The organism is Chryseobacterium sp. 22458 (genome assembly GCF_052044975.1).
Classification (GTDB): Bacteria; Bacteroidota; Bacteroidia; order Flavobacteriales; family Weeksellaceae; genus Chryseobacterium.
In genome coordinates this window covers 1,311,016-1,426,358 of sequence record NZ_JBQEOA010000001.1, presented here as the reverse complement: position 1 = coordinate 1,426,358, position 115,343 = coordinate 1,311,016, and the positions used below count along the sequence as shown (strand labels likewise).

The 115,343-nt window shown below is 36.5% G+C and carries 100 protein-coding genes and 2 tRNA genes (2 of these 102 only partly in view); 62 read left to right on the top strand and 40 right to left on the bottom strand.

Annotation, left to right across the window (positions count from 1 at the left end):
• The 12 genes from ACTJJF_RS06335 to ACTJJF_RS06280 all read left to right on the top strand — a co-directional run.
• A protein-coding gene (locus tag ACTJJF_RS06335; RefSeq protein ID WP_440699075.1) for an HET-C-related protein crosses the window boundary here: on the top strand, positions 1 to 2,385 show its 3' portion. The gene continues 72 nt to the left of window position 1, outside the view; 2,385 of the gene's 2,457 nt are visible here — the last part of the coding sequence; its start codon lies beyond the left edge, outside the window; the stop codon is at positions 2,383 to 2,385.
• Positions 2,382 to 3,302 carry a hypothetical protein gene (locus ACTJJF_RS06330; protein ID WP_440699074.1) on the top strand — a complete coding sequence of 307 codons (921 nt, stop codon included), beginning with the start codon at positions 2,382 to 2,384 and terminating at the stop codon, positions 3,300 to 3,302. The genes ACTJJF_RS06335 and ACTJJF_RS06330 overlap by 4 nt, the downstream gene beginning before the upstream one ends.
• Positions 3,303 to 3,373: 71 nt before the next feature.
• Positions 3,374 to 4,138, top strand: a complete 765-nt coding sequence (locus tag ACTJJF_RS06325; RefSeq protein ID WP_440699073.1) for a DUF7738 domain-containing protein — start codon at positions 3,374 to 3,376, stop codon at positions 4,136 to 4,138.
• A gap of 391 nt (positions 4,139 to 4,529) precedes the next feature.
• Positions 4,530 to 5,504: a hypothetical protein gene (locus tag ACTJJF_RS06320; RefSeq protein ID WP_440699072.1), complete on the top strand. Its 975-nt coding sequence runs from the start codon at positions 4,530 to 4,532 to the stop codon at positions 5,502 to 5,504.
• Positions 5,505 to 5,531: 27 nt separating this feature from the next.
• A complete protein-coding gene (locus ACTJJF_RS06315) occupies positions 5,532 to 5,996 on the top strand; it encodes a DUF4280 domain-containing protein (RefSeq protein WP_440699071.1) in 465 nt (154 codons plus the stop codon).
• Positions 5,997 to 6,005: 9 nt separating this feature from the next.
• Positions 6,006 to 9,002: a hypothetical protein gene (locus tag ACTJJF_RS06310; RefSeq protein ID WP_440699070.1), complete on the top strand. Its 2,997-nt coding sequence runs from the start codon at positions 6,006 to 6,008 to the stop codon at positions 9,000 to 9,002.
• Complete coding sequence (locus tag ACTJJF_RS06305; protein ID WP_440699069.1) at positions 8,992 to 9,939, top strand: hypothetical protein; 948 nt, start codon at positions 8,992 to 8,994, stop codon at positions 9,937 to 9,939. Before ACTJJF_RS06310 ends, ACTJJF_RS06305 begins: the two co-directional genes overlap by 11 nt.
• A 47-nt stretch (positions 9,940 to 9,986) precedes the next feature.
• A complete protein-coding gene (locus ACTJJF_RS06300; protein WP_440699068.1) occupies positions 9,987 to 10,619 on the top strand; it encodes a hypothetical protein in 633 nt (210 codons plus the stop codon).
• A gap of 42 nt (positions 10,620 to 10,661) precedes the next feature.
• Positions 10,662 to 11,066 (top strand): hypothetical protein, encoded by a 405-nt coding sequence (locus ACTJJF_RS06295; RefSeq protein WP_440699067.1) that lies wholly within the window; start codon positions 10,662 to 10,664, stop codon positions 11,064 to 11,066.
• A 40-nt stretch (positions 11,067 to 11,106) separates the two neighbouring features.
• Positions 11,107 to 11,499: a hypothetical protein gene (locus tag ACTJJF_RS06290; protein ID WP_440699066.1), complete on the top strand. Its 393-nt coding sequence runs from the start codon at positions 11,107 to 11,109 to the stop codon at positions 11,497 to 11,499.
• 5 nt (positions 11,500 to 11,504) lie between these two features.
• Positions 11,505 to 12,305 carry a hypothetical protein gene (locus ACTJJF_RS06285; protein ID WP_440699065.1) on the top strand — a complete coding sequence of 267 codons (801 nt, stop codon included), beginning with the start codon at positions 11,505 to 11,507 and terminating at the stop codon, positions 12,303 to 12,305.
• A 119-nt stretch (positions 12,306 to 12,424) separates the two neighbouring features.
• Complete coding sequence (locus ACTJJF_RS06280) at positions 12,425 to 12,940, top strand: GNAT family N-acetyltransferase (RefSeq protein WP_440699064.1); 516 nt, start codon at positions 12,425 to 12,427, stop codon at positions 12,938 to 12,940.
• A 42-nt stretch (positions 12,941 to 12,982) separates the two neighbouring features.
• Here ACTJJF_RS06280 and ACTJJF_RS06275 read toward each other — a convergent pair whose 3' ends face one another.
• The 4 genes from ACTJJF_RS06275 to ACTJJF_RS06260 all read right to left on the bottom strand — a co-directional run bounded on the left by ACTJJF_RS06275 (position 12,983) and on the right by ACTJJF_RS06260 (position 15,649).
• Positions 12,983 to 13,216, bottom strand: coding sequence for a hypothetical protein (locus ACTJJF_RS06275; RefSeq protein WP_440699063.1), 234 nt, complete (start codon positions 13,214 to 13,216; stop codon positions 12,983 to 12,985).
• Between the two features lie 100 nt (positions 13,217 to 13,316).
• Positions 13,317 to 13,388 (bottom strand) — tRNA-Arg (locus tag ACTJJF_RS06270).
• 368 nt (positions 13,389 to 13,756) lie between these two features.
• Positions 13,757 to 14,527, bottom strand: a complete 771-nt coding sequence (locus ACTJJF_RS06265) for an alpha/beta fold hydrolase (protein WP_440699062.1) — start codon at positions 14,525 to 14,527, stop codon at positions 13,757 to 13,759.
• Positions 14,528 to 14,539: 12 nt separating this feature from the next.
• Complete coding sequence (locus tag ACTJJF_RS06260; RefSeq protein WP_440699061.1) at positions 14,540 to 15,649, bottom strand: epoxide hydrolase family protein; 1,110 nt, start codon at positions 15,647 to 15,649, stop codon at positions 14,540 to 14,542.
• A gap of 341 nt (positions 15,650 to 15,990) precedes the next feature.
• On the opposite strand from ACTJJF_RS06260, the gene ACTJJF_RS06255 reads away from it, so the two are divergent.
• The gene (locus ACTJJF_RS06255; protein ID WP_440699060.1) at positions 15,991 to 16,629 is read left to right on the top strand and encodes an NAD(P)-dependent oxidoreductase; all 639 of its coding nucleotides are present in this window, start codon (positions 15,991 to 15,993) and stop codon (positions 16,627 to 16,629) included.
• A gap of 79 nt (positions 16,630 to 16,708) precedes the next feature.
• Here the strand turns inward: ACTJJF_RS06255 and ACTJJF_RS06250 are convergent, their stop codons facing one another.
• Together ACTJJF_RS06250 and uvrA are read right to left on the bottom strand one after the other, a co-directional pair.
• A complete protein-coding gene (locus ACTJJF_RS06250; RefSeq protein ID WP_440699059.1) occupies positions 16,709 to 17,476 on the bottom strand; it encodes a methyltransferase domain-containing protein in 768 nt (255 codons plus the stop codon).
• Between the two features lie 197 nt (positions 17,477 to 17,673).
• On the bottom strand, positions 17,674 to 20,466 hold the full coding sequence (uvrA, locus tag ACTJJF_RS06245; RefSeq protein ID WP_440699058.1) for an excinuclease ABC subunit UvrA: 2,793 nt from the start codon (positions 20,464 to 20,466) through the stop codon (positions 17,674 to 17,676).
• Between the two features lie 632 nt (positions 20,467 to 21,098).
• Here uvrA and ACTJJF_RS06240 point away from each other — a divergent pair.
• Together ACTJJF_RS06240 and ACTJJF_RS06235 are read left to right on the top strand one after the other, a co-directional pair.
• On the top strand, positions 21,099 to 22,910 hold the full coding sequence (locus tag ACTJJF_RS06240; RefSeq protein WP_440699057.1) for a TonB-dependent receptor plug domain-containing protein: 1,812 nt from the start codon (positions 21,099 to 21,101) through the stop codon (positions 22,908 to 22,910).
• Positions 22,911 to 22,981: 71 nt separating this feature from the next.
• Positions 22,982 to 23,698, top strand: a complete 717-nt coding sequence (locus ACTJJF_RS06235; protein ID WP_312301714.1) for a DUF2490 domain-containing protein — start codon at positions 22,982 to 22,984, stop codon at positions 23,696 to 23,698.
• Here ACTJJF_RS06235 and ACTJJF_RS06230 read toward each other — a convergent pair.
• The 15 genes from ACTJJF_RS06230 to ACTJJF_RS06160 all read right to left on the bottom strand — a co-directional run bounded on the left by ACTJJF_RS06230 (position 23,695) and on the right by ACTJJF_RS06160 (position 38,260).
• Positions 23,695 to 24,141: a phosphohydrolase gene (locus ACTJJF_RS06230; RefSeq protein WP_129036471.1), complete on the bottom strand. Its 447-nt coding sequence runs from the start codon at positions 24,139 to 24,141 to the stop codon at positions 23,695 to 23,697. The two genes, ACTJJF_RS06235 and ACTJJF_RS06230, sit on opposite strands and share 4 nt — an antisense overlap.
• Positions 24,142 to 24,221: 80 nt before the next feature.
• Positions 24,222 to 24,557, bottom strand: coding sequence for a YegP family protein (locus ACTJJF_RS06225; protein WP_440699056.1), 336 nt, complete (start codon positions 24,555 to 24,557; stop codon positions 24,222 to 24,224).
• 29 nt (positions 24,558 to 24,586) lie between these two features.
• On the bottom strand, positions 24,587 to 24,907 hold the full coding sequence (locus ACTJJF_RS06220; protein ID WP_312301719.1) for a hypothetical protein: 321 nt from the start codon (positions 24,905 to 24,907) through the stop codon (positions 24,587 to 24,589).
• A 102-nt stretch (positions 24,908 to 25,009) separates the two neighbouring features.
• On the bottom strand, positions 25,010 to 25,411 hold the full coding sequence (locus tag ACTJJF_RS06215) for a DUF6705 family protein (RefSeq protein WP_440699055.1): 402 nt from the start codon (positions 25,409 to 25,411) through the stop codon (positions 25,010 to 25,012).
• A gap of 7 nt (positions 25,412 to 25,418) precedes the next feature.
• Positions 25,419 to 25,880: a hypothetical protein gene (locus tag ACTJJF_RS06210; protein ID WP_440699054.1), complete on the bottom strand. Its 462-nt coding sequence runs from the start codon at positions 25,878 to 25,880 to the stop codon at positions 25,419 to 25,421.
• 165 nt (positions 25,881 to 26,045) lie between these two features.
• The gene (locus ACTJJF_RS06205; protein ID WP_440699053.1) at positions 26,046 to 27,821 is read right to left on the bottom strand and encodes an acyl-CoA dehydrogenase family protein; all 1,776 of its coding nucleotides are present in this window, start codon (positions 27,819 to 27,821) and stop codon (positions 26,046 to 26,048) included.
• A 16-nt stretch (positions 27,822 to 27,837) separates the two neighbouring features.
• The gene (locus ACTJJF_RS06200) at positions 27,838 to 30,123 is read right to left on the bottom strand and encodes a hypothetical protein (RefSeq protein ID WP_440699052.1); all 2,286 of its coding nucleotides are present in this window, start codon (positions 30,121 to 30,123) and stop codon (positions 27,838 to 27,840) included.
• A gap of 49 nt (positions 30,124 to 30,172) precedes the next feature.
• Positions 30,173 to 31,351 carry a thiolase family protein gene (locus ACTJJF_RS06195; RefSeq protein WP_212651349.1) on the bottom strand — a complete coding sequence of 393 codons (1,179 nt, stop codon included), beginning with the start codon at positions 31,349 to 31,351 and terminating at the stop codon, positions 30,173 to 30,175.
• Positions 31,352 to 31,456: 105 nt separating this feature from the next.
• On the bottom strand, positions 31,457 to 31,921 hold the full coding sequence (gene tnpA, locus ACTJJF_RS06190) for an IS200/IS605 family transposase (protein WP_440699051.1): 465 nt from the start codon (positions 31,919 to 31,921) through the stop codon (positions 31,457 to 31,459).
• 82 nt (positions 31,922 to 32,003) lie between these two features.
• Positions 32,004 to 34,397, bottom strand: a complete 2,394-nt coding sequence (locus ACTJJF_RS06185; protein WP_440699050.1) for a 3-hydroxyacyl-CoA dehydrogenase/enoyl-CoA hydratase family protein — start codon at positions 34,395 to 34,397, stop codon at positions 32,004 to 32,006.
• A gap of 57 nt (positions 34,398 to 34,454) precedes the next feature.
• Positions 34,455 to 34,907: a MarR family winged helix-turn-helix transcriptional regulator gene (locus ACTJJF_RS06180; protein WP_065399617.1), complete on the bottom strand. Its 453-nt coding sequence runs from the start codon at positions 34,905 to 34,907 to the stop codon at positions 34,455 to 34,457.
• A 165-nt stretch (positions 34,908 to 35,072) separates the two neighbouring features.
• Positions 35,073 to 35,996 carry an ABC transporter ATP-binding protein gene (locus ACTJJF_RS06175; protein WP_312301735.1) on the bottom strand — a complete coding sequence of 308 codons (924 nt, stop codon included), beginning with the start codon at positions 35,994 to 35,996 and terminating at the stop codon, positions 35,073 to 35,075.
• Between the two features lie 98 nt (positions 35,997 to 36,094).
• Entirely contained in the window at positions 36,095 to 36,472 is a 378-nt protein-coding gene (locus tag ACTJJF_RS06170; protein ID WP_440699049.1) for a GxxExxY protein, read from the bottom strand.
• 234 nt (positions 36,473 to 36,706) lie between these two features.
• On the bottom strand, positions 36,707 to 37,678 hold the full coding sequence (locus tag ACTJJF_RS06165) for a FecCD family ABC transporter permease (RefSeq protein ID WP_440699048.1): 972 nt from the start codon (positions 37,676 to 37,678) through the stop codon (positions 36,707 to 36,709).
• Positions 37,679 to 37,702: 24 nt separating this feature from the next.
• Positions 37,703 to 38,260: a TlpA family protein disulfide reductase gene (locus ACTJJF_RS06160; protein ID WP_440699047.1), complete on the bottom strand. Its 558-nt coding sequence runs from the start codon at positions 38,258 to 38,260 to the stop codon at positions 37,703 to 37,705.
• Between the two features lie 33 nt (positions 38,261 to 38,293).
• Here ACTJJF_RS06160 and ACTJJF_RS06155 point away from each other — a divergent pair, with 33 nt between their 5' ends.
• Positions 38,294 to 39,418 (top strand): 2Fe-2S iron-sulfur cluster-binding protein, encoded by a 1,125-nt coding sequence (locus ACTJJF_RS06155; RefSeq protein ID WP_440699046.1) that lies wholly within the window; start codon positions 38,294 to 38,296, stop codon positions 39,416 to 39,418.
• A gap of 56 nt (positions 39,419 to 39,474) precedes the next feature.
• The gene (locus ACTJJF_RS06150; protein ID WP_409514651.1) at positions 39,475 to 40,032 is read left to right on the top strand and encodes a SanA/YdcF family protein; all 558 of its coding nucleotides are present in this window, start codon (positions 39,475 to 39,477) and stop codon (positions 40,030 to 40,032) included.
• Here ACTJJF_RS06150 and tamL read toward each other — a convergent pair.
• Positions 40,029 to 42,629, bottom strand: coding sequence for a translocation and assembly module lipoprotein TamL (gene tamL / locus ACTJJF_RS06145; protein WP_440699045.1), 2,601 nt, complete (start codon positions 42,627 to 42,629; stop codon positions 40,029 to 40,031). The two genes, ACTJJF_RS06150 and tamL, sit on opposite strands and share 4 nt — an antisense overlap.
• On the opposite strand from tamL, the gene ACTJJF_RS06140 reads away from it, so the two are divergent.
• Positions 42,615 to 43,340, top strand: a complete 726-nt coding sequence (locus ACTJJF_RS06140) for a TrmH family RNA methyltransferase (RefSeq protein ID WP_440699044.1) — start codon at positions 42,615 to 42,617, stop codon at positions 43,338 to 43,340. The two genes, tamL and ACTJJF_RS06140, sit on opposite strands and share 15 nt — an antisense overlap.
• Positions 43,341 to 43,439: 99 nt before the next feature.
• Here the strand turns inward: ACTJJF_RS06140 and ACTJJF_RS06135 are convergent, their stop codons facing one another.
• From ACTJJF_RS06135 to porQ, 5 genes are all read right to left on the bottom strand, one after another.
• Positions 43,440 to 43,940 carry a phosphoribosyl-ATP pyrophosphatase gene (locus ACTJJF_RS06135; RefSeq protein ID WP_312301750.1) on the bottom strand — a complete coding sequence of 167 codons (501 nt, stop codon included), beginning with the start codon at positions 43,938 to 43,940 and terminating at the stop codon, positions 43,440 to 43,442.
• Between the two features lie 3 nt (positions 43,941 to 43,943).
• Positions 43,944 to 44,252 carry a phage holin family protein gene (locus tag ACTJJF_RS06130; RefSeq protein WP_034694332.1) on the bottom strand — a complete coding sequence of 103 codons (309 nt, stop codon included), beginning with the start codon at positions 44,250 to 44,252 and terminating at the stop codon, positions 43,944 to 43,946.
• Positions 44,253 to 44,334: 82 nt separating this feature from the next.
• On the bottom strand, positions 44,335 to 44,685 hold the full coding sequence (locus ACTJJF_RS06125) for a YtxH domain-containing protein (RefSeq protein ID WP_065397677.1): 351 nt from the start codon (positions 44,683 to 44,685) through the stop codon (positions 44,335 to 44,337).
• A 95-nt stretch (positions 44,686 to 44,780) separates the two neighbouring features.
• Entirely contained in the window at positions 44,781 to 45,455 is a 675-nt protein-coding gene (gene cmk, locus ACTJJF_RS06120; RefSeq protein WP_440699043.1) for a (d)CMP kinase, read from the bottom strand.
• A gap of 83 nt (positions 45,456 to 45,538) precedes the next feature.
• The gene (porQ, locus tag ACTJJF_RS06115) at positions 45,539 to 46,531 is read right to left on the bottom strand and encodes a type IX secretion system protein PorQ (RefSeq protein WP_212651357.1); all 993 of its coding nucleotides are present in this window, start codon (positions 46,529 to 46,531) and stop codon (positions 45,539 to 45,541) included.
• Between the two features lie 166 nt (positions 46,532 to 46,697).
• Here porQ and pyrH point away from each other — a divergent pair, with 166 nt between their 5' ends.
• Entirely contained in the window at positions 46,698 to 47,405 is a 708-nt protein-coding gene (gene pyrH / locus ACTJJF_RS06110) for a UMP kinase (RefSeq protein WP_065397680.1), read from the top strand.
• 226 nt (positions 47,406 to 47,631) lie between these two features.
• Here pyrH and ACTJJF_RS06105 read toward each other — a convergent pair whose 3' ends face one another.
• Complete coding sequence (locus tag ACTJJF_RS06105; RefSeq protein WP_440699042.1) at positions 47,632 to 48,966, bottom strand: lipase family protein; 1,335 nt, start codon at positions 48,964 to 48,966, stop codon at positions 47,632 to 47,634.
• 542 nt (positions 48,967 to 49,508) lie between these two features.
• On the opposite strand from ACTJJF_RS06105, the gene frr reads away from it, so the two are divergent.
• Positions 49,509 to 50,063, top strand: a complete 555-nt coding sequence (frr, locus tag ACTJJF_RS06100; protein WP_065397684.1) for a ribosome recycling factor — start codon at positions 49,509 to 49,511, stop codon at positions 50,061 to 50,063.
• 201 nt (positions 50,064 to 50,264) lie between these two features.
• Complete coding sequence (locus ACTJJF_RS06095; protein WP_440699041.1) at positions 50,265 to 51,326, top strand: 3-oxoacyl-ACP synthase III family protein; 1,062 nt, start codon at positions 50,265 to 50,267, stop codon at positions 51,324 to 51,326.
• A gap of 125 nt (positions 51,327 to 51,451) precedes the next feature.
• On the opposite strand, the gene ACTJJF_RS06090 is transcribed toward ACTJJF_RS06095, so the two are convergent.
• The 4 genes from ACTJJF_RS06090 to ACTJJF_RS06075 form a co-directional block, all read right to left on the bottom strand.
• Entirely contained in the window at positions 51,452 to 52,084 is a 633-nt protein-coding gene (locus tag ACTJJF_RS06090; RefSeq protein ID WP_440699040.1) for a hypothetical protein, read from the bottom strand.
• Between the two features lie 177 nt (positions 52,085 to 52,261).
• Positions 52,262 to 53,719: an LptF/LptG family permease gene (locus tag ACTJJF_RS06085; protein ID WP_312303846.1), complete on the bottom strand. Its 1,458-nt coding sequence runs from the start codon at positions 53,717 to 53,719 to the stop codon at positions 52,262 to 52,264.
• Positions 53,720 to 53,840: 121 nt separating this feature from the next.
• Positions 53,841 to 54,488 carry a LolA family protein gene (locus tag ACTJJF_RS06080; protein ID WP_440699039.1) on the bottom strand — a complete coding sequence of 216 codons (648 nt, stop codon included), beginning with the start codon at positions 54,486 to 54,488 and terminating at the stop codon, positions 53,841 to 53,843.
• Between the two features lie 65 nt (positions 54,489 to 54,553).
• Complete coding sequence (locus ACTJJF_RS06075) at positions 54,554 to 57,142, bottom strand: DNA translocase FtsK 4TM domain-containing protein (protein WP_440699038.1); 2,589 nt, start codon at positions 57,140 to 57,142, stop codon at positions 54,554 to 54,556.
• A gap of 366 nt (positions 57,143 to 57,508) precedes the next feature.
• On the opposite strand from ACTJJF_RS06075, the gene ACTJJF_RS06070 reads away from it, so the two are divergent.
• The 3 genes from ACTJJF_RS06070 to ccsA all read left to right on the top strand — a co-directional run bounded on the left by ACTJJF_RS06070 (position 57,509) and on the right by ccsA (position 62,528).
• Complete coding sequence (locus ACTJJF_RS06070; RefSeq protein WP_440699037.1) at positions 57,509 to 58,153, top strand: cysteine hydrolase family protein; 645 nt, start codon at positions 57,509 to 57,511, stop codon at positions 58,151 to 58,153.
• A gap of 161 nt (positions 58,154 to 58,314) precedes the next feature.
• Positions 58,315 to 58,896 carry a Crp/Fnr family transcriptional regulator gene (locus ACTJJF_RS06065; protein ID WP_312303836.1) on the top strand — a complete coding sequence of 194 codons (582 nt, stop codon included), beginning with the start codon at positions 58,315 to 58,317 and terminating at the stop codon, positions 58,894 to 58,896.
• Between the two features lie 287 nt (positions 58,897 to 59,183).
• Positions 59,184 to 62,528, top strand: coding sequence for a cytochrome c biogenesis protein CcsA (gene ccsA, locus ACTJJF_RS06060; protein WP_440699036.1), 3,345 nt, complete (start codon positions 59,184 to 59,186; stop codon positions 62,526 to 62,528).
• Between the two features lie 211 nt (positions 62,529 to 62,739).
• On the opposite strand, the gene ACTJJF_RS06055 is transcribed toward ccsA, so the two are convergent.
• The gene (locus ACTJJF_RS06055) at positions 62,740 to 64,566 is read right to left on the bottom strand and encodes an acyltransferase family protein (protein WP_440699035.1); all 1,827 of its coding nucleotides are present in this window, start codon (positions 64,564 to 64,566) and stop codon (positions 62,740 to 62,742) included.
• 279 nt (positions 64,567 to 64,845) lie between these two features.
• Here ACTJJF_RS06055 and ACTJJF_RS06050 point away from each other — a divergent pair, with 279 nt between their 5' ends.
• A complete protein-coding gene (locus tag ACTJJF_RS06050) occupies positions 64,846 to 65,712 on the top strand; it encodes an SPFH domain-containing protein (protein ID WP_312303830.1) in 867 nt (288 codons plus the stop codon).
• Between the two features lie 86 nt (positions 65,713 to 65,798).
• Complete coding sequence (locus tag ACTJJF_RS06045) at positions 65,799 to 65,987, top strand: Arc family DNA binding domain-containing protein (RefSeq protein ID WP_312303827.1); 189 nt, start codon at positions 65,799 to 65,801, stop codon at positions 65,985 to 65,987.
• 192 nt (positions 65,988 to 66,179) lie between these two features.
• Here ACTJJF_RS06045 and ACTJJF_RS06040 read toward each other — a convergent pair whose 3' ends face one another.
• The gene (locus ACTJJF_RS06040) at positions 66,180 to 66,329 is read right to left on the bottom strand and encodes a hypothetical protein (protein ID WP_312303825.1); all 150 of its coding nucleotides are present in this window, start codon (positions 66,327 to 66,329) and stop codon (positions 66,180 to 66,182) included.
• A gap of 135 nt (positions 66,330 to 66,464) precedes the next feature.
• Between ACTJJF_RS06040 and amaB the strand changes: the two genes are divergently transcribed.
• From amaB to ACTJJF_RS06000, 8 genes are all read left to right on the top strand, one after another.
• Positions 66,465 to 68,015 carry an L-piperidine-6-carboxylate dehydrogenase gene (gene amaB / locus ACTJJF_RS06035; protein ID WP_440699034.1) on the top strand — a complete coding sequence of 517 codons (1,551 nt, stop codon included), beginning with the start codon at positions 66,465 to 66,467 and terminating at the stop codon, positions 68,013 to 68,015.
• Positions 68,016 to 68,130: 115 nt separating this feature from the next.
• Positions 68,131 to 69,456, top strand: coding sequence for an L-lysine 6-transaminase (gene lat / locus ACTJJF_RS06030; protein WP_312303820.1), 1,326 nt, complete (start codon positions 68,131 to 68,133; stop codon positions 69,454 to 69,456).
• A gap of 62 nt (positions 69,457 to 69,518) precedes the next feature.
• Positions 69,519 to 69,749 (top strand): DUF2007 domain-containing protein, encoded by a 231-nt coding sequence (locus ACTJJF_RS06025; RefSeq protein WP_065397696.1) that lies wholly within the window; start codon positions 69,519 to 69,521, stop codon positions 69,747 to 69,749.
• Between the two features lie 206 nt (positions 69,750 to 69,955).
• Positions 69,956 to 70,468, top strand: a complete 513-nt coding sequence (locus ACTJJF_RS06020) for a GNAT family N-acetyltransferase (protein ID WP_312303815.1) — start codon at positions 69,956 to 69,958, stop codon at positions 70,466 to 70,468.
• A gap of 116 nt (positions 70,469 to 70,584) precedes the next feature.
• Complete coding sequence (locus tag ACTJJF_RS06015) at positions 70,585 to 71,040, top strand: transcriptional regulator (RefSeq protein WP_065394571.1); 456 nt, start codon at positions 70,585 to 70,587, stop codon at positions 71,038 to 71,040.
• A gap of 1 nt (position 71,041) precedes the next feature.
• Positions 71,042 to 72,229, top strand: a complete 1,188-nt coding sequence (locus ACTJJF_RS06010; protein WP_312303809.1) for an efflux RND transporter periplasmic adaptor subunit — start codon at positions 71,042 to 71,044, stop codon at positions 72,227 to 72,229.
• A complete protein-coding gene (locus ACTJJF_RS06005; protein ID WP_440699033.1) occupies positions 72,229 to 75,375 on the top strand; it encodes an efflux RND transporter permease subunit in 3,147 nt (1,048 codons plus the stop codon). Before ACTJJF_RS06010 ends, ACTJJF_RS06005 begins: the two co-directional genes overlap by 1 nt.
• A gap of 91 nt (positions 75,376 to 75,466) precedes the next feature.
• Positions 75,467 to 76,882, top strand: a complete 1,416-nt coding sequence (locus ACTJJF_RS06000) for an efflux transporter outer membrane subunit (protein WP_312303801.1) — start codon at positions 75,467 to 75,469, stop codon at positions 76,880 to 76,882.
• Between the two features lie 80 nt (positions 76,883 to 76,962).
• Here ACTJJF_RS06000 and ACTJJF_RS05995 read toward each other — a convergent pair whose 3' ends face one another.
• Positions 76,963 to 77,943 carry a BtrH N-terminal domain-containing protein gene (locus tag ACTJJF_RS05995; RefSeq protein ID WP_440699032.1) on the bottom strand — a complete coding sequence of 327 codons (981 nt, stop codon included), beginning with the start codon at positions 77,941 to 77,943 and terminating at the stop codon, positions 76,963 to 76,965.
• A gap of 169 nt (positions 77,944 to 78,112) precedes the next feature.
• On the opposite strand from ACTJJF_RS05995, the gene ACTJJF_RS05990 reads away from it, so the two are divergent.
• The 12 genes from ACTJJF_RS05990 (at position 78,113) to ACTJJF_RS05935 (ending at position 92,822) form a co-directional block, all read left to right on the top strand.
• Entirely contained in the window at positions 78,113 to 78,613 is a 501-nt protein-coding gene (locus ACTJJF_RS05990) for a GNAT family N-acetyltransferase (RefSeq protein WP_440699031.1), read from the top strand.
• Positions 78,610 to 79,089 carry a MarR family winged helix-turn-helix transcriptional regulator gene (locus ACTJJF_RS05985; RefSeq protein ID WP_312303790.1) on the top strand — a complete coding sequence of 160 codons (480 nt, stop codon included), beginning with the start codon at positions 78,610 to 78,612 and terminating at the stop codon, positions 79,087 to 79,089. The genes ACTJJF_RS05990 and ACTJJF_RS05985 overlap by 4 nt, the downstream gene beginning before the upstream one ends.
• Before the next feature lie 574 nt (positions 79,090 to 79,663).
• Complete coding sequence (locus ACTJJF_RS05980) at positions 79,664 to 81,004, top strand: tetratricopeptide repeat protein (protein ID WP_440699030.1); 1,341 nt, start codon at positions 79,664 to 79,666, stop codon at positions 81,002 to 81,004.
• Positions 81,005 to 81,056: 52 nt separating this feature from the next.
• On the top strand, positions 81,057 to 82,259 hold the full coding sequence (locus tag ACTJJF_RS05975) for a lamin tail domain-containing protein (RefSeq protein ID WP_440699029.1): 1,203 nt from the start codon (positions 81,057 to 81,059) through the stop codon (positions 82,257 to 82,259).
• Positions 82,260 to 82,267: 8 nt separating this feature from the next.
• On the top strand, positions 82,268 to 89,008 hold the full coding sequence (locus tag ACTJJF_RS05970) for an RHS repeat-associated core domain-containing protein (protein WP_440699028.1): 6,741 nt from the start codon (positions 82,268 to 82,270) through the stop codon (positions 89,006 to 89,008).
• Between the two features lie 96 nt (positions 89,009 to 89,104).
• The gene (locus ACTJJF_RS05965) at positions 89,105 to 89,653 is read left to right on the top strand and encodes a hypothetical protein (RefSeq protein WP_440699027.1); all 549 of its coding nucleotides are present in this window, start codon (positions 89,105 to 89,107) and stop codon (positions 89,651 to 89,653) included.
• A 225-nt stretch (positions 89,654 to 89,878) separates the two neighbouring features.
• On the top strand, positions 89,879 to 90,382 hold the full coding sequence (locus ACTJJF_RS05960) for a hypothetical protein (RefSeq protein ID WP_440699026.1): 504 nt from the start codon (positions 89,879 to 89,881) through the stop codon (positions 90,380 to 90,382).
• A gap of 48 nt (positions 90,383 to 90,430) precedes the next feature.
• Complete coding sequence (locus tag ACTJJF_RS05955; RefSeq protein WP_440699025.1) at positions 90,431 to 90,925, top strand: hypothetical protein; 495 nt, start codon at positions 90,431 to 90,433, stop codon at positions 90,923 to 90,925.
• Positions 90,926 to 90,927: 2 nt separating this feature from the next.
• Positions 90,928 to 91,251 carry a hypothetical protein gene (locus ACTJJF_RS05950; protein ID WP_440699024.1) on the top strand — a complete coding sequence of 108 codons (324 nt, stop codon included), beginning with the start codon at positions 90,928 to 90,930 and terminating at the stop codon, positions 91,249 to 91,251.
• 41 nt (positions 91,252 to 91,292) lie between these two features.
• Positions 91,293 to 91,727, top strand: a complete 435-nt coding sequence (locus tag ACTJJF_RS05945) for a hypothetical protein (protein ID WP_440699023.1) — start codon at positions 91,293 to 91,295, stop codon at positions 91,725 to 91,727.
• An 18-nt stretch (positions 91,728 to 91,745) separates the two neighbouring features.
• On the top strand, positions 91,746 to 92,285 hold the full coding sequence (locus tag ACTJJF_RS05940) for a hypothetical protein (RefSeq protein WP_440699022.1): 540 nt from the start codon (positions 91,746 to 91,748) through the stop codon (positions 92,283 to 92,285).
• 297 nt (positions 92,286 to 92,582) lie between these two features.
• Positions 92,583 to 92,822 carry a hypothetical protein gene (locus tag ACTJJF_RS05935; RefSeq protein WP_440699021.1) on the top strand — a complete coding sequence of 80 codons (240 nt, stop codon included), beginning with the start codon at positions 92,583 to 92,585 and terminating at the stop codon, positions 92,820 to 92,822.
• Positions 92,823 to 93,349: 527 nt separating this feature from the next.
• Here the strand turns inward: ACTJJF_RS05935 and ACTJJF_RS05930 are convergent.
• On the bottom strand, positions 93,350 to 95,959 hold the full coding sequence (locus ACTJJF_RS05930) for a TonB-dependent receptor (protein ID WP_440699020.1): 2,610 nt from the start codon (positions 95,957 to 95,959) through the stop codon (positions 93,350 to 93,352).
• Positions 95,960 to 96,256: 297 nt separating this feature from the next.
• Here ACTJJF_RS05930 and ACTJJF_RS05925 point away from each other — a divergent pair, with 297 nt between their 5' ends.
• The 6 genes from ACTJJF_RS05925 (at position 96,257) to ACTJJF_RS05900 (ending at position 102,610) form a co-directional block, all read left to right on the top strand.
• A complete protein-coding gene (locus tag ACTJJF_RS05925) occupies positions 96,257 to 96,688 on the top strand; it encodes a phosphohydrolase (RefSeq protein WP_440699019.1) in 432 nt (143 codons plus the stop codon).
• Positions 96,689 to 96,799: 111 nt separating this feature from the next.
• Positions 96,800 to 96,873 (top strand) — tRNA-Ala (locus ACTJJF_RS05920).
• A 276-nt stretch (positions 96,874 to 97,149) separates the two neighbouring features.
• A complete protein-coding gene (locus ACTJJF_RS05915) occupies positions 97,150 to 97,854 on the top strand; it encodes a hypothetical protein (protein ID WP_440699018.1) in 705 nt (234 codons plus the stop codon).
• 140 nt (positions 97,855 to 97,994) lie between these two features.
• On the top strand, positions 97,995 to 98,795 hold the full coding sequence (locus tag ACTJJF_RS05910; RefSeq protein ID WP_440699017.1) for a hypothetical protein: 801 nt from the start codon (positions 97,995 to 97,997) through the stop codon (positions 98,793 to 98,795).
• Between the two features lie 58 nt (positions 98,796 to 98,853).
• Positions 98,854 to 101,607 carry a hypothetical protein gene (locus ACTJJF_RS05905; RefSeq protein WP_440699016.1) on the top strand — a complete coding sequence of 918 codons (2,754 nt, stop codon included), beginning with the start codon at positions 98,854 to 98,856 and terminating at the stop codon, positions 101,605 to 101,607.
• Positions 101,600 to 102,610, top strand: coding sequence for an NAD(P)/FAD-dependent oxidoreductase (locus tag ACTJJF_RS05900; RefSeq protein WP_440699015.1), 1,011 nt, complete (start codon positions 101,600 to 101,602; stop codon positions 102,608 to 102,610). Before ACTJJF_RS05905 ends, ACTJJF_RS05900 begins: the two co-directional genes overlap by 8 nt.
• Positions 102,611 to 102,621: 11 nt before the next feature.
• On the opposite strand, the gene ACTJJF_RS05895 is transcribed toward ACTJJF_RS05900, so the two are convergent.
• Together ACTJJF_RS05895 and ACTJJF_RS05890 are read right to left on the bottom strand one after the other, a co-directional pair.
• Entirely contained in the window at positions 102,622 to 103,194 is a 573-nt protein-coding gene (locus tag ACTJJF_RS05895; RefSeq protein WP_440699014.1) for a YdeI/OmpD-associated family protein, read from the bottom strand.
• A gap of 296 nt (positions 103,195 to 103,490) precedes the next feature.
• On the bottom strand, positions 103,491 to 104,174 hold the full coding sequence (locus tag ACTJJF_RS05890; RefSeq protein ID WP_312303767.1) for a hypothetical protein: 684 nt from the start codon (positions 104,172 to 104,174) through the stop codon (positions 103,491 to 103,493).
• A 391-nt stretch (positions 104,175 to 104,565) separates the two neighbouring features.
• On the opposite strand from ACTJJF_RS05890, the gene ACTJJF_RS05885 reads away from it, so the two are divergent.
• On the top strand, positions 104,566 to 104,937 hold the full coding sequence (locus ACTJJF_RS05885) for a hypothetical protein (protein ID WP_312303766.1): 372 nt from the start codon (positions 104,566 to 104,568) through the stop codon (positions 104,935 to 104,937).
• A 36-nt stretch (positions 104,938 to 104,973) separates the two neighbouring features.
• Here ACTJJF_RS05885 and ACTJJF_RS05880 read toward each other — a convergent pair whose 3' ends face one another.
• The gene (locus tag ACTJJF_RS05880) at positions 104,974 to 105,609 is read right to left on the bottom strand and encodes a hypothetical protein (protein WP_440699013.1); all 636 of its coding nucleotides are present in this window, start codon (positions 105,607 to 105,609) and stop codon (positions 104,974 to 104,976) included.
• 153 nt (positions 105,610 to 105,762) lie between these two features.
• On the opposite strand from ACTJJF_RS05880, the gene ACTJJF_RS05875 reads away from it, so the two are divergent.
• Positions 105,763 to 106,335 (top strand): C40 family peptidase, encoded by a 573-nt coding sequence (locus ACTJJF_RS05875; RefSeq protein WP_312303762.1) that lies wholly within the window; start codon positions 105,763 to 105,765, stop codon positions 106,333 to 106,335.
• Between the two features lie 203 nt (positions 106,336 to 106,538).
• Here ACTJJF_RS05875 and ACTJJF_RS05870 read toward each other — a convergent pair whose 3' ends face one another.
• Positions 106,539 to 107,729, bottom strand: a complete 1,191-nt coding sequence (locus ACTJJF_RS05870) for an MFS transporter (protein ID WP_440699012.1) — start codon at positions 107,727 to 107,729, stop codon at positions 106,539 to 106,541.
• A gap of 88 nt (positions 107,730 to 107,817) precedes the next feature.
• On the opposite strand from ACTJJF_RS05870, the gene ACTJJF_RS05865 reads away from it, so the two are divergent.
• The 8 genes from ACTJJF_RS05865 to hisG all read left to right on the top strand — a co-directional run.
• A complete protein-coding gene (locus ACTJJF_RS05865; protein ID WP_440699011.1) occupies positions 107,818 to 108,666 on the top strand; it encodes an AraC family transcriptional regulator in 849 nt (282 codons plus the stop codon).
• Positions 108,667 to 108,870: 204 nt separating this feature from the next.
• On the top strand, positions 108,871 to 109,482 hold the full coding sequence (locus ACTJJF_RS05860; RefSeq protein WP_440699010.1) for a methyltransferase family protein: 612 nt from the start codon (positions 108,871 to 108,873) through the stop codon (positions 109,480 to 109,482).
• A gap of 83 nt (positions 109,483 to 109,565) precedes the next feature.
• The gene (locus tag ACTJJF_RS05855) at positions 109,566 to 110,378 is read left to right on the top strand and encodes a 2,3,4,5-tetrahydropyridine-2,6-dicarboxylate N-succinyltransferase (protein ID WP_002979694.1); all 813 of its coding nucleotides are present in this window, start codon (positions 109,566 to 109,568) and stop codon (positions 110,376 to 110,378) included.
• 30 nt (positions 110,379 to 110,408) lie between these two features.
• Positions 110,409 to 111,578 (top strand): glycosyltransferase family 87 protein, encoded by a 1,170-nt coding sequence (locus ACTJJF_RS05850; protein WP_312303757.1) that lies wholly within the window; start codon positions 110,409 to 110,411, stop codon positions 111,576 to 111,578.
• Between the two features lie 5 nt (positions 111,579 to 111,583).
• Positions 111,584 to 112,513 carry a glycosyltransferase family 2 protein gene (locus ACTJJF_RS05845; RefSeq protein ID WP_440699009.1) on the top strand — a complete coding sequence of 310 codons (930 nt, stop codon included), beginning with the start codon at positions 111,584 to 111,586 and terminating at the stop codon, positions 112,511 to 112,513.
• A 1-nt stretch (position 112,514) separates the two neighbouring features.
• The gene (locus ACTJJF_RS05840) at positions 112,515 to 113,291 is read left to right on the top strand and encodes a polysaccharide deacetylase family protein (RefSeq protein ID WP_312303753.1); all 777 of its coding nucleotides are present in this window, start codon (positions 112,515 to 112,517) and stop codon (positions 113,289 to 113,291) included.
• Positions 113,288 to 114,385 carry a glycosyltransferase family 4 protein gene (locus tag ACTJJF_RS05835; protein ID WP_440699008.1) on the top strand — a complete coding sequence of 366 codons (1,098 nt, stop codon included), beginning with the start codon at positions 113,288 to 113,290 and terminating at the stop codon, positions 114,383 to 114,385. Before ACTJJF_RS05840 ends, ACTJJF_RS05835 begins: the two co-directional genes overlap by 4 nt.
• Before the next feature lie 246 nt (positions 114,386 to 114,631).
• Positions 114,632 to 115,343, top strand: the 5' portion of a protein-coding gene (gene hisG, locus ACTJJF_RS05830) for an ATP phosphoribosyltransferase (protein ID WP_312303748.1). 146 nt of this gene lie beyond the right edge of the window; the window shows 712 of its 858 coding nt (coding positions 1-712); its start codon is at positions 114,632 to 114,634; its stop codon lies off the right edge, out of view.

The window sequence follows — 115,343 nt, the reverse complement described above, 5'->3', positions numbered from 1 at the left end:
GATGAGATTGAAAATATTGGCAGTAAAGTTATCCAGATAGGAAAGGAAGGCGGCGTGGTATACGGAGATCCTGAAAAATTTATACCTCCTCCCATAGATGTTCAGAAGAGTGAATACAAACTGGAGAGCACCTATGCCCACGATCAGATGATGAGTCTTGCCAAAGAATTGGGTGAGATTACATTCATGCTTTTTATGACCGAGATCTTTGGTTATGAGATTGAAGCAGAAGCATTGAGTAAACTTTACAGAGATCTGAGAGATAATAAAATTAAAGCTCCTGAAATTATTGTTTCCAAGAGCTTAGTGGGAAGAAGAGGCGGCCCTGCAGGATATAGCAACAAACGGAAAAAGATCATCGTGAATGAAAGGTTTGTGGAAGAAGCTGTAAAAGATAACGATAAAAGAGCAGAGCTGATGGCGGCTTTGGTAGAAGAGTATGGTCATCATATCGATAATCTTCTGCGTACAGAACTGACCACCAATGGAATTCCGGATACGGATGTAAAGGATGAAGGAGCAAAGTTCGCTTACAGCTTATTCAGGTTTGATATTTTTAATGAATCTCAGCTGAATTATGCAAAAGCAGAGCTTCCTGCTTTCAAAGGGGATCTTATCATCGATTTTACTACCCTGCACACCAAAGTTACAGAATATGTAAACGAAGAAAGGCATTATACGGAGGAACCAGGTGATGATATTTCTAACTATGGAGCCGGAAGAAACCGTAAACACAATAAAAATGCAGCTTTTGCCCATGGAGATATCGAGTTTGAAGCTTTAGCAGATCCTAAATCCAGGCTATATTCAGATCAGGATGTTCGTAAGATTTATTATGGAAACTGGCTAAGGGATTTCTCACAGGTCATTGTTGGGTTTACAGTAAGAGGGACGAATGTAGCCATCAAGGCACAGAAAAATAAAGTGATCAAAGAATTGAGCCCTATGCAGTTATCTCATGAGGGATGGGTGAAGTTGATTAAAATTCTGGCTATTAAAGAATTTGTTTTTGATCCATTAAAGGATGCAGGAAAAAATCCCGCAGATGACTATGCAACTCTGGAGAAAACATTTGATAAAGAGTATGGTGGACTTACGAAAGATATCCTTGGAATTTACCGTCCTGAAGAACATATTGATAATCCTTACAAACTAAAAGATGAATCTGATTACAAAGATGATAAGGGAAAACTTATTTCTTATACCTATGAAGGAACAGGTAAGATTAAAAAATTGTATTCCGGTGACAATCAAAAGTCCTGGAAAATAGATCCAGCCAAAAATATGTCATTTTTCTTTTGGAAAGATTTTGAGGATGGAGATCGTCCGTCTTCAGTTACTTATATGAAACAACAGTTGAAACTTGCTGTGTCCAGAAGAGGAAAACCGGAAGGCTTCAGGAATTTAGGGGCGGCTTTGCACGTTTTGGAAGATTATTTTTCTCATACCAATTTTGTGGAAATTTCTTTGAGAAGATTGGGAATAGATGCCTATCCTTGGGTATCCTATTATAAGGGAAAACAACATACAGAGATCCCTGTAGTAAGTGGACGCTTCTTGACGGATGACACTATGGCAAGCGTTGGCCCGAAGATGGGAGATTTATTATTTGATCCTAAAATTAAAGAATACAAAAGAAGAATTCCCGGTCAGAGATCATTGGCTGAAAAATTTATTCTCAGTGTACTGGAAGATCTGGCAGATGGACAGAAATCTGATAAAGCAGAGAAAAGTAGTAATTATTTAGGGGTTGAATATGCAACATGGCTTTTATGGTTCAATCAGTTCCTTACTTTCCAGGACTTTCTGGCAAAAGAATATCAAAAGACAGATAAACAAGAATGGATGTCCAGAGATTTCTTTGAAAAACTGGGGTCAACCTCTGCTGAAACCCTGCAGAAAGGAATGGGCTATACAGGACAGGTCATGGCATTTTTCCCAAAATTGGTGGTCAATATTGTATTAGGCTCTTTTGATAATATTATTCCCGAAGCTCAGTCTCACCTGGATAAAAATTATGGAGATTGCCCTTCCCATTCACAGTTGGCAAAAGATAGTTATGAACATCCGCTTAATAAGATCAGTGCTGAGCTGGCAAAAATAGCAGTAAAAGATGTAGGAACACAATATAAAAACGGTATGAGTGGACCAGCTTTAGCTGATTTTGTTGCGAATAAATATTTTGTACACCCATCTTCTCCTAATGCAAGATGGAGTGACAAATATCTTATTCCTTGGGTGAATAGTCAATCAAAAGAATTTATAGAAAAGCTAAGCCATGGAACGGTATATGAGCATGCACATCATGAAGTACAGGCAATAAGTGATAAAAGTGTGAAGAAAATAAAGGAGATTATGGCGTTTTTTGCAAAAAAAAGTAAATGATAAAAACTTACATAAAGAATATAATAAGTATTTTTTTTCTGATATCACTTTTAAATTGTAATTACTCAATACCTGAAAAAGATAAGTACCCTGATATGGAATCTTTTCCAAAATTATCCGATGTTAAGTCTAAAATGGACTCCATTAATGATAGTATTGTAGTTTTAAAATATGATTCAGAACATTATTACGCAATAGGAAGTAGCTCACTTTTTGTCTATGATGGTGATTTTAAAAGGATATGGAAAACAAGGTCTGATTTCTACAGCATGGAGATCGATCATAAAAAGAATATCTATATGTATAATAATGAAGAGGTTTATAAATATTCATTTCCATGGGCAAAAAAAGAAAAAATTGAAGTAATCAATGGATATCTTATCAGGGATTCTATACGGAAAAATTTAGACAGTTTACCTGAATATGCTAAAATTCAGGATAGTATAAAAAATAAGAAAGCGGATAGTATCAAATTTAATATCCTGGAAAAGAAAATTAAATCAGACTATATATCATGTTATGGTTTTGAAAATTCGGGATATATTTTGTTTACGTATAATGATAAGGAATATTGTTTATACGATTATGATTTGGTGAAATATTATGCAGGCAAAAAAAAGTTTGATTCACGCTGGGCTAAGAGAATGTCTGAAATCCAAACAAATCTGAAGCTTTATGATCATGCGGTTTTGGGTAACGGCAGTTCCGGGAATCACTTTTTTTTCTCATTTTATCCTTACGGTTATGCGTATTACCGTTTGAAAATTGGTGATCAAACAATAAATTTTAAATATTATAATGATAATTTAGAGCAGACGAAATTAAAGCAATGGAAAAATCCATTTAATGATAAAATAATTATAAGCCGGTATTATAATAATAGCCTTTATACCTTATACCTTGTTAGCAATAAATAAAAATGAAAAATAAAATAAAGATCATCTTTTCAGTACTGTTATTTACAATATTAAATTTTCAATGTCAAAATATGAAAAAAGAACCTGTTGATTTATCTCAAGCTACAATAAAAATAGATTCCTGTGGTCTCTCTTATAAAGGAAAGAAACTAGAATTAGGAACTTCAGTTAATGATTGGATAAAGGTATTAGGGCAGCCTGATAGAAAGCTTATGGCATATATGGAAAAAGACAAAGGAACCTATGTATGGGATCAGTTAGGAATTGCAGTGGATAATTTTGAGAATGGAGATGGAATGGTTACCTGGGTTTATATATTCTTTCTTAATCTGGATAGCCCGGAAGCAGGAGAACAAATGCTAAATCATGCAAGAGATTGGGAAAAGTTTGATGAGAAAAAATATCGTAATGGAAGGATCCCGATGTCTGAAGCGATGATTAAAGAAGTTGAAAACAGGTTTGCTCCTAAAAACTATATCTATCCGTTCAAAGTTTACGATGGAGCAATCAACCTTAATGGTTTTCCGGTACAGGCAGGAATGAAGGTGGATGAAATCAACTCTTACCGTGCAGAGCTTCCTTATTCCGGTAAATTCAAATATGTGGACGATGATATTGATGGGATAAATGATTCGGGAAATACTACCGATACTTTTGGGGGAGATTACCGTGCGCCGGGAGCAGAATGTAAAGACGGAAGACTTCAGTATTATGAACTGACTTATACAGCCACTAAAAAACTAGAGTATCTGAAAATAGGATATGAATCCGAATCAGACTATGAGAACAGAAAAGTAGCTGAGGCTTCTTTTGAAGAAAGAAAAGCAAAAAAATAATAATTACAAAAAATTAAAATAAATAAGGAATGACATCCTGACACAGTGAATTGAATAAATGGAAAATACTTCCAACCTGTATTATTTTAATACAACTGGTCAGTTTATGGCACTTGTATTATACATATAAATATGGAAGTTCTCAGATTCCGGCAGCATTGATCGAGCTTAGTATTCTTGCGATTGGGAATATATTGGTACTGGTGGCATTTTACTTTTTTTATTTTAGAACTGTTAGAAAACAAATTTTATGGTGGATTCCGATATCTGTTGCTGTTCTCGTTCTTAGCTTCACATTGATTTGTTACTTTATGATGGTGGCTAATCGATATGGGCCAATATTGGTCGCTGGAAATTTTAGATATAGAAATGTATTGCATACACAAATAGGATGAAAAACGCTGTAACAAAAGAATACAAGAAGGTAAAAGTAGAAGGAATTCTGAACCTTAAAGAACTTTCCGGGGAATATGAAATGACTCCGGAAGAATTGGTAGGGTTTCATAATCATTATTGCAGTATTCAGGAATTATTAACGCTGTCACTGCCCAAATATGTAGAATATCTGTATATACCTTCTGATAAATTTGAAATCAGAGATCGTAAACTACTGAAAAGTGCAACACTGGATCTTCCCACACAGCTTAGTGAAAAGGTATATGGAGTTATTATTAAGTTTTTGCCCAAAAACCTTCAGATTCATTATAAGATAAAAGTAAAACGAACTCCGACTTATATTGAACTGGTTAAGGAAAAAACATATGTGAACAATCAGGGAATTGATAAGATTATAGAACAATTATTTGAAAAAGCAGAACAGGTTTTATATCCGCTGCAGATTTCAGTTAAAAATAATGGCGGACTAGACAGAATTATTAATCATGAACAGATATCCCATCGATGGAAATTAGACTGCTTTCCCAAACTGAAAGAATATTACCAATCTGAAACCACAGATCAGATATTGAAACAAATGGACCAGGCTTACGCCGATCTTAACCGGAAGAAAGACCTGTTTGACAGAAATCTGTTTTATAAACTATTTTTCCTGCCTGTTTATAAAGGATATCCTCGGTTTATGAAAAAAGATTTTCTGAAAATTTATTTTTCAGGATTATCGCAGCAGACAGGATATGAAACACAATTTGAACTGAGCAGAGAATATACAAGAGGAAATAAGATTGCATTAAAAATAACGGGAACGGAAGAAGATAATCCCTTTAATCGAAACAAAGTTAAAGGGCAGTTGAACTTTTTATATAAATTTCATAGAGAAACAAGAGAATTATTTTCAGTTACCGGTTATTGTTCAGCCTTTGAGAAAGATGTTGAGTATATAATTGATTTTCAGTTGTATGAACAATAAAAATTAAACAAAAAAACACAATATACCATGAGCGAGAAACATTTGGTTTGCCAGGGAGCCACCTGCCAGTGCAAATTTGGAACAACTCCCGATAAGCTTACCGTAAAAACGCAAAGTAAACGCTACATCAATGAGAAGGATGGAAGCAAAAAGTTAATGGCTACCCATGTAGATATCGGACCTACTTTTGAGAAAAATACCTTCGGATCCTGCAAAAAAATGAATAATAACCCTTGCCAGGCAGTCGTTACCCAATGGAGCGGATATTATGAAAAAATCAAGCTGGAAGACAATAATGGAAATGCCCTTTTAGAAGACAGTAAGGCCACTTGCCCTGTAGGAGGCCCGGATTGTATCACGATCATCAATCATGGACAGACCGCTGAAGCTTCCGCACAGAATGTGAAGAATGCGGATGATGAGGTTTTGGCGGAATTGTTACCGTTTGTTAATATTAAAGGTAAGGTAAAAAAATATATTCCAATCAACTAATAAACTGCCATGGAAAACACACCAAAAACTTCAGAGAATAAAGATAAAGCTCCGCTACATATATATATAGAAACGAACGCCGGGCAGATATTTCATAAAGATATTGGATGGCTAGAATTGAAGAAAGCAGAAAGTTTCAATGTTTATATAAAAGAATATAAAGACAGAAAAGATGTTTTAGATCAGAAGAAAGAAAAAGATTTAAATGCTGCCAAGAAAAATCATGCAAAAAAAATTAGTGATATAGAAAAAGAGAAAAAAGAAAGCGATGATTTTATCCTTAAAAATTATAATGACTACTATGCAGGTAAAGTAAAAGCTGAGACTTATGATGCCAATGTAAAAAAACGGGAAGAAGGAATAGCAGCCCGTGAAAAAAGAAGAAAAAAAATTGACAATGATAATAGTGAAGCTGTTAAAAATATCAACAAAAAATATGATGATGATTTAGCAGCTATTAAAGCTGATTACAACTCTGTACGATGGGTACAGCAGCTAATAGGAGATCGGAGACCTGAGCTTACAGCAGAAAGCTTCAATGAATCTGTTACGATGGGGACTACTGCTATGAAATTTACCTTTGATGAATTTTTAGAAGGTGGAGGCGCTGTATATCTGGAGCCATTTTGGAGTGGTACAAAACCTAAGGGTAAATATCCACATGGGGTCATTATCAATGCAAAAGGAGAGAGTCCTGATGTTCTGCTGGCACAATGGGAGGATGCTGATAATAATTTGATTACCAAAACCTTGAAATTCGGATCGTCGGTATATTTGAACGTCTATACCAGTGCATTATATGGAAATAATATAAAAGTACAGTTAAAAGATAAGGATAAGGTGATAAGGCTTATTACTTTGGGACTTACCAACGCAGATGATGATCTTTATGCTGTAGAATATCTTAATAATAATGTTGAAGACAGAACCAATGAAGATATCTCAAAAAAAGGGACTTACTTTGAAAGAGCTGTTTCTGTGCATGAAGCCAAAAATGCTCCATCCATTGCAAAAAAAGGTCTTCTTGTACAGGAGGACGGTAACAAATATGATGGTATTCCTGCCACAAAAATCAATATACAAAAGTCTCAATTCGTAGTCTTTATAGATCCCCTATGGCAAACTATGGGAGGGGAATCTCTGGAAATTTACCCTGTTGTATATCATAACAAAATTCCCGGGGGAGAGAAAGTTCTTCAGCAATGCATACTGAAAATTGATAAAAATGCAACTGACGAAATAAAAGTGGATTCTTCCAATTCAAACCAGGTGGTTGTTCTCAGTCAGGTGGAAACAAATATACAACACTTCAATCCATGCGGTTATGATACAATTACAGCTTTTTTAGATATTACAGAATATCCGGTATTTACAAGAAAAACATCAAAGATTGAGAGTGAATTGCTTTTGGAAATTATAGCAAATGACAAAGAAAAGAATCTATATATCTACCTGCCGGATCTTAATACCAAAGAGTGTACTTATAATAATGTAATGGAATATCATACAGGAAAAGTAATTACTTTAAAAGATCCTGAAAGCCATTATAAAAAACTGAAAAAAACAAATGACGATATTTCATTTGATGTGAGTTATCCAAAGCCATCTGCCCAGTTGGCAATGGACTATGCCTGGCTTCCTAGTGCTAAGCCAATCAATTACGGATTACAGTTTACCAGTTGTCGTTTTCAACATCCTCTTGCGATTAAAGTATATCCGGAGCTGGAGTATACTTTTAATGCGCATTTGGGTGTAGACGAAAGTGAATATTTATACGTTACTCAAACAAAAAATTATAAGAAAAGAGATTATAAAGGAAAGAAGAAGGATGGAACAAGGGCAGCCAAAAAAGATCATAATAAAAGAATAAAGGAAAATTTCAAAGATGATGTAGATAATCAGGTTAAAAAAGATAATTTCCGGGAAAAATATAAAGTTTCTATTGCTTCTGAATATAAGTTTGGAGAAGGAGATCCTACCACAATAGAGCTTACTACTCTGAAGACATTACAGGACATTATTGAAAATGTAATGTATATATATGATACCATAGATTCTTATCTCCAGGGAGATCAGATGAAACAGATTGAAGAGGGAGAAAAATTTGATGAAAATGGAAATAAAATTCCACAAACTCCTGCACAGAAAGCAAGAAACAAAGCTGAATATCTTGCAAAACAGGAGCAGAGGCAAGATAAAAAGAAAAAAAGTATGCCTCAAACGAAAGAACCTCCTCCGGATTTAAAGAAAGATAAAAAAGATAAAAGGCCAAAAGGAGGTGGCTTTCCTGTACGTCTGGAAGTTACAGCTCCTAAATTTACAGGAGGTGTAACCTGGAGTTATAAGCAAAGTCAGAAACAACCTAATTTAGTAGGAGTCAATTATCAATTTAAATTTGGAGCACTTCCTTTAGTTGGAGTTACTGGTAGATTAGATTTACTGTTTGTGGCACAGTTCATCCCCTATATTGGACAGGTTGTAAAAGGATTGGATAAAGCAGTTGCTGCCGTGAATAAAGTAGGAGATGTTCTGAGTTTTCTAAAATTAGGAACACTGGAAGCTGAATATTATTTTGATCTGGTTGCTACTACTCAGTTGGATATTGACGTTATTAAAGGAATGAGTTATCATACAGTAGATGGATTTACTGGTGGACATTTACAGATAGAATCTCCTTTATCTATTGGTCTTGAAGCCGGTGGTAGTATAAAGGCCAAGTTTTTAGATGTAAAAGGGGAAGCTTCAATTTCTGCTTCTGCAACTGCTAAATTTAAAATATACTATGTTTCAGATAAAAAAGATTTCTTAACTTTTGAATTTGAAGGAGTAGAAGGTATAGTAAAAACTAAATTTATACTTAAGGAAGAAAAAGAAGATGAAGAAGAGAATGAACCTGATCAGGCAGAAAAAGATCCGGAACCTGTGCCAATTCTAAGTGGTTTCAAAATAGAAATACCACTGTTTAAAATGCAAATTGTAGAAAATCCTCATAAAGATGAAAAGTAAAATAATATTATTTACTGCGTTATTGCCATTATTAATGGTTCACTGTCAAAAACAAGATAAAAGAGAAACAATGGAACTTAAAGAATATAAATATAAAAATGACAAAAGAATAGTGTATGGATTGGATGTAGCTATTCCCGGACCTTATGAAGCTTATATAAATGATGTTTTGGTAGAACAGAATAATGATCCGGGGATGCATAATACTCTTATTAATGTTAATCAGGCAGTTTTAAAAAGCGGAACTTATGATTTTAGGATAAAAGTTTATCCAACAGTTGGAGAAGAGAAAGGCATAGAGCCAGGTACTTTATCTTTTCTAAAAGTAGGATTGGCAAGATATGAAAAAATACCGGTAGGTGAGGGAGCTATGCCCGATACGTATAAATATTTACAAAGTTTTCCTATTACAAAAATTGATAAACCCATTCCTTTCTATGAAGTAACTGGCAAATTTACAGTTGAGCTTCCTTACGAGCTGGAAGGTTGGAGCAAGGGACAGGATCTAAGTAAGATGGATCAAAAAAAATTACAGGAAAAAGTTGTTGCTTATTATCAGAAGTTATGGAATGTATTGAATGAGGGAGAAGGGAGTAAATGGGAAGAGATAACAGATCAAAGAAGACAAGAAACATTAGTATTCCACTATTACCCAAAAGATGAATTAATGGCATCTGTTCAGGAGGAGAAAAATGAGATTTCAGAAAGAAAAGGAAGAATGGCTCCTTTGGAAGATTATATGATGAAGCTCTATGGTAATGGAAAACTCGTTACTTTAGAAAGAATAAGCCATACTAAAGAAATGAACAAAAAAGAAATTGATGCTAAAGGCAGAAGTCCGCTTATAAGAAATGGTAAAATTAAAGGAGTAAGCTTTTACCCTGTAAAGTTATATTTACCTGAAGGAAGCAATGACTTTGTAGTTATTCGTAAATAAAAATAGTTTAAAAAAAGCTTAAATTTTGATGATAAACGCAAACTTAAGTGGCAAAGATATTTAATAAAAAGCTGCAGCAAGAACTCAAAAATATTCAGGAACAATATCAGAATAATAAAGCGAAGGCGATGCCTTTGACCCGGCCTGTGCTGATGCAGATGGGAATCAATTTCCTATGGGTGGTTTTTAATATGTATATGTTTCTGGAAAATAGAACTGTTGAGAAATCTTCATTCTTCAACTTTTGGGTGATGTTTTTTTTATTGCTCATGAATATTCCTGTGTTTATCTACAAGGAAAATGAAAAGGAGGGTAAAAATAAATTTGTGGCTATTTATTTTTTTTGTGCGTTATTGGTGTTCACTTTATTTCCTTTTTTTATATCATATAATCTTGCCATGGTATTCACTGTAGCTTCATGGCTTCCCAATTATATTTATTCATATTCTATAAAAGATAAGAAGGTTATAGATGGTTTAAAAGGAAATACGGGATGCTTTACCATCTTTTGGTTAGGATTATTTGTTATTGGAGTAATAATAAATATTTCAGGCCATTCTTTTGATAAAGAGTTTTTTCCCAAAGGGTATAATTACGGATATCTGATCAATATATTATACAACTTATTTTTTATAGCGTCAATTTATTATTCAAATCGATATAGAAATATGTCTGCTTAAATAATAATGACACAAGCAAACATTTAATCTTAATTTTACAATATGGCTAATGATACTCAAGGTGGCTGCACATCTGTTGCTGTTTTAATCGTTGCAATTGTATTGTTGATCGGAAATATTCTGTTTCATACACAGGAAAGTTATCTGATCAATTATCTGGGGCAATCCTATAAAGGAAATATTGTATCAGTAGATAGCACTCATACAGGATATGGCAAATATAGATTTGAGTATAAAATAAGACTTCAAAATGCTGAATCAATAAAAATAACGGAAGGTAATTTTAAAAGAAAAACACATGAACCTGGCCAAAAGGTCGAAGTGAAAGTGCATAAAGGAAAATCAGAATTTAAAATTCAGGCTCCTAATATATACATTACAATATTTTTAGCCGGGCTTTTAATATTTTTTGTTAAAGCGTATTTTGTTTTTAGAAAAACAGATTAGCACTATGATAGATGGTGACAAATTTTAAATGTATTCAACAATGATAATAAAAAAAAGTTTTGCTGTTATTATCCTGTTAATAGGAGTTTTTATCTTATTTGCAATGTATAAGTCTTCTTTACCAATCATCTATGGAACAAAGATAAAAGCGGAAATTATTGGCATTGACAGTGCGAAGAGCAGGAGATTTAACTATGTATATTATCCTGTTTTTCAATTGAATCATAAAAATAATATCATTAAGGTTACAGATAAAAGCAGCAGTGTTGATAAGAATATCAAAAAATCTGAGGTAACAGTGTATTATGACAGGAAGTATGGACTAAGCAAAGGATTTACAGTGGTAACAACCACTTTTTTAATTATAGGACTATTAATGGTTGTGCTTGGAAGATTAGCGTTGTTCACCCTTTTTAAAGTTAATCAAAAATAGATACCATGTTTGGAAATCATATTAAAGAATATCAATCGATCTATATAAGTATTGTTACCGTGCTGATAATCCTGTTCCTTTCTTATAAATGGTGGACTAAGGAAAAGCAGATAAAAAAACTATTGAAAGTCATCATCATTGCAGTAATGGGTTTTATTTTTTATCAGGTAGTTGTTTCTGTAGTTTCAGTAAGCGTATATCTGGTACATACAGCTAAAGATCATACCTTGTCTGAAGCTCAGGAAGCGAGTGTTATAGACTATAAAAAAGAGCAGAACAGGCGGAACAAAAAAGCATTATATTATCCTATTGTCACCTATTTGAATAAGGGTGGAGAAAAAATAACAGCTGTTGTTGATACCGGATTTCAGTATTCAGCGGCTCCGAAACTTCAGGAAACCGTGAAAGTAGTGGTAGATGAAAGCAATGATGAGGTCCGGCTTATTACTCAGGTAAGAACAATGCTGATTGTGGGAGAAGTATTATTTATTTTCTTCGGAGTGTTAATATTAGTCGGAATTACAGATTATGCACTTACATTGAATACCGGCAATCTTCAGACATTCGGGCTTGTCAGTACTTTTTATATGATTATTCCCTTAATGATTATTGGAACAGGATATTTCTTTGGGACTTCCGCTTATAATGCCTACTTACAGGAGAATATTACAAGCCGTTTCTGGATACATTTATCAATTGCAGCAGGCAGTCTTCTCTTTATGACCGGTTACATTAATATGATCCGGGAGCAATTGAAGAAGAAAGCAAAAAAACAAAAAAATAAAAGAGTAAAGAATCAGTCATAGCAATAGAGCAGTATTCTATTTTTATTTCAAAACAATTTTACTATCAATAAAATTTAATATCAATTGAATGGTTTCTTTCACTAATTATCATATATTTAAAAAGATAAAATTCCTTATTCATGAAATATACTGAACGATTAGTCTTTAAGACTCCGGAGCAAAAAGATTTTCAGAGATATTTTGAAATCAACGCTGATCCGGAGACCAATCTTTACAATCCGTATGGTCCAATGAATTTTGAAAAAGCAAAAAATACTTTTGATGCTTTAACAGAGCACTGGAAAGAACATCAGTTCGGGTTCTGGGCAATTTCTGAAAAAGAAAATCCTGAGCTGGTTATAGGTTTTGGAGGCTTAAACTATCGGTTGTATGGTGATGTGGTAAAACTTAATCTGGGATACCGCATAGATAAAGACTTCTGGAACAAAGGATATGCTACGGAAATCGGAGTACATACCATTCGGCATGGATTCGAAGAATTGAGACAAAATCAGATCTTTGCAGTGGTAAGACCTGATAACCAGGCTTCAATAAAAGTGCTCGAAAAATGTGGCTTACAGTTATTTGATGAGCTTAATGATATTCCGAATCAAAAAAACAGTCTCATCTTTATCATTCAGAAAAATATTGAATAGCCCCCTGCAGACTCTACAAAGGAGTAAGCAAATCTATATGATTTAAAGAGCTGTAAACACCTCAATGATAGCTTCAATAAGCCCTTTTTCTATCGATGTTTCTGAGGTGTTTTCCGGAAGCATTGCCCGCAAGTTTCCCGAATCATCACGTTCAAACACTACTTCCACACCATTCACATCCACATAGATTTTATATCCATAAGTGAATGTTGCCAGTCTTCCATTGAAAACATACTCTTTACCTTTATAAGTTACCGGGACCTCAAATTCTTCCATTACTATTCATTCAGATTCATCGGCAAATATCGGAATTATCAGATAAAACGTTACATATGACGCTTAAGATTTTATAAAAAGCTTACAAGAATTTATGAAATAACCCCACCAGGAATCGAACCTGGATCTAAAGTTTAGGAAACTTTTGTTCTATCCATTGAACTATGAGGCCATTAAGAAAATAAATTTACAAAATATTCATGAATCATTTTAATGTCGGTATCTGTAATAAAAGAATCTGCCCTTTAGAGGCAGATTCAGTAGATAAGACATCTCATTTTTTTAATTAGACAACAATAAAAAGCACAGCCGACAATGCTGTGCTTAAATTTTTATTTCAAATTTAATTGCAATTTCAATAGTAGTAAGAAAAGCAAATAAAGTTTCCACTTCGATGTTTATTACATAGTAAATGTAGTGATATTTTTAATATGAAATATGAATTTAATGTTAAAATTCACAAGTTATCCACATTTTTTTGTGGATAACTTTGTGTTGCTTCATACATAACTTCAGAAAAACCCCTGAACAAAGAGATTATTATCTTTCACTTAGGTATTTCAGAATAAAATTATTCAATATTTCTTTCTCATTTTCACTTCCTTTATTATCCATATGACTATGATTGATCAAAGTAGGCTGTACAGTCATATGGTATTTCTTCTTCTCCTCGTCATTTGGTAATACACCTTCATCAGCCGGATAGTCATTGGAGCGGAGTGTATAAATTTTAGGAAGGGAAGTTCTGGGCAGGAACATTCTCCGGTTATCCATCGTAATGATTTTATAAACCAGGTTAGGATGCTGATTGCCGAACAGAGCAGCCATATCACCACCATTGGAATGTCCGATCAGGGTAAGGTGTTTATAATCAAGCTCAGGTTTTATTTTTTTCAGTTCATTCAAAACATACAAAATGTTATCAGAGCCCAGCTGCCAGAAAGGTCTTCTCACTGTCTGCAAATGGCCTTCAGTAGGTAAGGGCTGGTCAGTTGTCTGCTCATGCTGAATGCTTACCGTAAAATATCCTTTTGAGGCTAGTTTTTCAGTCAGGTAAGAATAGACAAAATAATCTCCGCCTTTGTTAAAACCATATCCATGATTGAATATAATCACCTGCTGCTCAGATATTGGCTTATCAGTTTTAGGAGTATAAAAGGCCACAGGTATTTTTCTGCTTCTGCTTTGATCAAACATTGTGAGTGTATCAAGTTTTACGTCATAATCTTTGATCTCATTATGGGTGTTTTGAGTTTTACAGCCAATGACCAAAAAAGAAGCAGCAAGAAAAGCAAATAGGGTGTATTTCATGAATATTATTAATTATCTGATCGAATAGAAAAAAGACCTTAATTCATCAGCAAATATATGCGGTAATTCCAACGCAGCAAAATGTCCTCCTTCATCCATTTTTTTGAAACTCACCACATTTACGAAGCGCTCAGCCCATTCTTTCGGAAATTGCGCTTCACGTGGAAACACCAGAACACCGGCAGGTACATTGGATTTTTGAGGATTTTGTGAGTCGCTCCACAAAGCTTCTGCATCTGCTTTATACATTCTTGCAGACGAGCCTATTGTTTGTGTCACCCAATAGATCATAATATTGGTAAGCATTTCATCTTTCCCTCCGCATGCCGTTTCTATCATTTCCGGAGGTGTGCCTGCGTTTACAAAGCTGATGATCCATGCCGCTAGTCCGACAGGGGAGTCATTCAATCCGTAGGCAATAGATTGAGGCTTCGTAGACTGTACCATTGCATAAGCTCCCTGACTATACCACCACTGCTGAACAAACTGTGCGAATTCCTTTTCGTCCTCACTCATCGTTGCAGGATCTTCCTGGCCTGTCGGATAACCTACGTCCGTAAGATGAACGGCTTCCACCACATCAGGATATTGGGAGGCAAGCGCCTTTACGACCCCCATTCCTATATCGCCTCCTGCAGCATAAAATTTTTCATAGCCCAGAACTTCAGTCATCAGCTTTTTCCAGATTGCAGCTACTTCCGTACTGCTGACCGCCGTTTTATCAGAAAAGCCAAAACCGGGAATAGAAGGAATTATAAGATCAAAACTCTGCTCACCTTCCGTCAGTAAAGGGATAATCTTATGGAAACGGTAATAGCTGTCCGGCCAGCCGTGGGTAAGTATCAAAGGTTTGGGATCTGGCCCTTTTCCTTTTATATACTGGAAGTGAATGAGAATTCCGTTGATTTCAACCGTATATTGAGGATAGCGGTTTAATTGTTCTTCATATAAAGACCAGTCATATTCATTGACCCAGTAATCGGCAAGCTCTTTCATGTAGTTTTCACTTGTGCCGTAATTCCATCCGGAATTTTCAGGTTCTCCCGGCCATCTTGTATTCGTGATGCGGGTCTTAAGGTCAGTAATGACTTCTTCAGGAATGTTTACAATAAAAGGTTTCATATTAATTAAATTTATGGGTGTATATTATGGTGATGCTGGATAATGATTTGATACTAAAATAATTATCGAAGTTAAACACTTTAAATCTTAAAATAGGTTTCCGTAATCATAAATTTTTTATTGGTGAAAAAAATGTAACTTTAAAGCATTAAAATCTCGTAGTACATATTGCACTGTTCAGGTTGTATTTAAAACCTGAAATCCTGAGGCTCACTTTTCTGAGCTGTATCTTTCTATTGTTTTAAACTCAAAGATGAACGCCATATTGTTTCATCACATATTCATTGCTGTCCGGGATTGATGGGCTCTGATGAATATGAATATCATTAAAAAGAATCATTATGAAAACAAATAAAATCGCTGTGATCGGCGGAACCGGAAAATCCGGAAAATATCTTGTACAGCATCTTCTTCGAAAAGAATATCCTGTGAAATTATTATTAAGACATCCCGAAAATTTCATGGTTAAAAACCCTCTTATTGAATGGGTAAAAGGAGATGCCAGAGATCAGAAAGCTATTGACCTGTTGCTCGAGGGTTGTGACATTGTTATAAGTACGCTGGGGCAACCAAAAGGAGAGAGGTCAATCTTCAGTGATGCTACAAAAAATATCAACCGTTCCATGCATGACCATGGAATCCGAAGGTATATTGTAACAACGGGCTTAAGTGTAAATACTCCTGCAGACCAAAAGAATCCCGGAGTAAAAATAGCCACTGACTGGATGTATCAGAATTATCCTGAAACTACAGGAGACAAACAGAAAGAGTATGAATTCCTTTCGGAAAGTGATCTGGATTGGACATTGGTAAGGCTGCCACTCATCAATCTTACAGAAGAAAGCTTTACAACAGAAGCAAATCTCACCGATTGTAAAGGGGAAAGCATAAGTGCTGCAGACCTGGCAGAATTTCTGGTTCTACAGATTGAAGACAAAACCTATTACAGGCAAAGTCCGTTTTTATACAGTGTAAAGTAAATATCTGTCTGGGACAACCAAATAATGAAAGAAGCTATTACAAATCAGTAATAGCTTCTTGTTTTATCTTCAATACCTATTATTTTTTACGTCCATATATCAGAATACGTTTAAATGCATAAATAGCAGGATATTTTTGAAACCTTCCGGCTATACGTGCTTTAAATTCCGTAATGAATATTTCCTTTTGCTCTTCATTCAACCGTTCCAGGTAAGGCAGTAATGCAGTCCCTGAGATAAAAGTATACAAAGCTTCATGATCATCTGCTATAATGGGATATACCTTTTGGGAGATCTCTATATCCTGAATTCCATTATCAAACAGGATCTGTGCATAATCATCCATGGAAAGTACAGGAGAACTGCGTTTAAAATGCTGTAAATAGGATGCATAAGGTTCTTCATCTGCCATCTGTATGAGAATCTGATTCAGTACATTTTCATTCTGTACCGGCATTTGGATAGCGAGCTGACCGGAAGGCTTTAAAAGTCCGATAATTTCAGGAAACAGCTTTTCGTGATCATCTGCCCACTGTAAAGCTGCATTACTGAAAACGAGATCCCATTGCTGCTTTGAAGCTGCTGCTTCCTCAATGGTCTGAAGGGTAAAATGCAGATGTTCATTTTCATACTTTTTAGATTTTTCAAGCATTTCAGGAGATGAATCAATCCCTAAAAATACAGATCCTTTCAGCTTTTCAGCTAAAATAGAGGTTTGCTCTCCTGTACCGCAGCCTAAATCAATCGCTTTCATAGAGTGTTCGGGCTGGATCAATGCTGCCAGATCATAAAAAGGTTTGTATCGTACATCTTTGTATTGATCATATAATTCCGGATTCCATGGCATAATAAAACTGATTTTTTGATATTTAAAAATAAGATAAATATTGCTATCTATGGTTATCTGATTATTCAAAAATCCTGCCTAAGATTGGGTTTTAAACCAGAAAATTCAAGACTTAGACCTATTAACAATTATTCCATAAAAAAACGACTGCCTGAAACAGTCGCTTTTTAATATAATGTTGTAAATGATTACTTTAATTATTGCTCAAGCTTTTCCTTGATATATTTTGCCGTATAAGACTTTTTATTTTTCGTCAGATCCTCAGGGGTTCCGGCAAAAACGACTTCACCACCGTGTTTACCGGCTTCCGGACCAATATCGATGATATAGTCGGCACATTTGATGATATCCGGCTGGTGTTCGATAACGATTACTGAATGTCCAAGGTCTATCAGGGCCTGTAATGATTTCAGCAGTTTCTGAATATCATGGAAATGAAGTCCTGTAGAAGGTTCGTCAAAGATAAATAAAGTTTTATCTGTGGTTACACCTTTTACAAGGAATGAAGCCAGCTTTACACGCTGTGCCTCACCACCGGAAAGGGTAGAAGAGCTTTGCCCAAGCTGTAAATAGCCTAATCCTACTTCCTGAAGCGGTTTTAATTTCGTTACGATTTTCTCTTCATTATTATCCTTAAAGAAAGCCAGAGCTTCATCTACAGTCATATGAAGAATATCAGAGATGCTTTTCTCATCAAATTTTACTTCAAGAATCTCACTTTTAAAACGGGTTCCTTTGCAGACTTCACATTCCAGCTCAATATCTGCCATGAACTGCATGGAAACATTGATGACGCCTTCTCCTTTACACTCGTCACACCGGCCGCCGTCTACGTTGAAAGAAAAATGTTTAGGTTTGTAACCCATCATTTTCGCCACTTTCTGCTTGGCAAAAAGATCACGGATGTCATCATATGCCTTCAGATAGGTCACCGGATTTGATCGGGATGATTTTCCGATCGGGTTCTGATCGATTAGTTCGATATTTTTGATCAGCTTCTTCGGGAATTCCACAGAATCATAATCTCCTTTTTTACCACCCATTCCCAGCTGGATCTGAATATCGTTGGTAAGGATTTCCTTCATCAGGGTAGATTTTCCACTTCCGGAAACTCCTGAAATGACTACCAGATTTTCCAAAGGAACATCTACATCAATATTTTTAAGGTTATTCTGACGGGCTCCTTTGATATGGATCCATTCTTTTGCTTTTCTTCGTTTCTTCGGAACTTCTATTTCCAGTCTTCCTGTAAGATATTCAGAAGTAAGGGTATTGGCTTTTTTCAGATCTTTATAATCTCCGGCAAATACAAGCTCACCACCAAGGTAGCCGGCTTCCGGGCCGATATCAATAATATAATCTGCAGCTCTCATCACATCTTCATCATGTTCTACCACAATCACAGTATTGCCCAGGTCACGAAGGTTTTTCAATACTTCGATCAGGTTTTCCGTATCCTTGGAGTGAAGACCAATGGAGGGTTCATCCAGAATATAAATAGATCCCACCAGAGAACTTCCCAGGCTCGTGGCAAGGTTAATTCTTTGGCTTTCTCCTCCGGATAGAGTATTGGAAGTTCTGTTTAAAGTTAAATATCCTAGACCGACTTTCAGCAGAAACTCCAGCCGGGTAGTGATTTCGTATAATAATCTTTTGGCTACTTCCTTATCATGTTCGGAAAGCTTTAATCCGTTGATCATAGGTTCCAGCTCATCAAGCGGAAGCTCAATCATCGACTGGATATTATGTCCGTCAACCTTTACCCAGCTTGTTTCTTCACGAAGTCTCAAGCCTTCACAGGTAGGGCACAGGGTTTTTCCCCTGTAGCGGGAAAGCATCACACGGTACTGGATTTTATAGAGATTTTCTTCAAGCATTTTGAAGAAATTATTGATACAAGGAAAATTGCTTCTGCCGTCGCCTTTCCAAAGGAAGTTTTTCTGCTCTTTGGTCAGTTGATGATAAGGTTTATGAATAGGAAAGTCACCTGCTTTTTTGATGAAATCTTTCTTCCATTCGCTCATGGTTTCCCCTTTCCAGCAAACCACGGCGTCTTCATATACCGAGAGGGTTTTATTGGGAACCACAAGGTCTTCATCAATACCGATTACCTTTCCGTATCCTTCACAGGCAGGGCAGGCACCATAGGGATTATTGAAGCTGAAAAAATGTACATTCGGTTCCAGGAATTCCATTCCGTCCAGCTCAAACTTATTGGAGAATTCTTTTGCTTTCCCTGTATCTGCATTCTTTAATGAGCAGTAACCACGGCCTTCATAAAATGCCATCTGAATAGAATCTGCAAGCCGCTGGAGAAAACTTTCATCATCTTCGTAAGAAAAACGGTCAATGACAAGATTGATCTCCATTCCTTTTTCAGGGGTAAATCCGAAACTTTCCAGATCTTCAATTCCTGCCACGTTTCCATTGATTTCCAGTCTTGTAAAACCTGCCAGTTTTAAAACGTTCAAGGTTTCCTTAAAGTTTTCAGCATCATATTCCAGAGGTGCTGTCAATAGAAAAGAGGTGTCTTTTTCAGAAGCTTTAATAAAGTCTACCACATCAGAAACCGAATCTTTCTTTACTTCTTCACCGGAAACAGGAGAATAGGTTTTCCCGATTCTGGCAAAAAGGAGTTTCATATAATCATAGATCTCGGTAGAAGTTCCCACAGTAGATCTAGGGTTGGAAGAAATTACTTTCTGCTGGATGGCAATAGAAGGGGCAAGCCCTTTAATATCATCCACTTTAGGTTTTTCAAGCTTTCCTAAGAACTGGCGTGCATAGGAACTTAAACTTTCAACGTATCTTCTCTGTCCTTCCGCATAGATCGTATCAAAGGCGAGAGAAGATTTACCGCTTCCCGAAACTCCCGTGATAACGATGAGTTTGTTTTTCGGGATCAGAACGTCTATATGCTTCAGATTGTTAAGATGGGCATTCTTAACGAAAATCTGTTTTTTTATATCAATATCTGTTGTGTTAGCCATATTTTGTTTATTCATAAAAGTAACCGGACGTATTATGGTCTTCCGGTACTGGTGTTTGGGGCATAGAAAATTCCAGGCCTGTGCCATCAACTGAACTTTGTGGTATCCTTCTCAGCTTCATCTGTTTTCAGATTTTATCTCTCCGGAATACAGTTGAAAAAAGAATATTTTCATCGTCAAATTAAGACCCACAAAATTACGAATTTTTGATGAAAATTATATGCTTCTCTCATGACTAAAATTTTATGAATCTAAACGAAAACAGGATTTTCATGAAGAAATAAACCCTGGAAAAATGGAAAATACAACAGTGTTTTGTAGACTTATTTATTTTTTTGCATTTATTTTTATTGTATTTGAAATGGTTAGGAGACTTTCGTTATGATTTTTTATCAGAGTATTGTTTTATATTTTAAAAATTTTTAAAATTGTATTCATAAATATGTAATAGAGAAATGAGAAAATTATTCAGAGATCTGGTTACACATTTAATGAGAAAAAGATAGTCATTACTCCCTCAAAATCAAGATGCAGCATATCACTGCATCTTTTTTTATGACAAGTATCATTTGCCCGTATTGATGAACTCCCTTACTTTTGAATCCTGTTAAAAGAAAACTACGGAAACGATTATGATCAAAAAGATAGGAAGTGCTTTTTTTCTTGGATCTTTACTTTGGGTAAATGCACAGGAGAAGACTACAGATATTGAAAGCATTGAATTTCAAGGGAAATTTATCTCTACCCCTTATAAAAGTGCCAATCAGAACATCAGCGTGATTACTAAGGAAGAAATTGCGAATTCCCCGGCCAAAAGTATTGATGAGATTCTTCAGCAGGTACCGGGAATGGATATCAGAAGGAGAGGAGCCAATGGGGTGCAGAGTGATATTGGTTTCCGTGGAAGTTCTTTTGAGCAGGTTCTCTTATTGCTGAACGGAATCAGGATGAATGATTCCCAGACAGGGCATAATAATATGAATGTTCCGGTAGATCTTGAAGACGTTGAGAAGATTGAGATCATCAAAGGGCCGGCAGCCAGACGTTTCGGGCAGAATGCTTATGCAGGGGTTATCAACATCATTACTAAAACAACACCCGGAAAAAGGGTTAAGATAAGTGCAGAAGGCGGTGATTATGGTTCTTACAGTTTAGGATTCAATGCCCAGATGGGAAATGAAAAGTTTTCCAACACGCTTCAGGCCAATTCCAATGCTTCGGAAGGGTATATGTACAATACGGATTATGAGATCCGCAACGTTTTTTACCAGGGAAAACTGAATATTAAGAATGGAGACCTGAAGCTTCAGGCAGGTTTTTCTGAAAAGAAATTCGGAGCCAATGGGTTTTATGCTTCCAGTGCTGCCACAAAACAGTATGAGGAGACGCAGGCTTCTATTGTCAGTGTGGCTCATCAGCAAACTTTTGGTAAACTAAAACTTAATTCTAATCTATATTGGAGAAGAGGGCAGGATATGTACCTTTATGACAGATGGGACCCCGGCTTTTACAGAAATATGCATATCGGAAACAATGTAGGTGGAGAAGTGAATACCAGCTACCAATGGGGATTGGGAACTACCGGAATTGGGATTGAGCTGAGAAAGGAGCTTTTGGTGAGCAGCAATTTGGGAGACAGAAACCGTTTTGTTTCACAGGTTTTCTTTGAACACCATTTCTCATTACTGGATAAAAAATTAAATATCAGTCCGGGAATTTCATGGGCCAATTACTCTAAAGAAGGCAATTTCTTTTACCCGGGGCTTGATGTGGGCTATAACTTCAATCCGAACAGTAAGGTTTACGGGAATATTGCTAAAGTACATCGTGTACCTACCTTTACCGATCTTTATTATGTAAGCAGAACAGAACAGGGCAATCCGGATTTACTTCCTGAGAATGCAGTTTCCTCTGAAGTTGGCTATCAGTACCAGAATAAAAATATTTTGGCTAAAGTGAGCGGATTCTTAAGAAATTCCAGCAATTCTATTGACTGGGTGAAAAAAGATATAAATGATAAGATATGGTATGCTCAGAATGTAGGGGAAATCAAAACGAAAGGGATTGAAGCAGAATGGAGCCACAGGCCTCTCGATTGGTTGAAATATACAGTGGGATACACTTATATCGACAGCAAATATGAGGAAACGAATGGTCTTGTTTCAAGGTATATTCTTGATAATTTAAGACATCAGTTTATTTCCAGGCTGGAAGTGAAGTTCCTGAAAAACTTTACAAATGAGCTTGTTTACAGATACAATGAAAGAGTGAATCTCGGAACCTATAATCTTGTTGATGAGAAACTGAGTTTCAGCAAGAAAGATTATTCTGTATATGTTTTAGTTAATAATCTTACAAATACAAAATATACGGAAGCATTTGGGGTAGGAATGCCGCAAAGGTGGTTCCATATTGGTTTTTCTTACACAATCAATATTAATTAGATGTTAATCCAGTATTAAGCAAACTTAATATTAACAAATTGTTAAAAAAATTACATTTGCAAAAATTTTTTATGAAACGTCTTTTAGGCTTAGGTTTACTACTTGGTATTTCTTTTTTCAAAGCTCAGGAACATATTTCAAGCTTCAATGCAGTGACCCTGACCTATAAGTTTCATCCTAAATTTTTTCTTTATGCAGAAGGGCAGATGCGTGGGAATGAAGATTATACCTATCCCGATTATTACGAGATAAAAGGAGGGCTGGGGTATAATCTTACCAAAAATCATAAACCATTTGTGGGACTTGGAAGATATGTCAATTATAAAGACCACAGCTTAAGCAGAGAGGAGTTCAGGGTATGGCTTCAGGATGTTATCGATATTAAGAAAGGTATCGTAAAGTTTGAAAACCGTTTCCGTGCTGAAAAAAGCTGGTTCTATGAGCCCAAAACAGACAAGACATCGCAGAGAATGCGTTACCGTTATCGTCTGAACGTAAGTGTTCCTTTAAACGCTAAAACCATTAAGAAGGGAACTGTTTTTGCTAATGCCTACGACGAAATATTCTTTGTATCTCCGATGAAGCCTACTTTTGCCAGAAACAGGGTGTATGGCGGTTTCGGCTATCAGATCGATGATTATTTCGGAATTGTAAGCGGATATCTTTGGCAGCGTGAATTTGAAGCCAAAGGAAACAAAAATTTGCATTTCGTTTATCTTGCCTTAAATATCAATATTGACGGTACAGATCATCAGGTGAAGACTTACGACTTCCCGGGTGCGGATTAATATTTCTCTATCAGATAACGATAGGCTTTCAGGTATTTATTGAATCTTTTAATATCCTTAGGAGTCAGTTCTCTGTTGACTCTTCTGAGGTCCATATTATCACGAAGGTCATTCAATTTTACAGCAACGGAAAGAAGAGATCTTTCTGTTCTTTTGATGAATTCGTCATAATCTTCTTCGGGATCAAATTTCGTAAGACAGCTGATGGCGAAAATAATATATTCAGGGAACCCTTCAGATCTTAAATAATCCAGGCTGAACTCCTGCGGATGATCTTCTACAACATCGTGTAGTACACCTACAATTTTTTCATCCAGTGTTTTACCATAATTCATTACACGCATTACGTGGGCAATGTATGGAGCATGGTATTTATCAGTCTGTCCTTTATGAGCTTTATCCGCTATTTTGATTGCTTTATTCAGTAATTCTTCTTTTGTCATTTTTTTTAAGAAAATAGACTACAAAAATAAAAAATGCCTTAAAAAAATAAGACATTTTTAGAATATTATTTGAGATGATTTTACATGCTGGTTTCATCTTCTACAGAAGCATGTGGTGCATTATTTTTTACAGATTCTATTCCGTTTTCCATACCATTGTCAGATTCATACATCTGGCTGGTTCCGATGATCTGTCCGTTTCCTGCTTTAAGGTTGAAATAACATCTGCCGTCTTTTGCCGTATTCCTTTCAAATTTGGCATCTTCCTGTGAATTGGCCTTCACTGACCCGATTCCACTTTCGCAGGAAGGCCTGGTACTGTATCCCTGGCTGGTTAGGATGACCTGTCCGTTTCCTGCTTTAAGATTGAACTGAAACTCGCCGTTCGTTCTTTTTGAAATAATAAATTTTCCCATAGTTAATAGTTTTTAGTGTGGTTATTTGTTTATTTGGAAGGCACTGTTGCCTTGTCGGTATTCAATTTTGCTTTTTCAGGAGTAACAGGATTGAGAATTTTAAATTTTGAATAATCTCTTTCCGGTTCTTTTAGAGCTGCATAAAGAGCTGTATCCTTTGGTTTGATAGTTAATGCCTTGTAAATGTCTTTTTGTTTCTTATCAGAATTGAGATCGGAGACCTGAGGAACTTGTTCCTTATTATATTTTTTTATAGTATCTCTTTTTTTGAAAAAGGGTTTTGCATCTTCTTTTTTTTGGGCGGTAAGAGCAACAGAAAGTAAGAGTAGCGGAAATAATAAAATTTTCATGTATTGTAATTTTAGATTAAAGATAAAAAAAATATTGTAATCTTTTGTGATCCGGCGATTCATGATTTATAAAGACAATGCATCGTCATCCTTCATTACAGTTTATTTTCTGATACGTTGAAATATCTTTTTTTCAACATTTTCCACAGTGTTTTTCCTGATATTTCCATTTTCATCCCATTGCACATGCTGTATTCGCACATGTAGTTTATGGTGTATCACTTCCATTTCGAGATAATCGTTACGGTTTTGTTGGGCAGGTATGATCAGCCTATTCCCTTTAAGAGTTGCCGGAAATGTAAGGGGAGGAGCTTTTCCGCTGCCAATATCTGTCATAAATGCACGCCCATGATCAAATTTTATGAGGATTGTATTGGTATAATATTTTTCATAAATGACCCATGTTCCCTCAAAATCAGATTGAATATTTTCAGGAATATCTTCTGTCTGTGCAAAAAGCAATTGTACAGGCAGGAGCATAAAGATTAGAAATAACGGCTTCATATAGCTTTTAATTGATATTCAGTCTTGAAATAGAAATAATCTTTCCGTCGGGGGCTGAGCTGAGTTCAAAATAATAATCTTTTCCCCTTTTTAAATCTTCAAAAAACAAATCCTGTGATTGCAGTTTACCGGTAAAATATTGGAAATTTTCAGATAACTGCATATGGCTGTCAATCGATGAAATACATTGGATATCATACATCGTTTCACAATATTCATTATTGCTGCCCATATCGCTTACCGACGCTGTTCCGGTAAGAACCGATGCACAGTGGAATACCAGTATATTATTTTCCGTTTCTTTTTTTAAACGCACATCAGTGGCAAAGATTGTGGTATCTTTTTTAATGGTTTCCAGGCAGGTGCATGAGGCTTTACGGTCATCATGATGACTATTGTTTTTCTTCGCATCATTCCTGCCGCAGGAGGAAAATATCAAAATTATGAGGATGGGAATGATCGTTTTCATATTGATGGGATTAGTTCTACAAAATAGTGCCAGATGAATATACAGAATATTTGACTTTCCGGCAAAAAATAAGAAAACTGAGGCTTTTGATATAAATGAAACTTTTATTCCATAAAAAAACGCCCCAGGAACGGGACGTTTTGAATCAAATATATGTTATAAAGACTAATAAGCTCCTTTTTCAATATAGTGAGCTGCTACTTTTTCAGTTAATGCCACTACGTTAGGGTGGTTAGTATATTTAGTAAACCTTCTTAATCCGGAAAGCATCATTCTCTGCTCATCTCCTTCAGCGAAAGAAATAATTCCCTCTTTAGCTGCTACGATGATTTTTTCAACCGCTTTATAAAGGTTTAACTGAGCCATAGCCGCTTCTACAGACTCAGGGGAGAAATGTTTCTCAGCTCTTAATACTGCAGATTCTGCCATGTAGATCTGGTTAAGGATTTCAGAAGCGTTCAGTAATAAATGCTGTTGTTTTTCAATATCCATCATATATTTCTGAAGAGCAGCTCCGGAAACCATAAGGAATACTTTCTTAAGATTAGCGATAATCGCTTTCTCTTCACTCATGAATTCTGAATAATCAGGCACTTCAAATGAAGGAATACCCATCAATTCTTTGCTGATTGCCATTGCAGGAGATAAAAGATCCAATTCACCTTTCATTGCTCTCTTGATCAGCATTCCTACTGCTAATAGTCTGTTGATTTCGTTAGTTCCTTCATAGATTCTTGAAATTCTTGAATCTCTCCATGCTGCTTCCATAGGCGTATCTTCAGAGAATCCCATCCCTCCGTATACCTGGATCCCTTCATCAGCAGTGTGCTGTGCAAGATCAGAAACGAATACTTTAAGGATAGAACATTCTACAGCGAATTCTTCAACACCCTTCAGCTCAGCAGCCTGATGATCCATACCACCTGCTACCAGTTCATCAATTTTATCCTGAACGTTTTTAGCCGCTCTGTAAGAACCTGCTTCACTTACGAAAACTCCGGTTGCCATTTCAGCCAACTTCTTTCTGATCGCTCCGAAAGTAGAGATTGAAACACCAAACTGTTTTCTTTCGTTAGAATACTGAATAGAATGGTTTAAGATTCTTCTCTGAGCATCCAGACAAGCAGCAGCTAATTTAATACGACCAACGTTCAATGCATTCAGAGCGATTTTGAAACCATTGTTTCTTTCTCCTAAAAGGTTCTCTACAGGAACTTTCATATCATTGAAGAAAACCTGACGGGTAGAAGATGCACGGATTCCCAATTTATGTTCTTCTTCACCGAAAGTTAAGCTTTCAGGGTTTTCAAGTTCAGAACGGTTAATCACGAAACCTGTGATATTTTTATCGTCATCAATTTTAGCGAATAAAGTGAATGTATCTGCAAAACCTGCGTTGGAAATCCACATTTTCTGTCCGTTGATGATGTAATGTTTTCCGTCTTCGGAAAGCTTAGCTCTTGTTTTTCCGGAATTTGCATCAGAACCGGCATCAGGCTCAGTTAAACAGTAAGCCCCGAATTTTGTTCCTGTTGCCAAGTCCGGAAGGTATTTTTTCTTCTGCTCTTCGGTTCCGTAAAGAACGATAGGCAAGGTACCGATTCCGGTGTGTGCTCCATAAGCTGTTGCTAATGAACCTGTAGTTCCGGATAGGTAGTCACAAGCTAGCATTGTGGTCACAAAACCCATTCCAAGACCTCCGTACTCTTCAGGAACTGCAATTCCCAGCATACCCATATCTCCAAGTTTACGCATTGTTTCTTCAGTAAATGCATAATCTTTCTTTTCGAAACGCTCTCTTTGAGGCACAACCTCTCTGTCTATAAATTCTTTTGCAGAATCACGAAGCATTTTTTGCTCCTCATTTAATTCTTCAATGCTGAAAATTTCGTTTGCAGGAATTTGTTTGATTAGGAATTCACCTCCTTTTAGTGTAGCCATATTTATTTTTTATTTTTTATTTATAATATTCAGTGTTTGTTGCAAGATCAAGCCAGCCTTGCTGATTTTTTTCGTTTGTTATTTCCAAAAAGTTTTCTTTTCGGATTCCTGTTTTCTTGTATTTTGGTTCTTTGCTGAGTTTATAAACTCCGTATTTTTTGTCTTTGTAAAAAATGATCAGTTCATCTCTGAAAATAATATCATCATATTGCATTGGTAGTAGGGTAATAGCATCAAGCTCATAATTGAAATCATAATACCTGAATTTACGATCATCCTCATCCTCCTTATCATATTTGCTGAAACGTGCCTGCCGGGTGATCTCAGAATATTTTTTTTCAAATTCTTTATCTTTAATTGTTATTCTTGAGTCTCTTACAAAATTTCTTTTTTCCTTATCAAAAGAGAAAAGTCCTTTTTTACCCTGATACTCTGCTGTTATGAAAAAATCTTCAATATCATAATCATCGTATTTAAAATAATGTAGAATATCCTTTCTGCCTGCTTTTATATCATTATAGATATAATTTAGTTTTGCCTTTTGAGGCAGATTTTTTAGAGCATATGATTCTGTTTCAGAAGAATCCCATCTGTTTCTTATTCTTACAATTACATTTCGTTTTGAATTCTTATCATAAGCCGGAGAAAATTTATAATAGGTATTTGGATCCTGGCTGCATGTCATATAAAAATATTTTTTAGGTAAAGTATCTTCCAATGATGAATTGAGACTTCTTACTTTTCCCTCATATAAAACATTAATATAGTCACCTTTCAGATAAATACTTTTTATGTTATTGATATTCAATTTACTAAGAAATGAATCGTAAATGGAATAATCGGAACCTTTTTTAGTTATAATAAAATAATCATTCATTAAAATTTCATCATAACTGTCAGAAATGATCGGATTTCCAAATACTGAATACAATTTCTTTTTGCCATTTTCTTCTATAATGGTATAATGCTTCTGAACATCGAGATAATGTTCAACCTTACTGTCAGATTTATCTGCTGCCTTTATATTGATATTATTTAATAAATATCCATCCTCAAGAGGTATAAAGAAATTTTCTGATGAATCTTTAAAAGATATAATGGGTCTATCGGTTTGAAAATTAAATATGAAAGCCGGGTAGGATTCCGAATAATAGAGTCTCCATTTTTTTTCATGGTCATCCTTACCGGTCTCATGATATCCAAATCCATTGGCCTCATTATCTTCAAACTTATATACTTGTTTGCTCATTATTTCAGGGGTAGGAAAAAAGTATTGATATAATAATTCTTCGTCCTTGTCATAATAGCTGAAGACTTTTTTAGTGATCTCATTTTTAAAATTCTCAATAGTTTGTTTTTTAATTTTACTAACATCTAAAAGAAAACTTTTTTCACCTAAATAGTCCTGTATATCTTTGAGTTTAAAAATTCTATCATCATTTTCCAGTTCCGTATACGCCCTGTTTTTTCGCTGATCATCTGAAATCCAGCTTTTATAGGTATAAAAAGTATATTCATCTTCTTTTTTCTGAAGAATATCTGAATATTTACCATATACTATAAAATGAGCTCCGGGAAAATCAATTACTTGATTTACAGATATTTTATCATTCAATGAAAGCTTTTCAGAAGCAACGGCAAAGCCATTAAGGATGTCATACTTAAAATATTCATGATTAATTACATAGCCATCAATAATATTATCAGCATTTATTTCACTGATCAGGCTTCCATCCTGCTTATAATTTTTTATTTTAACCAACTGCTTTTCAGTATTGTAAAATTTCTCATAGGCGAGGGTATTACTATTGTTCCAATATATCTTTTCAGTTGCGGAAGTTCTTGAATCCGAGTGGTAATCTACTGAATCCTTACTTTTCAGATTTCCATTTTCAAAATAAATTTCTTCCCATGCCTTTCTTCCATCCGGTTTCTGAATTTTCCAGAGTCTTCCGTTTGGATAGTAAAATTTAAGTTCTAAATCTTTGATATTTTTAAAACTACTTTGAGAATATTTTGAACCGTTGTCAAACCCCTTTTTGTCATACCAGTATTCTGAACCAATACTTTTTTTATAATTTTCTTTTTTCAAAGAATATCCCTGATACTGTAGTTTTCCATTGATAAAGTAATCCCGGATAAATTCTATGGAATCATTTAATACAACAGGAGCAGGTCTGTAAAAAGCTGCGTTATCTTTTGTTGTTTCTTTCCATGATTTGTCAAAATATGTCATTTTTTTCTGCTGAGAATTCACCAGAATGACCACAAAAAGAGAAAAAAAAGATACTTTGTTTGTCATAAAAAATTAAAATTTGGGAAGAAAGAAAGTTCAGTCTTCCCAATTTATTTTAAAGAAGTTCAAAAATACTGGCAGCTCCCTGTCCGGTTCCTACACACATAGAAACCATTCCGTATTTGTTGCCACGTCTTCTCATCTCGTCAAGAAGCTGAACGGTTAATTTTGTTCCTGTACATCCAAGTGGGTGGCCAAGAGCGATTGCCCCTCCGTTTACGTTTAGGATATCAGGGTTTAATCCTAATTCTTTCTTGATGGCAACTGATTGAGAAGCAAAAGCTTCATTAAGCTCGATCAAATCAATATCTTTTAATTCTAAACCAGCCTGTTTCAATGCCTTTGGAATAGCATAGATAGGTCCCATTCCCATGATTCTTGGCTCAAGACCTGCAGCAGCATAAGCTACCAATCTTGCTTCCGGTTCAAGACCTAGCTCTTTTACCATTTCCTCACTCATAACCATAACGAAAGCTGCTCCGTCACTCATCTGAGAAGAGTTTCCGGCAGTTACGCTTCCTCCGTTAGCGAATACCGGTCTTAATTTGGCTAACCCTGCCAGTGAAGTATCAGCTCTTGGCCCTTCATCAACAGAGAAATCAAACTTTTTAGTCTGCATTTTCTGGTTTTCATCCAGGAAATTATATTCTACAGGAATAGGAACAATCTGATTGGCAAATTTTCCTTCCTGATTAGCCTTTAAAGCTTTCATATGAGATTCAAAAGCAAACTGATCCTGTTCCTCTCTTGAAATATTGTATTGTTTTGCTACTTCTTCAGCAGTATAACCCATTCCCCAATAATAGTCAGGGTTGGTTTTTGCGATATCCGTTTCAGGAACCGGCTTATAACCACCCATCGGGATGTATGACATAGATTCAGTACCACCGGCAATGATACAATCTGCCATTCCTGCCTGAATTTTTGCAGAAGCAATAGCAATAGCCTCACTTCCTGATGCACAATATCTGTTTACAGTGACTCCCGGAACTTTATCTGTATTTAACCCCATTAAGGAGATCAGACGAGCTACGTTTAATCCTTGCTCCGCCTCAGGCATTGCATTTCCTACAATAAGGTCATCAATTCTGTTTTTATCCAGTTGTGGAAGCTCAGCCATTAATTTTTCAATAACGGTAGCCGCCATTACGTCAGGACGTGTAAAGCGTAGAGAACCTTTTGGTGCTTTTCCTACTGCTGATCTGAATCCTTTTACGATGTATGCTGTTTTCATTTTTTTGTTTAATTAAATTGTTTTAAGAATTTTTTGCCTCGTAGAGGTAAACTGTTCATAGTTTGTATTGCTTTGCAATTGATGGAGCTCCGTAGGAGCGACCTGTTAATCATTAATCCATTCAAATAAATATTTCGGATCATATTCAATCTCAAATTTTGACATAAAATCCAGATATTCTTCTCTAAAACTTTTCTTTTTATGATGTTCTTCCTGATCTAAAATATATTTTACAACAGAATCAACACTGCTTTTAGAATAAGAAAAAGCTCCATACCCTTCCTGCCAATTGAATTTTCCATTGATCCATCCTTTTTCATTGATGAACTTTGAAGAACCCGCTTTAATATCTCTTACTAAATCTGAAACCGAAAGTGCAGGATTAATACTTACAAGGATATGGACATGGTCCGGCATTGCAAAAACTGCGAATAATTTTTGGTTTCTATTGGAAACAATACCTGTAATAAACCGATGTAATTCTTCTCTGTTTTCTTTTGAAATCAGATTTTGTCTTCCTTTTACAGCGAAAACAATTTGAATATAAATCTGAGTGTAGGTATTTGCCATAAATTAACAGGCCGCCTCTACGAGGCTCTCCAACTTTTAAAATTATTCTGCTATTAACAGTTCGCTCCTACGGAGCTCCCCGTTAGTTTCTCAAAGGCTTTCCGTTTTGTAACATATACTGAATTCTCTCCAGAGTTTTTCTTTCACCACAAAGCTGAAGGAATGTTTCTCTTTCAAGGTTCAATAAGTATTGTTCGGTAACTACAGTCGGTTCAGATAAATTACCACCTACCATTACGTTGGCTAGCTTATCTGCAATCTTCTTATCGTGTGCGGAAATGTAGTTTCCTGTTAACATCTGGTCTGTTCCTACATAGAACATTCCTAATGCATCTTTACCAAGAACTTTTACTTTCTGTTCAATAGGTTGGGTATATCCCTGTTCTGCCAATAGTTTGGCTACTTTTTTAGCTTCTGCAATCTGTCTGTTTTTGCTTACGGAAACAATATCTTTTCCTTTTTCAAGAATTCCCATATCATACGCTTCATAGGCTGAAGTGGCTACTTTACCCATAGCGATATTCATGAAGGCATCACGAAGTCTGTTGTTTTTAACATCATCATTGTGGAACTCTCTGGAAGTTCTCAGAGTAAGCTCTTTCGTTCCGCCTCCGCCAGGGATTACCCCAACACCTGTTTCTACAAGACCGATATAAGTTTCTGCTGCTGCAACCACTCTGTCTGCGTGCATGGTCATTTCGCAACCGCCTCCCAAAGTCATTCCGTGAGGAGCAACTACTACAGGAATAGAAGAGTAGCGTACTCTCATCATTGATTTCTGGAAGTAGGCGATAGCCATATTCAGATCATCCCAGTCCTGCTCAATAGCCATCATAAGGATCATGGCAAGGTTGGCTCCTACAGAGAAGTTGGCTCCTTGATTTCCTACTACCAGTCCATCGTATTCTTTTTCAGCAAGATCAATTGCTCTGTTTAATCCGTCAAGAACTTCGCCTCCAAGAGAGTTCATTTTTGAACGGATCTCGAAATTGATGATACCGTCACCCAGATCTTCAATCGCAGCACCTGAATTACTCCAAAGCGTTTTATTTTTTCTGATGTTATCAAGGATAATGAAAGCATCCTGTCCTGGGATTTTGTTATATTCTCCTGAGTTTTTATCAACGTAAATGCTTTGTCCTTCATCATTCACTTTATAGAAAGTTTCTACGTTTTTCACCCAGTCTGAAACTTCATATCCGGCATCTTTAGCCAGTTCAATACCTTTCTGAACACCTACTGCATCCCAGATTTCAAACGGTCCGTTTTCCCATCCGAAACCGGCTCTCATGGCATCGTCAATTTTATAAACTTCGTCAGAGATCTCAGGAACTTTATGCGAAACATAAGCGAATAGTGCCCCTAAAGACTTTCTGTAGAGCTCACCGGCTTTATCTTTCCCATCGATCAGTACTTTAAACCTGTCGATTGGTTTGTCGATTGCTTTTGTTAATTCCAGGGTAGGGAATGAAGATTTTCCCTGAAGTTCGTATTCTAATGTATCAAGATTCAATCCGTGGATTTCAGATTTCCCTTCTGCATTTTTTACTTTTTTATAGAAGCCTTGCTCTGTTTTTGAACCTAACCACTTATTATCCATCATTTTCTGGATATAATCAGGAAGAGCAAATACATCATTAAAATCATTGGCCTCGGCACCGCTCTGGCGAACTCCGTTGGCTACCATTACCAAAGTGTCAAGACCTACAACATCAGCTGTTCTGAACGTAGCAGATTTCGGACGTCCGATGACTGGTCCTGTCAATTTATCAACATCAGAAACAGTTAAGCCTAACTTCTGTACATTGTGTAAAAGGTCCATCATAGAGAATACTCCGATTCTGTTGGCAATAAATGCCGGAGTATCTTTTGCTAAAACGGTTGTTTTACCTAAGAACTTAGCACCATAGTTCATATAGAAATCTATGATCTCAGGATCTGTATCGTTGGTAGGTATAATTTCAAGAAGAGGAAGATATCTTACCGGATTGAAGAAGTGGGTACCGGCAAAATATTTTTTGAAATCTTCGCTTCTCCCTTCTGTCAGTAAATGAATTGGAATTCCGGATGTATTAGAAGAAATTAATGTTCCCGGCTTTCTGAACTGCTCAATCTTTTCGTATACTGATTTTTTAATATCAAGCCTTTCTACAACTACTTCAATAATCCAGTCCGTATTTTTTATTTTCTGTAAATCATCATCAAAATTTCCAACTTTGATTCTGTCTGCAAATTTCGGAGAATAAAGAAGTGCAGGACTTGATTTTTTAAGTTTTTCAAAGTTTTCGGTAGCAATTCTGTTTCTTACTGCCTTATCATCTTTGGTCAAACCTTTTTTCTGTTCAGCCTCAGTCAGTTCAAAAGGAACAATGTCTAAAAGTGACACTTCAACGCCGATATTAGCGAAGTGAGCTGCAATACCGCTGCCCATAATTCCTGAACCAAGAACCGTTACATGTTTGATTCTTCTTTTCATATGTAAATTTTTATTATTTAATGAGATCATATGGAACCTTTACGGTTTCAATATCATTTATTTTCTGTTGTTTAATAATTCGTTGGCGATTTTCATGACCTCTGCCATTACTTCTTTGAATGTTTCCATCTTTTCCGGAGCTATTTTCTCCATAACCTTCTTATTGAAGTTGACCACAACTTCTTTGGACATATTTCTTGAGTTAAGTCCTTTATCTGTAAGCTTAATGATCACCTCTCTTTTATCAGTGGTCGTCTTTTCCTTATAGATATAGCCATTGTCTTCCAGAAGTTTAATGATTCTCGTCAAAGAAGTGGGCTCTATAGCCATTTTGGGACCCAGATTCGTGCTTCGGGTTCCTTCTTTGGGATCAATTTTAAGAAGAGTAAGGGCCTGTACTGCTGTAGAATCATGTTCCTGAGCCAGTTCTGTGTACATTTTCGAAACAGCCAACCAGGTCTGTTTTAAAATTAAGTCTACGTTTTCTATTTTTTCCTTGTTATGATCCATCATTTTTGCGCTAATGGTTTTACCCAAATTTAGTAAATATTATGCATGCATAGTATTTATTAACGTTAAATTTTGTTAATAGGCTGAAAATAAATAGATTAAATTGTATGACTTGCATAATACTATGCATGCATAGTATATGAAATAATCAAAGAAAAGTGCAGATTAATAAATGTTTACAATGAAATTGATGATTTCTTCAAAAGATTCACATTTATGTATTGAAGAATCCTTGGTGATTACCCAAAAATCGTTTTGAAATTCAAAATTAAGGGAAGAAAGATCTTTTGAGAAGTTTTTTTGAAGCAAAGAATACAGCATTTCCTTATGAAACTGCGGGGCAGAGATATGAGGGGGAATAAAGCTTTCATTGATCTGAAACAATGAAGCATTCGTAAGTTCTTCATGCTGAAGCAAAATATCCTCAACAATTCCGGAATACAGCTTTGAATCTTTTACATACCATATTTTATCCGCAAATTCTTTTGCCAAACGCCAGTCATGGGAAGAAAACAGAATCAGTTTTTTTTGTTCTTTGGCAAGTTTTCTAAGGGTTTTAAGAATAATCACCTTGTTTTTTTCATCGAGGTGCGTAGTAGGCTCATCCAGAATAATAATAGGAGAGTTCTGGGTAATTGCCCTTCCGATAAAAGCTTTCTGAAGATTCCCGTCCGAAAGATTTTTCAGCAGCGTATGTCTGTATTGTCCCAGATCCAGTTCATCAATGATATGGTTTACCTCTTCACGGTCTTCTTTTTTAAGCTCAAAATAAAAAGGATAGTAGATGTATTTTCCCAAAGAAATAAGATCTTCAACCGTATAATGCTGCGGTACCAGCGATTTTGAAAAAACAATGGCAATACTTTCCGCAATTTCCTTTACAGAAAGATGCTTTACATTCTTTCCATTGATTAATATTTCGCCTTCCAACAAATGAATCTGATGGAGAATAGATTTGATCAGCGTTGTTTTTCCCACTCCATTATTCCCGATTAATAAACATACATCACCCAATTTAAGATCTGCATGAGCATTGGAAATTAAAATTGAATGGTAACCGATATTGGCTTGTCTGATCTGTAAATGCATGTTGAATGTTGGATAAAATGCAAAAGTGCTAATTGTTTTACAAAAATACTGTTTTACAATACAACGAATTTGATTTTATCAATTTTTTATATTGTTTTTTATAGGTTGTTTACAATTCTTGTCACTCCGTTTTTGAAAACGTCAGATTGAAAATTGAGCAACATGCCTAGTTTACAATTGGCCATTTTTAAATAAGTTAAAAGCTGTGCTTTATGAGTAGAGTTAATATAGTCTACAGCTTTTATTTCTAAGATGACTTTATTTTCAATAATCATATCAAGTCTGAAAGCATTTTCTATTCTTAACTCTTCATAAATAATGGGAAGGAGTTTTTGTCTCTCTATAGAGACTCCTGATTTTGTTAATTCATAAAACATGCATTCTTCATAAACATGTTCAAATAACCCTGCTCCAAGCTTTTTATGGATTTTTAAACCTGTTTCAAAAACAATTTTTGATAATTCATTTTCTGTCATTTGTGTAGTGTTTTATACTTTAAATATAAGAATTGTTGGTCAAACGCTAAGGCGCAAGGATTTATTTTCTATGTATCTATTTTTAAGGCGCAAGAAAATCTAAGATTTTCAGCAAGTGTGTGTAATTTTCCATTCGAATATACAGTCTTCAATTTTATCGTAGATAAAATCTTAGCGCCTTAAAGCATAACTTGGAGAAAAAACTTGCGCCTTAGCGATTAACGAATAAAACAGTTACACCTTATTCTGTTTCAAAAGCATCATCAGAATCACAGGAATTCCAAATACAGAGCTGATCACATTCAAAGGAATCTGTGTTTTTTCTGCAATCACAGAGAAAAACAACATGATCAGCATCCCCAGAAACATATTAAGAATCCATTGCTGCCAAAGTTTAGACGGATTATAGATCATTCTGCAGAAATGTGGAACAACAATTCCGATAAACAGTATAGGGCCTAGAAAAGCAGTAATAGAAGCCGAAAGCAGGGTAGAAGCTATAATGATCAGAAACTTAAGCTGTTTCAGATTGACACCCAGGCTTTGTGCGTAGGAAGTCCCCAAAGAATTTCCAATAAGCGGTTTGATGGTTTTGAAACAAAAGAATAAACCAATCAGGACTAAAGTAAATAATACATAGATCTGGTTTCTGGTTACCATATTATTAGCCCCGAAAGACCATAGAATATAATTTTTAAGGCTTTGATTCTCCGCATAAAATTGAAGCAGTGAAACAATAGCTCCTGCAAAAGCAGTTACTAGAAATCCGAAAATAATAAGATAAGATTTGTCCTGGAATTTATTAGACATAGACAACAGTAAGAGCATCAGAATAAAACTTCCCCCAATAGCTGATAAGCTGAGAAAGCTGTTCTGAAGAAATTCAGGCAGTAAAATATGGTGTGAAAAAAAAATATAAAACGCTACCGATAAACTGGCTACCGAAGTGATGCCGAGGATATCCGGTCCTGCAAGTGGATTCTGGAAGTATTCCTGCATCAGGAAACCTGAAGTGGGAATAGAGATGCCTGCCAGCAACATAACCAGAACACGGTTGACACGTATTTCAGCAATCTGGCTCTGGGAAGAATCCAGGAAAAAGTCCTGTATATTTAAACTGATAAATCCTGTATTTAGATTAATGACTGCTCCCAGAATGATAGCAATAATTAATAATAAACACAGGATTTTAAATCTTGTTGACATGATTCAGAAAGAGTGCAGTCTGCTTTATTTTAAAAACGAATTAATTTTTGAATCCAATACGTCTTCTGTCATCATTCCTAAATATTCATCGGTTTTATCTCCTTTTCTCATCAATGTAAAAGGAATAGACCCGCCGTCCCATTGTTTGAAATTATTAGTGAAAAAATCCTGGTTGAGCTTTTGTCCGTCCAGTAAAATGATATTTCCGCCCAGATTGTTTTCTGTTGCAAAATCTTTAACGGAAGTATTCCATTCTGTTCTCTCATCAAGGTTGACGAAGGTAAATTTCACAGGCTTATCTTTTAACTGCTCCATTTTATCTTTAAAACTCGGAATTTCTCTCATACATGGTCCGCACCAGGTCGCAAAAAAATTTGTTACATACAGTGTATCATTATTTTTAGCAAGATATTTACTCAGGTCTTCGGGAGAAACTTCTACCGGAATACTTGGGCGGCTTGCGGTATTTGTATTGTGCACTGTTGAAAGACTGTCTGCGGCTGTACCTTCAGTTTTTTGTCCGTCTTTTTTACAGCTGTAAAGCGCAGTAATGACTAACGTGGATAAAATTATCTTCTTCATAAATTATTTTTTATCTATTTTTGAATTGAAGTTATGGAACAACAAATCTACAAAGGGAAACTTATACAGTTTCATCGGTTAAAAATAGCGAAAAAGGAAGAGCTGACCAAAAATACTTTTTCTCTGGAGTTTGATATTCCGGAGGATTTAAAAGAAAATTTTAAATTTGAAGCAGGTCAGTTTGTCAGTGTAAAGTTTCAGTCTCATGGTGAAGATGTTATTAATGACTATTCAATGACTTCAGCACCTTACGAGAAAAAAATATCTTTAGGAATAAAAGTAAATGCTCCTGAGGGAGCAACTTCGCAGTTGTTTCAGAACTATCAGGCAGGCGATGAATTGCTGGTAAGTGAGCCTAGCGGGAGATTTACGCTCGTTTCCAAGCCCAGCGAATTCAGAACTATTGTTGCTTTTGCTGCCGGTATCGGAATTACCCCGATTTTAAGCCATTTTAAAAATATCCTTCATAACGAGCACAGAACAAGACTGTTTTTGTTTTTCGGAAATAAAAGTTCGGAAGATCTGATCTATCGTGACCAATTGGACAATCTTGCCAGAACCTGCGGTGACAGACTGCAGATCTTTTATTTTTTCTCACAGGAAAAAACAGCAGATCAGTTTTTCTATGGCAGGCTGGATGAAAAAAAACTCAATCTTATCATCAACCAGATCCTGCATCTTGACGATACAGATGAAGAGTCTACCATCTGGGATGCTGTGGATGAAGTGCTGATCTGTGGAAAAGGCGAAATGATCAGAACCCTTGCTAATGCCTGTTATCACCACGGAATCCCGAAAAAGAATATTCATTTTGAACTTTTTGAAGAGTTTAATGATGATATTTATCCCGTAGAAAAAGAATTTCCCCTTATTGAAAATATAGAAGTGGAATTTACCATGTTGGGGAAAAATTATAGCACCCATCTCCCTGATAATAAAGATAAAATTCTTCAACAGCTTCTGTTACAGAAATTTCCTGTTCCTTATTCCTGCAAATCCGGAATTTGCGGAAGCTGTGAATGTGTTTTGGAAGAAGGAGAAGTGGAACTGCTGGAAAATGAATACCTTACGGAAAAAGAGGAGCAACAGGGGCATATACTTGCCTGCATGTCGATTGTGAAAAGTAAAAAAATAAAGCTTAACTTTGATCTTAGTTGAGAATTATTAGGAACATATTCAATTTAGGTTTTATATCATTAGAGTTGGGAATTCTGATGATATGTTTTTGTAATGTCTGGGTTTTCGGGCTTACAAACGGACGTACCTATACCAAAATATCCAAGATTCCACCAAGAGAAATTGCCTTGGTTCTCGGAACTTCTCCTAAAATGAGATCCGGACTTTCCAATCCTTATTTTACCAAAAGAATGGATGCTGCAGCCCTTCTTTATCATCATGGTAAGATCAAAAAGATCATTGTAAGCGGCGAAAAAAGCAAAGGGTACAACGAACCTGCTGCCATGAAGAATTATCTGGTGTATCAGGAAGGAGTTCCCGAAGATATCATTATAGAAGATCCTAAAGGGTTTAATACCTACAAAAGTATTCTTCGCTGTAAAGATGTTTATAAAAAGAAAAATGTCATTATTGTATCCCAGGGATTCCACAACCTGCGTGCTCTGTTTTTTGCAAGAAATAATGATATGAATGCTCTGGGGTTTGATGCCCAGGACGTAACTAAACCTGAGAGCTTTTACAGAAACCAGACGAGGGAAATCCTCGCCCGGGTGATTGCTGTCGTATATTTTATTTTAGGTATTTCTCCGGATTAGAAAGGATATCCGAACGCTATATTAAGAGTAGGCTTGAACGGCTGGAAGTTTTTAAATCTCCATCGGTCTCCCTGCGGTTTATTAGGATCATAGATTTTATAAGCAAAGTCTAATCTTAGAGTGATATAAGCTACATTCACTCTCAATCCGAATCCACTACCAATACCCATCTGACCAAGGAATTTATTAAATTTAAACTGATCATTATGGGCATCCTCATGATTACGAAGGCTCCAGGTATTACCAATATCAGTAAATAAAGCCCCTTCGTACATATTGTTAAAAGGAATTCTGTACTCTATATTGGTCGTCAGTTTTACGTCATTTGTCATGTACGTACGTACTCTTTCATCTACCTGAGATTCTGCAGGTCCTAATCCACCAAATGCTACCCATGCTCTGATATCATTGGATCCTCCGTTGAAATAAGATTTGATAATCGGCATATCCCTGGAGTTTCCGTAAGGTACACCCACACCGATAAACTGACGGAGAACTAACGTCTGATTTCCATTGAATTTGAAATATTTTCTTGCATCAACATCAAATTTTACAAATTGCGCATAAGGTATACCAAAAATGGTCTTTTGAGGTCCTGAAACAACCCCACCGTCATTACTTTTTTTGTTGAATAAACTTAAAGCATTTCCGGCAAGCTCTACTTTTCCGTTAAAATAAAAGGCGTTGGGATAATCTTTTTTACCGATTTCACTATATACGAAGTTATAAATCATTGAAGAGATCAGAACATCTTCCGTCTGTCTTTCTTTATTGATAAGACTCCCTCTGAATGTAGTTAAAAGGTCAAGGCCCTGTTGGTCAAGACCTGCCTGATAGGCTTTATCATTTAGAATTCTTTCAGAAACCTCATCAATTGTATATTTTCCGGCATAAAAATCCTGTCCGTATGAAGGATATTGATCAAAATAACTGGCAAAAGTAGCATCTTTTACCACTCCGTCATTGACGAAATAATCATAATATGCATTTTTGTTTTTAGTAAGACTGACCTGCGTATTGAATAGTGTCAGCTTATGATAGATCTGATCATTCACATTAAACTGATAATTCAGTCCGGCATTGAAGTTGACCCTTCCCAGACCTATATTAGTCTGTATCGAAGACCCCAGAAGGATAGACGAAGTAGGAGTGTATCTTTTAGGGATAAATTTGTAATAGTTGAAAGGCAATAATAATCTAGGGAAATTAAGTGATGCCTGAGCAGAAATTTCATAAGCCAGAGCCCTTTTACTGATATCTTCAGTACTTCTGATAGAACCGAATGTTCCCGAAAGGCTGGTAGAAAGGTTTTCTGCCCCCCCGAAAACATTTCTGGTGGTAAGGTCTACAGAAGGAGATATCCCCAGATTGAGTATCTGAGAATAATTGACATCGGTTCCTACTTTAAGCTCATATTTCGGAAGCGGCTTCAGTACATACAGAACATCTACAATACTGTCATTGGGAGCTGACATTCCTCCTTGTCTCAGGGAGTCTCTTGCTTTCACAATACTGAAATTGTTCATGGCAAGAATATTCCTTTTCGTTACATCCAGTTTAGACTGGTCGAATACCTTTTTGCTGTCCGGGATAATAGCTCTCCAGATCGATGATAGTTTATATTTGTCATTCATCGTATGGAACCGTATTCTCCTTAAACTGTCTTTTTTCGTATTTTTAGGATAATCACCGGTTTCATCCACAATGGCAACATCTATATTTCCGAATGTTGAGATTTTATACGGAGTATCTAATGAATCTTTGTGGATCTCCAGGGTAAGCGGAATATTTTTTCTGCTTTTCAGAGAATCAGCCACAAAATAAACTTCATCATTAAGGTTGTTAAATTTATAAAAACCAAACTCCCGCATAAGATCAGTAATTCTTGTAACCTCTTTTTCAAGTACGGTCTGATCAAGAACCTGTCCTGAACGCACAAGGCTCCTGTTCAGATTGTAGGTATAATAACCTTTGATCCCCTGATCCGGAATATTGTAATAATAATCTTTAATGCGGGTGGGGTCATTATGCTTAATAAAATAATTGACTGCAGCCTTTTTGGATGCAGAATCCAAATTTTGTTTAAATTTTACATCCGCATCCCAATATCCTCTGTACGTAAGTCTTTTCTTAACAGATTCTGCACTTTTTTCCGTCTTTCCCTGGTCCAGAATTACCGGAGGAGTTCCCCAGCTGTGCAATAAACGGTCGAAAAACAGGGTTTTACCCACACTGCTCTTCATATTATACTTAACGAATAATGAATCCCTTAGTTTCTGATTCCTCATTTCACGGGGATAGGTCATATATTCATTAAGGATCGTATCATATTTCGGATCCGCCATGTTGTAAAGAGCAAGGCTCAGCGGCATAAATAGAAACTGCTTTTTATTGGGTTTTTGCTGTATATAATCTTTCAGCTCCTCATCGAAAAATTCCTTCTTATCTTCGAATTCAAAGGTGTTCTTGGTAAGCAGATATTCGCCGTCAGGAACTTTTTTTGTCGTACTACAAGCATAAAGGAGACCAACAAATGTTGCAAATGATATAATTTTATAATATTTTTGAGGAGAATTCTTATAATGCTTACAGCTCATACAATAAAAGTTTTACAATCTTTAGATAAAAAGAAGTTCAGACAAAAATACAATTTGTTTTTGGTTGAAGGTAATAAAATCATTTGTGAACTTTTCAATTCTAACTTTAAAGTTAAAGAAATATTATCAACCGATCCACAAAAATTGGACCGTACTGATATCCCCGTGACCCATATCTCTGAAAATGAGTTAAAAAAAATCAGTTTTCTTAAAACTCCCAAAGATTCTGTTGCGGTGTGTTATCTGGCAGAAGAAAACAGGATGGCTGATAAAAATATACAGCTTGTTCTGGACGGGATCCAGGATCCTGGAAATCTGGGAACCATTATCCGTCTGGCAGACTGGTTCGGAATAGAACAGATCATTTGCAGTGAAGATACGGTAGATTTTTACAACCCGAAAGTCATTCAGGCCAGTATGGGATCTTTCACCAGAGTGAATATGGTGTACACTGATATTGTGAAATATCTGTCTGAAACGGAAAATATAAATATCGGAACGGATATGGAAGGGGAGAACCTCTATACTTTTGAGAGACCGGAAAAAATCAACCTGATTTTAGGAAATGAAGGGAACGGAATGAGACCTGAGACAGAAAAGCTTCTGCAAAAATGCATCACCATTCCAAGGTTTGGAAAATCCCAGTCTACAGAAAGCCTGAATGTATCAATGGCTGCAGGGATTATTTTAGGACAGTTGTTTTCAAAATAGAAATCAGAAGTTAGATATTAGAGGGTAGAAATTTCAGGAAAATAAAAAATATGATATTTTGACTTCCATCACTAATTTCTAATATCTAACTTCTAACCTCTAAATAAGTTGTTCCATACTGGAAACACTTTTATTTTTCTGATAGACTTCCATCTTTTTTCTGACATATTTCAGCGCAATAGGAGCAAGATAGATCAGGGCGGCACCAATCAGTTTTTTCTTCCAGTTGGAGCTTTTCATATTCTTTTTGGCATAGTTGCCTACAATGGCTGTTACTCCAAGTTTAACAAGACTGTCTGTGATATTGGATCCTTTGAATGCTGAACTGGCAATTCCTACAGCCGTATTTTTACTGATCAGCAGGTCTTTTACTTCTGAAGTAAGCTGCCTGGCAATGACGTCTTTTCTCAGAACTACTTTTTCATCACCGTCTTCATCTACTTTTTCCTGCAGGTACTGATCACTCAGCCCGTTGGTAAAGGCACTTAAACTTTCTTTTGTATTTTTGAAGGTAAGAAGATTTTCAAGATCACTTATTTCACCCTGAAGCAGTTTTTTCTTTCTTCTCAATTCTTCTATGCTTTCGTATTTTCTGCCCATAGTTTAGTGATTTAAAAATTTAATAACCTGATCTGCAACAGTATTCACAATTTTTGTTTTGAAGGCAACAACAAATGCCATTACCAGCGCATAAAATGCAGCAACAATTAAGAATCCATATGAGTAATTATCCAGTGCTTTTCCGATAAGGAAAGCAATTCCAAAGTTGAAAAGGATAATAAAAAAAGCAAAAGCAACAAGCAGTACTACAAAGTAAGTAATGAGCCCGGCAGAAAGTGACGACTTCTCAGTCGCTTCAATTTTCAGAAGATCTATTCTCTTAGAGGCGTATTCTTTAATAGTTTCTATCATTGTTTTTTTTTAAAGTTACAAAAAAAGGAACTTTCGCACAAAAGTTCCTTTCCGTAATTTACTTAAAAAGATAAATTACTTATTATTTTTTAAGATCGTTCAGTTCCGCTTCTACATCCTTTACTACGTCTGCAGTTTTAGAAACGATTTGATCTTTGTATTTGTCATATCCGTCTTTTACAGTATGTGCCACACTGTTTGCCGTTTCTTTGAAAGTAGAAGAAATATTGCTGTACTGGTCTTTTACTTTTTCAGAAACTTCACCGTATTTGTTTTTAGCCTGGTCTTTCAGATCATTGGCCTTTGTTTTGATTTTTTTTCTGGTTTCTTTTCCTTCTTCCGGTGCGTAAAGCATTCCTAAGATTACACCCGCCGCAGCACCTGCAAGAAGTCCTGCCAATATACCTGCTGTATTATTTCCTTTTCTAGACATTTTAAGTTTTTTAATAATTAATAATAGATTAGTTTTTACAGTAATAAAACTTACAATTTGTATACCAAAGGGGGCTATAAGCCTATTAAAAATTGTTAAATCTTTTCGATGTGAGATAAAATAAGCTCAATCGTTTCTTCTTTGGTCAGTTCGGAATTGTCAATAACAATAGCATCGTCAGCCTGCTTCAATGGGGCTATTTCACGCTCACTGTCGATTTTGTCTCTTTCAATAAGGTTCTGTTTTACCTGCTCTTTATCTGCCTCTATACCTAAACCTTTTAATTCCAGAAATCTTCTGTTGGTTCTTTCATCAATACTGGCAGTAAGGAAGAATTTATAGTCAGCATTTGGCAGAACTACTGTCCCTATGTCACGTCCGTCCATGATAACGCCGCCTTTTTCTGCCAAAGAACGTTGTGACTGCAACAGGAAGTCTCTTACTTCTTTTTGTTTGGCTACAAGGCTTACGTTGTCAGAAACGATATTGATACGGATTTCTTTGGAGATATCGGTATCATTAAGGAAAAGGATCAGCGTTCCTTCATTGTTCTTGAACTCAAGATGGATACGGCTGAAAGAAGAGAATAAGGTATTCAGGTCAATCTCGCCGTTTTCATTCAGGCAGTGCTGCAGTGCATACCAGGTAACACCTCTGTAAAGCGCTCCTGTGTCCATATGGATAAGTCCTAGTTTATCAGCAATAATTTTAGAAATAGAACTTTTTCCGGTAGACGAGTATCCATCGATAGCTATTACAGGTTTTTTCATACTGCAAATTTCAAGATTTTTTTTAGAAAATCAAGAAAAGCTAAGAAATTTCTTACTTATTTTAAGATTTTTCAGGCTATGGCTTACTCTCCTCTGTGGCTGGAAAGGTCCATGGAAATTCCTATCTGGTTGACGTTCGAAGAGTTGTGATATCTTACATGAGCATAATCGATACGGAATCTTGATACTTTCACACCAAATCCTGCAGAAAGTCCGGAGAAGTTTCTTTGATCTGCCACGGCAAGCTCATTACCTCTTCTTACGTTATATCCAAGTCTGATGTTGAAGTTTTTTTCCGGGAAAAGTTCAGCTCCTAATGAGAAATGGTCTGCAATTTTTCTTCCTGCATTTACCTTTTGTCCGTCTTTATTATATTCTGAAGAAATATCAAACTTCTGAAGATCGTGTGCCGTAATGGTAACCGCAAGAGGGAAATTCTTGATGGTTTTGGTATATCCAAGGTCAATTCTGAACGGAAGATTTTCTCTTACCCCGTTGAATGATTTCAGCTGGAACCCGAAATTTCTCAGTACAAGGGAAAGTACTTCCTTATTCTTTTTGTTATGATAGGTAACTCCCGCAGTTCCTGAAATAGCGGAAGAAGTATAGTTGTCAATTTTTGAGGTGACGAAATTAAGTCCTCCGCCAATTGTCCAGTCTTCTTCAAACTGATAGGCATAGCCGGCACCAATGGCAACATCCGAAGCCTTGAATTCTCCGTCCTGAAAACCACTCTCGTCTGTTCTCGGAGTGCTTCCGTAGCTCATATACCGGGCATTGATGGTCGCCATATGGCCATTATCAAAATCTTTGGCATAAGCGATGGTTCCGTATTTTGAGTCGGCAAGATAAGCCGTGGCATTTACAGAAAGCTGCTTGTCTGAATCTTTATTTAACAGGGCCGGGTTTGCAATAGCAAAGGAAACATCATAATCTCTTATCGAAATCGCATCTCCACCCAAAGCAGCCTGTCTTGCAGATACAGGTACATTTAAGAAAGGATAAACATTTGTTCCTGTTTGTGCATAAGAAACAATTCCTGATAGAAATAATGAAAAAATGATAATTTTCTTCAACTCAATTTATAATTAATGCAAAAATAATCCTTTTTCGTACTTTTCAAAATATTTCTGACATTATTTCTATTTAAATATTTTTCTTTTATCAATATTTTTAATGATTATATTTGCAAAACCAAATTCTGGGGAAAACAACGCTAATAAAAGTTATTAAAAATAAAAGATGAAATATAAAAGAATCCTTCTGAAACTAAGTGGAGAGGCATTAATGGGGAACAGACAGTACGGTATTGACAACGAAAGACTGCAGGAATATGCTGCTGAGATCAAAAAAGTAGTTGAAAAAGGCTGTGAAGTAGCGATCGTCATCGGAGGAGGAAATATTTTCCGTGGAGTAGCAGGAGCTGCCAAAGGAATGGACAGAGTACAGGGGGACTATATGGGAATGCTTGCAACCGTGATCAACGGTATGGCATTACAGGGAGCGCTGGAAGATGCCGGAATCAAAACAAGACTTCAGTCTGCCATTGAAATGGATAAGGTAGCTGAACCTTTCATCAAAAGAAGAGCAGTAAGACACCTTGAAAAAGGAAGAGTAGTGATCTTCGGGGCAGGAACAGGTAACCCTTATTTTACAACAGATACCGCTGCTACACTGAGAGCCATTGAAATAGGAGCAGATGTGATCTTAAAAGGAACAAGAGTGGATGGAATCTATGACAGTGATCCTGAAAAGAATGCAGATGCTGTAAAATACAATTCATTATCTTTTGATGAAGTATTTGAGAAAAACCTTAAGGTAATGGATATGACTGCATTTACCCTGAGCCACGAAAACAAGCTGCCTATCATTGTATTCGATATGAATAAAGATGGCAATCTGGAAAGAATTGTAGACGGCGAAAATGTAGGAACTTTAGTAGATTTGTAATCCGATTGCAGGTCGCAGATAACAGGAATTAGAAAATAGATTTTAAATATCCGTTATTTTCCTGTAAGATCAGACTTCTATAAAAAAAATTAACCGCCTGTCATAGCTTAATTGCTGTGACAGGCGGTTTTTTATGTATTATATTATACTTTACCTGTCATAATTATATGCTTACTCTTTGTCCGGATTTTCTGCTTTCTCCTTATTTATGATTAAAAAGTATCTGTTATTCATTTACTTCCGTTTTTACCGGTTGTTGGCTTGTTAAATGAATATGAGATTGAATCCATTCCTTGATCTGATTGATGATATTAATGATCATCTCATCTTTGGGTACTTTAACGACTCCCGGAACGAGCTGAACCGGAGGCGGTGGTTCGGGTAATGGAGTGTTAAGAATAAGGCCGGGAAGATCTGGAAGACCGGAGTAGATTTCTACATGTTGCAAACTCAGCTGACTGAAATAATCCGTTAAAGATTGAGGAGGAACGTTGATTGCGCCCAAAGGTCCGGAGTTCTGAAGGGTACCAGGCAGTGACTGATTTCTGATCATGGTATAGGGAGCACTTGAACTTAGGGAATCAATGACAGCAAAGTCCTGTAGTGCTGTCAGGATATCGGCGGTGTATGAATCAGGTGAATGACCATATAAATTGGCAATCTGTTTCAGGCTGGATCCCTGCCACGCATGGGGAACCACATCCAGGGCATTCCAGTGCATGGTGTTCCAGTTCTGATAATCGCTCTGCTGTTGTACCCAACCGGATGGCAAGGAAGGAAAAGCAGCGTCAAATAAGTTGGCGAAATTTACATCTCCCGGAGTAGGTCCGGCGGTAGGGTATACCAGGGTAATATCAAAAGCTTCAAGCTGATTCTGTTCTTTCAGATAAAGGGCAAGGGTAGGAGATAAAGCACCGGCAAGGCTGTGACCACAAAATATAATTGCAGTTTCCTGATCAGGTTTTAAATCTGCCAGAAACTGCTGGAGTGTAGTATTGGGTGAAGCTGCTGTATCCGGGCTTATAAGGCTGAGAAGGATCCCTATACCTGTAGCGGTTCCTTTGGATATGTACGGAAAATTCCTGTTGTAATCTGATGTTGAAAAATCTGAAGGATCATAAGTAGTCCAATTAACAACTTCCGATACGGAAAAATCCTCTGTTTCCCAATCATAAAGCGATGCAGGATTGGTAGCTGCTATTGCTACTACGTAAACAGGCAGTGCAGGTCCTCCGGGAAAGGCCACATTATCACACTGTGCTACATATAATGCATTGTCTGCAACTCCTGTTGGCTGACCGTTTTCATCGGTTTCTTCAATCAGAGCAGGACCCCAGACAAGGTTCCAGTTGCCCAGTTGAGAAGTAACGGAAGAATTGGCAATGGATGGGTTTTGCTGCTGCATTACTGAAACCGGAGGAACATTGTTCAGGTAATAAGACAGGTCATATTGAAGCTGTTCCTGTAATTCACTGCCGGTACCATTGTAATCTCCGGCACGGTTGGCCAGACATGCAAGGCTAAAAACCTGCTGATAGGCGTCTAAAGATGGATTTGTCATGATTTGAGTGTTTTAAATGAGTTGAAAAATGGGTAAGGGTTGTTTATTTTCATGGATTGGAGTCATCTGTTTGATGTATTCCTCTTCCAGAATTGCATACAATATCGTTTCTGTTTGAACTTCCTATATCTGCTTAGAAGTTTGATTAAAAGAATACTGTAAAATAAGTCATAAAATATGGGATATATGCGAGTGGAAACATCCGAAATATGAAGCAAGTATTTGTACGTGGTCTTTGATGAAATAAAATATATGTAGGATAAAGTTGTGACCATAATCAATAAGAATCGATCAATAAAAAACAAAAATACAGAGTACAGATATTTATAAAAAAGAGCTTTAAACCGTTATTTTTATTTTTTTGAAAGAACAACTTCCTCAAAAAAGGTAAATGCTTACTGAAATATCGAAAACAATCATTATTTTTGCACCACTGGATAGTAAAAAGCAGGAGAAAACGCAATTGTTGCAGTGTTGGAAATGTTAATTGCTTGATATTCAGTAGCTAGTTAATATGCAATTTATCAAACTATACTATAATAATGGAAGAATTAGATCTTATATTAGAATCTGTAAAGCAGGACATGGATGCAGCTGTAAAGCATTTGGATCACGCATTTCAAAGAATTAGAGCAGGACGTGCTTCTACAGCGATGGTTCAGGATGTAATGGTAGAATATTATGGAGCGATGACTCCTATCAACCAGGTTGCCAATGTTTCTGTTCCGGATGCAATGACCATCTCTATTCAACCTTGGGACAGAACTGCAATCAACGCTATTGAAAAAGCGATTATCAACTCAAACTTAGGTTTTGCTCCTTCTAATAACGGAGAAAATATTATCCTTAATGTTCCGCCTTTAACCGAGGAAAGAAGAAAAGAGCTTGCAAAGCAGGCTAAAGTTGAAGCTGAACAGACTAAAGTAACGGTAAGAAACGCAAGACAGGACGGTTTGAAAGAACTTAAAAAGCTTGACGGAGTTTCTGAAGATATTGTAAAAGGAGTAGAGGAAGAGATTCAGAACTATACAGATAAATATGTAAAACTTTGCGACGAGCATCTTAAGACTAAAGAAGCTGAAATTATGAAAGTATAATTTTCAGTTTTTGAAAAATACTAAAAAGAGGTTTCCGGTGGGAAGCCTCTTTTTTTATTCTGTCGTTTTTGTTGAGTTATTTTAGATTTTTATCGAAATAGAGGTATAGCATAATAATATATTGATAAGTATTAACGTTAATTGATTATATTTATAATATTATTCCTGTAACCTTATAAAAACAGGAATTTAAAATTTAAAATGATGACTAAGATTATCGGTGTAGGAAACTATATCCCCTCAGAAACAATCACCAATTTATTTTTTGATAAACATATTTTCCTGAATGAAGAAGGTGTATTATTAAAAGAAAATAATGCTTCTATTACGGATAAATTAAAAAAAATAACCGGTATTGAAGAAAGAAGATATGCACACAGTACAGAGGTCACTTCAGACCTTGGGTTCATTGCGGCCCGTTCTGCCATTGAGAATGCAGGAATAGATCCTGAAAGCTTAGACTATATAATATTTGCCCATAACTTTGGAGATGTCCGGTTTGGAACCGTACAGTCTGATATGGTGCCCAGTCTTGCGGCCAGGGTAAAGCATTTGCTGGGAATCAGAAATAACTTTTGTGTTGCCTATGATGTGTTGTTCGGATGCCCGGGTTGGATTGAAGGAGTAATACAGGCTAATGCATTTATTAAATCGGGGATTGCAAAGAGATGCCTGGTCATTGGTGCTGAAACCCTTTCCCGGGTAGTGGATATCCATGACAGGGATAGTATGATCTATGCTGATGGAGCAGGGGCTGCGGTACTGGAAGTGAATAATGAAGATAAAGCAGGTATAAAATCCCATCTTTCTGCTTCTTACACCCTCAATGAAAAAGATTACCTGTATTTCGGAAAATCATACAATAATGAAAGATGCCCTGATACCAGATATATCAAAATGGACGGCAGGAAAATCTATGAGTTTGCTCTGCTGAATGTTCCTGCAGCCATGAAAAAATGTTTTGACAGCAGCGGATATTCCATTGATCAGTTGAATAAGATCATTATTCATCAGGCGAATGAAAAAATGGATGAAGCCATCGTCAACCGTTTTTATCAGTTGTATGGCGTTCCGGTTCCTGAAAATATCATGCCTATGGTGATTCAGAAGCTTGGAAACAGTAGTGTGGCAACCATCCCGTCTTTACTCACAATGATTTTAAAAGGTGAACTGGAACATCATGAGATCAGAAAGAATGATGTAGTTTTATTTGCTTCTGTAGGAGCCGGAATGAATATTAATGCTTTTGTGTATCAGTTCTAAACTTAGGAATATCCAATATCTAAAGCTAAGAGGAAGTCTTAAAAGTGCCATCCTGAATATAACCAGTTCAGGATGCATTGGAGAAATTTAAATATTTGATTTTAGAAACAGCCTTATCTTAGTTTTTACAGGCATTTTATTTCTCCTTTCTGGTCTTTATGCTGAAGCAGTGACCGGAATGTTGTAAGTATTTCTTCTCCATTGCATGAGATTTCTTTATTGGGGATCTTATCAGTTGCATTCTCTGCTTTCTGATCAGATCTTATGTTGTATTTTTTCTCAAGACATTTCACGGGCAGGCCTTGTTGGAGATACATCCGTGTTTCCGTAATATCATCTTTGGTAATGGGTTTTTCCGGAGTACCACCGTCAAAGTTCCAGACTGTTTCTTCCTTGAATATAAAGAAGGGTTTTCCGCCAGAAATAAAGTACCGTTCCACTGCCGAAAAGTGGCTATGTTCAGCGTACATATGTTCTATGACCCTGACCCCGCTTTGATCTGAATAAAACGTAACTTCCCCGGAAGGCTCTTCATAACAGTTGTAGGTAAAACGGGAAGACTGTAGTTTTTTTGCTGTAAGTTGAGCCTGAAGAATGGTATATTCATTTTTGATGGAATCTGTTATATCGGTCGTTGGCAGATCCCTTTTTATAATGGCTGTATCTGTAGAAGCAGATTGGCTCCGAAGAATTTTACTCTTGTCATTTTTACATGATACTATAGAGAACAGTACTGCTGTGAAGAATATTGTTTTCATATTAATTGGGTGTTGGATAACAGATTATTTCTGTAAATATAATCTTATCATTTCAGAAAAAATGATAAAAATTCGAAGATTATTGCAGTTGAAAAGAATATGACAGCCATTTTAATTACAAAAAAACCCGGAAAAAATCCGGGTTTGTATCTCTTTCTGATATCCTTATTGGAACAGTTACTGATATCTTTTATGCTCTTTATCCTTCACAAACAGTTTGGTAACCGGTTTAAAGAATGCTTTGTATTTTTCTGCATCAAATAGCTGCGAATCAGTAAGGGCTTTGTAGGTCATCCATATTCCAAAAGGGAAGAGGATGAAATTAGGAAGCCAGGCAGCCAGATAAGGATTCATTTTTCCGCTCCATGACATATTTTCCACTCCCACATTCATTACATAAAAAATGATGAAAATAACAATAGCGATGATGACAGGGAGTCCCATACCTCCTTTTCTGATAATAGATCCTAAACTGGCCCCGATCAGGAAAAAAATGATGCAGGTTACAGAATAGGAAATAATTCTCTGTTGGTAAATAACAATCTTACTGAAATATTTTACATTGTTGCTGACTTCATTCTTTTTAGACTCCAGAGTTGATTTCAGGTTATCCAGCCTGTTGTAAGAGTAATAGATCATTTCCAGCTTTTTATCTCCTTTTACAGTATCTAATTTGATCTGAGCTTTTGGAGTGACCTTGTGTTTATTACCCTTGTCCATATAGCTGATCACAGAATTGGTCTGATTCAGAACCTCAGAACCTACATTATCAAAAAACTGTTTGTTTTCTTTTTTGCTTCTGGCAATCGTTTCGTTGACCTGATTATAGCTCTGGAAACGGTAGTCATCCGTAATTTGCTCTTTTTCGATGGCCTTATTGATGATCTCACTGATGTCAAAATGAGAAACCAGTGTATCGAATTTAATCGCCTGATCCGGCTGTTTCTGTCTTACATTGTCTCCTTTTCCTGCATAAGTATCCTCAAATACGTATCCGTTGTACAGAACTAGCTTCAGAAAGTTTTTATTGGCTGCGGGAACAAATTTTCCCTTTTCTGCAACAATAGACTGCTGGTTTTCGTATGTGTTTGCTTTTTTGTGGATAAAAACCCCGTCAATATTCTCTCCGTTATCACCATAGATCTTATCAAACTTTACCATATAGCTCGGAATCTGATCAATGAACTGTCCGGGAGTAAAGTTAAGTGCAGGTTTCGTCTGTGCAATATTGAAAAGCATATTCTTGGCCTTCTTCTGAAAATCCGGACTGATATTATTCGAGAAAAAATAGAGGATAATGGCGAGGCCGGTTGCTACTCCCAGCAGGGGAGTCATTACCCTTGTAAGGGAAATTCCTGCTGCTTTCATGGCTGCCAGCTCATATCTTTCACCAAATTCCCCGAAGGACATGATGCTGGCCAGAAGAATGGTAAGCGGCAGTACCATACTGACTACACTTACACCAAGATAGAAAAGAAGTTTAAGGATCTGCCAGTAGCTTAATCCTTTACCCATAAATTGCCCCAGCTGAACCCAGATAATGTTTACAATAAAGATGAAAAACAATACGCTGAATATAAAGAAAAACGGTCCAAAGAAGGTTTTTATGATATATCGGTCTAGTATTTTTAACATGCGTCAAAATTAATCAAAAAGCCACAAAGTTTACTTGTGGCTTTTCATATTTTGTTATTTTTTTTCAATAGTAAAATTACAGACTGCCGGAAGGGCAGAATTGCAGTTTTACTTTTTTATTTTAAAGTTCTGTAACGACGTAGTTTTTAAACTTATTTTTGTCAAAAACAAACATATTAGGATCCAGCTCCTGGTTCTCTTTATATTCTTTAATGGCAATCACCGCTACATCTTTATTGCTTCCATGCTGTTCCAGTTTCACCATTTGCTTCTTTGCAGAATCTATGAAAAGATACACATGCTGTATTCCGTTTGCTTTCACCGGAGTAAGTTTAATGAAATCAGAATTAACCCCGTTTACCATTTTCTTACCGTTATACGTTACATTATAATCGTTTCTGTAAGTGCTAAGGTAGTTGATAGGGGAGAACATACTGCTGCTTCCGTTAGGTTTTGCAACCGTTACTTCCATATCATCAGCATTGATATTGTAGATTTTGTTTCCGTCGAAGATCTGTTCCGTATCCATGATCTTCAGTTTGTATTTTTCTCCGGCAACATAATAAATACCAGGTTCTGTTTTTGTAACCTGCCCGTTAAGGCCGCTTCCAAAAGAAAATTTGAAGTAAGAATTCTTTTTAGACTTGTAGTTGGCTGTAACATCATCCAGAATCTTTTTAGCTTTGGCATCAATCTTCTGAGCATTGGCCATTCCTACCGCACCTACAACAAAACTTCCTAATATAACTTTTGAAATAATATTTCTCATTTTTTTAATTTAATAATCTTTTAGACATTTTTTAGTTTTAAAGGTTAAAATCATCAGATTTCCCTTTAACTACGCAGATCTTCCAAAAACTGTTCCAAAGAATGCAGATCGCTGATCAGAACCTCTCTTGCCTTGGCTCCGTTGAAACCTCCCACAATACCGCTGGCCTCAAGCTGGTCCATAATTCTTCCGGCTCTGTTATATCCGAGTTTCAGCTGTCTCTGAAGCATTGAAGTAGATCCCTGCTGGGTAGAAACAATGATTCTCGCTGCATCTTCAAATAAGGCATCCTTTTCATTAGGGTCAAAAGAACCTGCAGCCGTACTGTTGGCATCTTCAGAAACATATTCAGGAAGAAGGAATGCAGATGAATATCCTTTTTGTTCCCCGATGAATTCTGCAATTCTTTCCACTTCAGGAGTGTCTACGAAAGCACATTGAAGTCTCAAAATTTCATTTCCGTTGAAGTAAAGCATATCTCCCTTACCAATCAGCTGATCAGCTCCCGGTGAATCAAGGATTGTTCTTGAATCTACACTGGAGATTACCCTGAAGGCTGCCCTTGCCGGGAAGTTAGCCTTGATCATCCCTGTAATTACATTTACGGAAGGTCTCTGAGTGGCTACAATAAGGTGAATTCCTACGGCTCTTGCCAGCTGTGCCAGTCTTGCGATCGGTAATTCCACCTCTTTTCCTGCAGTCATGATCAGATCCGCAAATTCGTCCACTACCAATACAATATACGGCAGATACCTGTGTCCGTTCTCCGGGTTCAGCTTTCTTTCCGTGAATTTTTTGTTGTATTCCTTTAAGTTTTTACAGAAAGCGTTTTTAAGAAGATCATATCGGGTATCCATCTCAATACACAATGAATTCAGGGTATTGATGACTTTGTTTGTATCCGTAATGATGGCTTCCTCTGCATCCGGTAGCTTAGCCAGATAGTGTCTTTCAATTTTTGAATACAATGAAAGTTCCACTTTCTTAGGGTCTACCATGACGAACTTCAGCTCACTCGGGTGCTTTTTATAAAGAAGAGAAGTCAGGATAGCATTAATACCTACAGATTTACCCTGTCCTGTAGCTCCTGCCATCAGTAAGTGAGGCATCTTGGAAAGGTCGGCCATGAAAATTTCGTTGGAAATCGTTTTTCCGAAAACTACCGGAAGATCCATGTCAGTATTCTGGAATTTCTGAGAAGCAATTACCGAACGCATAGAAACCATAGTAGGATTTTTTCTCGGCACTTCAATTCCGATTGTTCCTTTTCCTGGCATTGGGGCAATGATTCTGATCCCCAAAGCAGAAAGATTGAGTGCGATATCGTCTTGCAGCTTTTTAATTGCCGCCACTCTGATTCCTGCTTCCGGTACAATTTCATATAAAGTAACGGTAGGTCCGATTGTCGCTTTGATCTCTGCGATGCCTACGTTGAAATTTTTCAGAAGTCCAACGATCTTGTTTTTATTTTCTTCTAATTCTTCTTTGTTGATAGAAATTTCTTCACTGCCATAATCTTTCAGGAGATCAACAGGAGGCATCTGAAAATTGGCAAGATCCAGCTTGTGATCATAAAGGCCGTGCTTTTCTACAAGTTCCTGGGATTTTTTATCAGAATCATCCAGAATATCGATCACCGGAGCAACTTCCACGTTAAATTTAATATTTTCCTGAGCCGGGGCAGAAGTCACTGCAGATACCGGAGTAGAAGGTCTGATATCAAATGCTTCTTCAGGACTTGATACCGGAACGGATGGTTTGGCAGAAAGATTTAAGCTTACAGGTTGTGCCACCTCTTTAGGTTCTGTTTCAAAAGAAGTATGATTAGGCGTTGTAATCGTTTCTATATCGGCTGCTACCGGAACCTCAGGGAATCCTTTCGGGACACTTACCGGTTCCTGTTCCTTTATTACAGAGACAGGATTGGAAGGGATAGGGCTTGCAATATCACTTACGGTAACATTAGGAGCTGTATTTTTTTCTTCCTCCGTTTCTTCAGTCTCTTCTTTCAGTTCTTCATCTGCTTCGAAATCTTCATTAGAATCCGGCATCATGGATCTTACCTTTCCTATGGTATTTTCATTGATGGTGTTAAGCTTTGCTTTAATAGAACTTGGACGAAGGTTGAATTCAAGAATAAAATAAAGAAGGATACTTGCAGCCAAAACAGTCCATAGACCTACAGTACCGATAATGGAATTCAGATAATCCATGATCTGATATCCGTATACACCACCCAAAACGCCTTGTCCTTTTGTAAGCGCTCCCATAAAGATCGGAAGCCAGCAGATGAAAAACAGAGAGTGACCAATGGTCTTCCATGGTTTGAAGATTTTCTTTTTAAGAATAAGGGTTCCTACCACCATAAAAAGAAAGGCAATAATGAATGAGGCAATACCGATACTTTCAAAGATGAAAATATTTCCTAGCCAGTCGCCCACCTTACCAAAAATATTTGAAGATTTGATACTCTTGTCAAGCATGGTACCTGCCTGGCTTTGGTCTGCTTTCCAGTTCATTAAATAAGAAATGAAGGAGAATGCAAGGACGGCAGAGAAAAGTATAAAACTAAGTCCGAAAAAAATGCGCGGCTTAGATAAAATTCTGCCTTTATCAGGCGATTCAGTCGTTTTTTTTTGTGTCTTTTTGTCCATAATATCAATGTCGCAAATTTAATGTTTTTTCAATACTAAAAGAATCTTTTTTATTCAAAAAACATTTTGCTATTCCCTGTTTTTACTGTGATTATTTAAAATTGGTGAGAAGAACTTTTCCGTTATTGTATGTAATAAAATAAGGCATTTTTTTTTGTTTTTCCAAATCCGGATTTGTTAAATTATATTAATTGATAGGTAATCATTATTCTATTGCTTTAATAAGCATTGTAAATCTTCTTAAAAATATTCTAAAACAACAAGATCTGGCATACACTTTTTAAGAACGTTTTATTATTGTTTTTTGAACTAGTTCAAAGGCCAGGAGTGGCAGCCGATGTAGTTTTGTACCATAAAATTTCATCAATGAAAAATACACTCAGATCTATCCTGGCCCTGTGCCTGATTTTAACTTCACTAATAACAATAAACGCACAACAAAAAAGAAAAATGGAAAACACAGCATTATTAATTATTGACGTACAGAATGATTATTTCCCGGGAGGAAAAATGACGCTGGAAAAAGCTGAGGAAGCGGGGCAAAACACCAAAAAAGTTTTGGAATATTTCAGACAGAAACAACTTCCGGTGGTGCATATCCTACATATTTCAACCAATGAAGGCGCTACTTTTTTCCTCCCCGGAACTTCCGGAGCAGAGATCAGTCCATTGGTTTCTCCGCAGGCGGGTGAGAAGGTTATTACCAAACATTTCCCGAACAGTTTCAGAGAAACGGATCTTCTGGAGTATCTGAAATCGGAAAAGATAGAAAACCTTATCATTACAGGAATGATGACCGATGTATGTGTGGAATCTACTACCAGGGCAGCTTTTGATTTCGGGTTTAATACTACCATTATCGGGGATGCTACCGCAACAAAAGACCGGGAACTGAATGGTGAAACGGTAAAAGCTTCAGAAGTTCAAAAGTCTTTTCTTGCGGGAATATCAGCATTGGGAGATCTCTATGCCCGTATTGTGAATACCGCAGATTTTATAAAAAGAAAATAACTTAACATAACTTATATTTTGGTAATGAAGATGGAAGCAGGAGGCTGGAAGTTGTTGGTTGCCGACCTTAATACTCTCTCTATTCTGGCTTCCGTCTTTACAATTATATTTTTCTAAAGGTGTCAATAATTTTGGTACCTTTATTCTGTTTATCAAAAAGGATGTCCGGTTTACTTTACAACAATATCAGCAGATACATCAGTCTTTCAGAAGAAGAGTTCATTCGGTTTGCAGAACCTTTTGAGTATAAAAAATTCAATAAAAAGGATCAGGTGCTCCGGGAAGGCGATTATTGTCTGTTTGAAGGATTTGTTCTGAACGGATGTTTTAAAATATACTACCTGAACGAAAACGGTTCTGAGCAGACGTTGTATTTTGCAGTAGCAGGTTGGTGGATTACAGATATAGACAGCCTCATCAATCATGTTCCCAGCATCCTGAATATTGAAGCGCTTGAAGACAGCGAAGTGCTGATGATTTCCAAAAAAGAGAAGGAACGTCTGTATGAAACCATGCCGCAGATAGAAAAGCTTTTCAGGATCATGAATCAGCAGTCGTCCGTAGCCTTACAAAGAAGAATTTTATCATTGACAGGTAAAACAGCTGATAAACGTTACCTTGAGTTTCTTGAAAAATATCCGGGACTGGAGCAGAGACTGACCCAGCAGCAGGTTGCTTCTTATCTTGGGATTACCCACGAGTTTTTAAGCAAAATCAGAAAAAAGATTTCTTTGGAAAAGTAATTTCTCACACTAAGTTTTATGTATAAATTCTATTTTTTATTAATGGATTAAATATCAATGGTTTATGTTTTGGAGTAAATGACCAAATAGAAGATTTCAATCGGTAGGATAGGTATTATGAATCTGTATTTTTTCGCTTTTAAAAATTGAATTTTTCCTAATAACTCTAATCTTATTAAGAACGATTCAAAATAACTGAAACAGGCTTCAAAATGATAAAAAACAGCTTTTTTTCAGCGCTTTGTAGTTTATCATCCTTATTTTTGCATGTCAAGTACATATAAATCATGAAGAAGCTCCAAGATATTCTTATCTCAACCAGGACAATGGCTGTATTGTTGCTGGTGTACGCATTCGCAATGGCCTATGCAACGTTCTTAGAAAACGACTACGGAACTCCTACAGCAAAAGCATTAATTTATGAGGCAAAATGGTTTGAACTGATCATGGTTCTGCTTATTCTCAACTTCATAGGAAATATCGGAAGATACAGACTGTGGAAAAAGGATAAGTGGCCGGTTTTGGTTTTTCACCTTGCCTTTGTTTTCATTTTCGTGGGTGGTGCCATTACCCGATACATCAGTTTCGAGGGAACCATGCACATCAGGGAAGGAGAGACCTCCAATGAGATCATAACAGATAAAAACTTCCTTAAAATCCAGATCGAAGAAAAAGGAGATGTCCTTAATTATCAGGATATCCCTTATTTAATGTCTCCACTTCATAAAGACCTTACTGCAACTTACGATTTCCACGGAAAGGAAGTAAAGGTGATCGCAAAGGAGTATATCCAGAGAAAGAAAGACAGTCTGGTAGCTGAACCGAACGGAAAAGAATACCTTCATCTGGTTTCTACAGGAAATACCGGAAGACAGAATATATACATCAAACCGGGAGAGACCAAATCAATCAACGGAACTTTGGTAACATTCAACAGAGCTATTGATGGTGCGGTTGAATTCAGAAATGACGGAGGTAAACTCTATATCAAAACTCCTGTAGATGCCAGCTATATGACGATGGCAACACAGGCAACGGGAACTACAAAGAAAGATGAATTCCAGCCGTTGGCATTGAGAAGTTTATATACGATCAACGAGTTGAAGCTTGTAGTGCCTGAAGGTCTTAAAAAAGGAAGACTTATCGCTTTTGAAGGAGACAGAAAGAAAGATCTGAATGTTCCGGATATGCTTCAGATTGAGCTGCAGGGTCCAAAAACAAAGCAACTGGTAGATCTTTCTGTGGAAAAAGGAAACCCGAATGCTTACAAGCAGATCACAATGGATGGTCTGAACATCATGGTAGGTTTCGGACCTAAAGTATACAATACACCTTTTGCATTGAAGCTGGAGGACTTCGTTATGGAAACGTATCCCGGAAGTTCATCACCAAGTGCTTATGAAAGCCATGTGAAAATCATTGATGAAGGAAAAGAAACACCATATAAAATCTATATGAACCACGTTCTGAATCATAAAGGATACCGTTTCTTCCAGGCAAGTTTTGATCCGGACAGGATGGGAACCGTATTATCCGTAAACCATGATTATTGGGGAACATTGATTTCTTATATCGGGTATGGATTGCTTTTCTTAGGAATGTTTGTCATTTTCTTCTGGAAAGGAACACATTTCTGGAAATTAAGCAAAATGTTGACAGATGTAAACAAAAAGAAAGCAGCGGCAGTTCTTTTAATATTCCTCAGCTTAGGATTGAATGCCCAGAAAATTGAAACTCACGGTACAACTGACGGAAGCAGAGACCACGTTCATGTACCGGGAGATGACCATTCTCATGCCCCGGCTCAGAATGTTCAGCCGCTTGACGGTGCTGCTCCAAAGCAGAATTCACTGGCCACTCCAATGGGGAAAATGAGAACAATTACTCCTGATGAGATCATTGCAAGAAATAAAATCAGCAAAGAACACGCAGATAAATTCGGATATCTTTTGGTGCAGAGTTTTGAAGGAAGAATTGTTCCGATCAATACTCAGGCTTTAGATGTTTTAAGAAAACTTTACAAGCATGACCGTTTCAAAGGAACAGACGGGAAATACCTGACTGCTAACCAATGGTTCCTTTCTATCAATACAGATACGCCAAGCTGGACCATGGTTCCTATAATCAAAGTAGGACCTAAAGGTGGGGATGAGTTAAAGAATAAAACAAAAGCTGATGATGATGGATATACTTCTTTAATGAATCTTTTCCCTGCAGATGCAAATGGTAACTTAACATATATTCTTGAGCATGATTATAACACGGCTTTCCGTAAAAAACCGGCAGATCAGACGAATTATGATAAAGAGGTAATTGCCGTAAACGAAAGAGTTCAGATTTTCAACGAATTCTTCAGCGGGCAGTTTATGAGAATCGTTCCTGTGAAAAACGATGCCAACCACACATGGCATTCATGGCTGGATCTGAAATTCGAACCGGATATGGAGTCTCAGCAGGTAATGGGACCTTATTTTGCAGAAGCACTTAATGCTCAGAAAACAAACGACTGGGGCAAGGCAGATAAAGAATTAGCCAAGCTTTCAGACTATCAGCAGAAATGGGGGAAAGCAGTGGTTCCGGCAAAATCGAAAGTTGATCTTGAGGTTTTCATGAATAAAGCCGATATCAATTTTAAATTATTGATCTTCTATACCATCATTGGCGGACTTCTTCTGATTTTAGGTTTTGTTGAATTGTTCAAACCTAACAGAGTATTAAAAAAGGTTATCAAAGCCACTATTTACATTGGATTGATAGGATATATCTGTCATTTCTTAGGTCTTGTGGCAAGATGGTATATCTCGGGGCACGCTCCTTGGAGTAACGGATATGAAGCGATCATCTTCATTTCATGGGTAGGTATTACTGCCGGATTGTTGTTCTATTTCGGATTTACAAAACCTAACCTGGGGCAAAGAGCAGCTTTGGCTGGTGGAAACTTAGTGAATCCTAAAGGCACAGCTGGAGTTAATGCTCTGATTCCTGCAGCTGGATTTATGGTAGCAGTTATCATGATGGGATTTGCGCATGGAGGTTCAGCACTTGATCCGCAGATCACACCGCTTGTTCCGGTATTGAAATCATACTGGCTGATTGTTCACGTAGCAATTATTACCTCAAGTTATGGTTTCTTCGCCCTTTCGATGATCATCGCTGTAATCTCTCTGGTATTTTATATTATTTCCAATAAAGATACGTATAAGATTCACCACGATACAACATTGAAGGAGTTGGTTATTGTTTCTGAAATGTCATTAACGATCGGCCTTTTTGCGCTTACGGTAGGAAACTTCTTAGGAGGAATCTGGGCAAATGAATCATGGGGAAGATACTGGAGCTGGGACCCTAAGGAAACCTGGGCTTTCATCTCTATCATGGTATATGCATTTGTATTGCACATGAGATTAGTCCCTGGATTGAGAAGCAGATGGGCATTCCACGTGGCAACGATGTTTGCATTCTGTTCAATGGTAATGACTTATTTCGGGGTAAATTACTACCTGAGTGGTCTTCACTCTTATGCAGCAGGAGATCCTGTGCCGGTACCGGCTTGGGTGTACATCGGAATTGCTACGATGATTACTTTATCAGCTGTTTCTTATTTTAAGTTTAAAACACTTACAAAGAAATAGGCTTTGAATTGACTAGTACTAAATAATCATTAGATTAATAAGATCAAAATACTAATATTTATGATATAGTTGTAGGCTAACCCTACAACTATATTTGTTTTTATAGGTTTTTATTTTTACCCTATTCTGTTTGTTCATTTGTTCAGATATTTCATAACCGGCTCTCCCGGACTTCTTTGTCTCCTTTTGTCATTTGGGAAATTGTCAGATGTTAATTTATCTTTTGAGACAGGTCGTATAAATAGTGGGTAATTAGTTTCTTATATTGACTGGTTCCATAATAAGTATAATGATTGGTGTCATAAATATATGGATAACCTTTATCAACTTGTTTTATAGGATGATTAAGTAAATCAATATATCTGTCTCCTAATCTGTTCTTAAGTATATCATTGGTATTGAAAGCTTTATCAGAACTTTTATTTTCCCTTTGAATATAATAGGAAGTAGGGAAATCAATATCATAACTCATGGTTTGTCCTATAAAGATGATCTTTGTCTTATATTGGGAAAAATATTGTATTACAGCATCCATCCTTTTGTCCAATTGGTAATAATCTTGGTAATTCACAGAAATAATGACCAAATCAATATTTTCATTGTTTCTTGGGAAATAATGAGAGAAAAAGTAATTCATTAAATCTTGTGGTCCGGCATAAGAGGATTTTGTGTTGGGTTCTGGAAATGTTGCATCTGCTGTAATTTGGATAAAATTTCCATTATGTTTGTTAACTATTTCTCTTACCGTTTCAGAAAACATTCCAGCGTGACTATCACCTAAAAGTATAATGTTATTTTTAGTTTTAGAAGGCTCTAACTCGTTTTTCTTATACAAATAAAATGGTTGATTATGTAGAAGGTGTTTGGTTCCTAACAAATATTGGTTTTTGGCTTCCTTGCTATATTTATAGTTAGCTGCTACATCAACCAGTTGGGCTAGTTCCTTAGAAAAGTATAATTCAGGATTGATTTTGGAAAGCGTGAATGATCCTAAGAAAATCAATATAGAATAGGCTAAAACATAGCCGATTTTCTTACTGTAGCTTTTCTTTTCTATTAAATAGTACGATATGGTGGCAAAAATTATGGATAGAGAAATAAATACAATCTTGTATCTTAATCTTTCATGCAGGCCATAATATAAACTCAACACATAAATTGGCCAGTGCCATAAATATAATGAATAAGATATATTACCTAAAAAGGTGATTATTTTGTTTTTAAAAAACTTAAAATCTGTATTTAAAAGAAGGATTATGCTGGTAGAAGTGACTGGGATTATGGTGAGAAAAGAAGGCCAGCTTGTTGTATGACTTTCTGTGGTATAAATGCAGACTGATAAAATTAAAATACAGATGATTACTATGAAATTTTTATACTTTGGATTAAGCTTCTGAGTATCCTTCTCATAAAGAAAAGCTAATCCCCCAAACATCATTTCCCACGCTCTGGTATAGAAAATGAAAAATGAAAAAACATTATCACTGGTATTATGAACTATCATCATAGTGAAAGACATAATAATTAATAAAAAAAATATAGTTTTGAAAAGTTTAAAATTTACAGAATATGTTCTCCTGAATATAAGAAGCAGTAAGGGATAAAACATATAAAACTGCCATTCTACCGATAAAGACCATGTATGTAATAGAAAATTGAATTGCGAAGAAGCATCAAAGTATCCATTATTTAGATAATAAAAAATATTGGAAAAAAATAGAGAACTGGAAAAACTTGATTCTAAATAGGGAATAAACTGTGTAGGTACGAGAATATAAATCACTACCATAAAAAAGGAAATCATCAGCAGTAATGCTGGAAATATTCTGGATATACGTTTGCCATAAAAATTCAGCAGTTTAAAATTGTCTTTTGTGAAGGAGGTTAAAATGATTCTTGTCATCAGGTATCCTGAAATAACAAAAAAAATATCGACTCCAATAAATCCCCCTTTAAATGATGTGAACTTAAAATGGTACAGTATTACCGCAATGACAGAGAATGCACGCAGAAAAGAAATGTCATTTTTGAATTTCATATTTGGTTTTTTGTATATAATTATTTAGATAGAATAAGCTAATCCTGTTACAAGTATTTTATCTCCTAAATTACAATATTTAAGGTCGGATCCAAATAAAAAATAAAGTCTAAGGCTAAATAAACTCTAAAAGAATGTGTTGTTTTGAATAGGGTTTAATTGATAGGAAACTGTTAATCAAAAATCACTTTTTGGTGTAAAAATCAAATTTATATTTCAAAATTCAAAATTTACCACTATCTTTATGATATCAAAATAATATCAAATTAAAATAAGATCATGGAAAAAACATTAAAACCTATGTCAGGTTATCTTACCTTAGTCATTTGTCTGGCTTTGTTTGTAGCAGCAGTATACTTCTTTATCAGCGGGGTGGATCAGAGCATCACCTTTGTGGTGATTGCCATGCTTTGCTTTCTGTTGTCTTGCTTTTTCTTAAAAGGGCTGATGATCATTCAGCCAAACCATTCAAGGGTATTGAACTTCTTCGGAAAGTATGTGGGGACTGTAAAAGAGAACGGATTATTCTTTATCAATCCCCTGTATTCATCACAGAGAATCAGCCTTCGTTCGGAAAACCTTCAGGGACAGACATTGAAAGTGAATGATAAGATGGGGAATCCTATTGAAATTGCAGCAGTAATCGTCTGGAAAGTAGGAGATACCTACAAAGCAGCTTATGAAGTGGAAAGATACACAGATTATGTGAGAATGCAGAGTGAGGCTGCTGTAAGGCACCTTGCCGTAAGCTTTCCGTATGATAATCTTGAAGATGAACATGCTGATATTACGCTAAGAGATGGTGGCGACCAGGTGAACAAAATTCTTGAACAGGAATTATTGGAAAGATTGGCTCCCGCAGGAATCATCATCCAGGAAGCGAGAATTACCCATTTGGCCTATGCTTCTGAAATCGCCGGAGCAATGCTTCAGAGACAGCAGGCAACTGCTATTGTAGCTGCCAGAACAAAGATTGTAGAGGGGGCTGTAGGAATGGTTGATCTTGCCCTGAAAAAATTGTCTGAAGATAATATCGTTGAGCTTGATGATGAAAGAAAGGCTGCAATGGTAAGCAATCTGATGGTTGTTCTTTGTGGTGAAAAAGCAGCCACACCCATCCTGAATGCCGGAACACTTTATAATTAAGAATGGAACATCAGTAATTGGAATTGTAAGGTGGGGAGAATCTGCACTGAAATAATTAAAATAATCATCTTAGAGAAATTGAGAAAATGAAAGCAGGAAAAACTCAGAACCCTTCAGAAGCTAAAGGCAAAAAATCCTTTGTCATAAGAATAGATGAATCAACGTATAAACTTCTTGAAAAATGGGCCGGCGATGAGTTCAGAAGTGTGAATGGACAGATTGAATACCTATTGCATCAGAGCCTGGTCAATGCTGGAAGAAAGAAGAATGACTGACTTTTAAAAATCATTTTTTTGAGATTTAAAAGGCTTTTTCGGAAGATGAATAAATAAAAAATGTTCTTTTGTTATCAGTTTTAGATTATGAAATACACAAAAAAGAGACTTTTTTTGAACTTTTCAATGAAAAAATAACAATTGGATGTCTTTACGGTAAAAAAGAAAGCAGAGAAATTTTTCTCTGCTTTTTTATTTCATGCAACTCTGAAGAGTGTCTGCTCCAAAGTAGAATATTACGAGCCAAACCAAGCCTTTAATGGTAAAGAAAGCCAATCCTGCCCATCCCACACGCTTGAACCATTTTTTAAACTTTGAGTTATTTTCTTGTGAATTTTCCATTGGTGAATATCAAAAAGATTACCCTGCAAAGATAAGCATGTTTATAATTAGTCCAAATAAAAAGCGTATTAAAAATTAAAGTTTTGAGGTTCACATAATATTTTTATCTTTAGAGAGAACGAAAAGTAAGATTTTATGTCAAAAAAAGTAAAGGATTTCGGAATCGAAAAAACATTAAAAAACTTAGGTATTAAAGAAGAAAACAAAGGTACCTCAGTAGGCGGAAAATATTTCGCTTCAGGAAAGGTGATCGAAAGTATCTCTCCTGTAGACGGAAAGCTGATCGCTAAAGTAAAGACTTCCGGAGAAAGTGATTATGACAAAGTAATTGAAACCGCTCAAAAAGCATTTCAGGAATTCAGGCTGATCCCGGCTCCCAAAAGAGGAGAGATCGTAAGGCAGCTTGGTTTAAAATTAAGAGAATATAAAGAAGATCTTGGTAGACTTGTTTCTTACGAAATGGGTAAGTCACTTCAGGAAGGACTTGGAGAAGTTCAGGAAATGATTGATATCTGTGATTTCGCAGTAGGACTTTCAAGACAGCTTCAGGGATATACGATGCACTCTGAAAGACCTGGTCACAGAATGTACGAACAATACCATCCGCTTGGAGTGGTGGGAATCATCACAGCTTTCAACTTCCCGGTAGCCGTTTGGTCATGGAATACAGCTTTAGCATGGATCTGTGGTAACGTTACCATCTGGAAACCATCAGAAAAAACACCGCTTTGCGCTGTGGCATGTCAGAATATCATGGCTGAAGTTTTAAAGGAAAATAATCTTCCGGAAGGAATTTCCAGCGTATTAATCGCTGACCATGAAATCGGACAGAAGCTGGTAGATGATAAGAGAGTTGCTTTGGTTTCTTTCACAGGATCAACCAGAGTAGGAAGAATGGTTTCTTCCAAAGTAGCGGAAAGATTCGGAAAATCTATCCTTGAACTGGGCGGGAACAACGCTATCATCATTACAAAAGAAGCAGACCTTGATATGTCTATTATCGGGGCTGTTTTCGGGGCGGTAGGAACGGCTGGACAGAGATGTACTTCAACAAGAAGACTGATCATCCATGAAAGCGTTTACAATGAGGTAAAAACAAGATTGACAAAAGCTTACGGACAGTTGAAAATAGGTAACCCGCTGGATGAAAACAACCACGTAGGGCCACTTATTGATACTGATGCTGTGAATCAATATGAAGAAGCTATCAAAAAATGTAAAAAAGAAGGTGGAAAATTCGTGGTCGAAGGCGGTGTTTTATCCGGCAAAGATTATGAATCCGGATGCTATGTGAAACCTTGCGTTGCGGAAGTGAAAAACTCTTACGAGATCGTTCAGCATGAAACATTTGCTCCTATCTTATACCTTATCAAATATAAAACGTTAGAGGAAGCGATTGCGATCCAGAATGATGTTCCTCAGGGATTATCTTCTGCCATCATGACGCAGAATCTCAGAGAAGCAGAACTGTTCCTTTCCCATGCAGGTTCAGACTGTGGTATTGCCAACGTAAACATCGGTACTTCAGGTGCTGAAATCGGAGGTGCTTTCGGTGGAGAAAAAGAAACCGGAGGAGGAAGAGAATCAGGATCTGATGCCTGGAAGTATTATATGAGAAGGCAAACCAATACTATAAATTATACCGCACAACTTCCTTTAGCACAAGGAATTAAATTCGATTTATAAAAGCTTTACTTAAAGCGTACAAAAAAACTATAAAACTTAATAACCTGAATGATCAGATGTTTCATTCTTTGGATCATCTGATCGTTCACTTATTAAATCACACAACAAATTTATTATGGAACAAACATTGGATATAAAAGCAAACAAAGTAAAAGAAACAGTAGGAAAACACGTTTTGGCAGACGGCTTCGATTTTGTGATGGATATTGAAAAATCTCACGGATCATGGTTGTATGACAAACTTACAGACAGAGAATATCTGGATATGTTCTCTATGTTTGCATCAGCATCTGTAGGGTACAATCATCCTTATCTTGTGGAAAGATCAGAATGGCTGGGAAGAATGGCGGTGAACAAACCAACATTGGCAGACGTTTATTCAGAAGAATATGCTCAGTTTCTTGAAGTATTCGAAAGAGTAGTGATCCCTGAAGAATTACAGTATGCTTTCTTTATCGAAGGTGGAACTTTAGGCGTTGAAAATGCAATGAAGGCATGCTTCGACTGGAAGACCCGCAAGAATTTTGCAAAAGGACTTGAAACTGAAGCAGGAATCTGTATTCACTTCAAACAGGCTTTCCATGGAAGAAGCGGTTATACTTTAAGCTTAACGAATACTTCTGATCCAAGAAAATACCAATATTTTCCAATGTTCAACTGGCCGAGAATCTTAAATCCGAAATTAAAGTTCCCAATCACAGAAGAGAACCTGGAAGAAACAATCAAAAATGAAAATCTTGCTTTACTTCAGATCGAAGAGGCTATTCTGATGAACCCTGATAAAGTGGCCTGCATCATTATTGAGCCTATTCAGGCAGAAGGTGGCGACAACCATTTCAGAGACGAATTCCTTTTGGGATTAAGAAGAATCTGCGATGACAACGAAATCTTACTTATTTTTGATGAAGTTCAGACAGGAATCGCTATTACAGGAAAAATGTGGGCATTCCAGCACTTTACAGCAAAACCGGATATTATTTCTTTCGGTAAAAAAGCTCAGGTATGCGGTGTGCTTGCCAATAAGGAAAAGTTTGATGAAGTTCCGAACAACGTTTTCAGAGAAAGCTCAAGAATCAACTCTACATTCGGAGGAAACTTTATCGATATGCTTCGTTTCCAGCTGGTAATGGAAGTCATCGAAAAAGAAAACCTTGTGGAGAATGCAAGAGTAGTGGGAGACTTCTTACTGGAAAGTCTTAAAGCAATGGCAGAAAAATATCCTGAGAAAATTTCAAATGCAAGAGGAAGAGGATTGATGTGTGCCATCGATCTTCCAACGGCTGCACAGAGAAACCAGTTGATGAATGAGCTTTTCAAAGACGGATTGATTATTCTTCCTTGCGGAGATCAGTCTTTACGTTTCAGACCACATCTGAATGTAACCAAGGAAGAAATTCAGCTGGCCTTAGATAAAATTGAAAACAATATTAATAAGATTTAAAACTAAAAGATTTGTAATTTTCAAAAAAACATTGTATATTTAGATATTCAAACATTTAGAGTATGGAAAGAAGCACGAGAGTATCGGTTTATGAAAGTGACAAACCTTCAGAAATTCAGTTGGTTAAGTCTAAATTGGATGATGCGCAAATTACAAATACAGTTGAAAACAACTATCTTACATTTACTACAACACCCACAGCAACCTCGCTGAAAGTAATGGTAGATCTGGAAGATGAGAAGAAAGCCTTTGAAATTATTGATGCTTATCTTCAACAAAGTGAAAATCAATAAACAATTTCATAATTTTAAATTTTACTACTTCGAACCGAAAATTAATTTTTATTAGTTTTCGGTTTTTTAATTAATCATATAATCATTAAAAGATTGAAAAATTGAATGATTAAAAGATTACTGAAAAGAACCCGCAATTTAATTAAATAGGATTGTTCTGATTTTTAATCCTTTAATCTTTAAATTTTTAAATCAAAATCTACAACATGAATTCAGAAATCAAACTAAGAAAAGCGGAAATTGAAGACAGAGACATTATTTGGGGAATCATCCAGCAGTCTATTGAAAGAAGAAAACAGGACGGAAGTACACAGTGGCAGAATGGCTATCCTAATCTGGGTACGGTAGAAAGCGATATTGCAAAAGGTTTCGGATATGTTCTTACGGTAGATGGCGATATTGCAGTATACGGTGCCCTGATTCTGAATGATGAGCCGGCGTACAGCAAAATTGAAGGAGCATGGCTGAGTGACGGAGAATTCGTGGTGGTTCACAGAGTAGCTATTGATGAAAAATTTGCTGGCCAGGGAATGACGAAAAAACTGTTTGATCATATTGAAGATTTTGCCAGATCGCATGATATTCAGAGTATTAAGGTAGATACCAACTATGATAATATTGCCATGCTGAAAATCCTTGAAAGCAAAGGATATTCTTATTGCGGAGAAGTTGTTCTGGCAGACGGTCTAAGGAAAGCTTTTGAGAAGATTGTTATTTAAGCAAAAAGTTAAATCAACTTTCATTGAATTTTTAAAAGAGTCTTTATTTATAAACTCTATCATCTTTGTTCGTTTGGTTCTGAACTAATTTTTACTTTTGTTCAAATTTTTATATTATGCACCAAAGTATAGAAATTGATGAAAAAATATTTCAGGATGCCGTAAAATTTTATGGCACCGTGTTCAGCTTACCTCCTTTAGCTTCAAAAATATATTCCTACCTTCTTTTTGACTATGAGAAAGTAGGAATTACTTTTGATGAGTTTGTGGAAGTGCTTTCTGCGAGCAAAAGTTCTGTTTCCACAAGTATTTCACTCTTGCTTAATGCTCAGCTAATTGTTGATCATAACAAGATGGATGAGCGGAAACGGTATTTTTTTATCAATGACGAATACAAAAAAATTCGGTTCGAGAAAATTGTCCAGAAAATGCAGGACGAATTAAAACTACTAGATGATTTAAACAATTTTAAAAAAAGTAAAGACGATGGATACAACGAAAGAATAGAAGTTTACAAAGCACTCTTAAATAAAAACATAGAAAATATTCAGGAATCTCTTAATAAACTATAAAATGAATAATAAGCTAGTTATACTTTCCATTGCAGCGCTTTCACTTACGGCCTGCAAAAAAGAAGCTCCGAAACAGGATGGTGCCAAGCCGTACCCTGTTGTTTCTGTGGAGTCGAAAAATATAGTGGGTTACCAGACGTTTCCGGCTACTATCCAGGGTAGGGTAAACAATGATGTACGTGCCAAAATACAGGGATATATTACCCAGGTATTGGTGGATGAAGGACAATATGTGACCAAAGGGCAGCCTTTGTTCCGTCTGGAAACCAATATTCTGAGTGAGAATGCAGCTGCTTCCAAAGCCGGAATTGCAGCATCAGAATCCAGTATTGCAGCAGCTCAGGCTTCTGTAAATGCGGCTCAGGTTGAAGTAAACAAACTGAAACCTCTGGTACAGAAAAACATTATCAGTAACGTACAATTGCAAACTGCCCAGGCAAATCTTGCCCAGGCCCAGGCTCAGTTGCAGCAGGCAACAGCAGCCAAAAAACAGGCTGTTGCCAATTATAAAGGTGTAGAGGCCAATATTGAGTATTCTATCATCCGTGCCCCTATTTCAGGAGTAATCGGAAGACTTCCTTTGAAAGTTGGAAGTTTGGTAGGACCGTCTGATCAGACTCCTCTTACAACAATTTCTGATACTTCTGAGATCTTTGCCTATTTCGCAATGAATGAGAAAGAGTATTTTAATTTCCTTGAAAAGGTGCCGGGGGCATCAATGCCTGAAAAAATCAAAAACCTGCCGATGGTTGAGCTTCAGTTGGCAAACGGAAGCCTTTATCCTGAAAAAGGAAGAATTGAAGCCATTACAGGGCAGATTGACCCTACAACGGGAACCATTCAGTTCAGAGTGGCATTCTCCAATGCTCAGAAATTATTAAGCAACGGAAATAGCGGAACCATCAGATTCCCTCAGAATTATGATAATGTTCTTGTAGTTCCTGAAAGTGCCACTTACGAACAACAGGGGATTGTTTACGTATACAAAGTAGACAAAGGAGATACTGCAAGAAATGTTGTGGTGAATGTTATCGACAGGATAGACAATATGGCTCTTATCAAATCTGGGGTGAATAAAGGTGAAACTGTGATTGCAGCAGGTATCGGAGGTCTGAAACCGGGAACAGCTGTAAAGCCGAAACCTATCAAAATGGATAGTCTTGTTCAATCAATAAAACCGAAATTCTAATGATAAAAAACTTTATTAACAGACCGGTTTTATCTACCGTAATCTCAATCCTGATTGTGATTCTCGGTGTGCTGGGGCTGATCTCGTTACCGGTTACACAGTATCCGGATATTGCACCACCCACAGTAAGTGTTTCTGCAAACTATACGGGAGCCAATGCTGAAACGGTGATGAAAAGTGTTGTAGTACCTTTGGAAGAGCAGATCAACGGGGTGGAAGGAATGGATTATATCACTTCCAGTGCCGGGAATGACGGTTCTGCTCAGATCCAGGTTTTCTTCAAGCAAGGAATAGATCCGGATATTGCAGCGGTAAACGTACAGAACCGTGTAGCCAGAGCAACACCGCTTCTGCCTTCCGAAGTAACAAGATCTGGGGTTGTTACTCAGAAACAGCAGACCAGTGCCCTGATGTATATGTCTTTCTATTCTGAAAATAAAGACCTTGATGATGTATACCTTCAGAACTTTTTGAATATCAATATTATTCCAAACCTTAAAAGGGTAAATGGTGTAGGGGATGCCAACGTTTTCGGAGGTAAAAACTACTCAATGAGAATCTGGCTGGACCCTGCAAAAATGGCTGCCTACAGTGTAACTCCTACGGATGTTACCAATGCGATCAACGAGCAGAGTAGAGAAGCAGCAGCAGGTTCTATCGGACAAAACAGCGGAAGTTCTTTTGAATATATCATCAAATATGTAGGTAAATTCAACGATAAAGAACAGTACGATAATATTATCATCAAATCTCTTGCAAACGGACAAAACCTGATGCTGAAAGACGTTGCCAAAGTAGAATTGGCAGGTCAGTCTTATACAGGAATCGGGGAGAACGGAAACAATCCTTCCATCAGTATGGGGATTTTCCAGACTCCGGGATCCAATGCCCAGGAGATTATTAAAAATATCAAAGCGTATCTGAAATCAGCAGAAGGAACTTTTCCGCAGGGAATCAAATATACTTTCAACTTTGATACCAATGAATTCCTTGAAGCTTCTATCGAAAAGGTAGTACATACACTGATTGAAGCCTTCATTCTGGTATTTATTGTAGTATATATTTTCCTTCAGGACTTCAGATCTACCCTGATTCCGGCCATTGCGGTTCCGGTATCTATTGTAGGAGCGTTCTTCTTCCTGAATCTCTTCGGATATTCGTTAAACCTCTTAACCCTGTTTGCATTGGTACTTGCGATCGGTATTGTGGTGGATGACGCCATTGTCGTCGTCGAGGCCGTTCACGCAAAGATGGAACATGGGATTTCTGATGCTAAGAAAGCAACCGTAGAAGCGATGGATGAAATTACAGGGGCTATTATTTCTATTACTTTGGTAATGGCTGCCGTATTTATTCCGGTGACGTTCATTACGGGACCTACAGGGGTATTTTACCAGCAGTTTGGGATTACGCTGATCATAGCCATCATCATTTCTGCGATTAACGCATTAACTTTGAGTCCGGTTTTATGTTCATTATTCCTGAAACCTCATGCAGAGCATCATAAAGAGTATCAAAACCTGAACCTGCTACAGAAGTTCTTCTATAAGTTTAATATTGCTTTTAAAACAACTACTGAGCGTTACGGAAGAGGATTTGTATTCTTGTTAAGACATAAATGGGTAACCCTTGTTATTTTTGCTGTTACCGGAGTGATCTTATTCTGGGCAAGCAGCAGTATGAAGAAAGGGTTTGTACCTACAGAAGACAGAGGAATTATCTTTACGGATGTTCAGCTTCCTCCGGGAGCTTCTATGGAAAGAACCTATAACGCATTGAAAACTCTTCAGGCTAAAGCATTGAAAGTTCCGGGTGTACAGAATGTAACGATTTCTACCGGGAGAGGATTCTTATCAGGCAACGGAAGTAACAACGGTCTGGCCTTTGTTAAGCTGAAACCTTTTGAAGAAAGAAAAAAAGATGGTCAGACTTCTGAAGAGATCACTAAAAGATTATTTGGAATTGTAGGTGCCGTTCCTGATGCCAAAGTAGTATTCTTCCAACCTCCAAGTGTACCGGGATTTGGTAGTAGTGCCGGTTTTGAAATGGTATTGCTTGATAAATCAGGCGGAGATTATGCTGATCTTGATAATAAAACCAATGAATTCATCGGTAAGCTGATGCAGAGGCCGGAAATTCAGTTTGCACAGACTTCATTCAACACAAAATACCCTCAGTATCAGATGGAGATCAATGTTCCTTTGAGCAAACAGCTTGGGGTTTCTGTAAATGAAATTCTGGCTACCATGCAGGGTTATATTGGAGGTATTTATACTGCGGATTTTACCAAGTACGGTAAACAGTTCAGAGTGATGGTTCAGGCACTTCCTGAAAACAGAAAGAATATTGAAAATCTGAACGAGCTTTATATCAGAACAGGATCAGGTATTATGTCTCCGATTTCACAGTTTGTAACATTGAAAAAAGCATACGGACCACAATCTGTAAGCCGTTATAACCTGTTTACTTCAGTAAAGGTGACAGGAGCGAACTCTGATGGGTACAGTTCCGGAGATGCTATTACTGCTGTACAGCAGGTGGCTAGTGAAACCCTGAATCAAAACTATGCAGTAGAATTTACCGGGTTGACAAGAGAAGAATTGAATTCAGGATCTCAAACCCTTCTGATTTTCGGATTGAGTCTGATCTTTGTTTACTTTATCCTTTCTGCACAGTATGAAAGTTACATCCTTCCGCTGATCGTTGTGATCTCTCTTCCTCTTGGGGTAATGGGAGCTTATTTCGGACAGAAGATTATGGGCTTGGAAAACAATATTTATTTCCAGATTGCATTGATCATGCTTGTAGGACTACTGGCGAAAAATGCGATCCTTATTGTGGAATTTGCCGTTCAGAGAAGACATCACGGTGAAACCATTGTCATGTCAGCTATCAATGCGGCTAAAGCCAGGGTAAGACCAATTCTGATGACATCATTTGCCTTTATATTCGGTTTATTACCATTGGTTCTGGCAAGCGGAATCGGGGCGGTAGGTAACAGATCCATTGCAACCGGTGCGGCTATCGGATTATTGATAGGTACTGTTTTAGGACTTTTCGTGATTCCTGTCCTGTATGTGATCTTTGAAACGATACAGGAGAAGATCAAACCTATTAAAAAAGAAGATATCAATTTAGCCGAATAAAATTAAGATTTAAGAAATTAGAAGTTAGAAATTAGAGATGAGTCTAAAAACTAACTTCTAACTTCTAAACTCTAACTTCTAATTAAAAACAATGAAGAGTTTATTAAATATCATAAAAGGAATCACTTTTTCAGCAGTTATACTTGGAGCTATCACTTCCTGTATGGCCAGGAAAGAGTATGAAAGGCCTAAAAACGTTGTAGACGAGAAGCTTTTCCGTACAGATATGCTTCCTTCAGACAGTGCCAGCATCGCCAATATTTCATGGAAAGAGATATTTACCGATCCTATACTGCAGGGGCATATTTCTAAGGCACTTGATAATAATCTGGATATCAGAATTGCTTTGGAAAGTATTAATTCTGCGGAAGCATACCTTAAACAAAGCAAGGCAGCTTATCAGCCGACACTTTCTATCGGGCCCAACTATACGTTCCAGACTCAGTCTATCAACACTCAGTTCGGACAGATCATCGGGGAAAGACGTTATGTCAACCAATTTGACATTACGGCAAGTATCGGATGGGAAGCAGATATCTGGGGAAAACTGAGAGCACAGGAAAAAGCACAGCTGGCCACGTATCTGGGAACCGTTGCTGCCCACAAAGCAGTAAAAAGCAGTCTGGTTGCTTCTATTGCTTCAGCTTATTATCAGCTGTTGACTTTTGATGCTCAGAAAAAAATCATTACAGAGACCATTGCAGTACGTGAAAAGAACCTTGAGACTACAAGAGCACTGAAAGCTTCCGGAACGCTTACTGAAGTAGCCGTACAGCAGAGTGAAGCCCTTGTTTTCAACGCAAAATCTTTACTGATAGATATTGATACCCAGATCCAGTTGCTTGAAAATACCATGAGCCTTTTGATGGGCGAGTCTTCTCACACCATTGAAAGATCTACTTTGCAGGGACAAAAACTTCCAATAGATCTGAGACTAGGGTATCCTGCCCAATTATTGGCTAACCGTCCGGATGTTATGAGAGCAGAATACAACTTAATGAATGCATTTGAGCTGACCAATGCTGCCAAAGCCCAGTTTTATCCTACACTGAAACTTACGGGAACAGGTGGGGTACAGTCTGTGGACATTGACCACCTTTTCAGTGTAAATTCATTATTTGCCAATATTGTAGGAGGACTGGCACAGCCTATTCTGAACAGAAGAACGATTAAGACGAATTACGATGTAAGTCTTGCCAATAAGGAAACGGCTTACCTGAACTTCAGAAAAACAGTTCTTACAGCCGGGAAAGAAGTTTCCGATGCGATCAGGGTTTTTTCCGTTCAGGATTCTTTCATAGAATTGAAACAAAAAGAGCTGGATGCCTACAAAAAATCAGTTGACTATTCCCAGGAACTGGTCAACTACGGTATGGCCAACTACCTTGAGGTATTGAACGCCAGTGTGAACTCATTGAATGCGGAACTTAATATTTCCAATGCACAATACAATAAAATGAAGGCGGCCGTTGAGCTTTATCAGGCTTTAGGCGGGGGCTGGAAATAGAAATATTTTGCAGTAGATCATAAGAACGTGTGTCAGTAATGGCACACGTTTTTTTATAGGTGAAAATTGCTGCGAGCCGGTTATAAGGTTGCCAGCAGTTCCATGGTATGCTTCTCTTTTTCTGATATGGTTTTTAAGAGATCTGAAGCCTGCCGGATGTATCTTAATTCTTTTGTTTCGCTTACTTTTTCAAACAGCTTTGCTACAGATGTCCAGAGCTCTGCAATTTCTGTAAATGCTTCATAGCCGGTTTTTAACAGGTCAAGTTGAAGCAGCTCATTACTTTCCTTTAGAAAATCACGGTACAGATTTCTGAAAAGTGCTCCTCCTGTCCCAGCTTTTTCCATCATCATGGCCGTTAGTTTAAATTCCCCTTCAATATCTTTGCTTGCATGAAACCATTTTACAATTTCATTACTGGTTTTTAAAATTCCTTTATAAGAGATATTGGTGATAGGAGGATTCAGGTATTCAGTAGCATTATTTCTGATAGCTTTAGGGAGTATCTTCCTAAGGTCGGTTTCTTTACCTGTTTTCTTTAGGGTATAGTATAGATTTTTAGAAGCCATTGGGCCTTTTTCCGCTCTTGCCAATGCCAGGCTTTCTAAGGATGTTTGCACCAATCCGCCCTGTTGCATGGTATCTACCAGGAAAGCATTCTGATGATCATAGCCGTAAATGGCAGCATAATGACCTGCAAAATGAAAGGGATTTGAAAAATATTCCAGATGATAACAATCCAGTTTCAATCCTACAGTCTGCCCGTTGTCAAGAAGCTCTTTTACATCATTCCAGGCTTTTTGTGAGGACGAAGTCTCCTTAACCTTTAATTCAAGATTTAAATTTCTGGCAATATTCCGGGTCAGCAGATCAGTTTTTATGCGGCCGCCAATAAAAGGAGAAGCCATTGTTTTCATATTCCAATAGATAAAACCGAGGCCTTCCCCCAGACCGAAAAGCATGGGTTCGGAAAGCTCAATTCCGATTTGCTGCAGTAAAGTTCCAGTGGCTGTAGTTTCACAATGCTGGCCTTTAAAAGGCTTCAGGTTTTCTATTTTCATTATGTAAGGGCTTGAGCTTAATTATTATGATGCAGAAAATTAATTAATTATGCCCATATATGGAAATTCCTTTTATGCTTATTTAAGCGGTGTTAAAATCTTTTAAAGATTACAATTTATTTGTATATATGTATTTAACTACGTAGTTTTATACTTTAATATTTACGCTATGAAATTACAGATTCAACCTTTAGACAATTCATATTCAGAACAGGCTGTAGATCTGATTCTGACGATTCAGCAGAAGGAATTTAATATTCCTATTACGGTAGAAGACCAGCCGGACCTGATGCAGATTGAAAGCTTTTATCAGGAAAAAGGGGGAAACTTCTGGGGCGCTTTTATTGATGGAGAGCTTGTGGGATCTATTGCTCTGGTGAAATTTGACGAAAGGGCAGGAGCGATCAGAAAAATGTTTGTGAAAAAAGATTTCAGGGGAAAAGAGCTGAACATGGCGCAGATATTACTTCAGATTTTAATCTCATTCTGTCATGAAAATGGAATTGATGATCTGTACTTAGGAACCATTACTGTACTGAAGGCAGCTCAGCGTTTCTACGAAAGAAATCATTTTACGAAGATTGAAAAAGAAAAGCTTCCGGCGCTATTCCCGTTAATGAGTGCTGATGATATTTTTTATCATTTAAATTTAAAAAATGACTCCATATGAATGTGATCAACGAAGCAGGTATTCTTGCCATATCCACAAGACTACACCGCCTCAGTGAACAGCTGAGAAAAGATGGAGCGATGATCTACAAAGCTTTCGGAATCGACTTTGAGCTGAAGTGGTTTCCCGTCATTTTTACCATTTATCAGAAAGAACTGGCCAGTGTTGTCGAAATTGCCAATGAAATAGGGTATACCCATCCATCTACCATAACCCTGCTGAAGGAACTGGAAAAACTGGAACTGATACAGTGGCAAAAAGATAAACAGGATGAACGTAAAAGATTATTCAGTTTAACTGCCAAAGGTAAAGATCTGATTGAAAAAATGAAGCCGGTATGGGAACTCATGGCAACGGTTTTAGGAGATATTGCAGATAATAGAAATAACCTGCTGACAGCTATTGATGAAGCTGAAGAAAAACTTGCCAGCCAGTCTTTTTATCAGCGGGCGCTGCAGATTAAGAATTCGAAGTAATTGTATTGGGATATCATTTTATCTTTAAACTAAATACCGTTGATGCTGCTAAGACTGAAATGATCTGAGACGTTAATACACAGGAAATACAGTAACTACGCATTAGGTGAGATAGTCTGCTACTTGGACTTTTCGTGATGTCAAGTTTTTTTTAGTTTCTGATTTTGTAATTCCATTTCTAAGTTTTGGTATCGGATTTTATAATGTGGTAAATCGTTCATGTATTTTTCTGGTATTGTCTAATTTATTATTTACATCTTGCCTCTTGCTTTTCTAAATTCAATCTTTTTCCTTTAGTCTTTTCCACGACAAGGTTAAAAATTTCATATAATACGAAATTTATGTTGTTATTTCATTAAAAAGTCACTGTATTTATTAATAAAATAATCAAATAATTTATTTGTTGATAATATTACAATATCAAAGTGTTTTTTTATTGTTTTTTTGTGATTTTTTTTAAAAATAATTTTATATTTGCCAACAAGGAGAAGTCAAACATTTGAATTTATAACTCTCGTGGTGCCAAAATAGGGGCTTGTAATCCTCTCTTCTCCTTTTAAAAAAACTATAATTGATGAACAGAAAAAAATTCTTACACCTAAGTTCTTTAGGAGTTTTCTCATTATTTATTCCAAAATTCATATTTTCAAAAGAAAATCACGAACATCTTCCAGTAGATGTCAATGCATTGCTGAAAGCAGCATCTAATCTAAGAAAACAAAAAAAGTATAATCAGGCAAAACAGATTTACGAACAGATTATTAGCCGGTTTCCAAATGAAATAAGGGCTTATGATGGGATGAGAAAAACTTTATTGTCTCAAAAAAATAAAGAATGGGAAGTTATCCTTATGTTTAGAGCGGCCGTAGCCTTAAAACCTGAGAATATAGATCTTAAAAAAAGACTTTACAAAGAATATATGAATGCTTCTTTAGGCAATAGGAAAATAAAAAACTTAATTGCCTTTAATGGAAATCTGCTCGCTGAGGTGAAAGAAAAATATGAAGGATTTAGTAATATAAATGCAAGAGGCAAAAAAAATGATAAGCAATATTCAAAAATCTGTAAAATGGTTGAATGCAGCGCAGATTCTCAAAATCCTCATAAAAATAAAGCTTTAAAACTCTATAAAAAAGAAAATTGTAAAAAATTTAAAAATAGGTTTTCCCTTCTTACAGCTAATGAAATAGACACGAAGCTTAGTATATTATTGGCAAAACCTTTATCCAAAGATCGGGATCAACATATCCGGGAGCTTTACGCACATTCCTGCAAGAAGCACAGAAAAGAAAAAAACAATGCAGAAGCCTTGAATAAGGCTATTTCATATTATGATACAGTAGATAAAAGCGATCCCCTATTCTTAAAGTATATTCGGGATTTATCAAAACTTCAACATAAATATGATATCTTAATTTCTATAGAAACACAAAACCATACGCTGAAAAAAAGTTTTTGGTCTGCCTTAGCTTTACTTGATGCTCACATTAAAAAAGCTTATCATCAGCATATATCCCTTTCTCCTACAACAACAATTTCTTTGCTCTCATTTTTAGAGACTGAAACAGATACTCCTGAGAAGAAATTTGAATTGATTACTCGAAAAATTAAACTAGATATTTTGAGCAATCAGCTCAATAGTGCAAAAGATAAAATACTGAAGCAATGTAAGAATATGTATGGAATCTCCAATACACATACCATAGATCGTATGAATATGCTGATTGCACACTATTATGTGAAAAATGGAGATAATGAGGGAAAAAACAGGATATTGAGTATTGTTATTAATCCTCAATCATTTATTGAATCTTCTGACAACCTTATACAATCATTAGCATTAATTAATCAGAATAGAAACTTTGCTAAAATCGTTCACACTCAAAATCTTCAAAGACTGATTAATAACCTTTAAGGAGTATTAATCAGGGGCAATAATCACATCAAAATACTAAACATACATGAGAATGAAATCTATTATTTCTGTTCTTTTATTTATATCTGGTGGAAGTTTATTTTATTCTCAGCTTCTTATTACTGAGGTTTATTATAATACTCCCTTTAATGAGATGCTTCGTTACGAAAAAGAAATCAACGGAGTAATTACAGAGGTGAACTCTAAAAGACATCACAGGGGAGAATTTGTTGAAATTTACAACTACAGTGATAAGGATATTAATCTTAAAAACTGGTACTTAAAAGATCTGCAGGGAATATTTTGGTTTCCTGAAACAACCATTAAGAGTGGAGAGTTTATGATCGTTGCTTACAGTCCTTCTACCTACAATACTACTGTATTCCCGGAACTGTTTGCTACCACAGTGGGTAAAGAAAAGCAGATTATATATCAGGATCAAATCCTTTTAAGAAATAAAAAAGATCGTATTGCATTAGGATACTCCCTTAATGGATATATACTTTTTGAAAAAAGTTTCATGAAGTGGGAGTTCAGGGATGAACCCAAAACCAATCTTGTACCAAGGATATGGAATACACCCTCAGCATACTATACTATAAAATCGATACAACACCATCCTAATCCACAATCTACAATAGACCCCAATAATCAACCCAATAGTTATGATATCTATAATTACACTGCCACACCTAATCCTTTAGAAGCAACATTTGTTCCGGATATGATAAGTTATGATGAAGTTGTAAAAGATGAGCACCAAAATTACTATTATTTCCTGGACTGGTCCAATAATGTAAATATCCTTGTTAATAAAATATGTTCAATTAATATTGAAAAAATTTCTGAGAGTCCTTCCGGCTCTTATAGTGGGAATGGAAGCAGTTGTTTCTCCTATGACAGTGCAGGAAATATGATTTTGGGTACTAATTGCAGTGGTAGCGCTACTTCGCCTGTGGGATCGTCTGGATTTTCAGCTGACGAACTGGAAGAAATAAAAAGTAATATCACTATCTATCCTAATCCTGTTACCTCAACCAGTGGTTACAATGTGGCCATTTCTTGGTCTGGAGCTGCTTTGGGCAAAATTCAAAATCTTCAGATTTTTACTTCTACAGGAGTTCAATTATACAATTACATTCCCGGATCCAATACTACTTCATTCAATATGCAGAATCAGCTTCCAGGAACATTTGTAGCCAATTTCACTTTAACTTCCGGGCAGGTAGTATCTAAAAATATTTTAAAATGGTAATTTCACAAATGAGATCAAAAATATATTCCTTATTTTCCCTATTTATCCTCTTATCCTTATTTCCTTCTCAGCAGACAAAGGAGATTCCAATACAATACAGCACATCAGGTTATGCGGAAAGCAATCTTTCTAGCCGCAAAACAATCCATTCTAATATTTTGGATCCTTCTGTGAAAGCAGAAATGAATGTAAATGAGTCAGGAGCTCTCACTTATACACTTCCAATAGAAGTTGTAAAGGGAATGAATAGTTTTCAACCTAATATATCACTTACATATAATAGTTTGGCAGGAAACGGACCGGCCGGATGGGGATGGAACATAGTAGGACTTTCTATGATATCACGTGGTGGCAAGAGTAAGGAAATAGATGGTATTACGATAGGAAGTCAGTTTGATAATACAGATCCTTATTATTTAGATGGTCAAAGATTAATTAAAATTAATGAGACCACTTTTGTTACAGAAAAATTTTCTAAAGTTAAAATAAGCAGGCCTTCATCAGGTGAGTACCAATTTATCATCCAATATCCTGATGGAAAAGTTGCCAAATATAAAGAACTGATAAACGGACAGTTTTATATTTCATCTTTCGCAGATTCATTTAATAATGAAATTCATTATTCTTACCTGCTTGAAAATAACGTTCCAATTATTACAAAAATTTCGTACGGAGGAACAAGTTCTGCCAATGATAAGTTTTATATCAACTTCACATATAAGGTGAGACAAAAAAATATTAAGGCCTTTAGAAAAGGAATAGCTTATATCACATCAAAAGTCTTATCAGAAGTAGCTACAGGATCTACATATACGCCTCTATACAGAAAATATATACTTACTCATGACTTTATTGAAGATAACACTGTAGAACGTTTAAGAACAGTTATTGTCACAAATGAAAACGGAGAAACCCTAAAACCGCTTAATTTTAATTATAATACATCTTTCCAGGGAACAGTAAAAATGACCAGTGGAAGTCCACAATCTACATTAGGGAGCAATACTACAGGACTGGGAAGTGTAACAGTGGGAAATTTTCTATCCAGTGATAATAACAAAATGCAGCCTATTTTCCAGGAAAGGATTACTAGTGGATATAATATAAAAGTAGGTGCAGGAGAAACCTCTACTCATGTTTCGGGTATTTCTATTAATAATTCAGGAACTTTGTTGTTTTCTGGCAAAGTACTGGATTTGAATAATAAAATAACGGAAAAAGATCAGCTCATAGTTGTAAATGAAATACCTGTAGGAACTGCTGACGAAATTAATCCTAACAACCCTTCAAATCAACAGCTGAAAGATGAAGTTACTTTTGAAGTCAAAAATCTGATTACTGGCGAACAGAGAAAAGTAATTGTTCCAGTAAAAGGAGGAATGGTAGAAGTTCAGACCTATATCCCACCAGACCCATATGATAATTACCGTGATGGAACCTACGAAACATCCTATACCCGTGATGAAACCAGAAGGGAATATGTACAAGGAGATTTTAATAATGACGGTCTGGTAGATTTCTTAATTATAGAACCTAAAAATTTGACCAGAGGAAACCGTCTTTACTGGGTAGAGATTGGAAAGCAAAACTCTGGAATGTCCGTTCAGGCACCCCCTGTTATTCTTAATGAAACTTTATTTTTTCATGGTAAAGACATTTATCCTATAGAATTTGACGGAGATGGTATTTCCGAATTACTCGTCGTAGATAAGTATAATGCAAAGTATTCGGTTTATAAAATAAACTTCAGCAACAATACTCTGAGTACTTTGGTATCAGATGTTGTTCTTTCCAATTTTGGAAGTAAGACGCCTCTTTTTCTAGGAGATTTTAATGGGGATGGCTTAACTGATTTTATAACTCCACAAACTGTGTACGAAATCCCTGAGGATGATAACTCCGGACTGAAGCTTGCAGATACTTACTATAGAATGGAGACTGAGACACTTCTTTGGTGGAAATACACAGGAAACGGGGTTTCATTTGAAAAAAACCAGGAAGATTATACTCAACAAAAAATAGCTTACCTAAAGCCTTCTCAAAACAATTATATTAAGAGGACCACTTTCTGGCAAAAATTCTGGAATGGGAAGCCCGATGAATATGCATATACGAGATATTCTACGCATAATATTGTTATTACTGATTTTAACAATGACGGACGATCCGATATTATCACCTTTAATAAACTTGGAAAGGTAAAATATAATGCCAATGGTTCTCTGGCTGGCGTTTCTATCGATAATCTTGGTAGTAATTTAACCAGAATGACTGCTCCTCTTGTGTATGAATCATTTAATTCCGTAATTGCTAACCGGATTAATTTTTATGAAAATAAAAATCTGAATGGTGGCACATTTCAACAGTTATCTACTCTTTCTTTAGAGAACAATAAAATATCTCCGCTTTCTCTTATTCTTTCTACTAAAAATTTTGATTACCTCAACACATCCCAATCAGGAGTGTATATTTATGATCCTTTATTAGGCTTTTCAAGTGATATTGTTATTGATAACAGTAATTTCCTTGAAAAACAAATTCAGGAGGTTAATAATGGTACGGATGTTTTACAAAGGGTGGAATACAGAAACATGATTCCTAAGGATAAGTACTTCTCACAAGATCATAGTGAGGTGACTTACCTTTATAGACCACAGGGTGATCTTAGATACCCTTATTATGTTCACAAAACGAATCCTGCACTTTATCTGGTAGCGAAGATTCATACGCTCTTCGATAACAAAATCCTAACGAAGGAATACCGATATGAAAATGGTATACAACACCTGGAGGGGAAAGGTTTTATGGGATTTCAAAAGACTTATTCAAGTGATGCATATGAATCTGAGATAAAAAATGGAAAATATATAAATAAAAACCCTGTAAATGCTGTTTTCTGGAATATCACAACCAGATATCCTGAAATGGATAATATGGTAATGAATACCACTTATGGAGGTATTAATAAATTCTTTACGGAAAATCTGACCGTTAATAAAAAATTTGATCAAGGCAACCATCAATATATGATCCTTGCCACAGATGAAATTTCAATAGATTATCTGAAAAAAGTTACCATTAGAAAAAAATATGTTTATGATGAAGCAGATGATCTTAAGCTTAAAACTGTCTATACGGATTTCAGCGGAGCAGGCTCTTCCATATCTAATTACAGCTATAAGCCGGAGTTTTCAAATGGAGAACATTATTTCTACGGGAAAATAGCATCTGTCGAAAATATAGTTTCTAAAAACGGGCTTTCCTTTACCACCAGGGACGAGTCTGATTATTTTCCTGATGGAAGTGTTTCCCAGGCAAGAAAATATGGAAACCAATCTGGGGTAGCACCTGTTATTACTTCATATACTTATGATAATATTGGGAACCTGAAAACCCAAACCTTATCTACAACCGGGGTAACATCACAAACTACTACATATGAATATGAAAGCACGGGCAGATATGTAAATAAAACTATTACACCTGATGGACTGTCTTCCACAGCTGTTATTGATGCACTGGGACGTACATCATCTGAAGTGTCTCCTTTAGGGCTTACCACGGCTTATGCCTATGATTCCTGGGGAAATATCAAAGAAATCACTGATTTTCTTGGAAAGAAAACAACCATATCCAAATCTGAAGCAGATGCTTCTACAGGTGGGTTATATAACCTTCATAAGAAAAGAGAAGGGGGAACAGAGACTATTGTAACTTTTGATAAGTTTGACAGAGAAATTCAGTCTAAAACACAGGCTATTAATGGAAAATGGATTGCTGCAAAGACCCAATATGATATTTTAGGCAGAAAAGTAAAATTTTCAGAACCTTTATATGAAGGGGAGCCCATAAGATGGAACTCCATAGAATATGATGAACTTAACCGCCCGGTAAAAAATATCGATTACAAAGGATATGAAATTATAACCTGCTATGAAGGGTTGAAAGTAACTGTAGATGACGGTGTAAGTAAGAAGACTTCCAAAACGCTTGATGCAATGGGACATACCATAAGACAGCAAGATCATGGTGGTGTTATCAACTATTATTATTATCCTAACGGAGCCATTAAAGAAACAAACTATGAAGGAATAAAAACAACCTTTGAAATTGATGGTTGGGGTAATAAAACAAAAATGGTAGATCCTTCAGCCGGCGTTTTCACCTATGAATATGACGTTCTAAGCAGAATTACCAAAGAAACCAACCCAAAAGGATATACCCTTTATACCTATGATGATCTGGGAAGGCCTCTTACGGAAAAGACCTATGGGAATACTGCAGCAGAAAATACAGCTATAGAGAAGACCTACACCTACAATGGTCAGACCAAACTTCCTGAAACCATTACAGGAATAAGCAACGGAAAAACATTTACCTACACTACTTATTATGACCAATATTTCAGGATAAAGGGTAAGAAAGAGCAGACTCCCGATTTTACTTATACATCATCCACTACCTTCGATGCATTGGGAAGAGCCGATATTGTAAGTATGTCTACCACCCTTGTAAATCCTAACTATACTTCAAGCTCTACTGTTAAAAATGTATATGATACCAATGGAATTCTGATCCAGCAGAATGACAATGCCACAGGAGCTATGATATGGCATCTGTCTGATGTGAATGCGAGAGGGCAGGTAAAGCAGACCGAATATGGAAATGGATATACCTTGGTGAACCAGTACTATGATCTCGATTATTCTTTATTTAACACCAAACATCAGAATGTCAACAATGGAAATGTGGCGCTGGATATGGATTACAATCAGAATTCATCCCGTGGGATTCTGAATTTCAGGAGAAACAATATTTTTGGAAAAAAGGAAGATTTTACTTATGATCTCCTCAACAGATTACTGACAGAAGCTGTAAATGGTGTTATAACCAACCAGTACACTTATGATAAGAGAGGAAGAATAACCTCCAATACAGAACTTGGTAAATACAATTATAATGAAGCAGATTACAAACTTCAGGGCATAGACTTCAATACTAACGGACAGAATGTAAATGCACAAAGGGGTTTTGCGGCCATAAAATATAATGCCTTTAAAAGCCCGCTTCAAATTACGCTGGCAGGCAAGGAAGACTTGAGTTTTGAGTACAATATTCTCAAAACAAGGTATTCGATGAAATCTTCTGTTACAGGACAGCAGAAGTTCTATTCATCAGATTTTGCGGTAGAAATTACCAAAGAAGCGAATGGCAAAACACAGCTAATCTCCTACGTTACCGGAGATCCTTACACCGCCAACTACATCAAAAAGGAAGTGTTGAATGGAGGAAGCCTTGCAGAGAATGCTAACTATTACCTGCATCGTGATAATACAGGAAGTATTCTGGCTATTTCTAAAACAGATGGTTCTGTTGTAGAAAAACGTTTCTTTGATGCATGGGGTAATCTAAAAGGCATTGTGAATGTTGCAGGGCAGATGATTACAGATCTTACAGCCATCAGCAATTATACATTATTTCTGGACAGAGGATACACAGGGCACGAACATCTTTGGAAAGTGGGGCTTATCAATATGAATGCCCGACTCTATGATCCTGTTCTAAGGAGATTCTTAAGTCCGGATAATCTGGTAAAGGACCCTTTCAATACCCAGAGTTATAACAGGTTTGGATATGTATATAATAATCCTTTGCTGTATGTAGATATCGATGGAAATGAAGCAATAACATTAGGGACTGCCATTATTATTGGAATTGCGGTAGCAATCACTACCAAAGCCATCATGAATATGATAAGCGGCATCCCGGTATGGTACGGTATGGGAAAAGCGGCGGTAATGGGAGCCGTTTCCGGAGCTATAAGTTTTGGGATTGGAGCCGCAGCGACCTCACTGTTTGGACAGGTTCTTACCGTAGGAAAAGCTATCTTTGAAGCAGGGGCACATGCCCTTACAAGTGGAGCTATGTCTGCTATTGATGGTGGAAAATTTGAAGCAGGAGCATTGAGCGGGGCAATTTCTTCCTTCATGGCCAGTGGAATACAAAGTTTAGGTATAAATTTTGGTGCAAGTACAGAAACCAGAACAGTTTACAATACTTTTGGCAGAGATTATATGAAGGCAACAATGCTTGTAATGGGAGGCTTGTCTGGGGGTATTTCCTCTACCATTGCCGGAGGAAACTTCTGGGATGGTTTCAGACAAGGAATTATTACTAGTGGATTGAATCATTTGGGACATATAGTAACAGAAGGCTTGGATAGATCAAATTTTGAAAAATTAATTAAGCAAGTAGAAAAAATTGTGGGTAAAGACAATGCATATACTAAATTTTCTGGAAGAAAAGAAGATCTAATAAGGTTAGTAAAAGAAGTTCCTATTTTAAATGAATTATTTATGAAAAATAAGCAAGGAACTGTTGTATGGTTTAAAATTAAAAATATAGGAAGAGACGCAAATAATCCTACTCAAGCTGTTACAACACCAAATGGTAATGGGGGAAGCACTGTTGAGTTATGGTGGGATACAGCCGATACATGGATTGGAGTTGCTCGAACTATAGGCCATGAATTAGTACATGTTATGAATGAGTCTCTAGGAATGCATTCTATGTGGAAGAGTTTTGTTTCTTCTCATTCAAGAGAATATGCCCAAGCTAATTCTGAAGCAGCTGCATACATGTGGGAGGCTGCATATTCTGGTTCAGGCAGTGATTACAATTATAGTATACAAACATCTAAAAATTGGCAATTAGAAGCTACTAGGTTGTACAATCAATATGGTCAATAAATATATTTTATAATGAAATATCTATTCGTTTTTATTTTAATATTATTTTGCTCATGTAGCTCAAAGGTTGATTACAATTTCTTTGAAAATAAATTCATGGCTAACAATATTCATCATAAGTTTATTTTAAAGAATCCAACAAAATATGACTATGTATTTTATTCTTTTGGTTCTACAGGAATTGATGGAGTTTCTATAATAAATGATAATAAGATAATTATTGAAGACGAAAAAAATAATAGTATAAATGAAAAAGATATTTTTATTAATAGCAGAAACTATTTTAGAAGCTACAAATCAGACTCTATAAGCATGAATTATTTTAGCTCTAAGGGGTTTCATAGAGATCTATATTGGTTTGCTAGTAATAGAGAAATGAAGAAAAATAGTATTTTCCTAAATTCAAAGAAAAAAAAGATTTTTAATAGAGATATAGCTTTATTAGTTGATCAGGTTAAGTCCACTGGATCATACTTTTCGTTGAAGAAAAATAAAAAATATTTCATTCAGATAGAAATTGATTTTGATAGTGTTAAAATAAAAGAGTACTTAACTCCCATAGATTTAGACTCATTAAAAAGAAATAATATCAAAATATTTCATGGTAAATTAAAGACAGAAAAAATACTATTAGAATTTGATTAAAGAGAGTTCAAGAATATTCTATAAACGAACAAAAATATAAAATCTGAGCATAGATTTAATTAGAAATCAGAACTGTTTATAATGCCTTTGGTAGATATTATATGAAGGGAACAATGCTTATTATGGGGAGCTTATCCTTCGGAATCTCTTACCATTGCCGGAGGAAACTTCTGGGATGGTTTCAGACAGGGCATTATTACCAGTGGGTTGAATTATTTGGGGCATATGGTTACGGAAGAAATAAGTCAAGGAATAACAAGACAACAAGCGTTAGCATCAATACAAGAGAAATATCCACGCTTTTTTAAAGTTCTTTCAAAATTGAAAGACTACTTAACTGCAAATCCCCAAATATTAAATCAACTTTCGGTAGATTCAGGTATTGAAAAAGCTAAAATATTAGAATATATGGATATTAAAAGTACTGAAGGGCAAGTCATATTATTGAAGAATTTTTCTAAATCTGGAAAATATGGTGAGTCTGGATATAGTAGTCCATATGGAAAAGCAAGCTTTATATCTGCAATTTTCGTCAGAGGTTTAGAATCTGCATCTTTATCTACAACAATCCAGGCAACATCTTTTCTTCTTGCAGAAACAGTACTTCATGAATTTGTACATTGGGGAAGAGCAAGCCTTATTTTGCCCAGTGATGCTCCAAAATCTAGTAGATATTCAGATTATGGTGATTATTGGGAAAATAAAAACATTTGGTACTACAATAAATAAAAACAATGCTTATGAAATGTCTATTAAATTTAACTGGAAATTTTAAAGTTGTATTTTGCATTTTACCTTTTACCTTTACTATTTTTTTCTTGTCATAAAAGTCAATCAACAGAAGAAATCGGACAAGAAATAATTATTGAAAATATTAATTATTTTATTTCAAATTTATATGGATTACCAAAAAACGAGAAGGAATTTTCTAGTATTACTGTACAAAAAAAAATAGGTGCAAAGAACTTTATTAATGATCATTGTGAGAGTATAGTAGAAATTGAAGGTTTTAATATAGTAGAGAATTGCAAGAATGATTATTTTGAATTAATAAATAAACAAGGATTTAATATTAATAAACAATCAAAATATCTTTCATTTAATATAGAAAGTATTACAAATAATTTGCAAAATGAAAATTTGGAATTAATAAATTCAGATGATAAAATAAAATATAGCTCATATATCGAAGTAAGTTTTTCAAATTTTTATATTGATGAGAAGAAAGGAAAAGCATTTATTATAGTACAAGAATCTGAGTCAGTGGATTAAGTTTGAGAAAAGCCCTCTTTGAAGCAGCAGAATTGAGCGGGGCAAATTCTTCCTTCATGGCCAGTGGAATACAAAGTTTAGGTATAAATTTTGGTGCAAGTACCGATACCAGAACTGTTTATAATACCTTTGGAAGAGATTATATGAAGGCAACAATGCTTACCATGGGAGGCTTATCCGGCGGAATCTCCTCTACCATTGCAGGAGGAAACTTCTGGGATGGTTTCAGGCAAGGAATTATTACTAGTGGATTGAATCATTTAGGGCACTTGGGAGGTAATAAAATTGTTAAAAAAGTTTTACAGAATAGATTGGACAAAAATTAGGAGATAGCGGAATTAATAATGACTGTACAACAAAACAAGCTTTGGAAATTCTACAAATAGTTTTTAAAGATATGTGGAACTTAGGCTCTGGTTGGGCAAAATTTGCTGATGAAGCAGGAGCTATTGCAGAATGGAAGAGTAATGATAGCCAAAAAATTTCAATAAATAAAAATGGAAACCTAGTTGCTGGTGGCGGAAAACCAGCTTGGGGCATTACTAATGGTAAAGGACAAATGATATATGCAATATCTTTACATACTGGACCTATTAGTAGATTTGCGGAAGTATTTTTGCATGAATTAGTTCATTCAATTGACTATGTTAGCGGTTTTTATAAAGTTTTTTGGAGATTACCAAATATTAACGCTTTAATGGAATATAGAGCATATAAATATGTTTATGATTGGACAGGTGTAAAGGATCCAAACCAAGATAATTTTAAGGTTGAAATGGGATATACCCTAAATTTTTATTAAACTATACATTTTAATAATATGAAGTTTCTAATTTTATTACTATTCAGTATTATTCACCTTAATGCACAGATAAAACTAAATACTAAACAAGAAGTTGATATTTTGTTTGAAGGCAAACAAATTTCGCTAAATAGAATTTTTGATGGTAAAGATCCATATATGTTTAAAGTTATAAATAATACAAATAATACTTACATTATCGATCCATATGGTTTTAGAAATGATAAATTCGTAATGACATGTGATGAAAATATTGTTATCCCAGATAAAACAATTTTAAAAGGATTTTATAAGAGATTTGATGATGAAGATTGTTTCATTGATTTAATAATTTTAAAACCAAGGGAAGAAAAATATGTTATACTAAGTATTTTTAGTCTTACGGGATGGTATGATCTCGATAATCAAAAAAAGTACATATTAAGACTAAACTCTACACATAATAATTATTCAGTGGTTCTTTTAGGTTGTCAAAATTATATAAGATCATTAGTAGAAAAAAAAGGATATAAGGTGTTGGAAGATAATATTGTTGCTAGGATTCCAATAATTCCGTGAAGATCGTGTTTTATTGTTTCATTTTTACCCTCATGAGTTGGTGCGAGCGTCTCGCTCGTATCTGTATGAAATAACAACACTTTACTATTTTGTAGAGTGTTGTTTACTGTAAGAGCTGCAAGTATGATTTTTTGAAGCATGGAAAATAAGTGTAATTTTTTAGAAATTATGTTTGGTACGAGCAAGATGCTCGGTTGGGGGGTACTCACTGTATAACTATGCTTACAATAATCCTGTGACGTTTACAGATCCGGATGGGAGGAAGCCTATGGCTCCGGACCAGGAACAGGCCAATGGATGTTTCCAATGTCTCTTTGGTCTTTTTATGCCAACGGCGGGGGTAATGGTGCGGAACTTCAGGAATTTATAGCCCAGAATAATGGAATGGGGGCGTTTCAGGATCTGTTGACAGGGACTATGGGGAAAAAAGGAGGCGGAGGAGGAAGCAATAATGGCCCTAAGCTGTTGCGAGCGTCTCGCTCGTATCTGTATGAAATAACAACACTTTACTATTTTGTAAAGTGTTGTTTACTCTAAGAGCTGCCAGTATGATTTTTTGAAGTATAGAAATAAATCTAATTTTAGAAATTATTTTTGGTACGGGCAAGATGCTCGCATCAGCTTGGGGAAATATTTCATTAAGCATTTGTAATTCTATTTCTATAACATGAAAAATAAATGTAGATTTATGATTGACAAACGTAAGACGCTTGTAAAATATTCATTTTTGAAAAGTATGTATAATCATTATTGCGTAATTTATAAAGCTTAGACATGAGTTATAATATTCAATAACTTCAGTTATTGTCAGGAGTCCAATGACAGCCTCAATATCTGTATTGTCTTGCATAAGGAGTATGGGCCGGTTTTTCATATTTCAGACAGTTATTGAAGAATATTTCTTACGGAGACTCAATCATTTTTCTTTGAACAATATTAGCCTGAAATTCTTTATACCGCTTTTAAGATGGTCGGTTATTTCAGGATCAGAATCCATCATCAATAAAAACAGTTGTAATTCAGGTAATTACAACTGTTCTTTTTATCATTTCAATGATTTTGTTTTAGAATCTCAAGGTCGCTGCTACAGACCACGTTCTTCCGAATCCTAAGAATCCTGTATTGCCATCAGCTATACCTTGATAAACCCTGCCGGCTTCCTGGTACGTTTTTCCTGCGTCAGGGCCATTGGCAATTTTATCACCTGCGAAAATGTTGGAACTTAATTCAGAAATATAATAGGTATTGAATAAGTTGTATACATTCGCTCTTAACGTTAAAGACTTTTTAGCATCAATTGTGAACTTATAAGAAGCCCCTACATCAAAAAGATGGTAGCTTGGTAATTTTACAATTCCTCTTTCTCTATCTGCTTCAGTAAGGAAGTTGATAGGGTTGAACTGTGCATATAATTTGTCATAATATTCCCAGTTGGCATCAATGCTGAATGCTTTGGTAATATTATAGTCAATACCAAGACTTGCTGTTGTTTGTGCTGCATCTCCTACCTTAAGGTCTTTGATGTTGATCATCCCTGTTGCTCCGGAAACTTCCTGATTGCTTTGAACATCCAGAATGTTGAAATTTGCATTTCCTTTATATTTCCAGCTACCCAGTGATACCATTCCTCTTAATCTAAGGTTAGAGAACGGTCTTGCTTTAGCTTCCAATTCAACTCCCTGGTGAAGTTGTCCCACATTCAGGGCATTGTAGAAATAAGCATTTCCAAGTTTTAATTGAGAGAACCTGGCAACATCTGCAGCCCCGGCATTGAATGTTCTTGAAATAAATCTGTCATCCCATTGCGTTCTGTAGGCATTGATATTAACATCTACATAACGGGATTTGAAGCCATATCCCAATTCTATAGAGAAAATTCTCTCATTCTTTGCGTCATTATAGATATTCTGGTTTGAAGGGAACAATGCATTAAATAAAGGCTGTCTCGAGATAACTCCGGTATTGAAAAATACATTATGATGCTGATCAATATTATAGTTGGCACCTCCTTTTACAATATAACCCGTCTTGTGATACCATTTGGTTTCCTGATTTCCGGGAGTATACAGCATATAATCCCTTCGCTTATAATATTGTTCGGAAACCGATCCCTGAACTGATGCACTTAGTTTTTCAGAACTGTATTCCACCATTCCGTATACACCGGCCCATTTTACCAGACCTTCGTTGTAGATAGATACCTTCTGAGCATTATTAACCTTTGTAAGAGGTTCAGGCTTTACTGTACGGTCAATATAATACCCTTTGGGAGCATTTGCTGTACCGGGAACAAATAGAGCATCCGAGCCTAACATATCCGTAACGATGTCATACAGTGCTCCTTTGTATGTTTTAAGATCAATCCCTCCGTTGAAGGTCCAGTTGTTTTTCTTATAATTAAGGTCTGCGATCGCTCCGTACCAGTCATGAGCATTGATACTTTGCTTTCTTACGATACCATTGGTTCCGTTTAAAGTCGCTACATATTGTCCGTTATAATCAGACGGGGAACCTGCAGGTGCCGTAAATGTTGATTTCTGGAAGGTGTTTCCGTTATAATCGGTTACCATGCCACCTCTGTTGTAACGGTAAATCATATCCCAATTGATAGTACCGTCTCCGCCCGGACCATAATTCATGAAGTTCATCGTTTGTCCGCTGGCATTTTTAATGGAACCGTTAAGTCCTGTACCACCGCCGCCACGTCCCCATGATCCGTAAACCACAGTAGAAAGTTTCAGGGCATCATTAATATTCCAGTCCCAGTTAAGAGAGGCAATAGGCTTATGGTAAAAATTTGGTGCTAAATTGAATTGAGATCCGTTCAGCATTCCGGTTTGAGGATTATATCTTCTTCCGTAGGTATCAAACTGTCTCAGGGTAGCCACATTCGCTCCGGTTGCTGAAGATCTTCTCGTATCGTGTACCTGTGGGGCTCCGGTTGCAATAAAGTTGAACGCATGTTTTTCATTGGGCTTAAATCCTGTAGAGAAAAACCATGAGTAACCTTCTCCTTTTGTTCCGTTGATATAACCGTCACCTTGCCAGCGGGAAAGCAATACCGTTGTTCCCCACTTGTTTTTTAATCCTGAAGAATACATCGCAGATATTCTGGAGTAGTTATCATTACCCACTTCTCCTTTGATCATTGCTTTTTGTTCAGAATCGGTAGCTTTAGTCACAATATTGATCGTTCCTCCTACAGACGGAACTACAAATTTGGAAGCACCAAGCCCCCTCTGAATCTGGATAGAGCTCGCAATATCAGCCAGCCCGGTCCAGTTTGACCAGTAAACCGTACCTCCCTGCATATCATTAACAGGCTGACCATTGATGATTACCGCAATATTGGCTCCATCGAATCCTCTCATGTTAATTCTGCTGTCCCCAAATCCGCCACCTACTTTGGTAACGTACACGGATGGAGTAGACTTCATAATTTCCGGAAATTCTCTGTTTCCCAATTTCTCCTGAATTTCTGCAGATTTGATCGTTGAAACTGCAACAGGTGTCTTTCTCTCTTTGGCGGTCTGGGAAAGATTTCTTCCCACTAACATCACCTCATCAATTGATTTGGATTTTTCTAAAGAATCCTTCGTGCTCTGCCCGTAATATAAGGCCGCCGTTGGTAATACAAGCGCTATAAATAGTCGCTTTTTAAAAATAATGCTCATGAAATAAACTAGCGTGTTTGATTTTTAAGGCTGCAAAGATGAATATTTATTTTTGAATTGAGTATTAAATCTTCATCATGTGATTTGAGAATGAATAGAATAAAGCGGTTTACAGCTTGTTTTTCATGTCTGTTAATTTTACATAATATTTTAATTAATAATTAGTTGTCTGTAATAATTAGGATAAAATAAATGTATTTAAAGAATATTGATGATTTTTTACATGTTTTTAAATTTTGATAAGTATGTTATCTTATTATTATAGGTATCATTATATTTGTTTACAAAAACAATACTATGAGTTTAAATTTACTTGAGAAAGCAATCGCTATTGCTGTAAAAGCCCACACAGGACAGACGGATAAATCCGGGAAACCTTATATTCTGCATGTTTTACGGGTGATGATGAAAGGAAAAAGCGAGGATGAAATGATAGGAGGGATATTGCACGATCTGGTGGAAGATACTGACTGGACTTTTGAGCAGCTAACAGAAGAAGGGTTTCCACAACATATCATCGCCGCATTGGAACTTGTGACAAGAAAAGACAAAGAAAAATATTCAGATTTTATCCAAAGAATTTCCGGAAACCCTCTGGCCGTCGCAATAAAGCTGAATGACCTTGAAGATAATATGAACGTAAACAGACTTAATGAAGTGACTATGAAAGATGCTGAAAGACTTTCAAAGTATATCAATGCACGTAAATATTTGGAAACAAATGGATAACCAATCTTTACAGTTTTTACCTTCTTCTTATTTTCATAATATTTAATAAAATTTCACTAAAAACATTTGCATATATCATTAAAATACTTACTTTTGTACCGCTTCAAAAATGGGGGATTGGCGCAGTTGGCTAGCGCGTTTGACTGGCAGTCAAAAGGTCACGGGTTCGAATCCCGTATTCTCCACTGATGTAAATGAAAAAATTTCAAAATACACTGAAACTTTAAAACCTGCAAAATAATTTTGCAGGTTTTTTTATTATAAAACTGAAGTAAATCTGGTAACTTTTCTTTAAGTCCATGATAAAGAAGCTGTAAGATATTTCTCTAAGATCTCTCAATAAATAATTTTTTTCCAGAAATAAGCTGTAACTTAGTTAAGTAAGTTCTTAATCTAAAACCTGTGTTATTAATTCATAGCTAAAGTTTCAGAACTTCATCATAACCATAAAACTATTTAACATGAAACCTCCAAAAATTCTTTGTATCCATGGCATCGGAGGAAAAGATGCTACCATTGACAAATGGTCTCATGATTGGCGAAAGGCTTTAAAAAAACATCTTAATATTACTGAAGATAACTATGTGGAATTTATGAAATTTGATGGTTTTTTCAGTGGTTACAATGCCAATCCGGCAGATTATGGAAAATTTATAGCCAGGGCATTTTTAGATTTTTTAGGATTGAATAAAAGCGAAAAAATGCTTGGGCGGAATTGGCTTGATGATTACCCGGACATGGTTGTTGAGTTCATGCAGGAACCTCAGCTGCGATACGACTTGCGGAAAGAATTAAAAAAACATCTGATAGAATTTAAGCCTGATATCATCTATGCACACAGCCTGGGTTCGTTGATGTGCTATGATTTCTTTTTACAGGATGAAAATAAAGCAGGATATCATGAAACGACACTCGTAACTGCCGGATCACAGTTAGGAAATAAGCTGATCCAATCCAGTTTTCCCATTGTGGATCTCCCTGTAAGGAACTGGTATAACCTGAACAACGAAAATGATATCGTTTTTGCATGCAGGGATATCCTTTCTACCTACCCGAACTTTAAACAGATTGAAACTTCTTTTAAAGAAGGATTCATAAACCACGACGGATTCCGGTATCTGGACCATCCAAAAACTGTTTCAGAGGTTTGGAGCCTGTTTAAATAGTACATTACAGTATATTCATCGTGAAAAGTATTATATATTGCCCCCTGATTCTTTATTTAGAAAAGTAGCCGTTGGCGACAGTTCTGCTATTCCGACCTTGAATAACCCAATAACCATTATAAACTCATTAAAATTAAATTATGGATCCCATTGAAAAAGAAATTACCCAATTGTGGTGGAATATATACGGTAGCTGCTTTACCGGAACTTCCCTGAATAAAAAGAATGCCCTGTTTATGTCTACAGGTAACAGAATACCTTCCGGATCTGTATTCACTCTCAAAAAGAATATCTTTTCAAAAATTACAGACAAAAGTTTAATTTTTAGTTATCCTACACTCCGGAAAATAAAAGGCTTCCCGGAATTGAAAAATGCTGACCTCAGCGCTACACCATCCTGTGTTTCTAAGCTCCAATATTCCAATAATACTGCAATTGATATCTATGGAAAACTATTGGACGGAACAGGGATAGGGAAGATCAATGCCGAATTGCAGGTTTTACTGAAGAAAGCTAAAGCCCTTGATATACATATTTCCCAGTGGGGGCAGGATCTGATTGAAGAAGGCCTTCTTGAAATTTTTCTTCAGGATGAATTTTCACGGCAAAACCCTGTTATAGCAAAGATTATGGATGGAGAACACTATATTGCCACTGACGGCATATGGGTGAAAGGAATGTCATTTGCCTATCAGCTGGATAAAGACTCAGTAACCAGGATTGCAGCGATTTATGAACAACACAAGCAGGAATTCATGCAGTTTGGAGTAACCATTGATATTGCTTCTTCAACCAATTTGAGCACAAGCTTTAAGTATGCAGAAAATTTTTATCCTTTTTTGAAATTCAGGAAAATAGAGAAAAACGGGAACATTAAGATTTTGGGTAAAAACCAGGGGAATAAAGCTGTCATCTTATCGGAGGCGGACTTTTCAGATTGAAATGTAAAAGGATTTTTATCAAAAATTTTTTTAGCGGAATCAAAACACATTTTTAACCATGGAAAGAAAAGAATTTATTAAGACAGCTTCTTTGGCTGTGTTGGGCTTATCCTGTTTTCCGATGAACAATATATTCAGCAGCTTGCCTAAGATCACTTCAACAGGTGATGCGCTCGGTTATCTGGCCAGACCTTCTGCTGATTTAGCTCAAAGAATGGGCAAACTCTTGCAGTGGATGAAAGAAAATGGATGGATTTCATATCTGGAATCTGTGCTTGGGATGAAGCTTCCAGAGAAACGGGAAGAATGGCTAAAACCTTTGAACAGCACAGTCCTAAGCAGATTACAGCAGAAAAGTGAATATAAAGACTTTGGTGGCGACAGTCTTCTGAATCCGGGATTTCCGCAATTCAGCCTGATCTATCATCTGTTGGCGAGCCCAAGAGTTCGCCCGGCAACTGTTACTGCTTATCCGGGGATTGAAGATCTGGATCTGCTTGAAGACTATATCTTTAGCATGACAGAGTTTCCTGCAGATTTAGCAGATTCAAAAAAATATGCGTTGGCAGTTCTGGCTTATGAGTATCGGCCTGCTTATAAAATACCCGTTCCTTTGGATATGCCGGAAGAACACAAAATTCATGCTGATTTCGTATTTTCACGGGCGGGCATTGGCCGTATAGGAGACCAACCTTATCATTATGACCCAGTTATGCGGTCATATACCAATCGGCCTGCCGGCGATCTGCATCAAAAGAATATTGCTGTTACCCCAGCCCGGTATGCTCTGTTTTTGGTTGAGATCATATCCCTTGGAGACCTTCATAATCCTGCTATTTCACTGCTCAGCTATGAGAAAAAAGATCATAATAGAGAGTTTTTGCGCCCAATCCGTAAGATCATTAAAAATGAAGACCTGAATTTTATATATGGCGAGTATCATCGTAATGAAAAATTACAGAGGCTGGCCACCTTTAAGATAGAAGCAAAAAAAGGAGAGGATCAGGTTATCGTTTCGCCTGGGGATAAATTAGACAAAGCACCATTTTTGCGGATCAGTGCACAGAAAGAAACGGGAGAGAAGCTTATTTCTGATTCCAGTGATATGGTATCATTAGAATTAAAAGGCTCATCAATATTGCTGTCTTCAATACCGGCACCTTTTGTACGGCCTGCATTTCAGGAGAGTAAAAGAGTTACGGTAAAGGTTCCCCGTGTTTGGAAATCAGTTCTTTATTCTAACCGTCGGTATGCAAGTTTCAAACTGATACCACCGGACAGTAAAGATGGCACAGATCTTATCATAACAGATGGTATTTTTCGTAAGACAAGAAAAACTGCAAAATTTGGTACAGCCCGGAATGCACCGCTGTTTGCCAATATAAAATTTATGCAGAAAGAAGGAAAGGAAATTCATCTTGATGGGGATTATAAAGAATTTCAGGATACAATTGATAACGGCAGATATGAAGCCGGTCTTTTTGAAGACAGTATATGTGACGGCTGTATTCAGGCAAAGCTTAGTGATGATGCACCTCTTTCATTCAGGAAATTGACTATAATGCCTGCTTTTTCTGTGGTAACGGCCCCGGATTTTTTTCCGCTGGTAGATAGTGATGATATCTACGAATATTACAGAGAAATGGATTATGCGATGGATGAACATTTTCTGGAAGGAGGAACCTCAAATTTAAGCTGGCTTCGTTTGCGGGCCAATAAAGGAATAAAAGATCCTTTTAAAATGGATGAGGCTGCTTTTCCGGTAGATCAGAGAACCGGTGATAGCATTTTTGCTGTTGCGTGCCTTAATGCCAATCGTAAATACGGTACCAATGAATATCATATTAATTTTAAAAGAGATTATAAAGCGACTACCTTTTTACCGGATTCGGCTTCCGGTATTTTCTATCCGGGCTGGGATGCCACTTTTAGCAGTGATGAAAAGGATAAAGATCGTTTTTTTGCAACATTTGGTCTTGGATCGCCCTTTCCTGAAGATATGAAACTCTGTGCTGCCGCTAATGGAATGTGGCCTGTAGCTTCGCCGGATGCAGGACGTACATTTCAGGGAGGGCTGGAGCCCATCACAGGAATAGGAAGAAAACCATCAACTTCAATTCCTTTAATGGACGAAGAAATCGGATATCATAAATATTCTCCCTATGTGCAGGATTTTTCACATGATCCATCTTTTGGATGGGATGGGGAACAGGGCCCTTATATACAAAGAATAGCTACGGAAGGAGGAAAACGATTTGTTAATTTTACAGATATTGCACGGGCTGATTACGTTGAAAACTGTCTGAACCCCAAAATAGGCTTTGATATGTCCAGATTACGGGAGCTTGACAGCAAAGAAGTTATAAGCAGAATGGATGCTTTACGGCATTGTGTAAGAAGGATTGACCGTAAAATAATCTTTAAACATGTGCAGTATACCAAATACTGGCTTGTAGCTGCGATGCCGGTTTCTGACTGGAAAACAGGTTTTAAAGCAGATTGCATCCCGAAATCATTCATCGGAAAAGACAATAATTGGATAAAAGGAGGTCGTTGTTTAGAAAAAGAAGGGTATCTTTTCATCTTTGCATTGATCAATAATGCTGAAAAATCAATAGACTGTTTCGATGAAAATGACAGCAAAAGAAGGATTCAGGAAATCAAAGAGCTGTGTGTCTGCAAGATTGAGAAAAAGAATCTCTGTGATCCGGAAATAGACAACGCAGATCAGCCTTATAATTTGACCTGGTGCAGTCTGAAGGGAGATTTTGACCGGATTGCAGGCGAAAATATAAAATGGTACAATGGCTAGCAATGATTATGATGTGATTATTTTAGGGGCCGGGCCTGCAGGACTTTCAGCAGCGGTCACATTACAGACTTCCGGTTTGCGTACAGTCGTTATTGACCGTATATCAAAAGCAACACAGAAAACCTTTACTGTTGAAAGCATTCATCCAGGTGTTATCCGGCAATTGGAATATATGGATCTGGCAGAGGGAATCGGCTGCAGTTTCAAAGGCAGATATAATCGGATAAGTAATGGTGACCACTGGAAGAGCCTTAATCCGTATTCCGATGAAATATGGTACGGATATCATATCTGTAAAGAAAATTTTATTCAGAGCATCTGTCACCAGGCAGAGCAGAAAGGGGTATACATCAAAAAGACAGAACATTTTCCGAAGCCGGAATGGAATGAATCATTGGGAAACATGATCACACTGGGACCTGAACGGATTAAGGGAACATTTCTTATTGATGCTACCGGACGCAAACGTGCAGGCCAAAGAGATCTGAAAAATAAAGTGATACAATATTCTCCCGAATATCTCGTAATGGCAGGGGTACAAAATTCTGCATCTGAGGAATTTACGGAAGATGAAACTGCTTATTTTCTTCCTGGCGAAAATTATTGGATATGGATAGGGCAGTTGGATGATCAAAGACAATGCTGGACCGCCGTCTTCAGGAAAAACGACTGGAAATCTTTTCGTAAAGAAAAACTGGCAGTTGATCTTGAAACAGCAGACCGCTGGGCTTCCATTCCATGGGAATTTGCCATGCAGCCTGAGATGCCCGGTGTATTTGCCTGTGGTGATGCTGTAGGACTGCTTGATCCTGCTTCCGGAAAAGGAATCTTTAATGCAATCGAATCAGGAGTTATGGCTGCAAAAGCTGTACGCAGTGTTTTAGATTTCCCTGGAGAAGAACAGCTGATAAAATATACCTTCCAGCAATGGTCGGAAGACCGTTTTCTTGCAATGGCCAATCAATTAAAAGCATCCTATGATCAATTGGGAATCAGAATCTGATCCATCAAAATTTATTGAAGATGTTTCGGCATCTTTTGTTGTGCTGCCTGTTCTGCGATTTCATCAATACGCTTCTTTCTGGTTTCCGGCCGTTTTGCCAAAACAATCCATTGCAGAAGTATTTTTTTTCCTGATTTGCTAAGGCTTAAAAAATATTCTTTTGCTCCCTGATGCTGCTTAAATGCTTCTTCCAGATCATCTGGAATGTGTAATTCTTCAACACTGTCTAAGATTGTCCATGAACCGTTTTGTTTGGCGATTTTAATGGTTTCATGTCCGGCAGAAGTCATCAGGTTACTTTCTATAAGCCTTTTAACTTTTTCTTTGTTAATTTTTGACCAGGTACTGTTAGGCTTCCGTTTACTGAATAACTGTTTAAAAGAAAATTCATCCACTGTTTTTCTGGTACTGTCAATCCATCCGAAGCAAAGAGCTTCATCCACCAATTCACTCCACTGAACTGTAGGCAGGTCAGATTTCTTTGTATTGCAGACGAGCCACACAGACTGTTCCTTCTGGTGATTTTCTTCCAGCCATTGTCTCCATTCCGATTTTGTATTGATGTATATGCTTTGTCTTTCCATAGAATGATTTTAAAGTATAAATTTAAAAAACAGTAATGACAATAGTCTGTCAGTATACATAAATGTTTTTTTAACTAATGCATTATCAATAAACTGTCTGATTATGATTCCACTCATATAGAATCGGATGGATATTATCTACTTTTACTCAAGTTTTTCATTCATTCCCCATAATTATGAGCCTCCAGACCGGAGGCTTTCTCTGTGGATGAGAAAATGAACTCCCGCCGGATATTGTGCAAAATAAAACAGCCACATTATTCATTTGCGGCTGTTTTATAGAAATCAGATTTGTATTATAAACTTCTTGAGCGTGCTATATTGATAAGATATACAAGATGTGCATACATATTTCGTTTCACAGACTCTACTTTTATATTTCCGGTAGCCTGATTGATGGTTGTAACAAGATCGGTATTGCACTGCCCTCCGAAATTACCACTTCCCAGATAGTTTACTGTATTATCAACTGGATAAGTAATTCTTGGATAGTCTGGTGCAGTCTGATTGGCAATTGCTGTCACTGTATTATACCCTTTGTTGTCCACATAACGGGCCGTCCATGTTCCTAAGAACTGACCATTAGAGGTATTGATACCCTGTCCCACAATTATTTGCGTGTCTACAGGATTGGTAAACCCGGCACAGGAAGTATAGTGATTGATAGAAACTGTACAGGATGAAGCATTGTCACCTGGCTGAAAGCATTTTCCTTCGTAGATTGTGGACCTTTGTTCAGCCGAAGACGTTGAAGTGTTCAATACAGCTTTGGGAGCAAAAATTTCTTCAGGAGAAATAAGGGTTAAAACTCCCTGCGCATCGGCTGCAACAATTTTTCTTTCAGCATTTGCAAGTCCTCTTACTCTTACCAGACCATTTACATCTAAAGTGTGGGTTGGAGTAGTGGTATTGATCCCAACCTGTGCTGTCAGGCCGCCATACATCGCAATTGCTGTCAAAAAGAAAGTTTTTGTTTTCATATTAAAATTTGAATAGGTTTATTTTTTCACTAAGTTAGGAAATATATTGTAAATTGAAATAAAAAAATATTTTAAATGCGATATAAAATGAATTTAAAAATTATGATATGATAATTGTGATAGTTTTTGCATTATTTATATTTTATGCGTAAGGATAGCTCAAAATAGTTATATCATCTGTTTGTTTGAAAAATATTTGTATTTTAGCCGAAATTTATTGTTTTTTAATAAACATATTGGAGCCTGATTAAAATTCAGATAATTTGATTAAAAAATTAGTAGATTTGCACGGAACAAAAAACAATACAATATTAGGTACTATTCTCTACAGCATTCACCAATGAATAGTGAAGAGAAAACCAGAAATTTTAGGATATAAACTACTGAAACTATGAAGAAACTTTTTTTACTTTTATTAACGGCGTTTTTATTTATTGGCTGCAGTTCTAATGATGATACCATTTATGATTATGTGGGAACATGGTCTGGTAGCTATGACGGGAGCGATAAAGGCGTATGGAACTTCGTGGTAGATACCAATGGTAAGGTGGTAGGAACCATGCATTCTGATGTTAATAATGAAAACTATAGTATTTCCGGAAATTTAAGTGAGACAGGAGATCTTAATGCAAAAGTAGGTTTTCCGTCATCAGGAGGTGATTTCAGAGGCACACTGAGCACGGATAAAAAAGGAAACGGAAGCTGGGCCAATTCACTTCCCACCCCTGCAAAATCAGGATCCTGGAAAGGAGAGAAAAAATAAATAAAAAGTCTGCATTACACAATGCAGACTTTTTATTTATAAGAATCCCATATGGGTTATTTCCTGATCTTCATTCTCAAGAATTACTACATAAAGCAGAAAATCCTTTTCCAGGAAATGTTTTTTAAAAACCGGTTCCCGATGATCGAGAGAAACTGTTTCTTCTTTATATTCCGTACTGTAGTTTTCAGAATCCAGCTTAATCGTTAAAATAACGGCTTTATCTGCATTGTAGTTTCCATTCACATATAAAGTTTGTTCCCGGATGGTGATACCGTCGTTTATATTTTTCGTATTCCCAAAACAGAATGTCTTCAGGAGCTTCTTTCCTTCTTCAGTTTTTAACCCGTTTTCAACCGTTCGCTGACCTCTTCCGGATATCACATCCAAATCTTTAATCTCAGTCATCAGCTTTGCAAACTTCTGATAGAGTAGGGGATCGCCTGCTTTTTTAATATAACTGTCAAGACTTTTCCTTATAGCTTTGCCTATTTTGGAGCAATGCCCGAATTCCGTACTGTTTTGCCTTACCTTCTCATAAGACGGATTCTTTTTATAGGCCGCTTTATTGAACCCGCTTTTCTTCCGAACTACATTTTTCCCGTTCAGATTATAGAATACGAGGTCGCCTACAGCCCCTGTGATCTTGATCAGACTTTCATAAGTTGCCATATCATCAAACTTAGCCTCAAATATACCAATAATTATATGAAAACAAAATTTTAACATATATTTATAATATAGTTGTAGTATAGTTATAGTATAATTAAAATATAAAATGTATATTTGTCATGAATTGCCTAATCAAGTATAAATCAGATGAATATGGGAACGGGATTATTTCAGAAAAAAATAAGAATAAAGCAGCTGTCTGTTTTACTGATTGTCTCTGCTTTGGCGGTTTCCTGCGGTTCTTCCAAAAATGCTTCTGCCGGTAAGAAATCCGGGACTAAGACAGTAGCCAAATCTGAAAACCTCAGAAAACTGGATTCGAAATTTGATGGTAAAGTGCCAAGATCTGTCAATGATATATTGAAAGATGCTGAAAAATATATTGGAACTCCCTATAAATTCGGAGGAAACACATCATCAGGATTTGATTGCTCAGGATTTACCGTAAAAGTTTTTGAAGAAAATGCCTTTACCCTTCCCAGAAGATCTTCTGATCAGGCAGAAACAGGAAAAAATATAGACATCAGGGAGGTGAAGCCGGGAGATTTACTCTTTTTTGCTACGGCAGGAGGAAGCCGGGTATCCCATGTAGGAATTGTTCATGATATCGGGCCTGACGGAGAAGTGAAATTCATTCATGCCTCAACTTCCAAAGGCGTTATTATCTCGTCACTGAATGAAAAATACTGGAATAAAGCCTATCTTCATGCTCAACGGGTTCTGTAATAGTGAAAGAAACAGAAATTAGGTAAAAAGAATTATCAAAGAAAAGCATATTGAAAAGACAATGGAATTTATTATTTGTGATGAAATGTAAAAGATAGTTATCACATATCATGATTTGTATAAAATCTATTGGCTTTAGCTGAAATCTAATAATAAGCAATTTCATTTTTCATGGAATTGCTTATTATTATATAATGGAAGGTTTACATATGTTTACAAACAGATACGGCAAGCTCTTTTTCGTCTTCATTTTCTTCGTCAGCAGTAATTTTTTCAGGAAAAGAAAAGAAACTCAGAAAAAATGTAGCACCCAGCAGAAGAACACTCACGGAAAGAACATGCTGAACACCATAATAAGAGCTGACGATGCCTCCAAGAAATGCACCTAATGAAATTCCGATATTAAAGGATGAGGTAAGTAAACTGTTCACAAACTCCAATGCATGGTGGGGAATAGTTTGGGTAGTCCGGATATTGCAGACCAGAAAACCACCGGTATGAATCATGCCCCAAAGAGACACAATAATAATCATCGGAATAAAAACTCCACCCAGAAAATAGGCAAGGACCTGTACTGTAATGAGCAGGAGTAAGAATACTCTTGTCGTGATCTTTACATTCCGGTTTAAAGCCAGTCCCATAAGCCAGTTCCCAAGTGTTCCCATCCCTCCGAAAAGCAGCAGCATCATGCTGATCTGTGCACCATTCATCTTAGTGATTTCCTCAAGATATGCCGTAAGATAGGTATAGCTGGAAAACATGGCAGCCAGTGTACCAATAGTTGAAACCAGATTGATCCACAAAAAAGGATTTTTTAATACAGTAAATTGATTCTGTTCATGTTTTTCCTTTTCTGCAGGCATGGAAGGAATGAAGAACAATAATCCCATAAATGCAATTAAGCTGATGGCACTGCTTAGAAAGAAGGAAGCCTTCCAGTTATGAAAGAGATCAGCCGCATAGGTCGTCATCGGAATACCAAGAACGGTAGCAAGGCTTAGCCCAAGCATTACGGTAGATACCCCTTTTGCACCCCTTTCCTTAAAGGCTATGGCAATGGAAATATTCCAGAACAGCGGATGCAGTATGGCTGGTAATACACGGGCAATCATAAGCATCGTAAAGTTTGTGGAAAAAGCAGATATAAGATTAGAAAGTACAAATATGCTCATCACAAGGCATAAAAGGAACTTACGGTTTATTTTACTCGTAAACGAAGTGATAAAAGGAGAAGAAACGGCAACGGTAATGGCAAAAGCGCTCAATAACCATCCTGCAGCATCAATTGATACACCGAATTGTCTGCTGATGGTAGGAAGAATACCCACAACTCCAAATTCAGTAGTAATAATGCCGAAAGCACCCAGTGCCAGTACATAGATTGATCTTTTCATTGATTGTAATAATTTTGACGTAGCAAATTTGAACAGAAAAATTGTAAAAAATCAGTATATTTTAATGATAAATAAGTACTTTTACCACATGAAAAGAGAGAATATAGACCAGCTCGTAAAAGTAGAGTATCATGTCACTGAAAATTGTCCTTTAAAAGGCAGTCAATACTCCTTTTTTCAGATCATCTACGTAATTTCCGGACAAGGTTCTTTTACCATCAATAACAATATGGCGTCATATGGTAAAGGCAGCCTGATATTACTGACTCCTGATGATAAACATCATCTGGATATTGAGCAAAAGACCGAGCTTTTACTCGTAAAGTTCAGTGAACGCTATGTAAAGGATTATAAATGGAATAACATTAATTCAATAGGATGCTTGCTGTATGGTGCATCTTATCTTTCCGGCTGTATTTTACAGAATAAACCCGATATTGTTTTGGTAGACTCTATTGTCACTTCACTGCTCCATGGTCTGAACCATCCGGATCTTTATCAGGAAGAATTAACACTGCATTATGTGAATGCATTGATTGTGATCGCCGCAAGGAATATATCAAAGATGCGGGCTGAGTATACAGCATCCAATACCGACAAAAGAATTGTGGATATTATTAATTATATCCAGGGAAACATCCATGATCCGGCACTTTTAAAAGTATCTGTGATCGCTGGGGAATTCGGGCTTTCTGAGACCTACCTCGGCAGCTATTTTAAAAACCAGTGTGGAGAAACCATCACCCATTATATCCTGAATTATAAATTGAGATTAATCGAACACAGGCTGCTTTTCAGTGATATGAGAATTAATGAAATCGTCACCGAGTTTGGATTTTCAGATGAAAGCCATCTGAATAAATTCTTTAAAAAACAACATAATATGAGCCTGACTGAGTTTAAAAAAACAAAAGGAAAGGTTAAATCTATGCTTTAGATTTTTATTTAAATATTGTTGTATTTAAATGATTTGTAGTTATTCATATTCAATAGAAACGGGCTTTAGCCCGTTTAATAAAAAAATTAAATCATCAATTGGCTTTAGCCAAAACTTATAGAGGAGAGAGGAAGCCCACCTCGTCAAAAATTGCAATAGTATTGCACTTCATAACCACTGAACTTTGCCATAAATAAATTAACAATGGCAGATTTTATCAGATTCTTTATCCCTATCTACTTTATTTTGTTCTTTGCAGTCTCATTTTTGGGAATCAGTATAGTGGTTGCCCAAAAAATCGGGAAAAATCCAAATGTCTTACCAAAAGATGACTCGGCTTATGCCTTGATCGGGTGGTATTTCAAACTTATTCTGGCCGCCCTTTTTATATATACCATGCTACTTGTATGGTTTCCGGCACCCACAGAAAAGGCTTTTAAGATAACGGTCCTGGAAACTGAATTCATACAGTATGCAGGCGTAATCCTGATGATTTTTGCATTGATTTGGGTCGTAATGGCCCAGTTTCAGATGAAAGATTCATGGAGGATTGGTATTGATGATCAGATAAATACAAAGCTCATTACGACCGGATTGTTCCGCTTTTCAAGAAATCCTGTTTTTCTGGGAATGACCGTAAGTCTGGTAGGTTTTTTCTTGACTTTTCCTACGGTCATCGCTTTCTTTTTTTCTGTCATTGGATGTATTTTGATGCAGATTCAGATACGGCTTGAAGAAGAGCATCTGCTGAAACAGCACGGGCAGATTTATCTGGAGTATAAAATGAAGGTGAGCCGCATGCTGGGCCTTTATTAAAAGGATAACGTTAAAAATCGTTTTGCTGAACTTTTTTGTATCTTTGGCCAGTATAATTTTTCAAACTAATTTAAATAAGAAACATGTCGTTACAACAAACTATTGAAAATATCTGGGACAACAGAGATTTATTGCAGAATGAAGACAGCCAGAAGGCCATTAGAGAAGTTATTTCTTTGGTTGATAAAGGGGAACTTCGTACAGCAGAGCCTACTGAAAACGGATGGCAGGTAAATGAATGGGTGAAAAAAGCCGTGGTAATGTATTTCCCGATCCAGAAAATGGAAACTATTGAAGTAGGTCCGTTTGAATTTCATGACAAGATGCCTTTAAAGAGAAATTATGCTGAAAAAGGAGTGAGAGTTGTACCACATGCAGTGGCCAGAGAAGGGGCTTATATTGCTCCCGGAGTAATTATGATGCCTTCTTATGTAAATATCGGTGCGTATGTAGATTCAGGAACAATGGTAGATACATGGGCTACAGTAGGAAGTTGTGCACAGATCGGTAAAAATGTTCACCTGAGTGGCGGTGTAGGTATCGGTGGAGTATTGGAGCCGTTACAGGCAGCTCCGGTTATCATTGAAGATGACTGTTTCATCGGTTCCAGATGTATCGTGGTAGAAGGAGTTCATGTAGAAAAAGAAGCCGTATTGGGTGCAAACGTAGTATTGACAGCTTCTACAAAAATTATCGATGTTACAGGAGATACGCCTGTTGAAATCAAAGGAAGAGTTCCTGCACGCTCTGTAGTAATTCCTGGAAGCTATACAAAACAGTATCCTGCTGGCGAATATCAGGTTCCATGTGCATTGATCATCGGTCAGAGAAAAGAGTCTACAGACAAGAAAACATCCCTGAATGATGCATTGAGAGATAATAATGTAGCTGTTTAAGATTAATATTGTAAGCTAATACCACCAATCTTGAAAGAAAAATTTCTTAAAATATTGCTAAACCCTAAATATATATTTGGGGTTTATCTTATTATATCGGTTGTTACAGCAATTTCCAAATATCTGAGAGGAGATTATGCAATCAATAATTATCTGATTTTTAAAAACGTATTCTTTAATACCCTTCATCAGAAAAACTTATTCATCCATTATCCCGATCTTTATTTTGACTTAAATCATTACGGCGTATTTTTCAGTGCACTGATTGCTCCGTTTGCCATGATGCCGGACTGGCTGGGAATTTCACTCTGGAATATTGCTAATACTTTTATCTTCATCTACGGAGTCTATAAACTGCCGTTTTCAGATGCCAAAAAAGCGATCTTCGGGCTGCTTTGCCTACAGGAATACATTACGGCAGCGTTAAGCTTACAGTTTAATGTGGCATTAACAGGCCTTTTGCTGTTATCTGCAGTATACATTTATGAAAGAAAAGAAGTAAAATCGGTAACGGCAATTTTAATAGGAATATTCGTGAAAATCTACGGAATTGTAGGGCTTACCCAATTTTTCTTTATTAAAAACAAGACTAAGTTTATTCTTTCAGGAATTGGAATCGCCATTTTGTTTTTTGTACTTCCGATGGCCTATTCAAGTCCGCAGTTTGTCATTCAGTGCTATTCGGATTGGTTTCAGTCTATCGTAGAAAAGAATAACGAAAATCAGGTATTAGGAAATATGCAGGATATCTCATTAATGGGCTTTGTAAGAAGAGTTTTAGGAGATGCATCTATTTCTAACCTTGTGTTTTTAGCAGGTGGATTGCCCCTTTTTGCTTTACCTTACATCAGAATTAAGCAGTATAAACATTATGCCTTCCAACTGATGATTCTGGCTTCAACATTGCTGTTTCTGGTACTGTTCAGTTCCAGTTCAGAATCCCCAACTTATATTATTGCAGTGGTAGGTGTGTTGATCTGGTTTTTCCTTCAGAAAGAAAGAACTCCGCTGATCATCGGATTGTTGGTTTTCGTAATCATTTTTACATGCTTTTCAACGTCAGATTTATTTCCAAAATTTGTAAAAGAAAATTATATTATTAAATATTCATTAAAAGCAGTACCTTGTATTGTGATCTGGTTGAGAGTGACTTATGAGCTTTTAACAAAAGACTTTGAGAAAAATTACAGCCTGAATTAGTACATATGAAGAAAATTTCAATTGTAATTCCCGCCTATAACGAAGAAGGAAATGTTGCCATGATCCATCAGAAGATCAAAGAGGTTTTTGAGGGTCTGAACAGCTATGACTTTGAAATCATATTTGTAAATGACGGCAGCAGAGACAATACGCAACAAAAACTTGAAGAACTTTCCAACCGGTATGAAGAAGTGAAATTCATTGAATTTTCCCGGAATTTCGGACATCAGCCAGCTGTAAAGGCCGGAATGGACAATGCTCAGGGAAATGCAGTGATCTCTATGGATGGTGATCTCCAGCATCCACCGGAAATTATCCCCGAAATGATCAGAAAATGGGAAGAGGGATATGATGTGGTTTTTACCTTCAGAACCTATCCCAAAGAGATTTCCTTTTTTAAAAGAAAAACATCTGACCTGTTTTATAAACTTTTATCGAGCTTATCGGATGTTAATTTAACGAAAGGAGGAGGTTCGGATTTCAGATTGCTGGATGCAAAAGCAGTTGAAGTCATGAGAAACTTTAATGAAGACGATTTATTCCTCAGAGGATTAACAAGCTGGATGGGTTTCAAGCAGATTGGAATAGATTTTACCGCTGCAGAAAGACTTTCAGGAAAAAGCAGCTACAACCTTAAAAAGATGTTTACTTTCGCTTTTACAGGAATTACGGCTTTCAGTGTAAAACCACTTTATCTGGCAGCTTATCTGGGCTTTTTATTCTCCGCTCTTTCTGTAATCGGGTACGGAGTATATGTCATCCATTCATTTATTGCAAAAACCGAGATCTCAGGCTGGGCATCACTGATCATGACCATTGTTTTCTTTGGCGGTCTGCAACTGATCATTATGGGAATCATGGGAATTTATTTAGGTAAAATATTTAAACAGGTGAAAGACAGACCTAATTATATTATTAAAAACAAAAATTTTTAAAATGGTATTATTGAGTTTTGACATTGAAGAATTTGATATGCCGTTAGAATATAAGGGTGAAATTCCCTTTGAAAAACAAATTTCAATTTCACAGACAGGATTGGAAAGAATCTTAGACATCCTGAAAAAACATAACGCCAAAGCTACCTTTTTTTCTACAGTAGTCTTTGCAGAAAACAGTAAGCATCTTATTGCAAGATTACTGGAGGAAGGCCATGAGCTGGCTTCCCACACATGGTTTCATTCAGAGTTTGAAGACAGGCATCTGAAGGAGTCAAGAGAAAAACTGGAAGAATTATTTTCTACAAAAGTTACCGGATTGAGAATGCCAAGAATGATGCCTGTAGATGAAAAAGAGGTTGAAAAGGCTGGATATTCTTACAATTCTTCCATCAATCCCACATTTTTACCGGGAAGATATAATAATTTGAAAGTATCCAGGACCTATTTCAAGGAAGGAAATGTAACACAGGTACCGGCATCGGTATCACCTAATTTCAGAATTCCTTTGTTTTGGTTAAGCTTTCACAATTTTCCTTTATTTTTCTACAAAAAACTAGCTTCGGACTGTTTGAAAAAAGATCAGTATCTGAACATTTATTTTCATCCTTGGGAATTTGCGGAGATCAAAGACGAAGCTTTTAAACTTCCTGGCTTTACAGTAAAGAATTCAGGAAAAGACATGGTAGAAAGATTCGACTCGTTTGTAGGCTGGCTGAAAGAGAAAGGTCATTCATTCGGAACATTTCAGGAATTTCAAAAACAGATACAACGATGAAGATTGCTTTTGATGCCAAACGTTTTTTCCATAATACGTCCGGTCTGGGAAACTATTCAAGAGACCTTGTCAGAATACTTTCCCGCTACTTTCCGGAGAATGAATATCTGCTGCTCAATAAAAACAGATCTGAACGGGGGAAAGATATTCTGGAACAGCCTGATGTGAAATTTATCCAGACTTCAAAAGGAAACCTTTCCCGGCAGTTTAAAATGGGGAAGGATGCCCAGAAGCAGGGTGCCGATATCTTTCACGGTTTATCCGGCGAACTCCCTTTGAAATGGGACAAAAAGCCAATAAAAAAAATCGTTACCATTCACGATCTGATCTTTGTACGCTATCCAAAATATTATTCTTTTTTTGACCGGAAAATCCATTTCTGGAAATTTAAAAAGGCAGCAGATACAGCAGACAAGATCATCGCCATTTCAGAGCAGACAAAAAGGGATATCATTGAATTTTTAAAAGTCCCTGAAAGTAAAATTGAAGTTATTTATCAGGGCTGTCATAAAGCTTTTAAAGAGCAGCAGTCTCCGGAAATGATTCAAGAAACCATGGAGAAATTCAAGTTTCCCGAAAGATTTATCCTGAACGTTGGAACCATCGAAGAACGCAAAAACCTTTTGAATGTTGTAAAAGCCATCAACGGGACCGGAATTCCATTGGTAGTTGTGGGAAGAAAGACAAAATACTATCAGAAAATAGAAAACTTCCTGAAGAAAAACAAAATGCAGCAGCAGGTGCTTTTCCTGGAAGGTGTTTCTATGGATGAGCTGGCTGCCATCTATAAACTGGCTGATATATTTGTGTATCCCAGCTTCTTTGAAGGCTTCGGGATTCCTGTTATTGAAGCCCTTTTTTCCAATACAGTTGTCGTAACGAGCAATACAAGCTGCCTGCCCGAAGCGGGAGGAAAAGATTCAGTGTATATCAATCCTGATAATGAACTTGACATCAGGGCTAAGATTAAATTTTTATGGGAAAATGAATCCGAAAGAAAACGCCGTGCTGAAAAGGGTTTCGGGTTTGTTCAGAAGTTTAATGATGAGCCTATAGCCAGAGAGCTGATGAATTTTTATCAAAAAATTATCTGAAAAAACTTTGCATTTTAAAAATAAACCCTACATTTGCATCATAATTCAATACAATGAAGTCAATATTTTTAGCATTACATCATTATCATCATCATATCTGTTAGACGGAATTGATTGATATAGGATTGTGCTAAAATCAAAAATAATTAAAAACCGTCTGAGTAAATAGACGGTTTTTTTGTTCCTGAATTCTCCTCAGAAATTTCATCAGATCAGTTTTATTTACTCGGACTCATAAAAGACGAAATGAGTAAATTAAAAATTGCAATTCAGAAAAGCGGCCGACTTTACGAAGAATCTTTACAGCTTCTCAAAGATTGTGGAATCTTTGTCAACAACGGGAAAGACCAGCTCAAAGTTTCAGTAGATAATTTCCCAATGGAAATCATGTACCTCAGGAATTCCGATATTCCGCAATACCTTGAAGACGGGGTAGTGGATATTGCCATCGTGGGCGAAAACCTTCTGATCGAAAAAAAGAAAGACATCAGAATTGTAGAGAAACTTGGTTTTTCAAAATGCCGTGTTTCCATCGCTGTTCCCAAAGAAATTGAAACCGATGATCTCACTTACTTCCAAGGTAAAAAAATAGCCACTTCTTACCCGAATACCTTAAAAAACTTCTTGGAAGAAAAGGGGATTACATCAGATATTCACGTCATTTCCGGATCTGTGGAAATTGCCCCCAATATCGGGCTTGCAGATGGGATCTGTGATATTGTAAGCTCCGGAAGTACTTTATTCAAAAACGGATTGAGAGAAACCGTTACTTTATTAAAATCGGAAGCTGTTTTAGCTCAAACTCCACAACTATCTCCTGAAAAAGAAGCTGTTCTTCAGAAATTCCTGTTCAGAATTCAGGCTGTGTTAAAAGCAAAAAATTCAAAATATATTCTGATGAATGTTCCCAATGAAAAAATTCAGAAAATATCAGAGGTTCTTCCTGTATTAAAAAGCC

Coding starts and splice junctions, on each gene's coding strand:
- ACTJJF_RS06275 (WP_440699063.1), bottom strand. CDS start 13,216: ATGGAAGAATTTGAGGTCCCGGTAACTTATAAAGGTAAAGAGTATGTT.
- ACTJJF_RS05870 (WP_440699012.1), bottom strand. CDS start 107,729: ATGAAAAGATCAATCTATGTACTGGCACTGGGTGCTTTCGGCATTATT.
- ACTJJF_RS06200 (WP_440699052.1), bottom strand. CDS start 30,123: ATGACAAACAAAGTATCTTTTTTTTCTCTTTTTGTGGTCATTCTGGTG.
- ACTJJF_RS05980 (WP_440699030.1), top strand. CDS start 79,664: ATGAACAGAAAAAAATTCTTACACCTAAGTTCTTTAGGAGTTTTCTCA.
- ACTJJF_RS05910 (WP_440699017.1), top strand. CDS start 97,995: ATGGATCCCATTGAAAAAGAAATTACCCAATTGTGGTGGAATATATAC.
- ACTJJF_RS06165 (WP_440699048.1), bottom strand. CDS start 37,678: ATGTCAACAAGATTTAAAATCCTGTGTTTATTATTAATTATTGCTATC.
- ACTJJF_RS06105 (WP_440699042.1), bottom strand. CDS start 48,966: ATGACAAATCCATCTTTAGACGCCTATCAGCAGGTTTTTAGCCTTGCA.
- ACTJJF_RS06250 (WP_440699059.1), bottom strand. CDS start 17,476: ATGCCATGGAATCCGGAATTATATGATCAATACAAAGATGTACGATAC.
- ACTJJF_RS06170 (WP_440699049.1), bottom strand. CDS start 36,472: ATGACAGAAAATGAATTATCAAAAATTGTTTTTGAAACAGGTTTAAAA.
- frr (WP_065397684.1), top strand. CDS start 49,509: ATGGAAGAATTAGATCTTATATTAGAATCTGTAAAGCAGGACATGGAT.
- ACTJJF_RS06080 (WP_440699039.1), bottom strand. CDS start 54,488: ATGAGAAATATTATTTCAAAAGTTATATTAGGAAGTTTTGTTGTAGGT.
- tnpA (WP_440699051.1), bottom strand. CDS start 31,921: ATGGCAAATACCTACACTCAGATTTATATTCAAATTGTTTTCGCTGTA.
- ACTJJF_RS05935 (WP_440699021.1), top strand. CDS start 92,583: ATGTTTCCAATGTCTCTTTGGTCTTTTTATGCCAACGGCGGGGGTAAT.
- ACTJJF_RS05885 (WP_312303766.1), top strand. CDS start 104,566: ATGAAGAAACTTTTTTTACTTTTATTAACGGCGTTTTTATTTATTGGC.
- ACTJJF_RS06140 (WP_440699044.1), top strand. CDS start 42,615: ATGCTTACAGCTCATACAATAAAAGTTTTACAATCTTTAGATAAAAAG.
- ACTJJF_RS06090 (WP_440699040.1), bottom strand. CDS start 52,084: ATGAAAACAATATTCTTCACAGCAGTACTGTTCTCTATAGTATCATGT.
- ACTJJF_RS06070 (WP_440699037.1), top strand. CDS start 57,509: ATGAAAAATACACTCAGATCTATCCTGGCCCTGTGCCTGATTTTAACT.
- ACTJJF_RS06000 (WP_312303801.1), top strand. CDS start 75,467: ATGAAGAGTTTATTAAATATCATAAAAGGAATCACTTTTTCAGCAGTT.
- tamL (WP_440699045.1), bottom strand. CDS start 42,629: ATGAGCTGTAAGCATTATAAGAATTCTCCTCAAAAATATTATAAAATT.
- ACTJJF_RS06025 (WP_065397696.1), top strand. CDS start 69,519: ATGGAAAGAAGCACGAGAGTATCGGTTTATGAAAGTGACAAACCTTCA.
- ACTJJF_RS06040 (WP_312303825.1), bottom strand. CDS start 66,329: ATGGAAAATTCACAAGAAAATAACTCAAAGTTTAAAAAATGGTTCAAG.
- pyrH (WP_065397680.1), top strand. CDS start 46,698: ATGAAATATAAAAGAATCCTTCTGAAACTAAGTGGAGAGGCATTAATG.
- ACTJJF_RS05970 (WP_440699028.1), top strand. CDS start 82,268: ATGAGATCAAAAATATATTCCTTATTTTCCCTATTTATCCTCTTATCC.
- ACTJJF_RS05900 (WP_440699015.1), top strand. CDS start 101,600: ATGGCTAGCAATGATTATGATGTGATTATTTTAGGGGCCGGGCCTGCA.
- ACTJJF_RS05965 (WP_440699027.1), top strand. CDS start 89,105: ATGGCTAACAATATTCATCATAAGTTTATTTTAAAGAATCCAACAAAA.
- ACTJJF_RS06310 (WP_440699070.1), top strand. CDS start 6,006: ATGGAAAACACACCAAAAACTTCAGAGAATAAAGATAAAGCTCCGCTA.
- ACTJJF_RS05835 (WP_440699008.1), top strand. CDS start 113,288: ATGAAGATTGCTTTTGATGCCAAACGTTTTTTCCATAATACGTCCGGT.
- ACTJJF_RS06225 (WP_440699056.1), bottom strand. CDS start 24,557: ATGGGAAAATTTATTATTTCAAAAAGAACGAACGGCGAGTTTCAGTTC.
- amaB (WP_440699034.1), top strand. CDS start 66,465: ATGTCAAAAAAAGTAAAGGATTTCGGAATCGAAAAAACATTAAAAAAC.
- ACTJJF_RS06325 (WP_440699073.1), top strand. CDS start 3,374: ATGAAAAAAGAACCTGTTGATTTATCTCAAGCTACAATAAAAATAGAT.
- ACTJJF_RS06005 (WP_440699033.1), top strand. CDS start 72,229: ATGATAAAAAACTTTATTAACAGACCGGTTTTATCTACCGTAATCTCA.
- ACTJJF_RS06330 (WP_440699074.1), top strand. CDS start 2,382: ATGATAAAAACTTACATAAAGAATATAATAAGTATTTTTTTTCTGATA.
- ACTJJF_RS05995 (WP_440699032.1), bottom strand. CDS start 77,943: ATGAAAATAGAAAACCTGAAGCCTTTTAAAGGCCAGCATTGTGAAACT.
- ACTJJF_RS06095 (WP_440699041.1), top strand. CDS start 50,265: ATGATGACTAAGATTATCGGTGTAGGAAACTATATCCCCTCAGAAACA.
- ACTJJF_RS06150 (WP_409514651.1), top strand. CDS start 39,475: ATGATATGTTTTTGTAATGTCTGGGTTTTCGGGCTTACAAACGGACGT.
- ACTJJF_RS06045 (WP_312303827.1), top strand. CDS start 65,799: ATGAAAGCAGGAAAAACTCAGAACCCTTCAGAAGCTAAAGGCAAAAAA.
- ACTJJF_RS06280 (WP_440699064.1), top strand. CDS start 12,425: ATGAAATATACTGAACGATTAGTCTTTAAGACTCCGGAGCAAAAAGAT.
- uvrA (WP_440699058.1), bottom strand. CDS start 20,466: ATGGCTAACACAACAGATATTGATATAAAAAAACAGATTTTCGTTAAG.
- ACTJJF_RS06320 (WP_440699072.1), top strand. CDS start 4,530: ATGAAAAACGCTGTAACAAAAGAATACAAGAAGGTAAAAGTAGAAGGA.
- ACTJJF_RS06175 (WP_312301735.1), bottom strand. CDS start 35,996: ATGCATTTACAGATCAGACAAGCCAATATCGGTTACCATTCAATTTTA.
- ACTJJF_RS06015 (WP_065394571.1), top strand. CDS start 70,585: ATGCACCAAAGTATAGAAATTGATGAAAAAATATTTCAGGATGCCGTA.
- ACTJJF_RS06265 (WP_440699062.1), bottom strand. CDS start 14,527: ATGAAATACACCCTATTTGCTTTTCTTGCTGCTTCTTTTTTGGTCATT.
- ACTJJF_RS06155 (WP_440699046.1), top strand. CDS start 38,294: ATGGAACAACAAATCTACAAAGGGAAACTTATACAGTTTCATCGGTTA.
- ACTJJF_RS06235 (WP_312301714.1), top strand. CDS start 22,982: ATGAAACGTCTTTTAGGCTTAGGTTTACTACTTGGTATTTCTTTTTTC.
- ACTJJF_RS06010 (WP_312303809.1), top strand. CDS start 71,042: ATGAATAATAAGCTAGTTATACTTTCCATTGCAGCGCTTTCACTTACG.
- ACTJJF_RS06315 (WP_440699071.1), top strand. CDS start 5,532: ATGAGCGAGAAACATTTGGTTTGCCAGGGAGCCACCTGCCAGTGCAAA.
- ACTJJF_RS05860 (WP_440699010.1), top strand. CDS start 108,871: ATGGCAGATTTTATCAGATTCTTTATCCCTATCTACTTTATTTTGTTC.
- ACTJJF_RS05840 (WP_312303753.1), top strand. CDS start 112,515: ATGGTATTATTGAGTTTTGACATTGAAGAATTTGATATGCCGTTAGAA.
- ACTJJF_RS06260 (WP_440699061.1), bottom strand. CDS start 15,649: ATGAAACCTTTTATTGTAAACATTCCTGAAGAAGTCATTACTGACCTT.
- ACTJJF_RS05985 (WP_312303790.1), top strand. CDS start 78,610: ATGAATGTGATCAACGAAGCAGGTATTCTTGCCATATCCACAAGACTA.
- ACTJJF_RS05865 (WP_440699011.1), top strand. CDS start 107,818: ATGAAAAGAGAGAATATAGACCAGCTCGTAAAAGTAGAGTATCATGTC.
- ACTJJF_RS05975 (WP_440699029.1), top strand. CDS start 81,057: ATGAAATCTATTATTTCTGTTCTTTTATTTATATCTGGTGGAAGTTTA.
- ACTJJF_RS06065 (WP_312303836.1), top strand. CDS start 58,315: ATGTCCGGTTTACTTTACAACAATATCAGCAGATACATCAGTCTTTCA.
- lat (WP_312303820.1), top strand. CDS start 68,131: ATGGAACAAACATTGGATATAAAAGCAAACAAAGTAAAAGAAACAGTA.
- ACTJJF_RS06195 (WP_212651349.1), bottom strand. CDS start 31,351: ATGAAAACAGCATACATCGTAAAAGGATTCAGATCAGCAGTAGGAAAA.
- ACTJJF_RS05890 (WP_312303767.1), bottom strand. CDS start 104,174: ATGAAAACAAAAACTTTCTTTTTGACAGCAATTGCGATGTATGGCGGC.
- ACTJJF_RS05845 (WP_440699009.1), top strand. CDS start 111,584: ATGAAGAAAATTTCAATTGTAATTCCCGCCTATAACGAAGAAGGAAAT.
- ACTJJF_RS06020 (WP_312303815.1), top strand. CDS start 69,956: ATGAATTCAGAAATCAAACTAAGAAAAGCGGAAATTGAAGACAGAGAC.
- cmk (WP_440699043.1), bottom strand. CDS start 45,455: ATGAAAAAACCTGTAATAGCTATCGATGGATACTCGTCTACCGGAAAA.
- ACTJJF_RS06210 (WP_440699054.1), bottom strand. CDS start 25,880: ATGAAAACGATCATTCCCATCCTCATAATTTTGATATTTTCCTCCTGC.
- ACTJJF_RS05930 (WP_440699020.1), bottom strand. CDS start 95,959: ATGAGCATTATTTTTAAAAAGCGACTATTTATAGCGCTTGTATTACCA.
- ACTJJF_RS06130 (WP_034694332.1), bottom strand. CDS start 44,252: ATGATAGAAACTATTAAAGAATACGCCTCTAAGAGAATAGATCTTCTG.
- ACTJJF_RS06050 (WP_312303830.1), top strand. CDS start 64,846: ATGGAAAAAACATTAAAACCTATGTCAGGTTATCTTACCTTAGTCATT.
- ACTJJF_RS05905 (WP_440699016.1), top strand. CDS start 98,854: ATGGAAAGAAAAGAATTTATTAAGACAGCTTCTTTGGCTGTGTTGGGC.
- ACTJJF_RS06240 (WP_440699057.1), top strand. CDS start 21,099: ATGATCAAAAAGATAGGAAGTGCTTTTTTTCTTGGATCTTTACTTTGG.
- ACTJJF_RS06230 (WP_129036471.1), bottom strand. CDS start 24,141: ATGACAAAAGAAGAATTACTGAATAAAGCAATCAAAATAGCGGATAAA.
- ACTJJF_RS05875 (WP_312303762.1), top strand. CDS start 105,763: ATGGGAACGGGATTATTTCAGAAAAAAATAAGAATAAAGCAGCTGTCT.
- ACTJJF_RS06290 (WP_440699066.1), top strand. CDS start 11,107: ATGATAATAAAAAAAAGTTTTGCTGTTATTATCCTGTTAATAGGAGTT.
- ACTJJF_RS06205 (WP_440699053.1), bottom strand. CDS start 27,821: ATGGCTACACTAAAAGGAGGTGAATTCCTAATCAAACAAATTCCTGCA.
- ACTJJF_RS06075 (WP_440699038.1), bottom strand. CDS start 57,142: ATGGACAAAAAGACACAAAAAAAAACGACTGAATCGCCTGATAAAGGC.
- ACTJJF_RS05855 (WP_002979694.1), top strand. CDS start 109,566: ATGTCGTTACAACAAACTATTGAAAATATCTGGGACAACAGAGATTTA.
- ACTJJF_RS05915 (WP_440699018.1), top strand. CDS start 97,150: ATGAAACCTCCAAAAATTCTTTGTATCCATGGCATCGGAGGAAAAGAT.
- ACTJJF_RS05925 (WP_440699019.1), top strand. CDS start 96,257: ATGAGTTTAAATTTACTTGAGAAAGCAATCGCTATTGCTGTAAAAGCC.
- ACTJJF_RS06160 (WP_440699047.1), bottom strand. CDS start 38,260: ATGAAGAAGATAATTTTATCCACGTTAGTCATTACTGCGCTTTACAGC.
- ACTJJF_RS06085 (WP_312303846.1), bottom strand. CDS start 53,719: ATGTTAAAAATACTAGACCGATATATCATAAAAACCTTCTTTGGACCG.
- ACTJJF_RS06305 (WP_440699069.1), top strand. CDS start 8,992: ATGAAAAGTAAAATAATATTATTTACTGCGTTATTGCCATTATTAATG.
- ACTJJF_RS06135 (WP_312301750.1), bottom strand. CDS start 43,940: ATGGGCAGAAAATACGAAAGCATAGAAGAATTGAGAAGAAAGAAAAAA.
- ACTJJF_RS05990 (WP_440699031.1), top strand. CDS start 78,113: ATGAAATTACAGATTCAACCTTTAGACAATTCATATTCAGAACAGGCT.
- ACTJJF_RS05895 (WP_440699014.1), bottom strand. CDS start 103,194: ATGGAAAGACAAAGCATATACATCAATACAAAATCGGAATGGAGACAA.
- ACTJJF_RS05940 (WP_440699022.1), top strand. CDS start 91,746: ATGAAGTTTCTAATTTTATTACTATTCAGTATTATTCACCTTAATGCA.
- ACTJJF_RS06220 (WP_312301719.1), bottom strand. CDS start 24,907: ATGAAAATTTTATTATTTCCGCTACTCTTACTTTCTGTTGCTCTTACC.
- ACTJJF_RS06285 (WP_440699065.1), top strand. CDS start 11,505: ATGTTTGGAAATCATATTAAAGAATATCAATCGATCTATATAAGTATT.
- ACTJJF_RS06125 (WP_065397677.1), bottom strand. CDS start 44,685: ATGTCTAGAAAAGGAAATAATACAGCAGGTATATTGGCAGGACTTCTT.
- ACTJJF_RS05880 (WP_440699013.1), bottom strand. CDS start 105,609: ATGGCAACTTATGAAAGTCTGATCAAGATCACAGGGGCTGTAGGCGAC.
- ACTJJF_RS06255 (WP_440699060.1), top strand. CDS start 15,991: ATGAAAACAAATAAAATCGCTGTGATCGGCGGAACCGGAAAATCCGGA.
- ccsA (WP_440699036.1), top strand. CDS start 59,184: ATGAAGAAGCTCCAAGATATTCTTATCTCAACCAGGACAATGGCTGTA.
- ACTJJF_RS06295 (WP_440699067.1), top strand. CDS start 10,662: ATGGCTAATGATACTCAAGGTGGCTGCACATCTGTTGCTGTTTTAATC.
- ACTJJF_RS06185 (WP_440699050.1), bottom strand. CDS start 34,397: ATGAAAAGAAGAATCAAACATGTAACGGTTCTTGGTTCAGGAATTATG.
- ACTJJF_RS06180 (WP_065399617.1), bottom strand. CDS start 34,907: ATGGATCATAACAAGGAAAAAATAGAAAACGTAGACTTAATTTTAAAA.
- ACTJJF_RS06215 (WP_440699055.1), bottom strand. CDS start 25,411: ATGAAGCCGTTATTTCTAATCTTTATGCTCCTGCCTGTACAATTGCTT.
- ACTJJF_RS05960 (WP_440699026.1), top strand. CDS start 89,879: ATGGTTACGGAAGAAATAAGTCAAGGAATAACAAGACAACAAGCGTTA.
- ACTJJF_RS06055 (WP_440699035.1), bottom strand. CDS start 64,566: ATGAAATTCAAAAATGACATTTCTTTTCTGCGTGCATTCTCTGTCATT.